The sequence below is a fragment of the Streptomyces sp. NPDC037288 genome (genome assembly GCF_055603265.1).
This window is the reverse complement of record NZ_JBVJVY010000012.1, coordinates 1-114,437: the sequence shown is the minus strand read 5'-3', so window position 1 is coordinate 114,437 and position 114,437 is coordinate 1. Positions and strand designations below refer to the sequence as shown.

Genomic DNA, 114,437 nt, shown 5'->3' with positions numbered 1-114,437 from the left:
GGAAGGCACCGTCCGTCCCGAACAGGGAGGGCACATGGACGGTGAAGCCCGCGTCCCGCACCCAGCGCGCGAGCCGCAGGACGTCGGGACTGATGCCCGGCATCTCGGGCAGCACCACGACCGCGGGCCCGGCCCCGGCCACGTACACCGTCTTCGCCACCCCCTCCACGGCCACACTCCGGCGGGTGAAGTCGGTGATCGGATCGTCGTCGCTCATGGGGCCAGCCTGGTCCCGGGGCCGGCCGCCGGGTGAGGGGCGGCATCGCCAAGGCCAGGGGTAATCTCGCCACCGGCGAGAGAGGCGAACGGTACGCGGTCGCGATCCGGGGCCGGGGCGGGGACACCAGGGGGTACGGGGAGCGATGGCGGAGGCGGCGCGGCAGGCCGAGGACGGCGCGGGTCCGGGCGCCGGACCGGGTGCGCTGCGGGTCGGGGTCCTGGCGTACCCGGACTGCTTCGCGTCCGAAGTGTTCGGCGTCCCCGACCTGCTGACGATGGCCGGGCACGTCGCCGGACCGGACGCGCCCGGCTACCGGGTGTCGGTCGTCTCGCCCCGCCGCCGGGTCACCGCCTCGGGCGGCGCGAGCCTGGACGTGCGTCCCTTGCGCGAGGTCGACGTCCTCGTGGTCCCCGGCTTCGAACTGCGCCCGGACACGGACCTCGACGCGCGGCTCGCCCGGCTCGCCCCCGAGATCGCGGCGATCCGCGCGCAGGCCGCCGCCGGCACCGCCGTCGTCTCCCTCTGCGTCGGCGCGTTCCTGCTCGCCGAGGCGGGGCTCCTCGACCGGCGCCGGGCCACCACCTCCTGGCTGCACGCCGGCGAACTGGCCAGGCGCTGCCCGGACGCCGACGTGCGGCCCGAGCACCTGGTCGTCACCGACACGGGGGTGACGACCACGGCCGCCTTCAGCGCCATGTACGACTTCGCGCTGGACCTGATCCGCCGGCACGACGGCACCCGGGTGGCCCGCACCACCGCACGGTTGGCGCTCGTCGACGACGCGCGGACCTCCCAGACCCCGTACGTCGACCCGCGGCTCCTTCCGCAGCCCGGCCGGGAGTTCTCCCAGCGGATCATGCGGCGGCTCGACCAGAACCTCGCCGAGCGATACGACCTCGCCGCGCTCGCCGACGCCTTCCGGGTCAGCACCCGCACGCTGCTGCGCCGCTTCGCCGAAGAAACCGGACGCAGCCCGCTGGCCCATCTGCAGGCCTCCCGGGTCCGCCGCGCCCGCCACCTTCTGGAGACCACCGACCGCACCGTCGCCGCCGTCGCCGCGGCCGTCGGCTACCAGGACCCCGGCACCTTCGCCGCCCTCTTCGCCCGCCACACCGGCCACCGCCCGAGCGCCTACCGGGCCGCCTTCCGCCGCACGGCCCGGGCGTCCGCCCCGGACGGATCGCCCGCCGGGCCGCCGACGGCACCGTCGACCGCCTCCTGGCCACAGCCCGGACGCGGGCGCGGGTGACTGGCTGATCGCGGTCACCTCCGCGCACGCGCGAAACGTCGGACGGCCGGGAGCGCCGTTGTGCTCCACGACCGTCCGCCGATCCACATGCCCTTCAGCAGGAGACTCAGGAAGCCGGCGGCGGGCCCTCCGGACGGGCGGGGGGCGTGCGATCGCCGGTGACCGTCTGCGGGCCGGGACCTTCCTTGTGCGCGAGGCGGTCCATCGCCTCCCTGGCCTTGCCGGTGCCCGCGTGGATCCTGTCGCTGTACTTGTGCTTGGTCCGCTCGTCCACGACCTTCGCGGCCTTGTCGATGCCGTGCTGGACCTTGTCCCCGTGCTGCCGGGCGAGGTCCGACACCTTGTCCCGGGCCGGGCCGAGCCTGGCCTTCATGTTGTCCATCAGACCCATGGTCCACCTTCCCTCGCGGGCCGTTACCTGCGGGCGCCCTCGCCGGCCTCGTTGTCGGCGGCTTCCTCGGCGGACTGCTGCTTGGGGATGCCGGAGCCGTCGGACGCGTCGTCCGCACCGGCGTCCGACTCGGCCGCCGCGTCCTCGCTCCCGTCCCCGGACGAACCCTTCGCCTCCGCCGATCCGGCCGCCTCCGCCTCCGCCGACTCCGCTTCCGCCACCTCGGCCCCTGCCGACTCCGCGCCTGCCTCCGCCTCGGCGACCGACGCCTCCGGAGTCACCTTCGACCTGCCGAGGAGTCGTGCAAAAACGCCCATATCCACTCCATACGGTACTCGTGCGGGCGAATTCCCGCGTTACCCGGTGCGTACGGTTGCGCCGCCCAGGTCACCGCCTCCGGCGAACCGGAAGGCGGTATCTCGCCACGGGCAACGACCGGCGACCCCACCCGTCACGTAACTCGTTCGAGGCACCGCCTGGAGGTTTGCGAGACTGGTGCGGTGAGCAGTGCACTCCCCAGCCCCCGCGTCATCGCCATCGTCGGACCCACCGCGGCCGGAAAGTCCGATCTGGGCGTCTTCCTGGCACAACAGCTCGGCGGGGAGGTCGTCAACGCCGACTCCATGCAGCTGTACCGAGGGATGGACATCGGCACCGCCAAGCTGACGCCCGAGGAGCGCGGCGGCATCCCGCACCACCTGCTGGACATCTGGGACGTGACGGTCACCGCCTCCGTCGCCGAATACCAGAAGCTGGCCCGCGCCCGGATCGACGCACTGCTCGCCGAGGGCCGCTGGCCGATCCTGGTCGGCGGCTCCGGCCTGTACGTCCGCGGGGCCGTGGACAACCTGGAGTTCCCCGGCACCGACCCCCAGGTCCGCGCCCGCCTGGAGGAGGAGCTGGCCCTGCGCGGCTCGGGCGCTCTGCACGCCCGCCTGGCCGCCGCCGACCCGGAGGCCGCCCGCGCGATCCTGCCGAGCAACGGCCGCCGTATCGTGCGGGCGCTGGAGGTGATCGAGATCACCGGCCGGCCCTTCACCGCGAACCTGCCGGGTCACGACTCCGTCTACGACACCGTCCAGATCGGCGTCGACGTGGCCCGGCCGGAACTGGACGAGCGCATCGCGCACCGCGTCGACCGGATGTGGGAGGCGGGCCTCGTGGACGAGGTGCGCGCACTGGAGGCGCAGGGGCTGCGCGAGGGGCGCACGGCGTCGCGTGCGCTGGGTTACCAGCAGGTGCTCGCGGCGCTCGCCGGGGAGTGCACCGAAGTGGAAGCGCGGGCCGAGACCGTCCGTGCGACCAAGCGCTTCGCGCGCCGCCAGGATTCATGGTTCAGGCGCGATCCGCGGGTGCACTGGTTGAGTGGGGCCGTGGCGGATCGCCGGGAACTTCCGCAGCAGGCCCTGGCGTTGGTCGAACGACCGGTTACAGCCTGATCACGTCATGGCATCGGGATGCGCCGCCGGTCATCGCGGCCTTCGGGGCCGTGCCATCATCGAGCTTCGATCGACCAAGTGGAGCCTAGTTGGGAGGGCGCGTGGCGATGGAGGCCGGCCCTCGCGACACCGCACAAAGTGCCGAGCACGTCACCACCGAGGGTGACGAACCGGACCCGGCCCAGGGCCGTGCGACCGGGGACCGCCCGGGTGGGAACCGACGGGCCGACGGCCGTCCGAACGGAGACCGCCTCGGTGAGGAGCGGCCGGCCGAAGGCCGTCACGCGCAGGGCGGGCCGGCCGAGGAGCGGCTCACCGCGAGCCGGTCGGCCGGAGACCGGCTCACCGACAGCCGACCGGCCGGGGACGCCCTCGCCCTTGCCGATACCCGGCTGACGGACGACGGCCCCGACGAGACGCCGGACGGTGTGACCGACGACGGGCCGGAGCCCGAGGAGATGTACCCGGGCGGTCCGGAGGTCGAGGTCGAGCTGCGCCCGCAGCGCCGGCTGCGCCTCTGGCAGCTCGCCCCCATTGTGGGTCTGTCCGCCGTCGGCTCCCTGATGTTCGCCTTCCCGCTCGCCTTCGACTTCGGCGACAGCGGCGCCGTCATCGCCATGCTCGGCCTGCTGATCTGCTCCTGCGCCGCCGGCTGGGCCATGATGGCCGCCCGCAAGGTGGGCTACACCTGGCCCGGCCTGCCGGCACGGGGCTCGGACCGCCGCCCCGACTGGCGGGTCGTACTCGGGTACGTACTCCTGGTGGCCGTGGTGGTGCTACTCGCCGTCTGGCGAGTAGCACGGTTGCGCTGAACCTCCTTCGGTCAACCCGAGCGGAGTGAACCCGTACGATCGAGGAATGAGCACACGGATCGCCTTCCTCAAGGGGCACGGCACCGAAAACGACTTCGTGATCGTCCCGGACCCGGAGAACGCCCTCGACCTGAGCCCGGCCGCCGTCGCCGCCCTGTGCGACCGCCGGGCCGGAATCGGAGGCGACGGGGTGCTGCATGTGGTGCGCTCGGCCGCGCACCCGGAGGCCGGGTCGATGGCGGCCGAGGCCGAGTGGTTCATGGACTACCGCAACGGCGACGGTTCGGTCGCCGAGATGTGCGGCAACGGAGTCCGTGTGTTCGCGCGCTACCTCCAGCACGCGGGACATGTGGGCGAGGGTGACCTCACGATCGCCACGCGCGCGGGCGTGAAGACCGTCCACCTCGCGAAGGACGGAGACGTCACCGTCGGCATGGGCAGTGCCCGCCTGCCGGAGGGCGACGTCACGGTGAGCGTCGGCGAGCACAGCTGGCCCGCGCGCAACGTGAACATGGGCAACCCGCACGCGGTCGCCTTCGTCGACGACCTCGCGCACGCCGGCGACCTGTACGACCCGCCGCCGTTCAGCCCGGCCGCCGCCTACCCGGACGGGGTCAACGTCGAGTTCGTCGTCGACCGGGGCCCCCGTCACGTCGCCATGCGGGTGCACGAGCGCGGCTCCGGCGAGACCCGCTCGTGCGGCACGGGCGCGTGCGCCGTCGCCGTGGCCGCCGCCCGGCGCGACGGCGCCGACCCGGCCGTCACCGGCACCCCGGCCACGTACACCGTCGACCTGCCCGGCGGTCGCCTGGTCATCACCGAGCGGCCCGACGGCCAGATCGAGATGACCGGACCCGCCGTGATCGTCGCCGAGGGCGAGATCGACGGCGAATGGCTGGAAAACGCGCTTCGCTGACCCGGCGTAAGCACGAGGAAGACGCTCCCCGGCTCCCGGATCAGCGGTTTCCCGTGACCGGCGGTGTTCCCAACAGCGGGCGATCCAAGGGCGGATGGCGCAAACCCTAAACCTCCTTTCCATCGCTCGAATGGGTGATCCGTTTCACGCTCGCCGAGAGGCGGTCGGTCGCACGTGGTGGGCTCGGTAGCATCAAGCACCGGCACGGACGGGGGGACGTCGCCATCCCTGAGCCGCGTACGCCCTGGGGCCCCCGTCCGCCGGTCCACGAGCCGGAGGTGCCCATGAGTGCGGAGGCCACGAACCCTGCGACCCCTGGCCCGGTAACGCCCACAGCATCCGCGGCGGCCACCGCCCCCGCGATGCCCAGGGCGGACCGCAGGAAGTCGCGGCCACGGCTCGATCTGCGAAGGCTGGGCCGGGCCGCGCTGCTCGGCCCCGCCGTCCGCGGCAAGCTGCCCGACGCGATCGGCCACGTCGTGGAGGCGCACCGCGCCCATTACCCCGATGCGGACCTCGACCCGCTGCGCCGCGCCTACGTCCTCGCGGAGTCCTCGCACCGCGGCCAGATGCGCAAGAGCGGTGAACCGTACATCACCCACCCGCTCGCCGTGACCCTGATCCTCGCGGAACTCGGCGCCGAGACCACGACCTTGACGGCCTCCCTGCTCCACGACACCGTCGAGGACACCGACGTGACGCTGGATCAGGTGCGGGAACAGTTCGGCGAGGAGGTTCGTTATCTCGTCGACGGCGTCACGAAACTGGAGAAGGTCGACTACGGAGCCGCCGCCGAGCCGGAGACCTTCCGCAAGATGCTGGTCGCCACCGGCAGCGACGTGCGCGTGATGTCGATCAAACTCGCCGACCGCCTGCACAACATGCGCACCCTCGGCGTGATGCGCCCCGAGAAGCAGGCGCGGATCGCCAAGGTCACCCGCGACGTCCTCATCCCGCTCGCCGAACGCCTCGGCGTGCAGGCCCTGAAGACGGAGATGGAGGACCTGGTCTTCGCCATCCTGCACCCCGAGGAGTACGAGCACACCCGGGAACTGATCGCCGGGAACGCCGCCCGCCCGGACGACCCGCTCGCCGAGGTCGCCGACGAGATGCGCGGGGTGCTGCGCGAGGCCGGCCTCCAGGCCGAAGTCCTCATCCGTCCCCGGCACTTCGTCTCCGTCCATCGCGTGGCCCGCAAACGCGGACGGCTGCGCGGCACCGACTTCGGCCGCCTGCTGGTGCTGGTGGGAGAGGACGCGGACTGCTACGGCGTCCTCGGCGAACTGCACACCTGTATGACGCCGGTCGTCTCGGAGTTCAAGGACTTCATCGCCGTACCGAAGTTCAACCTGTACCAGTCGCTGCACACCGCCGTCGCCCGCCAGGACGGCCAGGTCGTCGAAGTCCTCATCCGCACCCACCAGATGCACAAGGTCGCCGAGGCCGGCGTCGTCGCCCTCGGCAACCCGTACGCCCCCGCCTCCGACGCCCCCGCCTCCGACGCTTCCGCCTCCGACGTCCCCGCCGACGGTGAGCGTGCCGACCCCACCCGCCCCGGCTGGCTCTCCCGCCTCCTCGACTGGCAGCGGGCCGCACCCGATCCCGACACCTTCTGGTCCACGCTGCGCGAGGACCTCGCCCAGGACCGCGAGATCACCGTCTTCCGCCCCGACGGCGGCACGCTCGGCCTGCCCGAGGGCGCCACCTGCGTCGACGCCGCCTACGCCCAGTACGGCGAGGACGCGCACGCCTGCATCGGCGCCCGTGTCAACGGCCGCCTGGCCACCCTCAGCACCGTCCTGCGGGACGGCGACACCGTCCAGCTCCTCATGGGCCAGGACCCGGCCTCCGAGCCCTCCCGTGAATGGCTGGAGCACGCCCACACCCCGGCCGCCCGCATCGCCATCCAGCGCTGGCTGGCCACGCACCCCGGCGGCGGCACCGGGACGGACGAGACGACCGGCGCACGCGCCGAACCCGCCGAGGACACCGCCGCACCTCACCCCACGCATGCCGCCGCTCCCGCCGACGGCACCGCCCCACCTCGCCCTGCCGCCACTCCCGCCGGCGGCACCACCCCGTTCGGCCCGGCCGCTGCCCCCGCCGGGGGAGCTCCGGCGTCCCGACCCCGGCGCGCCGACGTGCTCGCGGACCGGCCCGGGGCCGCCGTGCGGCTCGCCGGGTGCTGTACGCCCGTGCCCCCGGACGAGATCACCGGCTTCGCGGTACGCGGGGGAGTGGTGACCGTGCACCGGGTGGAGTGTGCCGCGGTGGCGCACATGACGAGCCGGGGGCGCACGGAGATCGGCGTGCGCTGGGGGGACACCACCGAGTGCCGGGTCACGCTGGTCGCTGAATCGTTCGGCCGTCCCCATCTGCTCGCCGACCTGACCGAGGCGATCGCTTCGGCGGGCGTCGACATCGTCTCCGCCACCGTCGAACCGCCCAGCCAGCAACGGGTACGGCACACCTACACCCTCCAGCTCCCCGACGCGGCCCACCTGCCGGCCCTGATGCGCGCCATGCGGGACGTCCCCGGCGTCTACGACGTGGCCCGCGCCCAGCACCAGGCCCCGACCCCCTGACCGACGCCGGAGCGTGACGAACGGACGCCAGGCGTGACGGGGGCGCCGGTCCGGCGGTCACGCACCCCGCGGCAGGAGGGCGACACCGGTTGACGCGGCTCCCACCCCGCGATCGGAACGCCGCCGGGCTGTGGACAGAAGGCATTCGGACGGGACCCGTTCGGGTGGGTCGGGCGCGCGTCGCCGTCGCAGCGCCGGAGCGCACTGGTAGCGGTGGTGCATGCCGCTCACCCCACGCTTCAACCGCCGCGCCCGCTCCCAGTCGCGGATTCAGTCCCGTGTCTGCGGGCACCGCAAGGCGGCCCTGCTCGCCTCCGCCGTCTCCGTCTGTCTCCTCGCCGCCGGGACCCCGGCCAAGCCCCTCGGCGTCGGCGACCGGCTCTACCCGTACCTGGGCAATCCCGGCTACGACGTGACGTCGTACGACCTGTCGCTCACCTATCCCGGGACCAACGACAAGCCACTCCAGGCCGTCACCACCATCGACGCCTGGACCACCGCCGACCTGGACCGGATCAACCTCGACTTCGCGCACGGCACCGTGCGGTCCGTCGAGGTCGACGGACGTCCCGCGGGCTTCACCGGCGCGGGCGAGGACCTGGTCGTCACCCCGGACCACCCCCTCTCCGAGGGCAGCTGGACCAGGATCACGGTCAAGCACACCAGCGATCCCGCCGCGACCAAGGACCAGGAGGGCGGCTGGGTGCGCACCTCCGACGGCCTCGCCATGGCCAACCAGGCCGACGCCGCACACCTGGTCTTCCCGTGCAACGACCATCCGTCCGACAAGGCGATGTTCACCTTCCACGTCACCGCCCCGAACGGCTACACCGTCGTCGCCAACGGCCTGCCCGCCGGTGTGCACCGGGCCGGCCGCACCACCACCTGGACCTACCGCACCCGCCATCCCATGGCCACCGAACTCGCCCAGGTGTCCATCGGCCGGTCCACCGTGCTGCACCGCGAGGGACCGCACGGGCTGCCGATCCGTGACGTCGTGCCCAGCGCCGACGCCAAGGCCCTCGAACCGTGGCTCGCCAAGACGCCCGACCAGATCGCCTGGCTCGAGGGCAAGGTCGGCCCGTACCCGTTCGAGACCTATGGCGTGCTCATGGCGCAGGCATCCACCGGCTTCGAACTCGAGACACAGACCCTGTCGCTCTTCGAGAAGAACCTGTTCACCGAGTCCTCCCTGCCCCAGTGGTACAAGGAGTCGATCATGGTGCACGAGTTGTCGCACCAGTGGTTCGGCGACAGTGTCAGCCCCCGCACCTGGTCCGACGTCTGGCTGAACGAGGGGCACGCCACCTGGTACGAGGCGCTGTACGCCGAGGAGACCGCGCACCGGTCACTGGCGAACCGCATGAAGGCCGCGTACGCCGCCTCCGACAGCTGGCGCACGGCCGGCGGCCCGCCCGGCCTGCCCAAGCCGCCCAACCCCGGCCAGAAGATCGGCATTTTCCGGCCCAACATCTACGACGGCGCGGCGCTCGTCCTCTACGCCCTGCGGCAGGAGATCGGCCGGACGGCCTTCGAGCGGCTGGAGCGGGAATGGGCCCGCGCGCACCGGGACTCGACGGCCGCCACCGCCGACTTCCTCCGGCTGGCCTCGACGGTCTCCGGCCGTGACCTGAGCGGCTTCTTCAAGGCCTGGCTGTACGGCGAGAAGACCCCGCCGATGCCCGGCCACCCGGACTGGAAGGCGTCGGACCCCGCCAAGTCGGGCAAGCCGGACCGGAAGGCGTCGGGCCCCGCCAAGACACCGAAGGCGCACGGGAAGGCATCGGGGCAGGCCAAGGCGCCGCAGTCCCGGAACCCGTCGGGGCCGGTCAGGTCGCCGAAGCCGGCCGAGGCGCGGACCGGGCGATAACACGGTGACGAGACGTGCCGCCTCGTGCGACCATCTTCGGGTCGGCGCGAGACGGGACACGGGAATCTCCCGGGGTACTCGCGCGTTGACCCAAGCAGCGGTCCCTCAGGACCGCCGTACCGACGCCGAAACGGCATCCCATCGACGTAAGGATCCAATGACCTCCTCTTCTTCCCCTTCCCAGGACACCAAGCGCCTCGCGCACGCCTATCCCGAGGGCCTTCGGGCCGATGCCCTGATGGAAGAGGACGTCGCCTGGAGCCACGAGATCGACGGCGAGCGGGACGGAGACCAGTTCGACCGCTCGGAGCGCGCGGCCCTGCGCCGCGTGGTGGGCCTGTCCACCGAGCTGGAGGACGTCACCGAGGTCGAGTACCGACAGCTCCGCCTGGAGCGGGTCGTGCTCGTCGGGGTGTGGACCACGGGCACCGCCCAGGACGCCGACAACTCCCTCGCGGAGCTGGCCGCCCTCGCGGAGACCGCCGGCGCGCTGGTCCTCGACGGCCTCATCCAGCGCCGCGACAAGCCCGACGCGGCCACGTACATCGGCTCCGGCAAGGCCCAGGAGCTGCGGGACATCGTTCTCGAAACGGGCGCGGACACGGTCGTCTGCGACGGTGAGCTGAGCCCGGGCCAGCTGATCCAGCTGGAGGACGTCGTCAAGGTCAAGGTCATCGACCGTACGGCCCTGATCCTGGACATCTTTGCCCAGCACGCCAAGTCCCGAGAGGGCAAGGCGCAGGTCGCGCTCGCGCAGATGCAGTACATGCTGCCGCGGCTGCGAGGCTGGGGTCAGTCGCTGTCCCGGCAGATGGGTGGCGGTCGCGGTGGCCTCGCCACGCGTGGCCCCGGTGAGACCAAGATCGAGACGGACCGGCGACGGATCCGCGAGAAGATGGCGAAGATGCGCCGGGAGATCGCGGAGATGAAGACCGGCCGCGAGATCAAGCGCCAGGAGCGCCGGCGCAACAAGGTGCCGTCCGTCGCCATCGCGGGCTACACCAACGCCGGCAAGTCCTCCCTGCTCAACCGCCTCACGGGCGCCGGCGTCCTGGTCGAGAACGCCCTGTTCGCGACCCTGGACCCGACCGTCCGCCGGGCGGAGACCCCGAGCGGGCGGCTGTACACCCTGGCGGACACCGTCGGCTTCGTCCGGCACCTGCCGCACCACCTGGTCGAGGCGTTCCGCTCCACCATGGAGGAGGTCGGCGACTCCGACCTGATCCTGCACGTGGTGGACGGCTCGCACCCGAACCCGGAGGAGCAGCTCGCCGCCGTGCGCGAGGTGATCCGGGACGTCGGCGCCACCGACGTGCCCGAGATCGTCGTGATCAACAAGGCGGACGCTGCCGACCCGCTGGTCCTGCAGCGGCTGCTCAGGGTCGAGAAGCGCTCGATCGCCGTCTCGGCCCGCACCGGCCGGGGCATCGACGAGCTGCTCGCCCTGATCGACAACGATCTGCCGCGCCCGTCGGTCGAGATCGAGGTGCTCGTGCCCTACACGCACGGCAAGCTCGTCGCCCGCGCCCACACCGAGGGCGAGGTGATCTCCGAGGAGCACACCGCGGAGGGCACCCTGCTCAAGGTCCGGGTCCACGAGGAACTGGCGGCGGACCTGGCACCGTACGCACCCGTCTCGTCGGCCTGACCCACGGCTGGACGAAAGGCCCGCTCCCTGTACTCAGGGAGCGGGCCTTTCTGCGCCCGGTCAGGGGCGCGGTCCTTACTGGCCGGCGAACTTCCTGCTCACCGACTCGTACACGCCCTTGGCCACGGACCCGAACCGAGGACCGGCGAGCCAGCCCGAAGTCACCGGACCGATGGACGTGTTGGACACCAGCGCCGGCTTGCCGTCGGAACCGGTCTCCACCCAGCCGCCACCGGAGGATCCCGCGGTCATCGTGCAGCCGATCCGGTACATCGTCGGGTCCGCCTGGGCGAGGGACAGCCGGCCCGGCTTGTCCGTGCACTGGTAGAGCAGCTGACCGTCGAACGGAGCCGCCTCCGGGTAGCCGGACGCGGTGAGGCTCTTCACCTTCGGCACCGCCGGAGCGTTGAAGTTCACCGGCAGCGCTCCCCCGACCGTCTCCTCCAGCGACTTGCCGCCGTTGCCCTGCTCCGGCGTCACATGGATCACGGCGTAGTCGTAGGAGGCACCGTTGCCGCCCGTCTCACCGCCCTGGTCGATCCACTGCTGCGAGGTCTTCGCCGCGTCCGCCCACCAGACGCCGTACGGGGCGATCTCCGACCTGCTGGCGTTCTGCAGCTGGGCGACCGACTTGCCGGAGTTGTTGTACGACGGCACGAAGGCCATGTTGCGGTACCAGCCGCCGTTCTTGCCGGCGTGCACACAGTGACCCGCCGTCCAGACGAGATTCGACTTGCCCGGGTGCGCGGGGTCCGTCACGACCGTTCCCGAGCACACCATGTGCCCCTCGGGGGAGTCGAAGAACACCTTGCCGGAGGTGGCCGCGTTGGTGTGGTAAGGCGGCGCCACCGCCTGGGCCTTCACGGGCTGCGGGGTCGGGTCCGTCACGCCCTGGTCACCGGAGATGTCGTTGTCGTCGACACCCTTGTTGGGGTCGTTGGCGTGGCGCATCCGGTCCGGGTCCCACAGGCCCTTGATGATCGGGTTGATGAAGTCGTTGGCCTCGCGCAGCCAGTCCTGCTTGTTCCAGTTCTTCCAGGCGCCGTTCTTCCACTTGTCGATGTCGATCCCGTGCTCCTTGAGCCTCTTCCTGAGGTCGTCCGGGATCTTGATCTTTCCGTCGCCGATGCCGGCCGCGGTCGCGGAGGCGGTCGGAGTGCCGCCGGCGTTGTCGTCGCCGTTGCAGGCGGTGGCGGTCAGCGCCAGCGCCGAGGCGAGGGCGACCGCCGCCAGCGCGGGGGAGGTGCGGCGGGGACCCCTCCCTCGCCGAACGGTGAACGACGGCCGTATGGATCGCATGCTTGTGACTCCCCCTGTGATGAAGGTATGTGGCGCTTCGGACGTGACATCGGCCGTGAACTCACGGGGAGTTCACGCCGGTCCCACGACCGTCCGGGAACGGCATCACACACTATGCGCTCGCTGTGGGGGAGTTCCGACGGAACGGCAACGGTTCGGCTACAAGCCGTCTGACCTGGCCAATCATCCGGAGATCGACCGATTTGACGTCCACTCACCGCTATCACCCTCCGAACCGGCGACCCCGTCCACCCCGTTCACCCACCGTGCCCGCCCGTTGTGCCGCCCAGACCGCGGCGCACGAAGGTGTGCTGCGCGCCGGCAGACCGCCCTCCCGCGGCGCCGCACGGCACGGGCCACCTCCCCGTCCTGTCAAGGATCTTGAGGGAACCCGTAACCCGTCGAACGGTCAGGGGTTGTAGCGGTGGGGGGCCAGCTGCCTGCACCCGGGCCCCGCGGATCAACACGCCTCTGAACAGCGGGGAGGACAGCGCGCCGTGGCCGTAACCGAGTCGATGGCTGAAGACCTGCACGGGGAAGCGCGTGCTGTGCACGACGGGATCCTCAGACGCCAGTCGGCGCGAGAGTCCTCCGCCCGCACCTACGCCCGGGCCCTGCCCATCGTGCCGGTCCGGGCGCGAGGGCTCACCATCGAGGGTGCCGACGGCCGCCGCTATCTGGACTGCCTCTCCGGCGCCGGCACACTCGCCCTCGGTCACAACCATCCGGTCGTGCTGGAAGCCATCCGCAGGGTCCTCGACTCCGGCGCCCCCCTCTCCGTCCTCGATCTGGCGACCCCCGTCAAGGACGCCTTCATCACCGAGCTGTTCCGCACCCTCCCGCCCGGCCTCGCCGACCGTGCCCGCGTCCAGTTCTGCGGACCGGCCGGTACCGATGCCGTGGAGGCCGCCCTCAAACTGGTCCGGGCGGCGACCGGCCGCACCGGCATCCTCGCCTTCACCGGCGCCTACCACGGCATGACCGCCGGCGCCCTGGCCGCCTCCGGCGGCGCCCATGACATCCAGGTCGCCCGTCTGCCCTATCCGCAGGACTACCGCTGCCCCTTCGGCGTCGGCGGACCGCGCGGCGCCGAACTCGCCGCCCGCTGGACCGAGTCCCTCCTCGACGATCCCAAGTCCGGCGTGCCCCTGCCCGCGGGGATGATCCTCGAACCCGTCCAGGGCGAGGGCGGGATGATTCCCGGGCCGGACGACTGGCTGCGCCGCATGCGGCAGCTCACGGCCGACCGGTCCATCCCGCTGATCGCCGACGAGATCCAGACCGGCGTCGGCAGGACCGGCGCCTTCTGGGCCGTCGAACACAGCGGCATCAGCCCCGACGTCATGGTCCTGTCCAAGGCCATCGGCGGCAGCCTCCCGCTGGCCGTGATCGTCTACCGCGACGATCTGGACGTCTGGCCACCCGGCGCCCACGCGGGAACCTTCCGGGGCAACCAACTCGCCATGGCCGCGGGCACCGCGACCCTCATCCATGTCCGCGAGAACGGCCTCGCCGAACGCGCCGCCGCCCTCGGCTCCCGCATGCTGGACCAACTCGGGCAACTCACCGACACGTTCACGTGCGTGGGGGAGGTGCGGGGGCGCGGGCTGATGATCGGGGTCGAGATGGTCGACCCGGAAGACACCGCAGCCGAGCCCGACGACCACGACCCCATGCCCGCCGGTCCCGAGCCCGCCCGCACTCCGCGTCGGGCCGCGCCCGAACTCGCCGCGGCCGTCCAGCGGGAGTGTCTCCAGCGAGGACTGATCGTCGAACTCGGCGGCCGTCACTCGGCCGTGGTCCGGCTGCTTCCGCCGCTCACGATCAGCGACGAACAGGCGGCAGCCGTACTGGACCGCCTGACCGACGCGGTGGCAGCGGTGGCCCGCACCCACGAGGAACAGGGCCCACACGGCAGCCGACACCACGACTCTGCCCAGCGCGCAGGCTGAGAGCCGCACCGACACCGCCCAGCCGTCGAGGCCGGCACCAGCCTTCGACACCGTAGAGAGGCTCCGTCCGAGAGCGGCCTCCCCTGACACACCCGCAGCCCCTCGTTCACGCCCGCTCCCAGTGCCGGCGCGTTCCTCCCACGCGGCGAACCGTCGATGCCTTCGGGGAGACCGCCGACCACGCGGGACCGACGACCGGGCGACAGCACGAACCACGCACCACCCAGCCAGCCAACGAGGAGCCGTCATGAACGCCACCCCCACTCCCGACGGCAGCTCCGGTGCTCCCGACGAACAGGGGGACTCCGGTGTCCCGGCCTCCCATGTGCCGCTCGCCGAGTCGGTTCCCCAGCAGAAGAGGCGCACCGTGGATCTCACCCGAGTGACCGAGTCCGGCGCCGACCTGCTGGACGACCCCGACCCGCGCATCGCGGCCCGGACCGCCGCCGTGGACAACCTGTTGCGGTGCTGGGTGCGGGAGACCAACCTCGCAGCCCCCCACAGCGGCACGCTCTGCCTTCCGCTTCCGGCCAGCGGCACCTCCCTGCTCGTGCCGGTCCGCTACTGGTCACCGACGGGCTTGCACCGCTTCGGTCCGCCACGCCTGATCAGCGTCCCCGCGTCCGCCCCCGCGGTCGACGCCGTCGCCCTGGCGGCGCTGCTCGCCCGGGAGACGGCCGGTGACACGGGCGGTACCGCTTCCACCCAGGACCCAGGAGCCGCGGACCACTTGGACGACGGCGATCTCGTGGCCAGGGTGGCGGACTCCCAGCGTCGCACCGCGACCTTCGTCCGCGACCGGCGCGAGCACCCCTTTGATGTCCCCGACCTCTTCCTCTCCGCCGAGCAGGCCCTCCTCCTCGGACACCCGCTGCACCCGGCCCCCAAGAGCCGGGAAGGCCTGACCGAGACCGAAACCCGCCTGTACTCACCAGAGCTGCGCGGCTCCTTTCCCCTGCATTGGATGGCTGTCGCCCCCTCCCTTCTCGCCACCGACTCGGCCTGGACCGAGCGAGGCCGTCCCGTCCCGGCCGTTGACCTCATCCGGCGCCTCGCCGAGAGCGACTTCCCGGTGCCCGCGGGCTACGCCTCCCTCCCCCTGCACCCGTGGCAGGCCCGTGAACTGTGCCGCCGTGAACCCGTCGCCGCCCTGCTCGACTCCGGACTCCTGCGTGACCTCGGCCCCCTCGGCACCGGCTGGCATCCCACCTCCTCCGTCCGCACGGTCCACCGATCGGGCGCCCCCGCGATGCTGAAGCTGTCTCTCGGCCTGCGCATCACCAACTCCCGCCGCGAGAACCTGCGCAAGGAACTCCATCGGGGAGTCGAGGTGCACCGGCTGCTGCGCACCGGTCTGTCCCAGCGGTGGCAGGCCGCACACCCGTCCTTCGACATCGTCCGCGACCCGGCCTGGCTCGCCGTCGACGCGCCGGACGGACTTCCCGTACCCGGACTCGACGTGGTGATCAGGCACAACCCGTTCGCCCCGACCGACGACGCCGGCTGCGTCGCCGGACTCCTCTCCCTCCGGCCCGTGCCCGAACCGAACAGCGGCTCCTCGTCCCAGCGGACCACCTGGCCCATGCGCTCCCGACTGGCCCAGCTCGTCGAACAGCTCGCCGCACGCACCGGACGGCCCCTCGCAGCCGTTGCCGCGGAGTGGTTCCTCCGGTACCTGGAACAGGTCGTCCGTCCCGTGCTCTGGCTGGACAGCGAGGCCGGCATCGCCCTCGAGGCCCACCAGCAGAACACCCTGCTCCTGCTCGACGGCGAGGGCTGGCCCGCCGGCGGCCGCTACCGCGACAACCAGGGCTACTACTTCCGCGCGTCCCGGCGCGCCGAGCTGGCTGCCCGGCTGCCCGGTATCGGCGAGCGCAGTGACACCTTCGTCTGCGACGAGGTGACCGACGAACGCTTCGCCTACTACCTCGCCATCAACAACGTGATGGGCCTCATCGGCGCGTTCGGTTCCCAGCGCCTTGCCGACGAGCGGCTCCTCCTCGCGGCCTTCCGCCGTTTCCTCGCCGACGTCGCCGCAGGGCCCACCGCACTGCGCACCTCCCTGCCCCGCCGTCTGCTGGACTCGCCCGTCCTGCGCTGCAAGGCCAACCTGCTGACCCGGCTGCACGGCCTCGACGAACTCGTCGGCCCGGTCGACACCCAGTCCGTCTACGTCACCATCGCCAACCCCCTTCACTCCTGAGCGAACCCCACCTCACCCCCGCACTTCCCGAGGAACATGACCCACCCCGTCTCCTGAGAGGAGCGCACCATGCCTCCCACCGACGCGAACGCCGGCTCCGGCCCCAGCCCCGCCCGGCCGGACGGCCCCGTCCCCCTGGGTACCCCTGACCGCCGGGGCTCCAGCAGCCCACGAGCCGACGGCGCGGTCACCCGGGGCGCCCCCTACACCGGGTTCGCCATCGAGGACGACGACGCGGACTGCGAGGACACGCTGGACCTGCACCTGCCCGCGGACTTCCTCGCTCTCTTCGCCAGAGGGACGGCCTATCTCCTGGACAAACTCCCTACGTGGGGCACAGTGCTCACGCGCGTCGGGTCCTTCCAACTCGTGCCCGTGTGCGTCGACGAAGACCTGCCGCTCATCCACCGCTGGATGAACGACCCCGCCGTCGGGGAGTTCTGGGACCTGGCCGGGCCCCGGACCCGGACGGAGGACCACCTACGCACTCAACTCGACGGCGACGGACGCAGCGTGCCGTGTCTCGGCCTACTGGACGGCACACCGATGAGCTACTGGGAGATCTACCGGGCGGATCTGGATCCCCTGGCCCGCCACTACCCGGCCCGTCCCCATGACACCGGGATCCACGTGCTCGTCGGTGGGGCCGCGGACCGGGGAAGGGGGCTGGGATCCGCCCTCCTTCGAGCCGTAGCCGACCTGATCCTCGACCGGCGCCCCGCCTGCGCACGGGTCGTAGCGGAACCCGAGCTGCACAACGTCCCCTCCCTCGCAGCGTTCCTGAGCGCCGGATTCCGGTTCGCGGACGAGGTCGACCTGCCCGGCAAGCGGGCCGCCCTCATGATCCGGGACCGAGTCCTGCGCGATGTGCTGTAGCGGTCGGTGACGACGCCTTCATCCTCGGTGCACCGCTCGGCCCCTCAGTCACCCAGCCCTCCCGCCCCACCACTCCTCAGGAGCCAGGCCGTGCCCCCGCCCTCCCTGTCCGCCTTGATCGCCCCTTTGTCGGTGCCGGGCCGTAGGCTGGTCGGGCTATGACGAAGCCCTCACTCCCCGAACTCCTGCACGCCGCCGTCACAGCTGTCGGCGGTACGGAGCGCCCCGGCCAGGTGACCATGGCCGAAGCGGTCGCCGAGGCGATCGACGACGGATCCCACCTGCTCGTCCAGGCCGGCACCGGCACCGGCAAGTCGCTCGGCTATCTCGTGCCGGCGCTCGCGCACGGGGAACGGGTGGTCGTCGCCACGGCCACCCTCGCGCTGCAGCGCCAGCTCGTGGAACGCGACCTGCCACGCACGGTCGACGCCCTGCACCCGCTGCTGCGCCGCCGCCCGGAGTTCGCGATGCTCAAGGGCCGGTCGAACTATCTCTGCCTGCACCGTCTGCACGAGGGCATGCCGCAGGACGAGGAGGACGGCCTCTTCGACCAGTTCGAGGCCGCAGCGCCGACCAGCAAGCTGGGCCAGGACCTCCTGCGGCTGCGCGACTGGTCGGACGAGACCGAGACCGGCGACCGCGACGATCTCACTCCGGGCGTGTCGGACCGGGCCTGGGCGCAGGTGTCGGTCTCGTCGCGGGAGTGCCTTGGCGCGTCGAAGTGCGCGTACGGCGCCGAGTGCTTCGCCGAGATGGCCCGCGAGCGTGCGAAGCTCGCCGACGTCGTGGTCACGAACCACGCACTGCTGGCCATCGATGCCATCGAGGGCGCGCCGGTGCTGCCGCAGCACGAGGTGCTGATCGTGGACGAGGCCCACGAACTCGTCTCGAGGGTCACCGGCGTCGCGACCGGCGAGCTCACACCCGGCCAGGTCAACCGCGCGGTGCGCCGAGCCGCCAAGCTCGTCAACGAGAAGGCCGCCGATCAGCTCCAGACCGCCGCCGAGGGCTTCGAGCGGCTGATGGAGCTGGCTCTGCCGGGCCGCCTGGAGGAGATTCCGGAAGACCTCGGCTACGCCCTCATGGCACTGCGGGACGCCGCCCGCACGGTCATCACCGCGCTCGGCTCGACCCGCGACAAGTCGGTGCAGGACGAGGACGCGGTGCGCAAGCAGGCGCTCGCCTCGGTGGAGACGGTCCACGACGTGGCCGAGCGGGTCCTGAACGGCTCGGAGTGGGACGTCGTCTGGTACGAGCGGCACGACCGCTTCGGCGCGTCCCTGCGGATCGCTCCCATGTCGGTCTCGGGCCTGCTCAGAGAGAAGCTCTTCGCCGACCGCGCCGTCGTCCTCACCTCCGCGACCCTCAAGCTGGGCGGCGACTTCAACGGCGTCGGCGCCTCCCTGGGGCTCGGCCCCGAGGGCGTCGAGGGCGAGGACCTGCCGCAGTGGAAGGGCGTCGACGTCGGCTCGCCCTTCGACTACCGCAGGCAGGGCATCCTCTACGTCGCCAAGCATCTCGCACGCCCCGCGCGTGACGGTGAGCGCTCCGACATGCTCGACGAGCTGACCGACCTCATCCAGGCCGCCGGCGGCCGCACCCTCGGGCTCTTCTCGTCCATGCGGGCGGCGCAGCTCGCGGCGGAGGAGCTGCGCTCCCGGATCCCCGAGTTCCCGATCCTGCTCCAGGGTGAGGAGACCCTCGGTGAGCTGATCAAGAACTTCGCGGCCGACCCGAAGACCTGCCTGTTCGGCACGCTGTCCCTGTGGCAGGGAGTGGACGTCCCCGGACCCAGCAGCCAGCTGGTCGTCATGGACAAGATCCCGTTCCCCCGTCCCGACGATCCCCTGATGAGTGCCCGGCAGAAGGCGGTGGAGGAGGCCGGCGGCAACGGCTTCATGGCGGTGGCCGCCACACACGCGGCCCTGCTCATGGCCCAGGGCGCCGGCCGGCTCGTCCGCGCGTCGGGGGACCGGGGCGTGGTCGCCGTACTGGATCAGCGACTGGCCACCGCACGGTACGGCGGCTATCTCAAGGCGTCACTGCCGGACTTCTGGTACACGACGGACCGTAACCAGGTGCGTAAGTCGCTTGCGGCGATCGACGCGGCGGCCAAGGAGACGGAAGCGGAGCGAGCGGGGGCGAAGTGATCGCTGGGGCCTGACCGGCGCCGGTCAGGCCACCCAGCGCTGGAAATGCGCCGAGGGCCACCCCGGCGGCAAAGGCGCTGGGGTGGCCCTGGATGCGGCAGGGCCCCGGAACCGGCGCAGGGGCTCCGGGGCCCGGTCAGGGAGCGAGCAGCCGTGTGGCCCGCCCGCCGCGGGCGTCACACGCGCCGCAGCACCGCGACGACCTTGCCCAGGATGGTCGCGTCGTCGCCCGGGATCGGCTCGTAGGCCGCGTTGTGCGGGAGGAGCCAGACATGGCCGTCCTCGCGCTTGAAGCGCTTGACAGTGGCTTCGCCGTCGAGCATGGCCGCCACGATGTCGCCGTTCTCGGCGACCGGCTGACGGCGCACGGTGACCCAGTCGCCGTCGCAGATCGCGGCTTCGATCATGGAGTCGCCGACGACCTTGAGGACGAACAGTTCACCGTCGCCGACGAGCTGGCGGGGGAGAGGGAAGACGTCCTCGACGGACTCCTCCGCGAGGATGGGGCCACCGGCGGCGATACGGCCGACCAGCGGGACGTAGGACGCGGCGGGCTTGCCGGCGGTGTCCGTGGGCTGCACGGTCACGGCCTGGTCGGAGCCGCGCACCTCGTAAGCGCGCGGGCGGTGCGGGTCGCGGCGCAGGAAGCCCTTGCGCTCCAGGGCCATGAGCTGATGTGCGACCGACGAGGTGCTCGAGAGGCCGACGGCCTGGCCGATCTCCCGCATCGACGGCGGGTACCCGCGCCGCTGGACGGAGTCACGGATGACTTCGATCACGCGACGCTGCCGGTCGGTGAGTCCGGAGCTGTCCGCCCGGATTCCTGGAGGTCGGCCAGGCAGGGAGCGCTTGTGCCCCTCTGGATTCGTGGCTTCGTTCATCACGTGTACCGGCTCGACTCGGCCCTGGGAGCGGTCCTGGGCGGTGATGGTGGCACTGTCTGCGGTGGTGGTCACGTCGGCCCCTCTCGATGGTCTCCCTGCTGCACAACGGTAGATGGTTTCGAAAGGTTGCGCCAAACACACGTTCGAGTGAAAAAGTGCGATTCACCTGACGCGATCGCGTGTCTGGGTGTATTGCTGACGCGCCACCTGGCGGGCAAAGATGCCCATTGTCGTACTCTTCACCGCCGGGGTTGCCGACCTCGTGGGTCGTCACCCCAGTCTGTCATCCGAAACCCGGCCGTCCGGGCTCCGGATCCCTTCTGCGCCGGAGTCCCACGCGTCCTCCGTGCGGCGCCCACGGTATCCCCGTAAACGTCACAGTGATACGGCTCTGCGTCCGCGTGTCCCGGCGGTCACCTGTTGCGCGGACGCCCCCGCGCTCCCCTGGCGACACGCGAGTTCGCCTCGGTGTATGAGCCAATCCCCACATGTAGTGGTTGGATGGCTACGGCAGCCCACAAGTTGTGGTCCCCCGGGTCTGAAGTGGCTCTGCGATCGCCTATGCTTAGGGCTGCTTCGCGGGGCACATGAGGTCCGGTGAGGTTGTTGAGTCTGCTGTGAGGAGGGTTGGAGATCATGCACTGCCCCTTCTGCAGGCACCCCGACAGCCGCGTGGTCGACAGTCGTACGACCGACGACGGGACATCGATCCGCAGACGCCGTCAGTGCCCTGACTGCTCCCGTCGTTTCACGACCGTGGAGACGTGCTCGCTCATGGTGATCAAGCGGTCGGGGGTCACGGAGCCTTTCAGCCGCGCCAAGGTCATCAACGGTGTGCGCAAGGCGTGCCAGGGGCGGCCGGTCACCGAGGACGCACTCGCCCAGCTCGGCCAGCGGGTCGAGGAGGCGCTGCGGGCCACCGGAGGCGCCGAGCTGACCACCCACGACGTGGGGCTGGCCATACTCGGCCCGTTGCAGGAACTCGACCTCGTCGCCTATCTGCGATTCGCCTCCGTCTACCGGGCGTTCGACTCGCTCGAGGACTTCGAGGCCGCCATCGCGGAGCTGAGGGAGGCGACGCGGGGCCCCGTCGCGGACGAGGACGACTCCGGAGCGGGGAGCCAGGAAGACGATCGCGGGCCCGGCGGGACCACTCAGGTCCCCGTGCCCGCCCACGCCGCCGACTGACCGGAGGGACGGAAACCGGGAAGAAGCCCGGGTTCCGGCCGGGAGGCGGCGACCAAAGACCTGTTGCGGGCGGCGGCTGAGGGTGCCCGCAACACAAGACAGAACACCGTGCCACGGGAACAAACGGGGCACTTCAGGGCGTTTTCGCCCGTACAGGGAGGCGGCATGACAGAGACGGCGAGCGGTCCGGCGCGAGGTTCCCGAGCCAAGGGCACCAAGGTCACCAAGGGGCTGCGCATCGAGCGCGTCCACACCACCCCTGGCGTACACCCGTACGACGAGGTGGAGTGGGCGAGCCGTGACGTCGTCATGACCAACTGGCGCGACGGCTCGGTCAACTTCGAGCAGCGTGGCGTCGAGTTCCCCGACTTCTGGTCGGTGAACGCGGTCAACATCGTCACCAGCAAGTACTTCCGCGGTGCCGTCGGCACCCCGCAGCGTGAGACCAGCCTCAAGCAGCTGATCGACCGCATCGTGAAGACGTACCGGAAGGCCGGCGAGGACCACAGGTACTTCTCCTCGCCCGCCGACGCGGAGATCTTCGAGCACGAGCTGGCGTACGCCCTCCTGCACCAGATCTTCAGCTTCAACAGCCCCGTCTGGTTCAACGTGGGCACGTCGCAGCCCCAGCAGGTGTCCGCCTGCTTCATCCTGTCCGTCGACGACTCCATGGAGTCGATCCTCGACTGGTACAAGGAAGAGGGCATGATCTTCAAGGGCGGCTCCGGCGCCGGCCTGAACCTCTCCCGCATCCGCTCCTCCAAGGAGCTGCTGTCCTCCGGCGGCAACGCCTCCGGTCCGGTCTCCTTCATGCGCGGCGCCGACGCCTCCGCCGGCACCATCAAGTCCGGTGGCGCCACCCGCCGCGCCGCCAAGATGGTCGTGCTCGACGTCGACCACCCCGACATCGAGGACTTCATCGAGACCAAGGTCAAGGAAGAGGAGAAGATCCGCGTCCTGCGCGACGCGGGCTTCGACATGGACCTGGGCGGCGACGACATCACCTCCGTCCAGTACCAGAACGCCAACAACTCGGTCCGCGTGAACGACGAGTTCATGAAGGCGGTCGAGGACGGCGGCCAGTTCGGCCTGCGCGCCCGGATGACCGGTGAGGTCATCGAGGAGGTCGACGCCAAGTCCCTCTTCCGCAAGATCGCCGAGGCCGCCTGGGCCTGCGCCGACCCCGGCATCCAGTACGACGACACCATCAACAACTGGCACACCTGCCCCGAGTCCGGCCGGATCACCGCGTCGAACCCGTGCAGCGAGTACATGCACCTGGACAACACGTCCTGCAACCTGGCCTCGCTGAACCTGATGAAGTTCCTGAAGGACGACGGCAAGGGCAACCAGTCCTTCGAGACCGAGCGCTTCCAGAAGGTCGTCGAGCTGGTCATCACCGCGATGGACATCTCGATCTGCTTCGCGGACTTCCCGACCCAGAAGATCGGCGAGAACACGCGCGCCTTCCGCCAGCTCGGTATCGGCTACGCCAACCTCGGCGCCCTGCTGATGGCCACCGGCCACGCCTACGACTCCGACGGCGGCCGCGCCCTGGCCGGTGCCATCACCTCCCTGATGACGGGTACGGCCTACCGCCGCTCCGCCGAGCTGGCCTCGGTCGTCGGCACCTACGACGGTTACGCCCGCAACGCCGACGCCCACAACCGCGTCATGAAGCAGCACGCCGACGCCAACGGCACGGCCGTGCGCATGGACGACCTGGACACCCCGGTGTGGGCCGCCGCGACGGAGGCCTGGCAGGACGTCGTCCGTCTGGGCGAGAAGAACGGTTTCCGTAACTCCCAGGCGTCCGTGCTGGCCCCGACCGGCACCATCGGCCTCGCGATGTCCTGCGACACCACCGGTGTCGAGCCCGACCTCGCGCTGGTGAAGTTCAAGAAGCTGGTCGGCGGCGGCTCGATGCAGATCGTCAACGGCACCGTCCCGCAGGCCCTGCGCCGCCTGGGCTACCAGGAGGAGCAGATCGAGGCGATCGTCGCCCACATCGCCGAGAACGGCAATGTGATCGACGCCCCCGGCCTCAGGCACGAGCACTACGAGGTGTTCGACTGCGCCATGGGCGAGCGCGCCATCTCCCCGATGGGCCACGTCCGCATGATGGCCGCGATCCAGCCGTGGATCTCCGGCGCCATCTCCAAGACGGTCAACATGCCGGAGACGGCTTCCGTCGAGGAGGTCGAGGAGATCTACTTCGAGGCCTGGAAGCTGGGCGTCAAGGCGCTCGCGATCTACCGCGACAACTGCAAGGTCGGCCAGCCGCTCTCCGCGAAGACCAAGGAGAAGGAGAAGGCCGAGGTCACGGAGAAGGCCGAGGCGACCATCCGCGAGACGGTCGAGAAGGTCGTCGAGTACCGCCCGGTCCGCAAGCGCCTCCCCAAGGGCCGTCCGGGGATCACCACGTCCTTCACGGTCGGTGGCGCCGAGGGCTACATGACCGCCAACTCCTACCCGGACGACGGTCTCGGCGAGGTCTTCCTGAAGATGTCCAAGCAGGGCTCGACCCTCGCGGGCATGATGGACGCCTTCTCCATCGCGGTCTCCGTCGGTCTGCAGTACGGCGTGCCGCTGGAGACGTACGTCTCGAAGTTCACCAACATGCGCTTCGAGCCGGCCGGTATGACCGACGACCCGGACGTGCGGATGGCGCAGTCGATCGTCGACTACATCTTCCGCCGCCTGGCGCTGGACTTCCTGCCCTTCGAGACCCGCTCCGCGCTCGGCATCCACTCCGCCGAGGAGCGTCAGCGGCACCTGGAGACCGGTTCCTACGAACCGGCGGACGACGAGGTCGACGTCGAGGGCCTGGCCCAGTCGGCGCCGCGCACCCAGGAGCTGAAGGCGGTCGCCGCGCCGAAGGCCGAGGCCGAGGCGGCCAAGTCCGCCCCGAAGCAGGCCCACACCAGCGCCGAGCTGGTGGAGATGCAGCTGGGCATCCAGGCCGACGCCCCGCTGTGCTTCTCCTGCGGTACGAAGATGCAGCGGGCCGGTTCCTGCTACATCTGCGAGGGCTGCGGCTCGACCAGCGGCTGCAGCTGATGACGCGCGGTTTCTGAAGTGAAGTAAGGGGCGCCGGCAATGGCCGGCGCCCCTTACCGCTAGTGGGCCCTGCCCATGACCCGGGTGAAGGTCGCGGGATCCTCCTCGAAGCCGTGCACGCCCGGACGGAAGGTCCACTCCCCGGAGCCGTCACGGACGAATTCGGCGATCGTGGCCGCCGTCGCCCCGGGGACCGAGCCGAAGTCGTCCTCGGCGAGCACGGTGTAGCGGTCCTCCCGGATGCGCATGGCCGGATTCAGCACGTCGACGAACGTCTTGTGCCCGGACCGCTGTTGGATGACGACACCGACCACCACGCGCGCGTACCGGGCGTCGAGTCGGTCCAGTTCCAGCGTCATGACCTCGTCCCAGCCGAAACCCCTGCCGTCCGTGCTGTCCCGGTTGAGGAAGATCGTGCCGTCCGGTGAGCGGTTGTCGAAGTGCACGAGATAGGCCGGGGCCCCGTACGGGTCGCCCGACAGGAACGGCGCGGCGACGAGGTCGAGATCGGTGGGCGGCCGGCCCGCAGGACTGGGGTCCCACTGGAGCCCGACCTCGACCTTGCTGATTCCCTTGCTGAAGCCGGTCAACAGGCTTCCCCTTCCCCCGGGTGGTGGCCTCAGTCCCCAACTCGTCTGTAGTCAGGGCTTCTTGTTCATCGTGCCACGCGTGCGGGCCACATGCGCGGGTGATCTCCGCCGGAGCGTGACCGACGCCACGCCCGGTGGCCTTACGATGGCGCGGTGCTGGTCAAGTGGATTCGCTGCACCGTGGTGGACCGCCGCGGTTTCGAGCGGGGGCAGCGGAAATGGGCGGGGCTTCTGGGGGAGCCGGGTTTTCGGGGGCAGGGTGGGGGCTGGAGCCGGCAGCGGCCGGGCGTGGCGCACATCTTCGCCTTCTGGGAGAGCCGCGCCTTCTACGACTCCTTCATGGCCCGCTCCCACGACCGTCTGGCGGCTGCCCAGTCCGGCACGTTCAAGGACGCCCAGGCCAAGCTTTTCGAGTACCGCTTCGATGTGAAGACGGGTTTCGAGCCGCGGTTCACCGACACCGACCTGATCCGCGTGGCCCTGTGCCGGGTCCACGAGGAGCGCGTCGAGCACTTCACGCTCATGCAGGAGAAGGTCTGGAACCCCGCGATGGCCGGTTCGCCCGGGATGATCCGCGGGATGTTCGCCGAGGCACCCGAGCAGGAGTTCCTGGTCCTGTCGATGTGGAGGTCTGCGGCCGAGCACGGCAAGTACCGCACCGAGCGCGTGGAGCGCCTCGCGCTGCGCGCTCAGACCGAGGCCGACGTCGCGGCGCTCTCCGGTGACATCGTGGAGATGGAGCCGTCCTGGACGGTCTGAGACCCCGGAGGGGGTGCGTTTGGCGAGGAGGTGCCTTTGGCGACGGAGGTGCGTTTGGCGACGGAGGCGCGTTTGAAGAGCAGACACTCCTCCCTGAAGGTGTGCACACTGTGTCCGGGAGCGGCCCGAGACGCGGGTTTCGTGTGACCTACGCCGTATGGGGCCCGTACGAGTGCTCGACCTCCCCCCGTTCGATCTAGGGTTTTGGCATGGCACGACCACGGCGCATCGTCCTTGTCCGGCACGGCGAGTCAACGGGCAACATCGACGACTCCGTGTACGAGCGCGAACCCGACCACGCTCTCGCGCTGACCGAGCGCGGCTGGCGGCAGGCCGAGGAGACCGGCAAGAAGCTCCGGGAACTCTTCGGCCGGGAACGCGTGAGCGTGTACGTCTCGCCGTACCGCCGGACGCACGACACGCTCCGCGCCTTCCACCTCGCCCCCGACCTCATACGCGTCCGGGAGGAGCCGAGGCTCCGTGAACAGGACTGGGGCAACTGGCAGGACCGCGACGACGTGCGCCTGCAGAAGGCCTACCGCGACGCGTACGGCCACTTCTTCTTCCGGTTCCCGCAGGGCGAGTCCGGCGCCGACGTGTACGACCGGGTCGGCGGCTTCCTGGAGAGCCTGTTCCGCAGCTTCGAGGACCCGGACCATCCGCCGAACGTTCTCCTGGTGACGCACGGGCTCGCGATGCGGCTGTTCTGTATGCGCTGGTTCCACTGGACGGTCGCGGAATTCGAGTCGCTGTCGAACCCCGGGAACGCTGAGATGCGGATGCTCGTCCTCGGAGAGGACGGCAAGTACACACTCGACCGGCCCTTCGACCGCTGGCGGGAGCCGGTGCCGTTCTGGGTGAACGGATAGAGTGGCAGAGCGATGACCGCTGACTCCTCTTCCTCCGTGCGCCTGGAGCGCGCCCTGGCGAGCCTGCGCGGACTGGCCGTGGGGGACGCCCTGGGCTCCCAGTTCTTCGTTCCGGCGCACTACCCCCTGCTGAAGCGACGCGAGCTTCCCCCGGGCCCCTGGCAGTGGACGGACGACACCGAGATGGCCTGCTCCGTGGTCGCCGTACTCGCCGCCCACCAGCGCATCGACCAGGACGCGCTGGCCCGCTCCTTCGCCGGGCACCACGACTTCGACCGGGGCTACGGCCCTGCCGTCAACCGCCTGCTGAGGCTCGTGCGGGAGGGCGGGGACTGGCGTGAGCTGGCCGCCGGCCTGTTCAGCGGACAGGGGTCCTGGGGCAACGGCGCGGCGATGCGGATCGCCCCCCTGGGCGCCTGGTACGCGGACGACCCGGAGCAGGCGACTCACCAGGCGGAGATCTCGGCCTACCCCACCCACCAGCACCGTGAAGCCGTCGTCGGCGCCATGGCCGTGGCCGCCGCGGCGGCACTGGCCGGTTCACCGGACGGCCCGCCCAGCCCCGAGTCACTCCTCGACGGCGTCGTCGCCCTGGTGCCGAAGAGCGCCGTCGGCCAGGGACTGCGGCGTGCCCGGGACATGCTCGACTACGGTGACGCGGGCACCGTCGCTGCCGTGCTGGGATGCGGACGGCGTACGACCGCCCACGACACCGTGCCCTTCGCACTCTGGGCCGCCGCACGGCACCTCGGTGACTACGAGGCGGCCTTCTGGACGACGGCCGGGGTGGGCGGCGACGTGGACACGACCTGCGCGATCGTGGGCGGTGTGCTCGCCTCGGGCAAGGCAGGGGCTCCGCCCGCCGAGTGGGCCGAACGCGCCGAGGCACTGCCGGACTGGGTGCCGACAGGGTCCTGAGAGGCCGGACCACGGGACCGAATCGGCAGAAACTCTTCGTATCCGCCGGGAACTCTCCGTGACCACTGTCCGTTCCTCCCCTGTCTGCCGTACATCGCGGCTTTCGGATGCGAGGGCGGCGGACGCGCGGAAGGGCGCCGGTCGGAGGGAGGCGGGGAGATGGCACGCGCGATGCCTGCTCTGGTGCTGGCTACCGTTCTGGTTCTGGTTCTTGTTCTGGTGCGGGCGCTGGCGGGCGTGGTGCGGTCGGCCGGACCGCCGCGGGGGCTGTCCGTCCCCTGGCGGCAGTCCAGCCGGCCGCGGCCTGGTGCGGCCCGCGGATCAGCCGATGCCCGGACCCGCCACGCCGGCGAGGGAGTCGAGGTCGCTCTTGCGGACCCTGATCACCACCCAGGCGGTGACGAACGCGACACCGGCCATCGCGGCAGCCGGCACGAACGCGGTCGAGATGCCGTGGGCGAGCACGTCATGCCCCCAGGGGGCGGGCAACTGGTGCGTTGTGGCGAAGTGGGCCTGCTGCTCCGGCGAACCGTTGGCGAGGAATTTCGGGAGCTGCTTCTTCGTCTCGTCCTTTGCCGCCGTCCCGAACACGGTGGTCAGGATGGACAGTCCGAGCGAACCACCCACCTGCTGCATGGCGTTGAGGAGCCCGGAGGCCGCACCCGCCTCGTGCGGGGCGACGCCGGACACCGCGGTGACGGTGGCCGTCACGAAGTTCAGTCCCATGCCGAAGCCGAACACCAGCATCGGCCCGAGCACTCCGCCGAGGTAGGAGCTGTCCGGCCGGATGAAGGTCTGCCACACCAGCCCGATCACCACGAGCGCCGAGCCGGCCATCATGAACGGCTTGGGGCCGAGTCTCGGAAGGAAGCGCTGGGACAGGCCCGCGCCGACCGCGATCGCGACCGTCACGGGGAGGAAGGCCAGGCCGGCCTTGATGGCGCTGTAGCCGAGTACGTTCTGCACGAACAGCACGATGTAGAAGAACATGCCGAACATCGCCGCGGCGAGGCTCAGCATGATCACGTACGTGCCCCAGCGGTTGCGGTCCGCGAACATCCTGAGCGGGGTGATCGGTTCCTTCGCCCGCATCTCGGTGAGGACGAAGCCGAGCAACAGCACCACGGCCGCGCCGAACGAGCCGAGGGTGAGGCCGTCCCGCCAGCCGTTCTCCGAGGCACGGATGAACCCGTAGACCAGCAAGGCCATGCCCGCCGTCGAGGTCAGCGCGCCGGTGATGTCGAAGCGGCCCGGATGCCGCTGGGACTCGTTGATGTACAGCGGCGCGAGCGACGCGATCAGCACGCCGATCGGCACGTTCACGAACAGCACCCACCGCCAGTCGAGCCAGTCGGTGAGCATGCCGCCCGCCAGCAGACCGATGGCGCCGCCGCCCGCGGAGACGGAGGCGAACACACCGAAGGCCCGGTTGCGTTCCGGGCCTTCGGGGAAGGTCGTGGTGATCAGGGCCAGCGATGTGGGCGAGGCTATCGCGCCGCCCACGCCCTGCAGGGACCGGGCGGCCAGCAGCTGCCAGGGTTCCTGGGCGAGACCGCCCAGCAGCGAGGCGAAGGTGAACAGCAGGATGCCGGTCATGAACACCCGGCGGCGGCCGAGGATGTCACCGGCTCGCGCACCGAGCAGCAGCAGGCCGCCGAAGGTGAGCGTGTAGGCGCTGACCACCCAAGTGAGGTCCGTGGTGCTGAACTTGAGTGCGTCTTGAATGTGCGGGAGCGCGATGTTCACAATCGTCGCGTCGAGTACCACCATGAGTTGGCAGGCCGCGATGACGGTGAGTGCGATGCCGGGATGCCCCTCCCGGCGGGCCACGCCCGGTTTTGGTTCCTGAAGCAGCTGAGAGGTCGTCACTATGGGTCCCCCATAAAGGCGTTAGTGAACGCTCGCGTTCACTGTCGCGTCCACGGTAGTGAGTCCTCGACAGTGAACGCAAGCGTTCACTTAATCCCGCGCCCCGCCTCGCGTCCCCCTGTTGCTGCAGCGCGGCGCCACCCGCCCCGTAATCCCCGCTTCCCTTGCACGCTGGAGAGACACAGATGGTTACCTCGCGCTGGACGGCCGCTCCCGCCCCGGCGGCCACCCCCCGTCGGCGCGGCGTGGTGCTGGAGCGCGCGATCCTCGACGCCGCACTGGAGCAGCTCGGTGAGGTCGGCTGGAAAGGGCTGACCATGGAGGGCGTCGCGGCCGGCGCCCAGACCGGCAAGGCCGCGGTGTATCGCCGCTGGCCCTCCAAGGAGGACCTCGTCGCGGACGCGCTGGTGGCGGGACTGCCTCGGGTCGAGACCGCCCCGGACCTCGGCAGCGTACGCGAGGACCTCCTCACCCTGTGCCGTCAGGTTCGGCAGATCTTGTACTCGCGCCCTGGTGTGGCGCTGCGCTCGGTGATTCACGAGTGCGATCAAAGCCAGGCGGAGCGTTTCCAGGAGGTGATTGTCGGAGGGGTGGTCGAGCCGACCGTCAAGCTTCTCAGTGAGGTCATCGTCCGCGGAATAAAGCGGGGAGAGGTGCGGTCGGACGCGGCCAACAGCTATGTCTTCGACGTCATCCCGGCCATGATGATGTACCGCTCCAAGATGTGCACTAGCGAATGGAGCGACCAGGATCTCGAAGAGATGATCGACCAGCTGATGCTCCCGCTGCTCCGGCCCTACGGAGGCTGAGCCCGCACGTCGGCGACCTCCACGGCGGTCGGGCGACCGGGGTGTCGGGTGACGATCCCGGCGGCGTACGCTAAGTGCGCCATGCCGTACGAACCACCTACTCACACCGTCGAGCGCTCCCTGCGCGCCACGACCGGAGCCAAGGTCATTGCCGGTGTCGACGAGGTGGGGCGCGGCGCCTGGGCCGGACCTGTCACCGTCTGCGCCGCGATCACCGGGCTCCGCCGTCCGCCGGAGGGGCTGACCGACTCCAAGCTGCTGACGATCAGACGGCGCACGGAACTGGCCGGGATCCTGCAGACGTGGGTGACGGCCTATGCGCTGGGGCATGCTTCCCCCGGGGAGATCGACGACCTGGGGATGACGGCCGCGCTGCGGCTCGCCGCCGTCCGCGCCCTGGACGCCCTGCCGGTATGTCCCGACGCCGTGATCCTCGACGGAAAGCACGACTACCTCGGCGCCCCCTGGAAGGTGCGCACGGTGATCAAGGGCGATCGGTCGTGTGTGGCCGTCGCCGCGGCGTCGGTGATAGCCAAGGTCCAGCGCGACAAAATGATGGCCGAACTGGGTATCGACCATGCAGACTTCGGTTTTGCGGACAACGCCGGGTATCCGTCGCCCGTGCACAAGGCCGCACTGGAGGAGTGGGGGCCCACCCCGCACCACCGCTTGTCGTGGGCGTATCTTGATGCGTTGCCCCAGTGGCGGCATCTCAAGAAGGTCCGCAGCTGGGCGGACGGAAGTGTTCCGGAAATCGAGGGTCAGCTCGGCTTCGACTTCTGACGGTTCCGCTCGCACTGATGTGCCACCCGGTCACCCGCACCGCACCAATGTTTGATAAATATCAGCTCATGCCTCTCATTCCCGAGGAGCCTCAGATTCACGAGAGTGCCCAGGGTCCCCGCGCCACTCCGGCCAGCGGCCGTACCGCGCCGACCCCCCGCCCCGTACCCGGCCCCCGCCCCGCGGCTCCGTCCCGCCCCGGTCGCCCCGGCCCCCCGCGGCCCGCGCCGCCGGTGCAGCGCACGCCGCGTGACGTGGCTCCGGCCAAGCCGGGCCCGTCGGGTCCGACCGCTCCCGCCGCTACGCCGGCCACCCCGCAGATCCAGCTGATCCCGGCCTCGGCCGAGGGTGCGCTCGACGCCGCCGAGGAGGCGGTGGACCTGCTGCTGGAGTCGGGTCGTGCCCCCGGGGACGTACTCGTGCTCACCACCGGGTCCCAGCACCCGTGGGCGGAGCACGAGTTGTCCTTCGGTGAAGCTTCCTACTGGGCGCAGCACGATGCCGGTGACGACGTCTTCTACGCGGACGCCGCCACCGTCTCCCGCGCCGCGTCCCGCCCCGTGGTCGTCGTGGCCGTCAACGGAGGCCCCGCTTCCGCTGCCGCCGCTGCCCTTCCGTTGGCCCACGCCCGGGCCGGCGCCCTGCTGATCGTCTGCGGCGACCCGCAGCAGATCAACTCGGTGCTGGGCACCGGCGTCTGAGCCGCGTCCCGCACCTCGGGGCGGCCCGGGGCGGCGACTAGCCGCTCCGGCGGTAGCCGCACGGCGTGCCCTTCGGCATGTCCGGACGGCCGGCTGCCGTTCCGATCACGGGGCGGCTTCCCGGCGAGACGCCGAAGCGCCGGGTGCGGAGCAGCGGTCGTCAGGCAGAGGGTCGATCTTGGATGACGATCCTGTGCCTGGTGGGACCGGCCTCCGAGAGAGCCGCCCGCACAGTCATGCCGTGGGCACTCGGGGAGCCGGTCTCGCCCCCTCGTGCGATCGCTGGGCGCGGCACGGGTGTCGGCCCGGTGTCGGCAGGAGATTGCGCTTCCCGGCGCGGCACGGGCCTCGTCGCGCGGCCTCCCGGCCATCCGTGCGGCGGGTGGTCGGCTGGCTGTCCGTGCGGCCCTGCCCGGGGCGCGGAAGACGGTCGGGCGGAAGGCCTGACTGCTGCCGCGTCCCTCAGCGGGCCGCCGCGCGGCGCAGGACCTCGGAGACCGGTCCGCCGGTGCGCGGCGCGAGCGGCGGGGCCTCGGACATGGCGAGGGGCTCCGGTGCGGAGTCGGCGTTGGGGCGGCGGCCGCTGCGCCCCTCGCCGAGCACGTGCCAGCCGTCGTGGGTCAGCGTGATGTACGCCCCGCACCGCAGCCCGTGCAGTGTGCAGGCGTCACGCAGGCCCCACATCCAGGCGCCGTCCACCTCCGTCCAACGCGCGTCGCCCTCACGGCAGTAGACGAGTATCGCCGTGCGCACCGGGGTGCGGCGGCGCAGGTCGTGCGGAATGACCCGGCGCAGCTGTGCGAGCAGCGCGTTGCGGAACATCCAGCCGTCGGCCGGGGACGGGCGACGCGTGAACGACGCGCTGGCGCACAGCCGCTCGTCCGGACCGAGCACTGCCACGATCGCCGTGGAAGGCCTCGGTCCATGGCGGGCGTGCAGTCCGCTGACGACCTCACGGGGGTTGCGCAGCAGAGGGATTCCGGCGGCGGCCCATTCGGCCGGCTCGAGCAGGCGACTGGCGGAAGCGGCGGACGCTGACGTCGACAACGAGGCCGCCGAGGACGAGGCGAATCCGAAGGTCACGTTCCTCCCTTCGGCTACGCGCCCATACTGTGGGCGAGGTCGGATTCGGGGGACCGCGCACCGCAGCAGAGCCCAACCTGATCACGCACGAGCCGTGCGGGGAGCGGACCTCAATTCTTCCTGCCGAACTTGGATGCGGCAACGATCAATTGGGGCCACCGGCTGTTATCCGACGGTGCGGGGCTTATATCCCTACCCAAAGGTTGGACCCCCGACGCCTGAGATGCGGCGGCGTGCTCACAGGACCGCCGCAGGCGGGTGCGCGGTCAGCCCTGAACGGCCAGGACCAGCGGCAACACCGCTGGTCAGCCCTGAACGGCCAGGACCAGCGGCAACACCGCCCGCGCGCCGGACCTTCTGAGCAGACGGGCCGCGACCGCCAGCGTCCAGCCCGTCTCCGTGAAGTCGTCGACCAGCAGCACCGGGCCGTCGGCTGAGGCGAGCGCAGAGGCGAGGGCGGGCGGCACCGTCAACGCACCGTCCAGGGCCTTCAGCCGCTGTGCGCTGTTGCTGCGCGGCACCCGCGGCATGTCCTCGGCGTACTCGACGGAGCCGAGCAGAGGCAGCCGGCCGATCTCGGCGATCCGGGAACCCAGGGCATGGATCAGCAGAGGCCGGGTCCGCGAGGCCACGGTGACGACGCCCACCGGCCGGGCCTGGGCGTCGGACGCGCCGGAAGCCCAGCCGCCAGGGCGCTTCGCCCAGTCGGCCAGGACACCCACCACGGCCCGCGCCACGTCGTCCGGCACCGCAGTGTCGGGTGCCTGGGGGCTGAGGAGCGGACGCAGTCGGTTGCCCCAGCCGATGTCCGACAGCCGACCCAGAGCCCGCCCCGGCGAAGCCTGCTCACCGGCTGGAATGCGTCCCTTGAGATCGATGCCGATGGCCGGCAGGCCCGTCGGCCACATACGGCGGGGCTCCACCTCGACGCCGGCACGGCCCAGATCGCTGCGCGCGGCGTCCACTGCCGCCAGGGACGTGTCGGCGGCGAAGCGCGGGCCCGCGCAGTTGTCGCAGCGGCCGCAGGGTTTGGCACCCTCGTCGTCCAGCTGACGCTGCAGGAACTCCATCCGGCACTCGGTGGTGGACGCGTAGGCGCGCATCCCCTCCTGTTCGGCCGCGCGCTGCCGGGCCACCCAGTCGTAGCGCTCGGTGTCGTACGACCAGGGCTGCCCGGTGGCGGTCCAGCCGCCCTTGACCCGGCGGACCGCTCCGTCCACATCAAGGACCTTCAGCATGGTTTCCAGCCGGGAGCGGCGCAGCTCGACCAGGGGTTCCAGCGCGGGCAGAGACAGGGGACCGTCCGCACGGGCGAGGACGTCCAGTGTGCGCCGGACCAGCTCCTCGGAGGGGAAGGCGAGCGACGCGAAGTACTCCCAGATCGCCTCGTCCTCCTTGCCGGGCAGCAGCAGTACCTCGGCGTGATCGACGCCGCGCCCGGCTCGGCCGACCTGCTGGTAGTAGGCGATGGGGGAGGAGGGAGAGCCGAGGTGGATCACGAAACCGAGATCCGGCTTGTCGAAGCCCATGCCCAGTGCTGAGGTGGCGACCAGCGCCTTGACGCGGTTGGCCAGCAGATCGTCCTCGGCCTGCTGGCGCTCGGCGTTCTCCGTCTTGCCCGTGTACGAGGCGACGTTGTGCCCACGCTGCCGCAGGAACGCGGTGACCTCCTCGGCGGCTGCGACGGTGAGCGTGTAGACGATGCCGGAGCCCGGCAGGTCGTCGAGGTGGTCGGCGAGCCAGGCCATCCGGTGCGCGGCATCCGGCAGCCGCAGCACGCCGAGGCTGAGGCTGTCCCGGTCCAGCGGCCCGCGCAGCACCAGGGCGTCCGAGGTGCCGCCGGTACCCAGCTGCTCGGCGACGTCCGCGGTCACACGGGCGTTGGCCGTGGCGGTGGTGGCCAGCACGGGGACACCGGGCGGGAGGTCACCGAGCATGGTGCGCAGCCGCCGGTAGTCGGGGCGGAAGTCGTGACCCCAGTCGGAGATGCAGTGGGCCTCGTCCACGACCAGCAGGCCGGTCGCGGCGGACAGCTTGGGCAGGACCTGGTCGCGGAAGTCCGGGTTGTTCAGGCGCTCCGGGCTCACGAGCAGGACATCGACCTCGCCGGCCGCGATCTCGTCCTGAACCGCGTCCCACTCCTCGGGGTTGGCGGAGTTGATGGTGCGGGCGTGGATGCCGGCCCGAGCCGCGGCCTCCACCTGGTTGCGCATGAGCGCGAGCAGGGGCGAGACGATCACCGTGGGTCCGCTTCCTCTGGCCCGCAGCAGCGAGGTCGCCACGAAATACACCGCGGACTTGCCCCATCCCGTGCGCTGCACGACCAGGGCCCGGCGCCGCTCGGCGACCAGCGCCTCGATCGCCCGCCACTGGTCCTCGCGCAGCCGGGCCGCGCCCGTGGCATCCCCGACGAGCCGGGCGAGGACGGCGTCCGCCTGCGCCCGGAGATCCGCGTTGCTCGTGTGTTCCATGCGTTCCATACAACAGGACGGGACTGACAAGCGGGCGGGCCTCGGGCGTGAGATGTGGACAACCGGACGGCATTGTCGTGTCCCTGACTCGACTTATCCACAGACCGAACCGGAATCTCGAAATCCGCGAGATCGTCGGCGCATGACGAACCACAGCGAAACCACCGGACCGTTCGAAAACAGCGACATCTCGGGACGGGAGCCGTTCACCCACCTCGCGCATGACACGCAGGTCACGCTGCGCACCCCCGCCGAACTGGCCGACGCCCTGCCCTACCTCCTCGGCTACCGCCCGGAGGACAGCATGGTGCTGGTGGCCCTGCACGACCGCGAAGGCCGGGGCAGGTTCGGCGGCCGGGCCCGGCTCGGCATCCCCGCGAACGAGGAGGACTGGGCGGCGGCCGCACGCCAGCTGGCCCAGGGACTGATGACCGGCAGCGAACGACGAGGCGCCCGGCCCGAGCAGATGGTGGCCTACGTCTGCCAGGAACCCGCCCCGGGCGAGTCCGGCCGCGACGTCAAACGACGGCTCGAGCGGCTGGCCCACCTCCTGCGCACCCAGTGCGGGGACCTCGACGTGCCGGTCATCGAGGCACTGTGCATCTCCGACGGCCGTTTCTGGTCCTACTGCTGCCCGAGCGAGGGCTGCTGCCCCGAGGACGGCTCGCCGATGGGCCTGCCCGGTACATCGGTGCTGGCCGCCGCGGCCACCTACGCCGGCATCCAGGTGCGCGGCACTCTCCGGGAGTTGCGCGCCAGGCTGCAGCCCTGGGAGACGACCGCGGCCCTGGAGCAGGAGATCGCCCTCGACGCGGCCGGGATGACCTTGGTGCCCCGCATTCTCGACGAGGTGTCCCGCGCGGAAGTGGCGCAGGAGACCCTGGCCCTCGCCGAGCAGCTCATCCGCCGCTTCGCCGCCGCGGCACCGGTGTCCGGCACGCATCCGGCCGACCTGCGCGACGACGGCCTCCTGGCACACGACGAGGCGGCGACGCTGATCCTCGGACTCCAGGACCGCACGACCCGCGACCGGGCGGCCGTCTGGATGGAGGACGACGAGGCGGCTCCCGCTCTGCGGCTGTGGCGCGCCCTGGCCCGCCGCTGCGTCGGCCCCTACGGCGAGCACGCCGCGGCCCCGCTGACGCTGGCCGGCTGGGTGGCCTGGTCCATGGGTGACGAGCTGGAGGCCCGTGAGGCGCTGGCCATGGCACTGGGCGCGGATCCCGACTATCTGTTCGCCCGGCTGCTTCACCAGGCCTGCAACGACGGCATCGACCCGGAAGCGATCCGCCGCTGCCTGCGCGCGGAGCGCGAGGGACGTGCGTCAGCGGACGGCACCGCACAGCCGCATCCGGAGAGGAAAGCCGCTCGGGCCGCGCTCCCGGCGACCGAAAGCGCGACGCCCGACACGGGTGCCGGTGCGCACGGCGAGGGTTTCGATGAGGTCCGGGGCACGGGCACGCGCCGACGGCGCCGGGTGCGATCCGCCGACGGAAGTGAGGCTCCTCGCGCGGCTCGCCCCACGGGCGGCCGGCGCAGGCCGACCGGCTCCCGTCCGGGCTCCTCGGCAGCCGTGACCGCGCGCCCCGGCAGCCGTGGCCAGGGCGGCACGCGCAAGCGGGCGACGGAACCAGACGGCACCACGACCAGCGCAGCCCCGTCGGGAAGCGACCGCCGCAAGCCCGAGGAGGAAGGGTGAGCGTCGTACGGGGGCGCGCGGGCGGATCCCTGGGTCAGCGGGTCTGCGTGAGGAAGACGCGCAATCCATCAACGGAATCCGCGGGATGCGACGCACGCCCGTGGAGGCCGCCGCGGAACCGCTCTCGTGCGAGCCGGTGCGGCTGCCATGACGGCGGCACGCTTTCGGCCCGCCTGGCAGGCAGAGCCCACCGGGCACGCTCGACCGCTGCGGCCGCATGCGAAGGCCCCTCACGCGTCCGCTGGTGGCAGCGGTTCACCACGGGCCTGAACGGCACCGCGGCCCTCGCAGGCCGCCATGGGTCCGGCTTCCCCGAGGCGAGCCGTGACCCGGACGACTCTCCCTCCGTTCACCTGAGTGGCGGAACGCCCGGACGGGCCCTGCCGCCGTACGACCCTTGTTCTGCGGGGCGTCCCTCCGGTCGCCCAGCACGGCACAGGCGCACCGAGCGCAGAGGAAGCCATCCCATGCACCAGCAGCCGACTGCGCCCTCCACCGCCGACGACGAGCGTCCGTCCTGGGACAGGCACGACTGGTTCCCGCCGGACGGTGCCGCCACGGGACGGCGGACGGTCGGTGCTCTGGCCTCATCAAGGAACCCCGGGCCGAACGCCTCGGCAGGCCATGCAAGGCCGCCGGCCCCGGGCCGCGGCAGCCGGCCCACCGCAGCCCCGCCGGTGCGTACACCGCGGGGCAGCCGCCCGGCGTCCGAGCTGCCGCCGACGCACGCCGCCTTGATCTGTGTCGCCCTGCCGGGCCTTGCCATCTCCGGTGACGGCCAGCTGGCCGGACGGGGACTGGAGGGGTTCTACCGAGGTGGCAGGCGCCTGCTCTCGCGGTGTCAGGTCCGCGTGGCCGGCCGCGAACCGTTGGCCGTACAGGCCAGGATGGCCGGTGCCGACAGTGCCCGATTCGTGGGGACGCTGCGCGCTTCGCCGCCAGCGGGTCCCGATCCGGATGTCGTGGTCGAGCGGACCCGTCGTGCCGACGGAACCGAACGGATCACGCTGCGCAACGCCGCCGCGCGACCGCTGAAGCTGCCCCTCGAGATCGCCCTGGGTACGGACCTCGCCGAACTCGGCTCCATCGCCTCCGGGAGGGCGGGACCCGAACTCCCTGCCACCGTCCGCGACTCGGGCCTGCGCTGGGCCACCGCTGGTGCCGCCGTCTCCGTCACCGCCGACCCGCCGCCCTCCGACGCCCTCGCGTCAGCCGGCCTGCTGCGCTGGGAACTGGAAGTGCCTCCGGGCGGCACGGCGGCAGTGGAGCTCCGGGTGCGGCTCGACGGCACGGGTCCGCTGCGGGCGGCGGGTCACGCCACGACCAGTCCGTTCGCTCCCGCCAGGGCGACAGGAGACGATCACCGAGTGGCTCCGCTGCTGCACGGGGCGGTGGCCGACCTCCAGGGCCTGCTCCTGCGCGACCCCGGCCACCCCGCCGACACCCACCTCGCCGCGGGCGCTCCCTGGCGCTGCGGAATGGCCCCTGCCGAAGCTCTGGCGGCGGCCCGCATGGCACTGCCGCTCGGCACCCGGCTCGCCCGCCGGCACCCTGCGCACCCTGGCCCGCACCCAGCTCCAGGACCGGAGCCCACGGCCCGGCCTGATCCCCGGTCCACGACGCGACGCCGGCCCGTTCCTTCCCCCGGGATGCACGGGCACGGAGGCCACCCTGCTCTTCCCCGTCCTGCTCGCCGAGGCCCGCCGCTGGGGACTGCCCGAGCAGGAGACGAGGGAGCTGCTGCCCGCTGCGGAACGCTGTCTCGCCTGGCTGCGGGCCACCGCCGGCGACGGCCCCTACCTTCACGACCCCCAGCCCGGGGGCCCGGCGCGCTGCGAGACCCAGGCGCACGCGTACCGGGCGGCCCTGCTCGGCGCCGATCTCCTGGACGCGTACGACCGGCCCGGCGCCGTCGAGTTGCGCCAGTGGGCCCAGGCCTTGCAGACGGCCTTCCGGGCCGACTTCTGGATCGCGGACCGCGGCGGCGGACGTCCGGCCGCAGCCCTGGCACCGGACGGCCGCCCCGTGCCGCACCTCGGCTCCACCGCCGTCCACCTCCTCGACACCGGCCTGCTCGGCTCCGGCCGGCTCGCCCCGGGCCTGCTCGACCCCGCCCAGACCGGGCACCTCGCGCGGCTGCTCGGCACCCCCGCCATGGACGCGGGCTGGGGACTGCGCGGTCTCGGCGCCAAGGAGAGGGGACACAACCCGTTCGGCCACCGGACCGGAGCTGTCCGGGTGCCCGACACCGCACTCGCCATCGCCGGACTTGCCACCGCCGGCTACGAGAAGGAGGCCGGCGGCCTGCTGAGAGGACTGCTGGACGCGGCGGAACACTTCGGCCACCGGCTGCCGGAGATGTTCGCCGGTGAGCAGCGCACCGCCGGCAGTGCTCCCCTTCCGCACCCCGCGGCCTGCCGGCCGGCGGCCACCGCGTCAGCCTCCGTGATCATGATGCTCACCTCGCTCGCGGGTATCCGCCCCGACACCCCAGCCCGCACGGTCACCCTGTGCCCCCTGCGGAGCGCGCCACTCGGCGTACTCAGCCTGACCGGGCTGCGGGTCGCCGGTGCGCCGTTCGCCGTGCGGGTCAGCCGGTTGGGGCTCGCCATGGTCGAGGAGGCGGCGGACGGCCTGCAACTGGGAGTGTGACCTCGTATGACGCCGCTGGAACGAAGAACGGGTGCCGGTACCGCCCCGCGTACCGGACCGAAGCGGAACCACCGTCGATGCGCCCGGCGAAGGGAGTGTTTATCGTCAGGAAGACGACTATGATCGCCGCATGCCCTACGACCCGTCAGCCTTTCCGCCCTTCGCCGTCACCGTGGACCTGGTCGTGCTGACCGTGCGCCGCCATGCCCTGTGCGCGCTGGCGATCCGCAGGGGCGAGCCACCGTTCCAAGGGCGCTGGGCGCTGCCCGGAGGTTTCGTACGGGACGACGAGGACCTCACCCAGGCGGCGGCGCGCGAGCTCGCCGAGGAGACCGGGCTGTGCGCACACGACCCCGGGGCTCCGGCCAACGACAACGGGGCCCACCTCGAACAGCTCGCCACCTATGGCGACCCCAAGCGGGACCCCCGCATGCGTGTGGTGAGTGTCGCGCACCTCGCACTCGCGCCCGACCTGCCCGCCCCGCGCGCGGGAGGCGACGCCAGCAACGCGCGCTGGGCACCGGTCGAGGAACTGCTCCAGCAGGGCGGTTACGGCCGTGACGGCGAGCCTGTGGCACCGCTCGCCTTCGATCACGCCCAGATCCTCGCGGACGGGGTGGAGCGGGCCCGATCCAAGATCGAGTACTCGTCGCTGGCCACCGCGTTCTGTCCGAGCGAGTTCACCGTCGGGGAGCTGCGCAGGGTGTACGAGGCGGTGTGGGGGGTGGCGCTCGATCCGCGCAACTTCCATCGCAAGGTCACCGGAACCCCCGGGTTCCTCGTCCCCACCGGAGGCACGACCACGCGCCAGGGTGGCCGGCCGGCACAGCTCTTCCGGGCCGGTGGCGCCACCCTGCTGAATCCGCCGATGCTGCGCCCCGAGGTCTGAGGCGCAGCGGCTGCCGGGCCGGCCGGCGGGCCGAGTGCACATGCCCGGCCGGGCTCCACCGAACGGCGGACACGGACCGGCTCGGCCCACATTGCATGCGACAGAAGATCGGGTTATACCGGGAAAACCGGACATGGCGCGCTATCTTGCTGTAGGTGATCCATGCCTTCGGACTGACCAGTAATCCCCGCAAGGCGCAACCGCCCGCCATCGACGACGTCTCCTTCGAGGCGCGCGCGGGAGATGTCACCGTGCTCCTCGGAGGCGCCGGCGCGGGCAAGACGACGGCGCTCAGACTGATGCTCGAGCTTCAACAGGGGCGCGGCATCACCTACTTCAGAGGGCGGCCCCTGCACCGGATCGCCCATCCGGCACGGGAAGTCGGCGTGCTCCTCGGCGACGTGCCGGGGCATCCGGCCCGCTCGGTCCGTGGCCACCTGCGCATGTTGTGCGCGGCCTCGGGCGTTCCCGCGCGACGGGCCGACGAGGTCCTCGAAGCGGTCGGCCTCGTCAGCCTCCGCGAGGAGCGCCTCGGCACGCTCTCGCGCGGTATGGACCGCAGACTCGGCCTGGCCTGTGCCCTGCTGCCCGACCCGCACACGCTCGTCCTGGACGAACCCACCGACGGACTCTCCGCCCGTGAGGCGCAGTGGGTGCACGACATGCTGCGAGCCCACGCCGGGCAGGGCGGCACCGTGCTCCTCACCTCCGCCGATCCCAAGGAGGCCGCGCGCACGGCCGACCGGGTCGTCACCCTCGACGGCGGCAGACTCGTGGCCGACCAGGACGCGCGGGAGTTCGGCCGTACCCGGCTGCGTCCGCGCGTGGCCGTCCGCAGCCCGCACGCGGCGCGACTCGCGGCCCTGCTCGTCAAAGAGGCCCGCACCGGCCGCCGCTCCGTCGAAGTCGTGCACGAGGGCGGCAACCGCCTCTCGGTGTACGGCTCCACGACCGCCGACATCGGCGAGGCGGCGTTCCGCCACGGCATCCTCATCCACCAACTCGCCGACGAAGTGGGCGACATGGGACCGGGCGCCGGTGCCGGACACGGCGTCCTGGCGTCGGCGGACGCGGGCGCGGCGACACAGGAGTCGGCGGTGGAGCGCGACCAGGCTGCCGTGCCGGGCTCGTCGCTGGCGGAGTCCGAACCATCCGTGCGCGTCCTGCCGACGGGGGAGCCGGCTGCATCGGGTGCCGGTGCGGGACTCGGCGTCGTCGGTGAAGCGGACGCGGAGGCGGCGAAGGATCCGGCGGCGGTGTGGGACCAGGCTGCCGTGCCCGGCTCTTCGCCGGTGGAACCCGAGCCGATCGTGCGTGGCTTGCCGGCGCGGGAGCCCGAGACGGCCGTGTGCGACGTGCCGACGGTGAAGCCGGGTGCTTCAGGTCTGGGCGTATCGGCGTCGGCGTCGAACTCCTCGGCGCCTGGCTTGTCGGCGGCGGAGTCGGGTGTGTCGACGCTCGGCTCGCCCGCGCCGGAGCAGGCCGCTGTGGTGTCCGGCCTCGCGTCAGCAGAGCCGGGCGTCACGGCGCCGGGTGCTTCGGCGAGAGAGCGGGACACCCTGCCGTTCGGGTTCTCGGTGGACAACCGCGAGAACCCCGCAGCGGACACCTCGGCGCTGCGGCGCACTGTGCCCGGCGGCTCCCCCCGCGAGGAACCGCCGGCGGGGGGAGAGCCGCCGTCGGAGCGGGGGGAGCGGGCCCTCGGTGTCGAGGTCGGGTCGCCCGGGCAGGTATCCGACGACAGCTCGGCTCAAGAGCCCTCGGCGGGGGAGACGGCGCTGGCTCTCAGCAGCGAGGCGCCGTCTCTCGGAGAGGCATCCGTTTCCCGGCCGGATACCGAGCGCACAGAGACCACTCGGCCCGTATCGACCGACGGCGCGTCGCCTGCCGACACCGCTGGGAAAACCAGCGGGTCGGCGCCAGGCGGCGCCGAGCCGGACGGCGTGGACGCGCCAGCCGGCGTGGACGGGCCCATCGACAACGCGCCCGACGACGAGAACGCGCCCGACGGCGACGACGGGCCCCTCGGCGAGGACGCGCCCGGCGAAGGCGGAGCCGGAGCTGTTCGGGTCGAGGGGCTCGCGGGAGCCGGCGGCAGCCGGACCGAAGCCGCGACCACGCCGAGCACCCGGCGCGGTGCGATCCCGGCGGCCGAGGAACCGCAGACCGGCGGCACGAACACCCCGGCCCGCGGTCTCACCGCCCTCCGCACCCGCCTCCCCGGCGCCAGGAATCCCAGCAACCGTCAACCGCACTCCGTACCCGCCGCCCGCCCCGACGACGTCGGCGCCCTCGACGCCCTGCCCCCGCTCCCGCCCCCCATCTCCGTCCGTCCCGCCCCCAGCCCCCTCCGCCCCCTGCGCTACGAGATCCGGCGCGCCACCGGCATCGGCGTCGGCTTCCTCACCTGCGGCGCCGTACTGGTGGTGTCCGCGCTCACCGCCGTACTGCTGGCCAGGCTCGGCCACACCCCCCAGGCGCGGCTGTTCGGCGCGTGGCCGCGGGAACTGCCGTTGCCGCCCGCAGCCCTCGCGGCCGGGCTGCTCGGTGCGCTGGCCTTCGGGGACGAGTTCCGCCACCCCGCCCTCGCGGCGGATCGCGGCACCGTGCCCCGCCGGCTGGGGCTGCTCACCGCGAAACTGCTCGTCTCCGGAGCCACCGCGGTGCTGCTGGCCTTCCTCACCGTCGGCTGCGACGCCGAAGCGCTCTACCTCGTCTACGGACGGGAGCTGACGCAAGTTCCCGCCGACTGGCTTTCGTTGAGCGCCAGTTGGTTCGGGCTGGTCCTCGGCTGCGCCTGGGCCGGTGTGCTGGCGGCCGGTGTGTTCCGGTCCACCACGGGTGGCCTGGCGGCCGTACTCGCCGTGCCCGTTGTCGTCGTTCCCCTCGTGCACGAGGTGATGCGGGGGCCGGCCCTGCGCACGGCAGGCGGGTTCCCGGTGCGGATGCGGGAGGTCTACCTGCTGCAGTGGCCCTTCGGAGGCGAGCGCTACCTGCTCGGACTGGCCCGCGTGCTCGCCCAACCCGTGGGCACCGCAATGGCGTTGTCGCTGTCGGCACTGCTGTGCGCGTATGTGTTCACGACACTGCGCACCCGGTTCCGGTGACGAGCATGAGCACACTTCCGATCCCGCCGTGTACACAACTCCCCACGGAAAGCCCATTTCTTTCCGATAAGGCGTCAATTGCGACGGGGTGAGCGATCACCCTTTCGTGTGCTTTTCACCAAAGACCTCAAGGGAGTTGGAGGCGGCGCCGACAAAGGATCCGTGAGTACCCTTGCGCACACCATGATGACCGCCGCCCGCTCCACCGACTCCGGTCTGGCCGGCCCGGGCGATCTCGACCGCTACCCCTACGCAGAGTCCCAGGTGGGTGATCGCGTCGCACCGCCCTCCTGGGAAGGCGCGGACCCGGACCTGGGTCGCGTCGGCCGGCGTGCCGCGGGCAGCCGCGGACGAGGACTGCACGGCCAACTCGTTCAGCAGCTGGGCCAGATGATCGTCTCCGGCGACCTCGGCGCCGACCGCCCGCTGGTGCCCGAGGAGATCGGCCAGCGCTTCGAGGTCTCCCGCACCGTCGTCCGCGAGTCCCTCCGCGTTCTCGAGGCCAAGGGCCTGGTCAGCGCCCGCCCGAACGTCGGCACGCGCGTGCGGCCCGTCAGTGACTGGAACCTGCTCGATCCGGACATCATCGAGTGGCGGGCCTTCGGCCCCCAGCGCGACGACCAGCGGCGCGAGCTGAGCGAGCTGCGCTGGACGATCGAGCCACTCGCCGCCCGGCTCGCCGCTGGGCACGGGCGCGAGGAGGTGCAGCAGCGCCTCTGCGACATGGTCGAGATCATGAGCCACGCCATGGCGCAGGGCGACGCGCTGACGTACTCACGGGCCGACAACGAGTTCCACTCCCTGCTCATCCAGATCGCCGGCAACCGCATGCTGGAGCACCTCTCCGGCATCGTCTCGGCGGCGCTGCAGGTCTCGGGCGGCCCGGTCACATCGTGCGACCGGCCGAACGAGGCGTCCCTCGCCCAGCACGCGCGGATCGTCGACGCGCTCGGCACCGGCGACGGTATGGCGGCCGAGGGGGCCATGCGGCAACTGCTCACGGTCCACCCCGAGGTCGAGCGCGTGGTACCCGCGCCGCGGGAGCACTGACCCCCGCGGCCGAAGCGGTGTGGTCGCCGGTGCGTGGCGTCCTCGAGGTGCTCGTGGCGGCGGCGGACTCGGATGCCGGCCGTCGCCGGACCCTGCCGGACCCTGTGCGGTCCGGCAGGGTCCAGCGGTGTGACGGGTCCCTGAGGTCATGCACGCGACCGGGTATGACGATGAGGCTGAGATGATCTGTCCATATCTGACTGCTTTTGATCGCTTACGGGGTGTGACTCGGGCCACGCAGATTGGGCGTAACACTCCTGGAAACAGCGCGATGACCTAAGAGGTGACAGCCGCGGAGGGAATACGGACGCCATGAGAGGCGCTGTGCATCTTCCCGGCCCCGCCCGCGCCGTCGGCCCATCCCCAGGCCGGTGGTCGGCTCCTGTCCGCAGTGGACGGTGCCGGAAGCCGTTTTCCAACGTTCCGAGAGGTTGTTCGTGTCGGCCAGCACATCCCGTACGCTCCCGCCGGAGATCGCCGAGTCCGTCTCTGTCATGGCGCTCATTGAGCGGGGAAAGGCTGAGGGGCAGATCGCCGGCGACGATGTGCGTCGGGCCTTCGAAGCTGACCAGATTCCGGCCACTCAGTGGAAGAACGTACTGCGCAGCCTCAACCAGATTCTTGAGGAAGAGGGTGTGACGCTGATGGTCAGTGCCGCAGAGCCCAAGCGCACCCGCAAGAGCGTCGCAGCGAAGAGTCCGGCGAAGCGTACCGCCACCAAGACGGTCGCGGCGAAGACGGTGACGACGAGGAAGGCCACCGCCACCACGGCCGACGCCGCGGCGCCCACCGCTCCGATCGCGGCCGATTCCGCCGAGGAAGCCGCACCCGCCAAGAAGGTCGCGGCCAAGAAGGCGACCGCCAAGAAGGCGGTCGCCAAGAAGACCGTCGCGAAGAAGACGGCCGCAAAGAAGACCACGGCCAAGAAGGACGACGCCGAGGTTCTCGAGGACGAGGTTCTCGAGGACACCAAGGTCGCCGACGAGCCCGAGGGCGCCGAGAACGCGGGCTTCGTCCTGTCCGACGAGGACGAGGACGACGCGCCCGCGCAGCAGGTCGCCGCGGCCGGCGCCACCGCCGACCCGGTCAAGGACTACCTGAAGCAGATCGGCAAGGTTCCCCTGCTCAACGCCGAGCAGGAGGTCGAGCTCGCCAAGCGCATCGAGGCGGGTCTGTTCGCCGAGGACAAGCTGGCCAACGCCGACAAGCTGGCGCCGAAGCTGAAGCGCGAGCTGGAGATCATCGCCGAGGACGGCCGCCGCGCCAAGAACCACCTGCTGGAGGCCAACCTCCGCCTGGTGGTCTCCCTGGCCAAGCGCTACACCGGCCGCGGCATGCTCTTCCTGGACCTCATCCAGGAGGGCAACCTCGGTCTGATCCGCGCGGTCGAGAAGTTCGACTACACCAAGGGCTACAAGTTCTCCACGTACGCCACCTGGTGGATCCGTCAGGCCATCACCCGCGCCATGGCCGACCAGGCCCGCACCATCCGTATCCCGGTGCACATGGTCGAGGTCATCAACAAGCTCGCGCGCGTGCAGCGCCAGATGCTCCAGGACCTGGGCCGTGAGCCCACCCCGGAGGAGCTGGCCAAGGAACTCGACATGACCCCGGAGAAGGTCATCGAGGTCCAGAAGTACGGCCGCGAGCCCATCTCGCTGCACACCCCGCTGGGTGAGGACGGCGACAGCGAGTTCGGTGACCTCATCGAGGACTCCGAGGCGGTCGTCCCCGCCGACGCCGTCAGCTTCACGCTCCTGCAGGAGCAGCTGCACTCCGTCCTCGACACCCTGTCCGAGCGCGAGGCCGGCGTCGTCTCCATGCGGTTCGGTCTCACCGACGGTCAGCCGAAGACCCTCGACGAGATCGGCAAGGTGTACGGCGTGACGCGTGAGCGCATCCGCCAGATCGAGTCCAAGACCATGTCGAAGCTGCGCCACCCGTCGCGTTCGCAGGTGCTGCGCGACTACCTCGACTAGGCCGCAGTCGTACGCGAAGGCCCGGCTCCCCTGGGGGGCCGGGCCTTCGGGCTGCGCGCAGCCGTGCCGTGGATCACTCTGGGTGTTCCAGTACCAGCCCAGAGTGAGGAGCCTGCATGCGCCGTTCCGTTGCCCGGTCACTGATCCGGCCGCTTGCCCTGGCGGCCACCATGACCGTGATACCCCTGGTCAACGCGACACCCGTGGCCGCCGACAGCATCGTCGTCGGGGGCTTTTCGATAGACGTCTCCCAGGCCCCGTGGACGGTCGCGCTGTCCAGCCGTGACCGGTTCGGCGGTACGCGGGCAGGCCAGTTCTGCGGCGGCGTGGCGATCGCCCGGACGACGGTGCTCACCGCGGCGCACTGCATGGGCGATGACGTCCTCGGGGCCCCGCCGAACCGCGTGCGTGACCTGAGGATCATCGCGGGCCGCACCGATCTGCTGTCGGACGGGGGCCAGGAGATCGCCGTACGTGACGCCCGGATCAACCCGGGATACGACAGCGAGACCCACGCCGGCGACTTCGCCGTGCTCACCCTCGCCACGGAACTGCCGCAGAGCGCGGTCGTCGCCATGGCGAGTGCGGGTGACCCGGTCTACGCGCCGGGCACCCAGGCCCTGGTCTCCGGATGGGGGGACACCACCGGCGCGGGCGCCTACCCGCACACGCTGCACGCCGCACGCGTGCGGGTGCTGGCCGACGACCTCTGCACCCGCGCCTATCCGGGTGGCCCCGACGGCACCTACCGCGCCGACAGCATGCTGTGTGCCGGAGAACCCGCCGGGGGCCCGGACGCCTGCCAGGGCGACAGCGGCGGCCCGTTGGTGGCCGCGGGGCGGCTGGTCGGTCTCGTGTCCTGGGGGAGCGGCTGCGGCAGGCCGGGCAAACCCGGCGTCTACACGCGCATCTCCGACGTCGCACGAGGCATGGAGGCGGCCTCAGGGAACCAGAAACGGCCCCGCGGGCGCGCCTGAAGCGTTCCCACGGAGCATGAGCGCGGGCGGTCGCTCCTCGCGAGGAGCGACCGCCCGTTCACCGGCCTGTGCCGGGACTGGCTCGTCGTGTGTGCGAGTTTCAGCGCTCTTCCTCGGACGTGATGTTCGGAACGGACGTCAGCCGCTCCGTCTCGTCCTGTATCTCAGCGGCGATCTTCTTGAGTTCCGGCTCGAACTTGCGACCGTGGTGGGCGCAGAAGAGCAGTTCTCCGCCGCTCAGCAGGACGACGCGCAGGTATGCCTGGGCGCCGCAGCGGTCGCAGCGATCGGCGGCCGTCAGCGGGCTCGCGGGGGTCAGAACAGTAGTCACGTCGCCTCTTCTCTAGCTCGACGAGCTGTCGTACCAGGGTCAACATCCAACCAGCCCGAAAACGTTCCCGCTCGTGGCTTTTCCTGGAAAAAATCTTCCGGGGCGGTTGGCTGCTGCCGGTTGGCGGCGAATAGGCCGTAGTGCGTCTCTCGGGTGCTTACGGTTTCGCGCTGTGGTGTGTATCGGTCCTCCCGGCCGGGTTGCCGGTTGTTCATGAGGACGTGCCCGGAGCCTAAATGGTTCATGCCTCCAAGGGAACGTGATGTGTACTTCACTCCATCGAGGGATCGAACGTGCATGCGAGTCTGGACTAGTCTGAGTTCTCGACGAGGGTGGCGTTACACCGGCTCTACCAGGCCTCGGTACCCTCTGAGCGGCGACCGAAGCCGCCCCTTACCCAGTAGGGGGCCCACTGAAATTCAGCGAGGAGCGAACCGCGTGACCGCCGATACGTCCGTGCCGTCCACAGCGCTGCTGGCAGGAGCAGACCGGGACGGTTCCAACTACACCGCGCGGCACCTGCTCGTCCTCGAGGGCCTCGAGGCCGTGCGCAAGCGCCCGGGCATGTACATCGGCTCGACCGACAGCCGCGGTCTGATGCACTGCCTGTGGGAGATCATCGACAACTCCGTGGACGAGGCCCTCGCGGGCGTCTGCGACCGCATCGAGGTGGTCCTGCACGACGACGGCTCGGTGGAGGTGCGCGACAACGGCCGCGGCATCCCCGTGGACGTCGAGCCCAGGACCGGCCTGTCCGGCGTCGAGGTCGTCATGACCAAGCTGCATGCCGGCGGCAAGTTCGGCGGCGGCTCGTACGCCGCCTCCGGCGGTCTGCACGGCGTCGGCGCCTCCGTGGTCAACGCCCTCTCCGCCCGACTCGACGTCGAGGTGGACCGCGGCGGTCACACGCACGCGATCAGTTTCCGGCGCGGCGTGCCGGGCGCCTTCGCGGCCGACGGCGCCGACGCGAAGTTCGAGGCCAAGAGCGGCCTGCGCAAGACGAAGAAGATCCCCAAGACCCGCACCGGCACGCGCGTGCGGTACTGGGCCGACCGGCAGATCTTCCTCAAGGACGCCAAGCTCTCCCTGGAGAACCTGCACCAGCGCGCCCGCCAGACCGCCTTCCTGGTACCGGGCCTGACCATCGTCGTCCGCGACGAGCTGGGCCTCGGCGAGGGCGGCAGCAAGGGCGAGGAGTCCTTCCGCTTCGACGGCGGCATCAGCGAGTTCTGCGAGTACCTGGCGGGCGACAGGCCGGTCTGCGACGTGCTGCGCTTCTCGGGCCAGGGGACCTTCAAGGAGACCGTCCCGGTCCTGGACGCGCACGGCCAGATGACCCCCACCGAGGTCACCCGCGAGCTGGGCGTGGACGTCGCGCTGCGCTGGGGCACGGGCTACGACACCACGGTCCGCTCCTTCGTCAACATCATCGCCACGCCGAAGGGCGGCACCCATGTCGCCGGCTTCGAGCAGGCCCTCACCCAGACGATGAACGACGTGCTGCGGGCCAAGAAGATGCTGCGGGTGGCCGAGGACAACATCGTCAAGGACGACGCCCTGGAGGGCCTCACCGCCGTCGTCACCGTGCGCTTGGCCGAGCCGCAGTTCGAGGGCCAGACCAAGGAGGTCCTCGGCACCTCGGCGGCCCGCCGCATCGTGAACAACGTGGTCACCAAGGAGCTGAAGGCGTTCCTGACCGCCACCAAGCGGGACGCCGCCGCCCAGGCCCGGGTCGTCATGGAGAAGGTGGTGGCCGCCGCTCGTACGCGCGTCGCGGCCCGCCAGCACAAGGACGCCCAGCGGCGCAAGACCGCTCTGGAGTCCTCGTCCCTGCCGGCGAAGCTCGCCGACTGCCGCAGCGACGACGTCGACCGCAGCGAGCTGTTCATCGTCGAGGGCGACTCCGCGCTCGGTACGGCCAAGCTGGCGCGGAACTCCGAGTTCCAGGCCTTGCTGCCGATCCGCGGCAAGATCCTGAACGTGCAGCGGTCATCGGTGACCGACATGCTCAAGAACGCCGAGTGCGGCGCGATCATCCAGGTCATAGGAGCTGGCTCGGGCCGTACCTTCGACATCGACCAGGCCCGCTACGGCAAGATCATCATGATGACCGACGCCGACGTGGACGGCTCCCACATCCGCTGCCTGCTGCTCACGCTGTTCCAGCGCTACATGCGGCCGATGGTCGAGGCCGGCCGGGTCTTCGCCGCGGTGCCGCCGCTGCACCGCATCGAGATCGTCCAGCCGAAGAAGGGCCAGGACAAGTACGTCTACACGTACTCGGACCGCGAGCTGCGCGACAAGCTGATGGAGTTCCAGAGCAAGGGCATCCGGTACAAGGACTCCATCCAGCGCTACAAGGGTCTGGGCGAGATGGACGCCGACCAGCTGGCCGAGACCACGATGGATCCCCGTCACCGGACCCTGCGGCGGATCAACCTTTCCGACCTGGAGGCCGCCGAACAGGTCTTCGACCTGCTGATGGGCAACGACGTGGCACCGCGCAAGGAGTTCATCTCCAGCTCGGCGGCGACACTGGACCGGTCGCGCATCGACGCGTAGCCGCTGCGCTGGGCTTCGGCGACGGGGCTTCGGTCGCCTGGCCTCGGTCGACCGGGTTCGGTCGCCTGGCTTCGGTCGCCTGGGCTTCGGCCGACGGGGGCGCTGTCCATGGGCGGGCTGAAAGGGGCTTGCCCGAGGTGCGTGGCGCGAGCGGAGGCGTCGGGAGCGAGGCCGATGGGGCGTGTGGGCCGGCGGAGGGTGACGGTTGGTCGTTCTTCGCTGGTCGGGTGGTCGCGCTCGGGAGGTTTCCGGTTCCGGCGGGTCGTGGCCGAGGTCTTTTTGGTCGTGCGGCGGCTCAGCCAGTCCGTGTCCACGTCAGCACTCCTGCCACGGTCGGGCGGGCGTCCCCGTCGCCGACGCCGATCGGGCGGCGGCCCGCGTCGTCGCCGCCACCGGCCGGCCGGAGGGCCGCCCTGTCGGCACCGGTTGGCCCGGAAGTCCGCCGACGCCGGTACCGGTTGTCCGGGAGACCCTGCTGTCTGCACCGGTTCGCCGCGAGATCGCGTAAGCGGACCGGCCCGGCCTGGAATCCGCCTCGTCGGCGCCGGTCGGGCGCCAGCCCGTGTCGCTGCCGGTGGGTAGGAAGCCCGTGTCGCTGGGCCGGTGAGTAGGAAGCCGTGTCGTCGGCGCCGGTCGGAGGGGAGACCACGCTGCCGGTGACGGTCTGCCCGGTATCTCTCCATGTCCGACCACCGCCTTCGCCCCGTCCCGCTATCGCCCCTGCCCGGTCTCTACACCCGTGGGTGGAGACCAACCGCTCCAGGTTTCCACCCTTGATCCACCTCGGCGCCGATCTCCCGACCTGCGCTTTTCCGTAGCTTCGTAGGTGTCGGCAGCGTCCGCTCCCGGCACCACCTTCTCGCTCACGGAGGCTCTGATGTCCGGGCTCGTCAACGCGCTGGTGATCGTGGCCGTCGCCGCCATAGTGATCGCGCGACAGTTCCGCGCCCGCGCGATCACCACCGACCGGCGCTGGTGGCTCGTCCCGGTGATCCTCGCCGTCGTGGCGCTGCGCGAGCCAGGCATCCTCGACGCCCACCACCCCGCGCAATCCGCCGTACTCCTCGCGGTGGAGCTGCTCATAGGTGTGGCCACCGGCGCCGGCTGGGCCTGGACGACCCGCGTCTGGACGGCTCCGGACGGCGTCGTGTGGACCAAGAGCACCAAGGCGAGCCTCGCCGCTTGGGGCGTGGGCATCGCCCTGCGGATCGGTCTCGTCGCCCTCGGTCTCGCGCTCGGACTGCACCAGAGCAGCTCCGCCCTGATGCTCACCCTCGGCACCACTCTGCTGGTCCGCGACGGCATCCTGGTGTGGCGGGCGCAGTCCCTCGGCACCGCGGACCGTCCGGCCCCGGCGTACGGTGACGACATGCGGTCGGCCCGGAAGGAGCGCGTGTGACGGAGTACGCCTTGACCCGCTGGCCGTCGCGAGAGGCGCTCGGCCGCGAGGGGACCTCTCGCCCCCGTCGCATGATCGCCTGGGCCGTGAGACTTCTCGTGCTCGCACTGCTGCTGTGGAGCGCCTTCAGCCAGAGGCATGTAGGCGTCTGGAGCGGACTCATGGCAGCGGCGGGAGTCCTCCTTGCCGCTCTCGTCTCCTGGGCCTTCTTCCGGACCACCTACCAGCACCGGCTGGTGCCCTCCCTCGCGCTCATGGGCATCCTCCTGGGGATCGCCGTCGTCGCCGAGGCGACGGGGTTCAGAGCGCCGGCCCTGGTGCTCTGGTGCGGCTGCGGAATCAGCGCCCTGGAGCGACTCCCGCTGGGAGCGGCAGTACCCGTGGCGTCGGTCGCGCTGGCCTCGTACTCCGCGTTCAACAAAGACGTGTGGCTGACCACGGCCGCCACCGTGGCCGGCATGGCCCTCGCCGGATACGTCCTGCGGCTGGACGCGGAGGCCCGCGGCAACGCGCAGCGGCTCCTTGCCCAGGAGCGCGCAGCCCGGGCGGCGGAAGCCGAGTCCGCAGCGCTGGCCGAGCGAGCGCGGATCGCCCGAGAGATCCACGACGTGCTGGCCCACAGTCTGTCGGCGCAGCTGGTGCACCTGGAGGCGGCCCGGCTGCTGATCGAGAACGGCGCGGATCGCGAGCGGATCCTGGAGCGGGTGGTGGCCGCGCGGGGCATGGCTCGCGACGGACTCGCCGAGACCCGGCAGGCCCTGTCCGCGCTGCGGGGCGAACTGACCCCGCTGGAGGACTTCCTGAGCGAACTCGTCAGCGGAGCGGACGGCGCCGAGGTGACCGTGACGGGTGAGCGCAGGCCCCTGTCGGCCGAGGCCTCCCAGGCGGTGCGCAGGGTGGCCCAGGAGGCACTGACCAACGTCCGCAAGCACGCGCACGGCGCCAAGGTGCAGCTGCGGCTCGACTACAGCGAACACGAAGTGACCCTGGCCGTACGGGACTCGGGCGGACGGCCGGGTGAACTGACCGCGGCAGGAGGGGGATACGGTCTGCTGGGCATGCGGGAGCGTGCCGAGCTGCTGGGCGGCTCCCTGGACGCGGGGCCGGGCGAGGAGGGGTTCGTGGTGACGCTGAAGGTGCCTGTATGACGGAGACGGAGGGGGAGAAGAAGCCCGCACGGGTGGTGGTCGCCGATGACCAGACCGTGGTCCGGGAGGGCATCGTGATGCTGCTCGGGCTCCTGCCCGGTGTCGAGGTCGTGGGTGCCGCGGGAGACGGCGAAGAGGCGGTGCGACTGGTGGCGGAACTGGCCCCGGACGTCGTCCTGATGGATCTCAGGATGCCCCGCTGTGACGGTGTGGAAGCCACCCGGCGGATCCGGGCGCAGTACCCCGGGACCCAGGTCGTGGTGCTCACCACGTTCGCGGACGACGAGTCGTTGTTCCCCGCGCTGCGTGCCGGCGCCCGGGGGTATCTGACCAAGGACGCGGACGGTGACGAGATCGTGCGTGCCGTGGAGAGCGTGCTGTCGGGGGACGCGGGTCTGTCGCCGAGCGTCCAACGCCGGTTGCTGGAGCGGCTGTCGCAGCCGGAGCCCAGCCCGCCGGTGACAGCCGATGCGCCGCCCGACGGACTGACCGCGCGGGAGACCGAGGTCCTCCTGCTGATCGCCGAGGGGCTCAGCAACCAGGAGATCGCCCGCAAGCTGCATGTGTCGACCGCGACCGTGAAGACACACATCAACAATCTCTTTGCCAAAACGGGGCTCAAGGACCGGGCGCAGGCGGTGCGTTACGCCTACAGCAAAGGGCTGGTCCGGCCGCCCGCACAGTGAGTCACCTGATGGGGTGAAGAGCCGAGGGAAGAAGAGTCAGGGATCTGCCGGTCTGTCCATCCTTGGGCATGCAGTCAAGCAACGATCGTCCACGGGGAGCCGGGGACGGTCCCGAGAGTTCGGCCGAGAACCGGGAAGACCATGACGTGCCGCCCTCCCGCGACGTGGCGTACGAGGACCCTTGGTACGACGCGCTGGCCTCCGGGTGGGGCGAACCGGACGGCACCGGTGCGCCGGCGCCTGCCGTGCCGCCCGCGCGCGGGGAGCGGAGCGGAACGGCCGTCCGGGCCCGGGACGTGTACGTCGAGGTGCAGCGCAGTGCGGCCTTCCAGGAGGTGCGCGCCAGGTACCGGGGGTTCGTCGTACCGGGAGTCGCCGTGTTCCTCGTCTGGTACGTGAGCTATCTGGTCATCGCCACGGCCGCTCCCGGGCTCATGGCCCGGTCCGTGGCCGGGGCGGTGAACGTGGGCATGCTGGCCGGGCTGGGACAGTTCCTCACCACGTTCCTGCTCACCTGGGCCTACGCCAGGCATGCGCGGCTGCGCCGGGACAGGGCGGCGCTGGAACTGCGCTGGGACACCCAGGAACTGACCCGCGGAGCACGGGGAGGCACCTTGTGACCGGTCACCACCAGACGCTGGCGCTGCTGCTGTTCAGCGGCTTCGTGGCCGTCACCCTCGGGATCACGACGTGGGTGAGCCGTCGCCGGCGCGGGTCGGCGGAGGAGTTCTATGCGGGAGGGCGGTTGTTCTCTCCCATGGAGAATGGTTTTGCCATCGCGGGTGACTACATGTCGGCCGCCTCCTTCCTCGGGGTCACCGGACTGATCGCGCTGTACGGGTACGACGGGATGCTGTACGTCGTGGGCTTTCTCGTGGCCTGGCTGGTCGTGTTGTTCCTGGTGGCCGAACTGGTCCGCAACTGCGGGCGGTTCACGCTGGCCGACGTGGTGGCCGCGCGGATGCGTGAGCGGCCGGTGCGGATCGCGGCGGGAACTTCCTCGGTCACGGTGTCCGTTCTGTATCTGGTGGCCCAGATGGTCGGCGCGGGCAGCCTGGTGGCGCTGCTGCTGGGGCGGACCAGCGGGGCTGCCGGGGCGGGGGCGGTCGTCGGGGTCGGCGCGCTCATGGTGATCTATGTGTCGTTGGGAGGGATGCGGGCCACCACCTGGATCCAGATCGTGAAGGCGGTCCTGCTGCTGAGCGGCACGGTTGCGCTGACCGTCCTGCTCCTGCTGCGCTTCCACGGCGACGTCGACCGCTTGCTGCTCACGGCTGCCGAGCGCAGCGGTCATGGAAGGGCGTTCCTGGCGCCGGGCCTCAAGTACGGCGGCACCTGGACCGCCCGGCTGGACTTCATCAGCCTGGGACTCGCCCTGGTGCTGGGCACGGCCGGGCTGCCGCACATCCTGTCGCGCTTCTACACCGTGCCCACCGCGCGGGCCGCCCGCCGTTCCGCGGTGTGGTCCATCGGGCTGATCGGCGGCTTCTACCTGATGACGATCGTGCTCGGTTTCGGAGCGGCCGCGGTCGTGGGGACGGATGCGGTACGCGGTTCGAACGCGGCAGGGAACACGGCGGTGCCCCTGCTCGCGCTCGAGCTGGGCGGCGGCGCGGGTTCCACTGGCGGAACGGTTCTCTTCGCGGTCGTCGCCGCTGTCGCGTTCGCCACGATCCTCGCCGTGGTCGCCGGCATCACGCTCGCCTCATCGGCCTCGGTGGCGCACGATCTGTACGCGTCGCTGCGGCGGTCGTGCCGCACGGGGCGCAGCGAGGTGGCGGTGGCGCGGGGGGCGGCGGTCGGCATCGGCGTCGTGGCGATCGTGCTCGGTCTGCTGGCCCGTGATCTCAACGTCGCCTTCCTCGTCGGTCTCGCCTTCGCCGTCGCCGCGTCGGCGAACCTCCCGGTATTGTTGTATTCGCTGTTCTGGCGTGGTTTCACCACCCGCGGTGCGGTGTGGGCCGTGTACGGCGGGCTGATCCCGGCGCTGGGACTCGTGCTGCTCTCCCCGGTGGTGTCCGGTAGCCCGGCCTCGCTCTTTCCGGACGTCGACTTCCAGTACTTCCCCTTGCAGAACCCGGGCATCGTCTCCATCCCGCTCGGCTTCCTCGCCGGCTGGCTCGGCACGGTCACCTCGGTCGAGGTCGCGGACGAGGCCAAGTACGCCGAGACGGAGGTACGGTCGCTGACCGGCGCCGGGGCTGCGTAGCGGGGCACGCGGCGCACCCGCGGGCCGGCGGATCGCTAGGGTGCCACCCAGGCGTACCGGTGCTCGGGCCGGCCGGTGTCGCCGTACTTCAGGAAGAGCCGGAGGCGGCCGGCCTGTTCCAGGTGGCGTAGGTAGCGCTGGGCCGTGGAGCGGCTCAGGCCGGTCCTGGCGGCCACTTCGTGGGCCGACAGCGGCTGGTCGGAGCGGTGCAGGACGCCGCAGATCAGATCGGTCGTGGGCTCCGAGTGGCCGCTCGGCAGGCCGGGCGCGGACGGTGCGGGAGCGGTGCGCAGCGCTCCGAAGATCCGGTCGACCTGCTCCTGTCCCGTAAGGCCCCGGCCGCCGACGCGGTCCACCGTGCGACGCAGGGCGGCATAGGAGTCGAGGCGGGCGCGCAGGGCGGCGAAGGTGAAGGGCTTGACCAGGTAGTGCACGGCACCCAGGCGCATCGCATGCTGGACGGTCGTCACATCACTGGCCGCGGTGATCATGATGACATCCGTGCCGTGGCCCTGCTCCCGCATGCGGTGCACCAGGTCGAGGCCGGTCCGGTCCGGCAGATAGTGGTCGAGCAGGACCAGGTCGATGCCGCCGCGTTCGACGGCGGTCAGGGCCTGGGCGGCGCTGTGCGCGCGGGCGGCCACCCGGAATCCGGGAACCTTTCCCACGTACTTGGCGTTTATCTCAGCGACGCGGAAGTCGTCGTCCACGACCAGGACGTCAATCATCAGGCCTCTCCTAAGGCCGGCGAGCGTTAAGCCCGTGTTTCGTGCTCCGCAGTTGTAGCGCGAGCAAAATGAGCACAACAGGTCCTTGCGAGCAAAAGAACGGCTTGTGCTCACAAGACTCCTGCTGTGGCCGGGGCCACACCTACCGTCCCGGGCCATGAGCGCACACACCAGCCCCGCCATCGAGCTGCGGGGCGCGAGCAAGACCTTCAGAACCCCGTCAGGGGGGTTGCACACGGCAGTGCGCGGTCTGGACCTCACTGTCGAACGCGGCGAGTTCGTGGCCGTCGTAGGACCCACCGGCTGCGGCAAGTCCACCACGCTGACCCTGGTCAGCGGCCTGGAGGAGCCCACCGAGGGCGAGGTGCTGGTGGCCGGCGAGCCGGTCGACGGCGTCGGCGACAAGGTCGGCTTCGTCTTCCAGCAGGACGCCACGTTCCCCTGGCGCACGGTCCTGTCCAACGTCATGGCCGGCCCGCGCTTCCGGGGCGTACCGAAGGCCGAGGCCAAGGAGAAGGCCCGGGAGTGGCTGGCCCGCGTGGGACTGGCCGCCTTCGAGGACCGCTACCCGCACCAGCTCTCCGGCGGCCAGCGCAAGCGCGTCGCCCTCGCCGCCACGTTCGTCAACGACCCCGAGATCCTGCTGATGGACGAGCCGTTCTCGGCGCTGGACGTGCAGACCCGGGCACTGATGTCGGACGAGCTGCTGGAGCTGTGGGAGGGCACGGGAGCCTCCGTCGTCTTCGTCACCCATGACCTGGAGGAGTCCATCGCGCTCGCCGACAAGGTCGTCGTGATGACCGCCGGACCCGCGACCGTGAAGCAGGTCTTCGACATCCACCTGCCCCGGCCGCGCAGGGTCGAGGCGGTGCGCCTTCAGCCGCAGTTCATCGAGATCTACCGCGAGATCTGGGAGTCCCTCGGCGAAGAGGTCCGCATCACCCGCGAAAGAGGTGCCGCCCATGTCGCCTGAGGTTCTCAGCACTCCGGTGGCCGACACCGCCAAGGTCCCCGACCGCACGCAGACCCGCGCCCAGGCCGCCCGCCGCCGCAAGGTCCTCGTCACGGCGGCGCGCGTGCTGCTGCTGGTGGCCGTTCTCGGGTTGTGGGAGGGACTGTCCCGGGCCAAGATCATCGACCCGTTCAACTTCTCGATGCCGTCGCAGATCTGGGACCAGATCTACACGTGGGTGATGCACGGAACGGCGCAGGGCTCGCTGGGCGAGCAGATCTGGGCCACGTTGCAGGAAGCGCTGCTCGGCTGGATCATCGGTGTCGTCGCCGGTGTGCTCTTCGGTATCGCTCTGGGGCGGATCGCCTTCCTCGCCGACGTCCTCGGTCCGTACGTCAAGGTGCTCAACTCCATCCCCAGGATCGTGCTGGCCCCGATCTTCCTGATCTGGTTCGGCCTGGGCCCCGCCTCCAAGGTCGCGTCGGCCGTGGTGCTGGTGTTCTTCCCGGTGTTCTTCAACGCCTTCCAGGGCGCCCGCGAAGTCGACCGCAACCTGGTCGCCAACGCCCGGATCCTCGGCGCGAGCAATCGAAGGGTGACGCTTCAGGTGGTCATCCCGTCGGCGACCTCCTGGATCTTCACCAGCCTCCACGTCAGCTTCGGCTTCGCGCTCATCGGCGCCATCGTCGGCGAGTACATCGGCGCCACCAAGGGCATCGGCCTGCTCGTCGCCGCGTCCCAGGGCACCTTCAACGCCGCCGGCGTCTACGCCGCGATGGTCATCCTCGCCGTCGTCGCCCTCGCCGCCGAGGGCCTGCTGACCTTCGCCGAACGCCGCATCTTCCGGTGGAAGCCGGCGCACTCCGGCTGAGCCCGGCCCACCGAGCGCCGCCCCCGAGAACCAACGCTCCACGCCCCCACCTCCCCCGTACCGCCCTCTCACAAGGACGTGAACCGCCATGCGCAAGACCGCCAGATACCTCTCGCTCGCCGCCTGCGGCCTGCTGGCCCTCTCCTCGCTCACCGCCTGCGCCAATGACGCGGCGAGCAGCACTTCGGCCGACGCCGGCAGCAAGGGCGACGGCAAGGGTACGAAGGTCAAGATCATGGTCGGTGGCCTGGACAAGGTCATCTACCTGCCGGCGATGCTGACCCAGCGGCTCGGCTACTTCGACTCCGAGGGCCTCGACGTGGAACTCCTCAGTGAGCCCGCCGGTGTCCAGGCCGAGACAGCGCTCGTCTCCGGCCAGGTCCAGGGCGCCGTCGGCTTCTACGACCACACGCTCGACCTGCAGACGAAGGGCAAGTCGGTGGAGTCCGTCGTGCAGTTCTCGCACGCGCCCGGCGAGGTGGAGGTCGTCTCCGCCAAGCAGGCGAAGGACATCACCTCACCGCAGGACTTCAAGGGCAAGAAGCTCGGTATCACCGGCCTCGGTTCCTCGACCGACTTCCTCACCAAGTACCTGGCGGTCAAGAACGGCCTGAAGGTCAGCGACTTCACCCCGGTCGCCGTCGGAGCGGGCCCGACCTTCATCTCCGCGCTGCAGCAGGGCTCGATCGACGCCGGTATGACGACGGATCCGACCGTCGCCACGATCCTGGACAAGAAGGCCGGGAACGTCCTCCTCGACATGCGCACCCCCGAGGGCTCGCAGAAGGCGCTGGGCGGGCCGTACCCGTCGTCAAGTCTGTACATGCAGACGGACTGGGTGAACGGACACAAGGACACCGTCCAGAAGTTGGTCAACGCGTTCGTCAAGACGCTCAAGTGGATGTCCACCCACAGCGCCGACGAGATCGCCGCGAAGATGCCCGCCGACTACTCCCAGGGCAACAAGGCGCTCTACTCACAGGCCATCAAGAGCACCCTGCCGATGTTCACCGACGACGGCGTGATGCCCCAGAACGGCCCCGAGACCGTTGAGAAGGTCCTCAAGTCGTTCAACCCCAACATCAAGAACGCCAAGGTCGACTTGAGCAAGACCTACACGACCGAGTTCGTCAACGCTGCCAAGTAGCCGTCAAGCAGACGAGTCCGCTCAGCCGCGGGTCGCCCACACGTAACGGTGTTCCGGGCGGCCCGCGTCGCCGTACCTGAGGGTCAGCCGCGCCCGTCCGGTGCGCTCCAGGAGCTTCAGGTACCGCTGGACCGTCTGCCGGCTCACGCCTGTCCGCTCGGCGATCTCCTGGGCGGACAGCGGCCCTTGGGCGTTCAGCAGGGCCCGGCGCACCAGCTCGGCCGTCGTGGGGGAGTGCCCCTTGGGCAGCTCGGGTTCCGACGGCGCGGACAGGGCGCCGAAGATGCGGTCCACCTGGGCCTGTTCGGCCTCTCCGCCGCCGTCCAGGGTGCGCCGCAGCTGCGCGTACGCCTCCAGCTTGGCGCGCAGACCTGCGAAGGCGAACGGCTTCACCAGGTACTGCAGCGCCCCCTGCCGCATCGCGGCCTGGACGGTCGACATGTCCCGCGCCGCCGTCACCATGATCACGTCGGTCTGGTGGCCGCGCCGGCGCATCTCCCGCACGACCGCGAGACCGGTGTCGTCGGGCAGGTAGTGGTCCATGAGGACCAGGTCAAGCCGCGGCAGCGTCTCCACCTGGCGCAGTGCCTCGGCCGCGCTGTGCGCCTCGCCGGCCACGTGGAATCCCGGCATCTTCTCCACGTACGCGGCGTTGACCCGGGCGACGCGGGTGTCGTCGTCCACGACCAGGACCTCGATCATCGCGCCTCCTCCTCGGCGACGGAGACGGCGGCGGACTCGGCGGGCTCGGCGGACTCCTCGCGTACCGCGGGTTGCAGTTCCGGCTCGGGCAGCGCCTCCGGCAGGACCACGGTGAACTCCGCACCGCCGCCGTCCGCCGCGCCCACCGTCGCACTCCCGCCCTGCCGTTCGGCGAGCCGGCGCACCAGCGAGAGCCCGATGCCGCGCTTGCCGTGCGCGGGCGGCCTTTTGGTGGACCAGCCGTCAGTGAAGATCAACTCCCGCTGGTCGGCCGGGATTCCCGGGCCGGTGTCGCGCACCCTGAGCACGACCGTACGGCCCTCGGTGCGCAACTCGACCTCCACGCGCGCGTGCAGTGTGCCGGCGACCGCGTCGAGGGCGTTGTCCACCAGGTTGCCCACCACCGTGACCAGACCCCGCGGATCGATCAGCCGGTCGGGCAGCCGGGTGCGCTCCGACACCCACAGCGCGACACCGCGCTCGGCCGCCACGGTCGCCTTGCCGACCAGCAGCGCGGCCAGCAGGGGATCCTGGATCTTCTCGGTGACCTGCTCGGCGGTGGCCCGGTGGTCCCCGACCACCTCGCCGACGAACTCCATGGCGTCGTCGTACATCTCCAGTTCCAGCAGTCCGAGCAGGGTGTGCATGCGGTTGGCGTGTTCGTGGTCCTGGGCGCGCAGGGCGTCGATGAGCCCGCGCGTCGAGTCCAGTTCGCGCCCCAGCTGCTCCAGTTCGGTGCGGTCGCGCAGGGTGGCCACGGCGCCGCCGTCGTCCGTCGGCATGCGGTTGGCGACCAGGACGCGCTGCCCGCGCACGGTGAGCAGATCCGTGCCGGTCACCCGGCCGGCCAGCACGTCCGTCGTACGGCCCGCGCCGAGCGCCTCGTCGGGGGTCTGCCCGACGGCCTCGTCGCCGATGCCCAGCAGCCGCCGCGCCTCGTCGTTGAACAGCCGGACACGACCGCCGCGGTCGAGGGCGACCACGCCCTCGCGGATGCCGTGCAGCATCGCCTCGCGCTCCGCTAGCAGCGCCGAGATGTCGGAGAAGGCCAGGTCACGGGTCTGCCGCTGGACCCGGCGAGAGATCAGCCAGGCGGCCAGCGCGCCCACCGCGAGCGCCCCGCCGGCGTACGCGAACAGCCCCGGGATCGCACTGATCAGCCGCGCCCGCACACTGTCGTAGGCGATACCGACCGAGACCGCCCCGATGATGCGGTGGTCGGCGTCGTACAGCGGCACCTTGCCGCGTGCGGACCGCCCCAGGGTGCCCTTGTCGATCTCCATGACCTCCTTGCCCTCCAGGGCGTCCTCGGGACTGGTGGAGACCTGGTGGCCGATCTGGGACGGCGTGGGATGCGACCAGCGCAGCCAGTGCCGGTCGAGCACCACGATGTACTCGGCGTGCGTGGCCTTCCGGATCCGCTCGGCCTCCTTCTGCACGGGGCCGTCGCTGGTCGGCGGGGTGCTCAGGACGCCCTCGGCGATCTGCGGGTCCTGGGCCGTGGTCTCGGCGATGGCCAGCGCACGGCGCATCGCCTCCTGGTCCAGCTGCTTGCTCAACGGCGCCAGGAACAGCCCGGTCGCGAGCACCGCCACCCCCGCGGCGATCGCCACCTGCATCAGCAGCACCTGCGAGAACACCCGCCGTGGCAGACCGAGGCGCAGACGGCGTGCGGGGGGAGTGGGGCTCATACCCACGACGGTACGTGGGAAGGCCCGACGCGCCCCAGGAGGTGTGGTGGGGATCTCTTGACCAGTGCTTGGAACTTGACCGGTTCTCCGAAAGGGGCGGGCGCTCAGCTCGCCAGCGCCGTCGGTCTCAGTTCGCGTACATCGACCACGTCCATCCGCGCGGGTGTCCCCAGCACCGCCGCGCCGCAGCTCTCCGGACGGGGCGGCAGCGACGCGCCCTGCGCCACGGTCACCCGCCAGCGCCGGCCGTCGGCGTGTCCGACGGTGACCTCCCAGCGCGGAGCCCGGCCGTCGGTCCGTACGACGCTCAGCACCCCCGCCCGGTACTCGCCCGCGGCCGACCGGACGGCCAGCTCGGCCGCCTGACCGGGCCGTTCCCAGGCCGAGCACCCGCGGCACCCCTCGACCACCACGCGCCCGTCCTGGACGCCGTGCAGCGCCTCCTTGACGGTGTGCGCCTCGGCGCGGCCGTAGGCGTAGCCGTACGGCAGGACGAGCACCGTCGGCGAGAAGCGATGTCCGCCCAGATGGGTGACCTCCCAGACGCCGCGCACTCCCGAGGCGGCCAGTTCGGCGGCCAGGGGGCGGCCCAGAAGGGCGCAGCAGCGGTCGCGCTTGCCGTTGGTGCACACCAGCGCGAGCGGGTCGCCGCGGTGCGGCCGCCCGCCGAGCGCGGTGCCGAAGGAACGGTGGTCACCCGCTCCCAGGGCGGCGAAGTCGAGCCCGAGCAGCCGCTGGGGATCGCGGGCCCTGGCGCTGTGCAGCCACACGCGGCCCGGCACGGTGTGGGCGGCGTACAGCTGCCGGACGGCCGGCCTGCCCGGGTCGGCGTGCCGCCCGGGGCGCCGGATGAGCGCGACGCGTACGCCGGTGCCCTCGGCGGCCGACTCCAGGGCGCGGCCCAGTGCGGGGTCCAGGTGGCTCGAAGTGAGTGCCTTGGCGCCCCACGGGCCGGGCTGTTCCAGCAGCAGCCACGTCGTCGCCGTGGCCGCCGTACCGGAAACGGGCTCGTCGAGGCTCCGGGAGACGGTCGCACACCTACTCACAGAGGTGAGCCTAACCTGACTCTCACCGGGGCGACTTCCGGCCGCGGTTGTGTCCTGGTCCGGGGGGATTGCCCGGAGCGGGGCCGTCGATCCATGGCCTGCTCGGAGCGGGTCTGGCCGGCGCCCTACTCCGGCAGCGGCTGCGGAGGCCGCGGGCCGACGTAACGACCGACGGGGCGCATGCGCAGGGGGCGCTCGCCGTACTCCTCCAGGGCGTGCGCGATCCAGCCCGCCGTCCGCGCGACGGCGAAGATCGTCTCACCGGCCGTCGCGGCCATGCCGCTGGACGCGGTGAACACCGCCAGGGCCAGGTCGACGTTCGCGTGCAGCGGGGTGTGCCGCGCGGTCGTGGCGACGATGTCGCGTGCGGCGAGCAGGGCGGACTCCGCGCGCGGGACCTGCTCCAGGAGCCCGAACAGCACGCGCGCGCGGGGATCCTCGCCGGAGTACAGCCGGTGGCCGAGCCCGGGGACGCGGCGGCCCGCGCGCAGTTCGTCGGCGATCACCGGGACCGCTGTGCCCTGGTCGAGCACGTCGAGCAGCATGCGGTGGGCCATGCCGCTCGCGGCACCGTGCAGCGGGCCCTCCAGGACCCCGAGCCCGGCCGAGACGGCCGCGTAGGCGTGTGCGCGGGCCGAGGCGGCGACCCGGACCGCGAGCGTGGAGGCGGCCAGGTCGTGGTCGGCGAGCAGGGCGAGCGCGGTGTCCAGGACGCGCAGCGACGCCTCGTCGGCGGGGCGGCCGGTCAGCCGGGCCCACAGCCGGTGGGCGAGCGGGCCGTCGTCCTGGTGGGCGTGCCGGGCCGGCGGCAGCGCGGCGACGAGGGTCGGGATGAGGATCCGCGCGGTGTTCAGTACGGCGTCCTCCGACAGGTCGAAGCGCAGCGGGTCCTCGGCCGCCGCGGCGATCGCCGCCACGCGCAGCCGGTCGGTGGGGGAGGCGTGCTCGCTCAGGGCGTTCACCGCGCGGCGGGCCACCTCGACGGTGGGTCCGGGCGCGCAGAAGGCGACGCCCGGGGTCAGCCGGCCCGTCCACAGCCATTCCGCGACCTCCTCGTAGGAGTGACGCAGAGACAGTTCCACGGCGTCCACGCCCCGGAAGAAGTACCGGTCCCGCTCGATCAGCGTGATGCGGGTCCGGACGGAGAGGTCCCCGCCGGAGCCCGGGCTCGCGGCTGCCTCACGCCGGTGGCGCCGGGCGAGGGCCTCGACCTCCTTCGCCTCGAAGGTGCTGGCGCGGCCGCCGGGCTCGCGTCTGCTGCTGAGCAGGCCGCGGCTCACGTACGCGTACACGGTTTCGGGCTTCACGCCGAGCAGTTCGGCGGTCTCCTTGGTGGTCAGCCTCCGCCCGGGACGGCCGGGGGGAGCGGGTTCGGGATCGCGCATGGGGGTCACCGTAGTCGCCTCCGCATACCTTGATCGCTCTATGTTGATTTAATCAATATTGACAAGTGATTAGTCAAGCATGGACAGTCGGATCAAGTCCAGGGAGGAGAACCATGGCCATCAACAGGACCGAAACCCCGCTCATCGACGCACCGCGCGGTCTCGCCGGCGTCGTCGTCACCGAGACCGAGATCGGCGACGTCCGCGGGCGGGAGGGCTTCTACCACTACCGCCAGTACTCGGCCGTCGAACTCGCGCGGACCCGGGGCTTCGAGGACGTCTGGCACCTCCTGGTGCACGGCTCGCTCCCGGACGCGGCGCGCCGCGCCGCCTTCACCGCCGAGACCGCGGCGCTGCGCCGGCTGCCCGAGGAAGTCCGTTCGGCGCTGCCCGCGATCGCCGCGGCCAGCCGTGTCTCCGGTCCGCTGTCCGGACTGCGTACGGCCCTGTCGCTGCTGGGTTCGGCGCGGGCGCTGCGGCCGGTCTACGACATCGACGCGGACCGGCGCCGTGACGACACCGTGGCGGTCTGCGCGGCCGTACCCACGCTGCTCACCGCGCTGTACCGGCTCGGGCAGGGGCTTGACCCGGTCGAGCCGCGCGAGGACCTCCCGTACGCGGCCAACTACCTGTACATGCTGCACGGTGAGGAGCCCGAGCCGCGGCGGGTGCGTGCCGTCGAGCAATACCTGATCTCCACCATTGACCATGGATTCAATGCGTCAACCTTCACCGCCCGCGTCATCGCCTCCACGGGCGCCGACGTGGCCGCGTGCCTGACCGGAGCCGTGGGCGCCCTGTCCGGTCCGCTGCACGGCGGCGCGCCCAGCCGGGCCCTGGACACCCTGGACGCCATCGGCACCCCGGACCGGATCGACCCCTGGATCCGGGAGCGGGTGCTCGCCGGTGACCGGATCATGGGCTTCGGACACGCCGTCTACCGCACGGAGGACCCCCGTTCGCGGATGCTGCGGGAGATCGCCCTCGGATTCGGCGGTGGGCGCGTGGACTTCGCGGTGGAGGTCGAGCGCCGGGTCGAGGCGATCCTCGCTGAGCTGAAGCCCGGCCGCGAACTGCACACCAACGTCGAGTTCTACGCCGGCGTGGTCATGGAACTCTGCGGCCTGCCCCGCGAGATGTTCACCCCCACCTTCGCCGCGGCACGGGTGGTGGGCTGGAGCGCCAACATCCTGGAACAGGCGGCCGACTCGAAGATCATCCGGCCGGTGGCGCGCTATGTGGGGGCCGAGCCGGAGCATGCGGTGCCGGTCGCCGGGTGACGGATACGGCCGGTCGCCGGGTGACGGATACGGCCGGTCACCGGGCCGTGCGCGCGGGTCAGTCCGCCGGCGGGCGGAAGTACTCCGCCGTGGGAACGGCGGGGCCGGCGGCGACGGCTGCCTGGTACGCGTTCTCGGCGAGGAGCAGGAACCGCCGCTCGTGCCTGTCCCCGCTCCTGGCGAAGTACCGGTGCCAGGAGGGCCCGCTGTTGTGCCAGTACGCGCGGCCGATCTCACCGCGGAAGTAGTCCTCGAGGACCGCACGCGCCAGATGGTCGTCCATGAGGCCGAGCTTGTAGTCGGTGCTCCACATGCTGACGATCAGATTGGCGACCAGAAGCTGTTTCCACCTCTCCCGGGTCATGGCCGTGTTGGGCGGCTCCCAGCACACCTGGTACGCGGGGTCACTGAGCGTGAGAAGCACCAGTTCCCGGTGGGCCGAGCGATGGGCCTCCCCGTTCTGTATGCGGGTCTGGCGCGCCTGGTAGGCGAGCGACAGGGCGACGCCGGCGAGTGCCGCGGCGGAGATGAAAACGGACACCGCGCCGTAAGTCTGGCTTACGGCGCTGAGCCGTTCCCAGTCCGTGCCCTTGGGGGCGAGGGAATCCAGGGCGAACGGTGTCGCCAGGATGACGCTGAGCGAGGCGAGAACCACGACGCTCCAGACGGCCCCTCGGTGCGCGAGGCTCCTGCGGTCGTCGGACATGAACTCCCCCTGGTTCACGGCAACTTGTGATCCGCTGGGTCATTCTCGCCGGAGCTCGGGAGTGTCACAACCCGCGCGCGGGGTGTCTCAGCGGTCGGGGATGTCGTCCTTGGCGCGGACGAGCGTCTCCCGGCTGATGACCACGATCCGCTCGTAGTCCGCGCAGGCCGCGTCGGGTGGCAGCTCGGACGTGAGAGCGTCCGTGCGATCGGTCCCGATGACAGCGAAGTTGCCGTCGTTCAGTTCAAAGATGTCCGGGCAGGTCTGCCCGGCGAGACACCCTCGCAGGCGAGGGGAGGCACCGACACGGCGCAAGATCTTCAAGGTGATCCAGGTCCTTGGTCAATCGGTCCACGGTTACGGCCTGTGCGGTCCGGCGGCGCAGGGATGGGGCCGCCGTCGCACAAGGGGAGCACTGCGGGGGACGGGTCCGGCCCCCTGGCAGGCGGGGACAACCTACGTGCTGCGAGCGCGTGCGTGGGGTCCGACGGAGGAATTGGACGAGGGGTCTTCGGCAGGGGCTGCCGGCCGGACTGACGTACGGGACGGTCAGCCGGAGTCATCCACCACCCACCACTCGTCGGTGTCCGTCTCGCCGAGTTCCTCCAGCAACTGGTCGATCACCCGGCCGATCTCCGCCTCCTGCGAGCCCTCGGCCAGGCTCGCGCGGTGACGGCGCGTCGCCTCCCAGTAGGCGCGCACCACCGGGTTGCGGAACAGGGCCCTCATGTGCCCCGCCATTCGGCTCCCGCCAGCACACCGGCCCGGTAGTGGTGCACCGCGTGGCCTCGGACCCGGTCCCCGGTCGCAGGGACGTGAGACGGAAGCAGGGCTGCGGCGGCGCGGCCCCGTGCACCCGGGGCCCTGGTGACGGCGGTCCGCCACTCGGCAATTTTCCGCGTGGGCATGCCAATCCCCGTCCCGGCCGAACCTGGCGTCCAACGCACAGGAGCCTGCGTCCCGGAGCCGCCAAAGGGACGCGAGGTCACTCACCTCGGTGGCTGACCGGCACCTGCCCCACGCGAAGCGCCGGCAACCGTTCCGTGCAGCCGTGTTCCGTCCCGCTCGTATCCTGGACGCCCAGTTCCTGTCCGTCCGTGCGCCGGGGCCGCGAGCCGGTGTGCGCTGGAATGTCAGAGAGGTCACCCGTTGGGGAACAGCAGCGGTCCGCAGATCCCGGTCGTCGTGCTCGCCGGATTCCTGGGCTCCGGGAAGACCACGCTCCTCAACCACCTCCTGCACCGCAGCGGAGGCAGCCGTATCGGAGCGATCGTCAACGACTTCGGAGCCATCGAGATCGACGCGATGGCGGTCGCCGGCGCCCTCGGCGACTCGACCGTCTCGCTCGGCAACGGCTGCCTGTGCTGTGCCGTCGACGCGAGCGAACTCGACCTCTACCTGGACCGGCTCGCCGACCCGGGCACCGGCATCGACGTGATCGTCATCGAGGCCAGCGGGCTCGCCGAACCCCAGGAGCTGGTGCGGATGGTGCTGGCCAGCGAACACCCGAGGGTCGTCTACGGCGGCCTGGTCGAGGTCGTGGACGCCGCCGAGTTCGACGACACCCGGGCCAGGCACCCTGAGATCGACCGGCATCTGGCCCTCGCCGACCTCGTCGTCGTCAACAAGCTCGACCGGGCCGCGGACGGTGAGCGGGTGCTCGGTCTGGTGCGGTCGCTCACGGACCGTGCCGCCGTGGTCCCCGCCACCTACGGCCGAATCGACCCGGAGTTCCTCTTCGACTGCAGGCCGAGCGAGGAGCGGATCGGGCAGCTGTCCTTCGACGACCTGCACGAGCACGCCGAGGGCGCGGGGCACGCCGAGGGCGCCGGACATCTGCACACCGGCTACGACAGCCTGTCCTTCACCTCCGAGGCCCCTCTGGAACCCCGCCGGCTCATGCGGTTCCTGGACAGCCGGCCCGAGGGGCTCTACCGGATCAAGGGATACGTCGACTTCGGCCCGTACGACCCCCTCAACCGGTACGCCGTGCACGCCGTCGGCCGGTTCCTGCGCTTCTACCCCGAGCCGTGGGGCGCTGCCGGCGACCGCGGTACCCAGCTCGTGCTGATCGGCTCCGGCATCGACCCGGAGGCCCTCGGCCAGGAGCTCAAGGGGTGCCGGAACGACGCCCCACACGCCGACGAACACGGCATGTGGGGCGTCCTGCGCTATGTCCAGGGCTCCGAGGAGGAGCCCGACCCGGAGTCGTACGGGGGCTAGAACACCGGTCCCGCGACCACCGACACCGTCTTCGGCAGCGAGGTGCCCGAGCCGTCCCGGCGCGGGTCCAGCTCCGGCAGCTCCGCCGGGGTGCCGGTCTTCTGCGCCGCGCGGGCGGGAGCCGGTCCCGCCCAGGCCAGCGCCAGGCAGTCCTCGCCCTTCAGGAAACGCTGGCAGCGCACGCCGCCCGTGGCCCGGCCCTTGCGCGGGTACTGGTCGAACGGCGTCAGCTTGGCCGTCGTCTGCACCGAGTCGTCCAGGGTGCCGCGCGAACCCGCCACGGTGAAGACCACCGCGTCGGTCGCGGGGTCGACGGCCGTGAAGGAGATCACCTTCGCGCCCTCGGCGAGCTTGACACCCGCCATACCGCCCGCCGGGCGGCCCTGCGGGCGCACGATGGACGCCTGGAAGCGCAGCAGCTGCGCGTCGTCGGTGATGAAGACCAGGTCCTCCTCGCCGGTGCGCAGCTCCACCGCGCCGACGATCCGGTCGCCCTCCTTCAGCGTGATGACCTCCAACTCCTCCTTGTTGGACGGATAGTCGGGCACCACGCGCTTGACGACGCCCTGCTCGGTGCCGAGCGCGAGGCCCGGCGACGACTCGTCCAGCGTGGTCAGGCAGACCACCGTCTCGTCGTCCTCCAGGGACACGAACTCCGCCAGCGGGGCCCCTCCGGACAGGTTCGGGGCCGTCGCCGTCTCCGGAAGCTGGGGCAGGTCGACCACGTTGATCCGCAGCAGGCGGCCCGCCGAGGTCACCGCGCCGATCTCGCCGCGCGCGGTCGCCGGGACCGCCGAGACGATCACGTCGTGCTTGACGCGCCTGGCGCCCGTCTCCTCCTCGAACGGCTCGCCGGTCGACGTACGGGCCAGCAGACCCGTCGAGGACAGCAGCACCCGGCACGGGTCGTCGGCGACCTGCAGCGGCACCGCGGCCACCGCGGCGCCCGCCGACTCCAGCAGGACCGTGCGCCGGTCGGTGCCGAACTTCTTGGCCACGGCGGCCAGTTCGGCCGAGACCAGCTTGCGCAGCTCCGCGTCGGAGTCCAGGATCCGGGTCAGCTCCGCGATCTCCGCGGTCAGCTTGTCCTTCTCCGCCTCCAGCTCGATGCGGTCGTACTTGGTGAGCCGGCGCAGCGGTGTGTCGAGGATGTACTGCGTCTGCACCTCGCTCAGCGAGAAGCGCTCCATCAGGCGCTCCTTGGCCTGCGCGGAGTTGTCGCTGGACCGGATCAGCCGGATGACCTCGTCGATGTCGACCAGCGCGGTCAGCAGGCCCTCGACCAGGTGCAGCCGGTCGCGGCGCTTGCCGCGGCGGAACTCGCTGCGCCGCCGGACCACGTCGAAGCGGTGGTCGAGGTAGACCTCCAGCAGCTCCTTCAGCCCCAGCGTGAGCGGCTGGCCGTCCACCAGGGCGACGTTGTTGATCCCGAAGGACTCCTCCATCGGGGTCAGCTTGTACAGCTGCTCCAGGATCGCCTCCGGCACGAAGCCGTTCTTGATCTCGATGACCAGGCGCAGGCCGTGTTCGCGGTCGGTGAGGTCCTTGACGTCGGCGATGCCCTGGACCTTCTTCGCGTTGACCAGGTCCTTGATCTTCGCGATGACCTTCTCGGGGCCGACGGTGAAGGGCAGTTCGGTGATGACCAGGCCCTTGCGGCGGGCCGTCACCGTCTCCACCGACACCGTGGCACGGATCTTGAAGGTGCCGCGGCCCGTCGCGTACGCGTCCCGGACGCCCTCCAGACCGACGATCCGGCCGCCGGTGGGCAGGTCCGGGCCCGGGACGTGCTTCATCAGCGCGTCCAGGTCCGCGTTCGGATGGCGGATCAGGTGCCGGGCGGCGGCGATCACCTCGCCCAGGTTGTGCGGCGGCATGTTCGTCGCCATGCCCACGGCGATGCCCGAGGAGCCGTTGACCAGCAGGTTCGGGAAGGCGGCGGGCAGCGCCACCGGCTCCCGCTCCTGGCCGTCGTAGTTGGGTGCGAAGTCGACCGTGTCCTCGTCGATCGACTCGGTCATCAGGCTCGTCGCCTCGGCCTGGCGGCACTCGGTGTACCGCATGGCGGCCGGCGGGTCGTCGTTGCCCAGCGAGCCGAAGTTGCCGTGCCCGTCGACGAGCGGCACGCGCATGGAGAAGGGCTGCGCCATGCGCACCAGGGCGTCGTAGATCGACGCGTCGCCGTGCGGGTGCAGCTTGCCCATGACCTCGCCGACGACACGCGCGCACTTCACGTAGCCGCGGTCGGGGCGCAGGCCCATCTCGTTCATCTGGTACACGATCCGGCGGTGCACCGGCTTGAGGCCGTCACGGGCGTCCGGCAGGGCGCGCGAGTAGATGACCGAGTACGCGTACTCGAGGTAGGAGCCACGCATCTCGTCCACGACGTCGATGTCGAGGATCTTCTCCTCGTACGAATCGTCGGGCGGCGGGGTCTTCGTGCTGCGGCGGGCCATCGCTGCCTGGCTCCTTCTGATCTGTTCGTTCGCCTGCGGGGCGCCTCGTGCCGGTGTCGAGAGGGCGATTGTGCCCAATCCTTCGGGCCTCCGCGCGCTCGCCCTCCCGACACCGACGCGCCCCTCCGGCTCGCTCTTGCTGAAGCGTGGGACGGACCTGACGCCGACCATTGTGGACCGAGGCACTGACAGCCCGTGCCACTACCCGGTCCCGGCGGGCTTCCCGGGCCCACGAGCCGGGTCCGGGGCAGGCTACGTGATCCGCTCTGGGCGTACCTCCCGCGGGAACTTCGCCGAGCCCCCGCACGCTGTGCATACAGTGGCAGGAACGGCAGGAAGACCGCGGTTTCCACAACCGCATCCGCTCGCGAAGGGATGTACATGCCCATGGGTCACACGACCACAGCCGAGGCAGGCTCCGGGGGCCTGACAGCGACCGAGCACCGCCTGGCCAACGGTCTGCGCGTGGTGCTTTCCGAGGACCACCTGACCCCGGTGGCGGCGGTCTGCCTCTGGTACGACGTCGGCTCCCGTCACGAAGTCAAGGGACGCACCGGTCTGGCTCACCTTTTCGAGCACCTGATGTTCCAGGGTTCGGCGCAGGTCAACGGCAACGGCCACTTCGAGCTGGTGCAGGGCGCCGGCGGCTCGCTCAACGGCACCACCAGCTTCGAGCGCACCAACTACTTCGAGACCATGCCCGCGCACCAGCTGGAGCTCGCCCTCTGGCTGGAGGCCGACCGCATGGGCTCGCTGCTCGCCGCCCTGGACGACGAGTCCATGGAGAACCAGCGGGACGTCGTCAAGAACGAGCGCCGCCAGCGCTACGACAACGTCCCCTACGGCACCGCCTTCGAGAAGCTGACCGCCCTGTCGTACCCGGAGGGCCACCCCTACCACCACACGCCGATCGGCTCGATGGCGGACCTGGACGCGGCCACCCTGGAGGACGCCCGCCAGTTCTTCCGCACCTACTACGCGCCGAACAACGCGGTGCTCTCCGTGGTCGGCGACATCGACCCCGAGCAGACGCTCGCCTGGATCGAGAAGTACTTCGGTTCGATCACCGCGCACGACGGCAAGCCCGCGCCGCGTGACGGCTCCCTGCCGGAGGTCATCGGCGAGCAGAAGCGCGAGGTCCTCGTCGAGGAGGTCCCGGCGCGCGCCCTGATGGCCGCCTACCGGCTCCCGCACGACGGCACGCGCGCGTGCGACGCGGCCGACCTCGCCCTGACCGTCCTCGGCGGCGGTGAGTCCTCCCGCCTGTACAACCGGCTGGTGCGCCGCGACCGTACGGCCGTCGCGGCCGGCTTCGGCCTGCTGCGCCTGGCCGGCGCGCCCTCGATGGGCTGGCTGGACGTGAAGACCTCCGGTGACGTCGAGGTGCCGGTCATCGAGGCCGCCATCGACGAGGAGCTGGCCCGGTTCGCCGAGGAGGGCCCCACGCCCGAGGAAATGGAGCGCGCCCAGGCCCAGTTGGAGCGCGAGTGGCTGGACCGGCTCGGCACGGTCGCCGGCCGCGCCGACGAACTGTGCCGGTTCGCGGTCCTGTTCGGCGACCCGCAGCTCGCCCTCACCGCCGTCAAGCGTGTCCTGGAGATCACCCCCAAGGAGGTCCAGGAGGTCGCCAAGGCCCGTCTGCGCCCCGACAACCGCGCGGTCCTGGTCTACGAACCGAAGTCGCCGGAGGAGGTCCCGGACGCCGACGTCCCCGAGGACCCGGAGCAGGAAGCGACCGTAGAGGCCGGTAACGAGAACGAGGAGACGGCCAAGTGACCGAGCTCGCCACCATGGACTTCCACCCCCAGCCGCAGCCCGGCGAGGCCCGTCCCTGGGCGTTCCCGGCGCCCGAGCGCACCGCGCTCGACAACGGCCTGACCGTGCTGCGCTGCCACCGCCCCGGTCAGCAGGTCGTCGCCGTCGAGGTGCTGCTCGACGCCCCCCTGGACGCCGAGCCGGCCGGCCTGGACGGCGTTGCCACGATCATGGCGCGGGCCTTCTCCGAGGGCACCGACAAGCACTCCGCCGAGGAGTTCGCCGCCGAGCTGGAGCGCGCGGGCGCCACGCTCAACGCGCACGCCGACCACCCCGGCGTCCGGCTCAGCCTGGAGGTCCCGGCCTCCCGTCTGGCCAAGGGCCTCGGGCTGATCGCCGACGCCCTGCGCGCGCCCGCCTTCGCCGAGAGCGAGGTCGAGCGGCTGGTCCGCAACCGCCTGGACGAGATCCCGCACGAGCTGGCCAACCCCTCCCGCCGGGCCGCCAAGGAACTCTCCAAGGAGCTGTTCCCGGCGACCTCGCGGATGTCGCGTCCCCGCCAGGGCACGGAGGAGACCGTCGAGAAGATCGACGCCACCGCCGTACGCGCCTTCTACGACCGGTACGTTCGCCCCGCCACGGCCACGGCCGTCGTGGTCGGCGACCTCACCGGCACCGATCTGGACGCGCTGCTCGGTGACACCCTGGGCGCCTGGACCGGCACCCCGGGCGAGCCGCGGCCCGTGCCCCCGGTGAGCGCGGACGACACCGGACGCGTGGTCATCGTGGACCGGCCGGGCGCCGTGCAGACGCAGCTGCTCATCGGCCGCGTCGGCCCCGACCGGCACGACCGCGTGTGGCCCGCCCAGGTGCTCGGCACCTACTGCCTCGGCGGCACCCTCACCTCCCGCCTGGACCGCGTCCTGCGCGAGGAGAAGGGCTACACCTACGGTGTGCGCTCCTTCGGGCAGGTCCTCCGGTCCGCGCCGGACGGCACGGGCGCCTCGATGCTCGCCATCAGCGGCTCCGTGGACACCCCCAACACCGGTCCGGCGCTGGAGGACCTGTGGAAGGTGCTGCGCACCCTCGCGGCGGACGGCCTGACCGACGCCGAGCGGGACGTGGCCGTGCAGAACCTCGTCGGGGTGGCGCCGCTGAAGTACGAGACCGCGGCGGCCGTCGCGAGCACGCTGGCAGACCAGGTCGAGCAGCACCTGCCCGACGACTTCCAGGCGACGCTGTATCAGCAGCTGGCCGCGACGGGCACGGTGGAGGCCACCGCGGCGGTCGTGAACGCCTTCCCGGTGGACCGCCTGGTGACCGTCCTCGTCGGTGACGCCGCCGAGATCAAGGCGCCGGTCGAGGCACTCGGCATCGGCGAAGTGACCGTGGTGGCGGCCGAGTAGGTCACCGCGCGGGCGGCCGAGTAGCGGCACACACGCGTGGGGCCCTGACGACCGACGGGTCGTCAGGGCCCCTTGCGTGCTCCGCTCTCCACCTACCAGATGTCCGGATTGGGGCGGAGGTTGCCCGTCTGCCCTGTGGGATGCGCTACAAAAGCCCGGATCCGTTTGAGATGGGAAAGCAGGCTTCCGTAGCGTCGTCCGGGCTGTTCGTCAGGCAGTGCGCCGCACCCGCGGCACCGGACAGCCATCGCCGAGTCCCCGTACGGCGCGAGCCAGGGGAGCCGGGGACCCACCGTCCCTGGGGTGAATCGGGCGCCCGCGCGTGAGCGAGGGGGTCCGTAGGAGACCTTCCTGCTCCGAACCCGTCAGCTAACCCGGTAGGCGAGAGGGAAGGAAAGGACCAGCCACTTCATGGCGTTCATGTGCGCCACCGGGAAGCACCGCAAGCCCGGCCGGGTCAAGCGCACCACCGCTCAGGCGGCCGGCGTCGCGGCCCTCGCCACCACCGGCGTCATCGGCACGGTCGCGGCGCCCGCGGCGTTCGCCGCCGAGAACACCGCCGAGCAGACCGGCCTCACCCCGGTGGTCAGCGTCGGAGACGACATAGCCGAGCAGATCGACGCGCAGGCCGCCGCCCAGCAGCAGGTCGCCGAGCAGAAGGCGGCCGAGGAGGCCGCGGCCAAGAGGGCCAAGGAGGTCCGCGAGGCCAGGGCGCGCGCCGCCCGCGAGGCCGAGCGCAAGCGTCTGAACGCCTTCGTCGCCCCGATCGCCCACTCCTACGTGTCGACGGCCTACAAGGCCAGCAGCTCCCTGTGGTCCTCCGGCTCGCACACCGGCATCGACTTCCACGCGGCCAGCGGCACGCCCGTCCACGCGGTCGGCGCGGGCACCGTCGTCTCCACCGGCTGGGGCGGCGCGTACGGCAACGAGATCGTGATCCGGATGGCCGACGGCATGTACACCCAGTACGGCCATCTGTCGTCGATCGGCGTCACGGTGGGGCAGCGGGTCACGCCGGGCCAGCAGATCGGTCTGTCCGGCGCGACCGGCAACGTCACCGGTCCGCACCTCCACTTCGAGGCCCGCACGACCCCCGACTACGGTTCGGACGTCGACCCCGTCGCCTACCTCCGCCAGCACGGCGTGGACGTCTGACGCCCCTGGCTCTGCCCGCGCAGCCCCGGCCCGCACCGGCCGGGGCTTTCGCTGTTTTCCGGGACGGACGCCGGACCCGCCGACCAAAAAATATCCATGGATTCCGGCCCGCCGTCGGAATTTCCGAGGTATTGGAATAGAGTCACGGAACACGCGTCCATCGTCGACGTTTCACGGGGATTAAGGCGGAGGTCGGTCATGCGTATTCCGGCGCACTCGGTGTGCACGGCGATCCGGGACGACATCGTCGCCGGTGTCCACGAGCGCGGCGCCCGCCTCACCGAGGAAGTCCTGGCCCGCCGCTACGGCGTCTCGCGCGTCCCCGTCCGCGAGGCCCTGCGCACCCTGGAGGCGGAGGGCTTCGTGGTGACCCGCCGGCACGCGGGCGCGTGCGTGGCCGAGCCGACCGAGCAGGAGGCCGCCGACCTGCTGGAGATGCGCATGCTCCTGGAGCCGCTCGGGGCCGCCCGGGCCGCCCAGCGCCGCACGGAGGCCCACCTCAAGGTGCTGCGCGGTCTGGTCAGGCTCGGTCAGGAGCGGGCCAGGAGGGGGCACAGCGACGATCTGCGCTCACTGGGCGGCTGGTTCCACGAGACGCTCGCCCAGGCCTGCGGCAGCCCCTCGCTGACCGCGATGCTCATCCAGCTGCGGCACAAGATCGCCTGGATGTACGCGGTGGAGGCGCCGCCGAGTCCGGTGGAGTCCTGGGTGGAACACGGCGCCATCGTCGACGCGGTGGCGCGCGGCGACGGCGAGCGCGCGCGGGCGGTCACGGCGCTGCACACCGAGCGTGCGACGGCCGCGCACCGGCTGCGTCGCCCCCGGGCCGCCGAGCGTGTGAGGACTTCGCAACACACCGTAAACATGTCGAGTCTTCGGCATTAACACGGAAGCCGTATACAAAGAAGGGGTATTCGGTGGTCCTGGATTTCCGCTGCCCCTATCCCGTGCGCCCTGAATTCAAGGTCCGGAAAAGGCGGAAGCCGCGCCACCCGGAATGGGTGGCGCGGCTTTCTCGCCTTGCTCAGACGGTCTCGGGCAGCTCTTCCAGGCCCTCGGAGACCAGCTTGGCCAGACGGTCCAGGGCGGCGTCCGCGCCCTCGGCGTCGGAGGCGAGGACGATCTCCTCGCCGCCCTGGGCGCCCAGACCCAGAACAGCCAGCATGGAGGCCGCGTTGACGGGGTTGCCGTCAGCCTTGGCGATCGTCACCGGGACGCCTGCGGCCGTGGCGGCTCGGACGAAGATGGAGGCGGGGCGGGCGTGGAGGCCCTCGGCCCAGCCGACGTTGACGCGGCGCTCAGCCATGTGTTGCTGCCCTTCAGTCTTCAGGGTTGTCTAGACCAGTTTCCCATATCGTGAAGCATGCCCGGAGCGGACCTTCGTCCCGCCCCGCGTGTCGTCGGACCGCGGCCTCGGTCCGACTCCTCGTTCTCCACAGACTGCCCCGCGCCGTTGTCGTACGCGAGCCGTACTCTGGGGCCCATGCAGACCTCGGCGGACCGGCAGGACCGGTACCAGTACCCCGCCCACTGGGAGGCGGACGTGGTGCTGCGCGACGGGGGAACCGCGCGCATCCGGCCCATCACCGTTGATGACGCCGACCGCCTGGTCAGCTTCTACGAGCAGGTCTCGGACGAGTCGAAGTACTACCGCTTCTTCGCGCCGTACCCCAGGCTCTCCGCCAAGGACGTCCACCGCTTCACGCACCACGACTTTGTGGACCGGGTGGGACTCGCGGCCACCGTCGGCGGCGAGTTCATCGCCACCGTACGCTATGACCGCATCGGCGCCGACGGCATGCCCGCCTCCGCCCCCGCCGACGAGGCCGAGGTCGCCTTCCTCGTGCAGGACGCACACCAGGGCCGCGGGGTCGCCTCCGCCCTGCTGGAGCACATCGCCGCCGTCGCCCGCGAGCGCGGCATCCGCCGCTTCGCCGCCGAGGTGCTGCCCGCCAACACCAAGATGATCAAGGTGTTCACGGACGCCGGCTACACCCAGAAGCGCAGCTTCGAGGACGGCGTCGTACGCCTGGAGTTCGATCTCGAACCCACCGACCGCTCCCTGGCCGTGCAGCGCGCGCGGGAACAGCGCGCCGAGGCCCGCTCGGTACGGCGGCTGCTCGTGCCCGGCTCGGTCGCGGTCGTCGGCGTCGGCCGCGCCCCCGGCGGAGTCGGCCGCAGCGTCCTCGGCAACATCAGGGACGCCGGCTACGGCGGCCGGCTGCACGCCGTGAACAAGGCCTTCCTGGAGGACCTCGAGGAGGCCGGCGGGGTGCCGGCGCACCGGTCCGTGCGGGACATCGACGGCCCGGTGGACCTCGCCGTCGTCGCCGTACCGGCCGAGCACGTGCCCGCCGTGGTCGCCGAATGCGGAGAACACGGGGTGCAGGGGCTCGTCGTGCTCTCCGCCGGGTACGCCGAGAGCGGGCCCGAGGGGCGCGAGCGGCAGCGGGCACTCGTGCGGCAGGCGCGCGCGTACGGCATGCGGATCATCGGCCCGAACGCGTTCGGGATCATCAACACCGCACCGGACGTCCGGCTGAACGCCTCCCTGGCCCCGGAGATGCCCCGCCCCGGCCGCATCGGCATGTTCGCCCAGTCCGGCGCCATCGGCATCGCCCTGCTGTCCCGGCTGCACCGGCGCGGGGGAGGGGTCACCGGGGTCACGGGCGTGTCCACCTTCGTGTCCGCCGGCAACCGCGCGGACGTCTCCGGCAACGACGTCCTCCAGTACTGGTACGACGACCCCGAGACCGACGTCGCCCTCATGTACCTGGAGTCGATCGGCAACCCCCGCAAGTTCACACGCCTCGCGCGGCGGACGGCGGCGGCGAAGCCGCTGGTCGTGGTGCAGGGGGTCGGTTCCGCGCCGCAGGGGCACGCGGTACGGGCCACCCGGCTGCCGCACGACACCGTCTCCGCGCTGCTGCGGCAGGCCGGGGTGCTCCGGGTCGACACGATCACCGAGCTGGTCGACGCGGGACTGCTGCTCGCGCGGCAACCGCTCCCCGCGGGGCCGAGAGTGGCGATCCTCGGGAACTCCGAGTCGCTGGGAGTGCTGGCCTACGACCGCTGTCTCGCCGAGGGGCTACGGCCGTCGCGTCCGGTGGATCTGACGACGGGGGCGACCGCGGAGGACTTCCATCGGGCGTTGACGCGGGCGCTGGCCGACGACACGTGCGACTCCGTCGTGGTGACGGCGATACCGGCCATCGGGGAAGCGTCGCCGCGGGACGCGGAGTTGGCGGAGGCGCTGCGGTCGGCTGCGGCTGCGGTTCCTGGCAAGCCGGTGCTGGTGGTGCATGTGGAGCTTGGGGGGCTTGCCGAGGCGTTGTCGGCTGCGGCCAGTACGGCACCTCAGGCCGTTGACAGGGCGTCCGGTACTGCAGGCGGTGCCCACCTGTTCCGCCCTGCGGAACAGGTGGGCACCGCGGGGGCGGACGGGCTGCCCAGCGCACCCGCCGCCCCTCCCGAAGGCACGCATCTCATCCCCGCCTACCCCGCCGCCGAGCGTGCCGTGCGAGCCCTCGCCGAGGCCGTCAAGTACGGGCAGTGGCGGCGGGAGGCCGTGGACCCGGGAAAGGTGCCCGAGTACGACGACATCGACGAGAAGGGTGCCGCGCGGCTGATCGGTGAGCTGCTCGCGCGGGGGGAGGGGCTCACGATCTCCGACGCCGAGACCTGCGAGCTGCTCGGGAAGTACGGCATCCCGGTGCGGCGGGCGCTCCCCGCCCCCACGCCCGAGGACGCCGCCGAGGCCGCCCGCACCCTCGGCTACCCGGTGGCGCTCAAGGCCACCGCCCCGCACCTCAGGCACCGTGCCGACCTGGGCGGCGTACGTCTCGACCTCGCGGACGAGGAGCAACTGCGCCGGGCGTACGCCGAGTTGACCGAGCTGTTCGGCAAGCCGGAGGAGCTGCGGCCGGTGGTGCAGGGCATGGCGCCGCGCGGCGTCGACACCGTCGTACGGGCGGTGATCGACCCGGCGGCCGGGGCCGTCCTGTCCTTCGGGCTCGCCGGGGCCGCCTCGCAGCTGCTCGGGGACATGGCGCACCGGCTCGTCCCGGTCACCGACCGGGAGGCGACCTCGCTGGTGCGCTCGATCCGTACGGCGCCGCTGCTGTTCGGCTGGCGCGGCTCCACGCCCGTCGACACCCCGGCGCTGGAGGAGCTGCTGCTGCGGGTGTCCCGGCTGGTCGACGATCACCCGGAGGTGGTCGCCGTCACCCTGGAACCGGTCGTCGTCGCCCCGCACGGCGTCAGCGCCCTCGGCGCCACGGTGCGGCTCGCACCCCCGCCCGCCCGCGACGACCTCGGCCCCCGCACGATGCCCGCCTACTGAGCACACGATGCCCGCCTACTGAGCAGGGGAGGGGGGAACACATGGAGATCGCCGGCCGGCGGCTGCCCGAGGGCAGCCGGTGGGACTGGGAGGTGCTCGGCTGGGACGCCGGGCGGCTGCGGCTGGCCGCCGGGTACGACCTCACGTACCACCACGGCCTGGAGGCCGACTTCGTCGCCCCCGCCTGGGTCTCCTGCCCGCTCGCCTTCCAGGACCCCGTCTTCCGGGCGCCCACGGCCCAGGAGACCGCTTGCCTGGCGCGGACCCTGGGCGAGACACCGCAGCTCGTCGTCGCCTCCGAGGCGGACGCCGGCGGCCCGGAACCGGTCTCCTGCCTGGTCGCCGCCGAGCGGCTGGACATCCGCCCCGGACTCGTCCCGAGGCCGACACGCGCGCGTGCGCGGGCCTCCACGGGTCTGCGCGACTGGCCCGGACCCCCCTTGCCCACGGATTAGGATGGACGCCATGGCCAAGACCAGTACGACGACCCAGGGGCTGCGCGCGGCGATCGAGCGCAGCGGCTACTACCCGGCCCTCGTGGCCGATGCGGTGGAGGCCGCTGTGGGCGGCGAGCCCGTCCGGTCGTACCTGGTCCACCAGGAGACGACGTTCGACCAGAACGAGGTCCGCCGGCATGTCACGGTGCTGGTCCTCACCGGCAACCGCTTCATCGTCAGCCACACCGACGAGCAGGCCGCCGACAGCACCTCCCCGACGCCGTACGCCACCACCTCCACCGAGTCCGTGAAGCTCGGCCGGATCTCCTCGGTCGTGGTCAGCCGCGTGGTCGCGAACCCGGAGCAGTACGCGCCGGGCACGCTGCCCCGGGAGGTCGTGCTGACCATCGGCTGGGGCGCGGTCAGCCGTATCGACCTGGAGCCGGCCGCCTGCGGCGACCCGAACTGCGACGCCGACCACGGCTACACGGGCAGCTCCACGGCGGACGACCTCAGCCTGCGCGTCAGCGAGGCCGGGGACGGCCCGGAGACGGTGCGCCAGGCGCTCGCCTTCGCCCAGGCCATCTCGGAGGCGACCGCGGACATCACCCGCTGATGTCCCAGCTCTCCGCCTGGGACCACCCGGAACCCCTCGCCCTGGACACCGCGCCGCTGCCCGAGTACGGCACCGGCTCCCTCGCCGATCTGCTGCCCACCCTGGCCGCCGGAATGGGCGTCCCCGGCATGACCGCGACGATCCCGGAACTGACCGGAGCCGACCGCGTCTGCGTCTTCCTGATCGACGGGCTCGGCTGGGAGCAGCTGCTGGCCCACCGGGACGAGGCGCCCTTCCTGACCTCACTGCTCGGCACCTCGCGGGGAGGCACCGGCCGCCCGCTCACCGCCGGCTACCCGGCGACCACCGCGGTCTCCCTCGCCTCCGTCGGCACGGGCCTGCCGCCCGGTGCCCACGGCCTGCCCGGCTACACGGTCCGCAACCCGGCCACCGGTGAGCTGATGAACCAGCTCCGCTGGCAGCCGTACACCGATCCGCGCGCCTGGCAGCCGTACCCCACCGTCTTCCAGCTGGCCGAGCAAGCCGGGGTGCACGCCGCGCAGGTGACCTCGCCCGCCTTCGAGCACACCCCGCTCACCAGGATCGCGCTCAGCGGCGGCGGCTTCCACGGCCGGCTGAGCGGCGAGGAACGCATGGACCTCGCGGCCCGGCAACTGGCCGCAGGGGACCGCTCGCTGGTCTACACGTACTACTCCGAGCTGGACGGCGCGGGACACCGCTACGGGGTCGCCTCCGACACCTGGCGCGGCCAGCTGATGTACGTCGACCGGCTCGCCCAGCGCCTCGCCGAGCAGCTGCCGCCGCACAGCGCGCTCTACGTCACCGCCGACCACGGCATGGTCGACATTCCGTTCGACGACGAGCACCGCCTCGACTTCGACACGGACTGGGAGCTGCGCGCCGGGGTCGCCCTGCTGGGCGGCGAGGGCCGGGCGCGGCACGTGTACGCGGTGCCGGGCGCCGAGAACGACGTACTGACCGTCTGGCGCGAGGTGCTCGGCGAGCAGTTCTGGGTGGCCTCGCGGGACGAGGCGATCGCGGCGGGCTGGTTCGGGCCGCACATCGACGAGCGGGTGTACCCACGGCTCGGGGACGTGGTGGCGGCCGCGCACGACGACGTCCTGATCATCGCGTCCGAGCGGGAGCCGAAGGAGTCGGCGCTGGTCGGCAACCACGGTTCGATGACGCCCGCCGAGCAGCTGGTCCCGCTGCTCGAAGTACGCTCCTGACGCTTCCCCTGTGACTACTCGTGTGACCACTCGCCGAAAGGTGCTCAACTCCTCATGCCCGAGCTGGTGTTCTTCTCCGGAACGATGGACTGCGGGAAGTCGACGCTGGCTCTGCAGATCGAGCACAACCGCTCCGCGCGTGGCCTCGTCGGCATGATCTTCACCCGGGACGACCGCGCGGGCGCGGGCAAGCTGTCCTCGCGGCTCGGCCTGGTCACCGACGCGGTGGAGGTCGCCGACGACCAGGACCTGTACGCCTCTCTCGTGGAACACCTCTCGCAGGGCCGCCGGGCCGACTACGTGATCGCGGACGAGGCGCAGTTCCTCGCGCCCGAGCAGATCGACCAGCTCGCGCGCGTGGTGGACGATCTCGGCCTGGACGTGTACGCCTTCGGTATCACCACCGACTTCCGCTCCAAGCTCTTCCCCGGCTCGCAGCGGCTGGTGGAGCTGGCCGACCGCATCGAGGTGCTCCAGGTGGAGGCGCTGTGCTGGTGCGGCGCCCGCGCCACGCACAACGCCCGCACGATAGACGGGGAGATGGTCGTGGAAGGCGCCCAGGTGGTCGTCGGCGACGTCAACCAGGCGGCGGGCGAGATGGGCTACGAGGTGCTGTGCCGCCGTCACCACCGCCGCCGGATGACCGCCGCGACGGCCCGCGCGGTGGCCCTCTCCCCGGACGTCCTCCCCGTCTCCCCGTCCTGACCCCTCCCGACCACCCCGAGCCCCGCCAGGCCCGTACCGGCGCGTGATGCGCCCGGCCGGCCTGGCGCGTCCCGAGAGCCCGGCCCGGTTCGTCTCCGGCACGTCCTGAGCCTGTCTGGAGCCCGCTCAGGCATGTTCCTAGGCGGTCCGGCGCTCTCCCTCCCCCGCCTCCGCCTGCCCCCGCCTCCGCCCGCCCCGGGCTGTGCCCCCTGGGCGGGCCGAAGCCGGCTGCGGTTGCGTGGTGGGCGGGTCGCTCCCCGAGTTCCCGGCTGGTTCTCGGCCGCCCTCGAACCCGGGACCCCCATCGCGGCGGAGCCGCATGCCGGTGCGGCCCCGCGCCACGGGGCTGCGGTGCCGTCGGTCCGGGGGCGCCGTCGTTTCCCTCAGTGCGGGTTCTGGACCACCGAGAACTCCGCGCCCTCCGGGTCCGCCACCGTAGCCACCCGGCCGTGCGGGCTGTCGTGCGACGGCCGGACGACCCGGCCGCCCAGGTCCGCGACCTGACGCGTCGTCGCGTCCGTGTCGGCGACCTCGAAGTACGTCTGCCAGTGGGGTCCGCGATCGCGGGGCAGGGCGTGGCCCACGCCGTGCAGTCCGGCCACCGGGCGGCCGGCGAGGTGGAGGGTCACGTAGTCGAAGTCGGCGGACACCACCGGCACCTGCTCGTACCCGAACACGGTCGCGTAGAACTTGGCGACGCTCTCGGTCTCGAAGGTCACCAGCTCGTTCCACGCGGGCGTCCCGGGCACACCGGTGATCGCGGTGCCGAGATACGCGGAGCCCTGCCAGATGCCGAACACCGCCCCGGAGGGGTCCGCGGCGATGGCCATCCGCCCGGCCTCGGCCGCGTCCAGCGGTCCGACCGCCACCGTGCCGCCGCACTCCCGTACCGTGTCGGCCGTGTGGTCCACGTCGTCCGAGGCGAGGTACGGCGTCCAGGCGATCGGCAGCCGGCGGTCCGGGGGCAGCTGGCCCATGCCCGCCACCTCCTGCCCGTCCAGCAGCGCCCGCACATACGGGCCGAGCTGCTGCGGGCCCGGCCGGAACTCCCAGCCGAACAGCTCACGGTAGAACTCCTCGGTGGCGGCCAGCCCGTGCGCCATCAGGCTCACCCAGCAGGGCGTGCCGGGCGCGCGCCGCGCGTGCGGACCGGCCGGCTCCCGTGCCTCGGTCATCGATCACTCTCTCCCCGGCCCCTCGCGGTGGCCGTGTCGCTTCCGCTCCCCGGAAGGGGTGTCCACGCCGGCGGCGGGTAACGCCCGTGCCGGTGCCCGCATCCTCCACGGCGCCGCGTGCGATACCGCGCAGCCGCCCGGCGATACCTCCGGGAGGATGCCCGATCTATCGCCTTTCGCCGCTTCCTGACGATGGCCGGCGGGTGTCCGTCGGCTGTACAGCCCGTGCCCGATCCCGTACGCCTGGTGATCGAGCGTGTCCGGCCGAGCAGAGTAGCCGGACCTGGACGCCGCGGCCACCCCTGGCGTATGGATGGACGCCATGACAGCCATCATCACCGCATCCGATCTCGCACACGAACTGGCCGGGGACCGCCCGCCGCTGCTGCTGGACGTGCGCTGGCAGCTGAGCCTGGCCAAGGCGGCGGGCGCGCCGGCCTTCGACGGGCGGGCCGAGTACGCGGCCGGTCACCTCCCCGGCGCGGTCTTCGTCGACCTGGACCGCGAACTGGCCGGAGTGCCCGGGAAACACGGCAGGCATCCGCTGCCGGACCTCGCGGCGTTCGGTGCCGCGATGCGCCGTGCGGGCGTGTCGGCCACCCGCCCCGTCGTCGTGTACGACGGCGGGCAGGGGTGGGCGGCGGCGCGCGCCTGGTGGTTGCTGCGCTGGACGGGTCACCCGGACGTGCGGGTCCTCGACGGTGGTTTGGCGGCCTGGGACGGCGAACTGTCCACACGGGTGCCGGAGGTGACCGAGGGCGACTTCCGGCCGGAGCCGGCCGCCACGGGGCTGCTGGACGCGGACGGGGCCGCGGCCCTGGCCCGTGCGGGCGTGCTGGTGGACGCGCGCGCGGGGGAGCGGTACCGCGGGGAGGTGGAGCCGGTCGACCGGGTCGGCGGGCACATCCCGGGCGCGGTGTCGGCGCCCACGACGGAGAACGTGGGCCCCGACGGCCGGTTCCTGCCCGCGGCGGAGCTGCGGGACCGCTTCAAGGCGCTCGGCGTCTCCGCGGACACCGAGGTGGGTGTGTACTGCGGTTCGGGCGTCTCCGGTGCCCACGAGGTCCTCGCCCTCGCCGTGGCCGGTATTCCGGCGGCCCTGTACGTCGGTTCGTGGTCGGAGTGGTCCTCCGACCCGTCCCGGCCGGTGGCCGTGGGGGCGGATCCGCAGTAGCGGCAGCCGGAAAGGCGGGGGCACGCACGCGTGCCCCCGCCTTTCCCTTACGGCCTGCTTACTCCTGCTTCTTGCGCCGCGTGCCGAACACGATCTCGTCCCAGCTCGGGACGGCGGCACGGCGGCCGGGGCGGACGCCGTCGGCCTCGGCCTGCCGGTCGGTCGCGCCGATGAGCCGGTCGCGGTGGCTGCCGACGGAGCGGGGCATGAGGACGTCCGCGTAGGCCGAGCCGGCCGAGGCGGCGGGAGCCGGCGGTTCCTCGGCGGCCGGTTCGCCGGCCGGTTCCTCCGGCGTCTCCGCCGGGCGCTCGGGAACCACCAGGTCGCCCCGGAAGCTCGGCACGGCCTCCAGCAGGCTGGTCAGCGAGTCGCGTTCGCCCGTGCTGTCCTCGGTGGGCTCGGACGGCTGCGCGGGCAGGCTGGGCCGCTCCCGGTCGCTCCGGTCGAGCGCGCGGTCCATCGAACGCTCGCGCGGCAGCCGGGCGATGCGCGGGACGAACGGGAAGCTCGGCTCGGGCACGGCGAGGTCCTCGGACTCGCCGATGAGCGAGCGCGCCTCGTCGTCCACGGCCTGGACGAGCCGCCGGGGCGGGTCGTACGTCCAGCTCGCCGAGTGCGGTTCGCCCGCGACCCGGTAGACGAGCAGCACTTCCCAGGTGCCGTCGTCGCGGCGCCAGGAGTCCCACTGCACGGTGTCCTTCTCGGCGCCGCGCAGCAGCAGTCGCTCCTGCACGGCCTCGCCGAGCAGCGGGCCGGAGTTCTCGCCGGGACGGCGGACCGGGGTCTTGCGGGCGCGCTCGGCCATGAAGGCGCGCTCGGCCAGCACCGGGCCCTCGAACCGCCGTACCCGGTCGACGGGGATGCCGGCGAGCTGGGCGACCTCTTCCGCGGTGGCCCCGGCGCGTATACGCGCCTGGATGTCACGCGGGCGCAGATGGCTCTCGACCTCGATCTCGATCTGACCGAGACGGGGCCGGTCGCCGCGCACGGCGGCGCGGAGCCGTTCGTCGATCGGAAGCGTGTACTCCGTAGAGTCGGCAGCCTTGAGCACCAGCCGTGTGCCGTCATTCGAGACGGCCACGACACGCAGTTCGGGCATGGGGACCTCCCGGGTGGTGCCTGCCGACGTCACGTGCGTCGCTGCTTCCGCTAGTCGAGTGTGGCCTGCCCGGGTGCAGCCTGCCACAACCTTGCCGAGTTGCCCGGCGTGTCGGGCACGGACCCTGGATCGCCGTTATGGCACGGTTACCTGTTCGCAACGCTAAGTGACCAAGTCTGTCACCCTGTGCAACTAGCCCCCCATCCCGGCGGTCCTGCAAGGCCGCGGACACCCTGGTGGGAGACCGGACCCAGGGCTCGCAACAGTACTCCATTTGGACCATGTGCGTGGATGGGCGCGCCGCCCAACTTCTGGCAAGGCTTGCGACTTGGCGCCTGGCAACCGGTTTTGCCGATCATGAACGTGGCGAACTTCACGTAATCAGCAGAAACGGAACTATTGGTTTCGCGGGTGAAGGGCCGTGTCTACGACCCCAGAACCCTCCGCAAGTAGTCGTTCTGGAACAGCCGTTCCGGGTCGAGGCGGTCCCTCAGCGCAGTGAACTCCGCGAAGCGCGGGTAGACGCGCGCGAAGTACTCGGCGTCCCGCGTGTGCACTTTGCCCCAGTGCGGCCGGCCCTCGTGCGCGGTGAGGATCCGCTCGGCGGCGGTGAAGTAGGCCCGGTACGGCGTGCCCCGGAACATGTGGACGGCGACATAGGCGCTGTCCCGGCCGGACGCGGTGGACAGGGTGATGTCGTCGGCCGGTGCGGTGCGCACCTCCACGGGGAAGCTGACGCGCAGGCCCGAGCGGTCGACCATGGTCCGCAGCTCGCGCAGCGTCTCCGCCAGGGCCGCGCGCGGGACGGCGTACTCCATCTCCACGAAGCGCACCCGGCGCGGCGAGGTGAAGACCTTGTAGGGAATGTCCGTGTACGTCCGCGCGGACAGGGCCTTGCTGGAGATCCGGGCGATGGCCGGGACGGTCGCGGGGGCGGCGCGGCCGACCCACTGGGCCACCTGGAAGACGCCGTTGGAGAGGAACTCGTCCTCGAACCAGCCGGCCAGCTGCCCCACGGGCTGCTCGGGGCCGGCGCTGCGGTTGTTCCGCTTGGTGTTGGTGTTGCCGGTGTGCGGGAACCAGTAGAACTCGAAGTGCTCGTTCTCGGCCCACAGCTGATCGAACTCGGCGAGAACCCGCTCGAACGGCATCGGCTCCTCGCGCGCGGTGAGCAGGAACAGCGGCTCCACGGCGAAGGTGATCGCGGTGACGATGCCGAGGGCGCCGAGGCCTATGCGGGCGGCGGCGAAGACCTCGGGGTTCTGCTTCTCGGAACAGGTGAGCACCGAGCCGTCGGCCGTGACGAGTTCGAGGCCCTTGATCTGGGCGGAGACGGAGCCGGACTCGCGGCCGGTGCCGTGCGTGCCGGTGCTGGTGGCCCCGGAGACGGTCTGCTCCATGATGTCGCCCATGTTGGTCAGCGACAGGCCCTCGCGCGCCAGTGCCGCGTTGAGTCTCCTGAGCGGGGTGCCGGCCTCCACCGTGACCGTCATGGACGAGCGGTCAACGGCGCGTATCCCGGTCAGCAGGTGAGGGCGGACCAACACACCGTCGGTGGCCGCGATCGACGTGAAGGAGTGGCCGGTTCCGACCGCCTTCACCTTCAGGCCGTCCTCGGCCGCCCGGCGCACCGCCGCGGCCAGCTCGTCCACCGACGCCGGCGCGACCTGCCGGGCGGGCCGGGCCGAGACGTTCCCGCCCCAGTTACGCCAGGTGCCGTTCTTCCCGCTCGCTGTGCTGCTCAACGGTGCCTCCCCGACCCGCGGCCGGCCTGCGCAGCCGGCGGTACCCCAGGAAACCGACCGCGACCGCGACGGCCCCGGACACGGCCGGGACCCCGTACCCGGCCCGTGCCCCGGCGGTGTCGATCACCCAGCCGGCCGCGGAGGAGCCGAGCGCGACACCGACGGCGAGGCCGGTGCTCACCCAGGTCATGCCCTCGGTGAGCTGTGCGCGAGGTACGTGCTCTTCTATGAGGGACATCGTCGTGATCATCGTCGGTGCGATGGACAGCCCCGCAACGAACAGCGCCACGGCCAGAAGCGGCAGGTTTCCGACCAGTAGGAGGGGGATCATACTCACGGCCATCGCCGCCACGCCCAGGAGCCAGCGACGTTCCGGCGCCCCGGTGAACCGCAGCAGCCCGAAGACCACGCCGGCCGCACAGGAACCGGCCGCGTACAGCGCGAGGACCACGCTCGCGGCGCCCTTGTGGCCGCGCTCGTCGGCGAAGGCGACGGTGACCACGTCCACCGACCCGAAGATCGCGCCGGTCGCCATGAAGGTCGCCACCAGCACCTGGAGCCCGGCCGAGCGCAGGGCCGTGACACCGTCGTGCTTCTCGCGCGGGTGAGGCTCCGGCTCGGTGGCGCGCTGGGCGGTGAGCCAGAAGACGCCGGCGGCCAGGAAGCAGGCGGCGAGCAGCGGCCCGGCCTCCGGGAACCAGGCGGTGGACAGCCCGATGGAGATGATCGGGCCGAAGACGAAGCAGACGTCGTCGACGACCGACTCGAACGAGTAGGCGGTGTGCAGCTTCGGCGTGCCCCGGTACAGCGCCGCCCAGCGGGACCGGATCATCGCGCCCAGGCTCGGCACCGAGCCGATCCCGGTCGCGCACACGAACAGCACCCAGTCCGGCCACCGCAGGTGCGCGGCGAGCAGCAGTCCGGCCGCCGCCGAGAGGGCCACCAGGGTGGCCGGGCGCAGCACCCGGCGCTGCCCGTGCTGGTCGACCAGCCGGGAGATCTGCGGGCCGATCGCCGCGGCGGACAGCGCCATGGTGGCCGACAGCGCGCCCGCGAGTCCGTACCGCCCGGTCAGCTGGGAGACCATCGTGACCACACCGATGCCCATCATCGACAGCGGCATCCGGCCGAGGAGTCCCGCGGCGGAGAAGGCCCTGGTGCCGGGCTCGGCGAACAGGGCTCTGTAGGGGCTGGGCACGTGGTCTCCGAAGCGGCTCGGCAAGGCGCGAATGCGGCCGGTACAGGCTACGAGTTAGGGGACCCTAATTGCACCTCGTTTCCCTCGGGGAAAAACCGGCATAAACCGACTGGAACCCGACTCGTCACCCCACTGTTGCCCGGCTGTCAGTACCGGGTGGCAGGATCGAGACATGCCAGACGCGCTCGATGCCACCCCGTACGACGCCCTGCTCCTGCTCTCCTTCGGCGGCCCCGAAGGCCCGGACGACGTGGTCCCGTTCCTGGAGAACGTCACGCGCGGGCGCGGCATCCCGAAGGAACGCCTGAAGGAAGTCGGGCAGCACTACTTCCTGTTCGGCGGGGTCAGCCCCATCAACGACCAGAACCGCGCCCTGCTGGACGCCCTGCGCAAGGACTTCGCCGAGCACGGCCTGGACCTGCCGGTCTACTGGGGCAACCGCAACTGGGCGCCGTATCTCACGGACACCCTGCGCGAGATGGCCGCCGACGGCCGCCGCCGCATCCTGGTCCTGGCCACCAGCGCCTACGCCTCCTACTCGGGCTGCCGCCAGTACCGCGAGAACCTCGCCGACGCACTGGCCACGCTGGAGGCCGAGGGTCGTCAGCTGCCGAGGATCGACAAGCTGCGGCACTACTTCAACCACCCCGGCTTCGTCGAGCCCATGGTCGACGGCGTGCTGCGCTCCCTCGCCGACCTCCCCGAGGACGCCCGCGCGGGCGCCCACATCGCCTTCACCACGCACTCCATCCCGACCGCCGCCGCCGACACCTCCGGGCCCGTCGAGGCCCACGGTGAGGGCGGCGCGTACGTCGAGCAGCACCTGGACGTGGCCCAGCTGATCGCCGACGCCGTCCGCGAGCGCACGGGCGTGGACCACCCCTGGCGGCTGGTCTACCAGTCCCGGTCCGGCGCCCCGCACATCCCGTGGCTGGAGCCGGACATCTGCGACCACCTGGAGGAGCGGCACGCTGCGGGTGTCCCGGCCGTCGTCATGGCGCCCATCGGCTTCGTCTCCGACCACATGGAGGTCCTCTACGACCTCGACACCGAGGCCAGGGCCAAGGCCGAGGAGCTGGGTCTCGAGGTGCGCCGCTCGGCCACCGTGGGCGCCGACCCCAGGTTCGCCGCCGCCGTCCGCGAACTGATCACCGAGCGCGCCGCCGTCGAGCGTGGCCGGCAGGTCACGCCCTGCGCCCTGGGGGCCCTCGGCGCGAGCCACGACATCTGCCCGGTCGGCTGCTGCCCGTCCCGTACGCCCCGTCCGGCCGCCGCCGGTGCCGACAGCCCCTACGCGTGAGGAGCCCCGTGACCGACGCCCTGCACCGGGAACTGCTGGAGCTGGCCCGGGAGGCCGCCCGCCGGGCCGGAGAGCTCCTGCGGGACGGCCGCCCGGCCGACCTCGCCGTGGCGAAGACCAAGTCCAGCCCGATCGACGTCGTCACCGAGATGGACATCGCCGCGGAGAAGCTGATCACCGATCTGATCTCCGGCCGGCGGCCCGACGACGGCTTCCTCGGGGAGGAGGGTGCCTCCGCCCCGGGCACCAGCGGCATCCGCTGGGTGATCGACCCCCTCGACGGGACGGTGAACTACCTGTACGGGCTGCCGACCTGGGCGGTGTCCATCGCGGCCGAGCAGGACGGCGAGACGGTCGCCGGGGTCGTCGCGGCCCCGATGCGCGGCGAGACGTACCACGCCGTGCGCGGCGGCGGTGCGTGGGCCACCGGCGCGTGGGAGGGCGAGCAGGCGCTCGCGTGCCGTCCCGCACCCCCGCTGGAGCAGGCGCTGGTCTCCACCGGCTTCAACTACGTCACCGAGGTACGCGCGCATCAGGCCGAGGTCGCCGGACGGCTCGTCCCGCTGCTGCGGGACATCCGGCGCAGCGGCTCGGCGGCGGTCGACCTGTGCGATGTGGCCTGCGGCCGGCTTGACGGGTACTACGAGCGGGGGCTCAACGCGTGGGACTTCGCGGCGGGTGACCTGATCGCCCGGGAGGCGGGGGCGCTGGTCGGTGGGCGGCCAGGGGAGCGTCCGTCACGGGACCTGACCGTTGCCGGGTCGCCGGGGGTGTTCGAGCCGTTGCAGGGGCTGCTGGAGGAGTTCGGCGCGTGGCATGACTGAGTCCGGGGGTGCGCCGGGTTCGGCACCTCCCCCACGGCCTTGAGGGCGTGGGGGACCCCGGCACCGCCGTCCCGGCCGAGCGCCGCGGCGGGAGAAGGGAGCCCGGCGGACGCAAAGGGACCCCGGCGCTGGATTCACCGGGGTCCCTTCTTGCGCTTTCGGGCCGATCAGACGCGTGACGCGCCGACCTCCACACCGTGTTCGGCGGCGAGGCGTCGCAGGTCGTCGAGCTCTGCCTGCTCCACTTCGACGAGGAAGTCGTCACCCTCGTCACGAGCCCGCGACAGGTCGGACTCGGTCGCCCTTATGCGCTGCAGAAGTCCTGCGGTGAAAGCGTCCATGCTGCGCCCCCTCGTCCTGGGTCGTGGGTCGGTGGCACGGGGGTGTGCCTGTTGGGAAAAGGACGATCACGTCTCTCGCAGGTGCCCAGCGCTGCCCTGCCGGGCGGCGACGGTGCCGGACACCCGCGCCCACTCTGCGGAAGCGGATCGCGAAGTACCGCATGGTGCTGCGGCACATGCAGAGCGTGATCGCGGGGTGTAAAGCCGTCCTCCCCCTGCTCCCCTGCCCGGAAACCTCAACCGGAGGAGAAAATCTCGTATTCCCGCCCCGGCCCCGGTCTGTGCGGTCCGCAACCCGCCTTACAGCCGACTTACGGCCGAAAAGGGCAGGATGGAGGTCACACCCCACGAAGACCCCTGCCCGCACGCGCCCACGGCGCACTCCGCGGGCGGACAGAGGAAGGACTTTCGACGTGCGCGTACTCGTCGTCGAGGACGAGCAGCTGCTCGCCGATGCGGTGGCCACCGGACTGCGCCGGGAGGCCATGGCCGTCGACGTCGTGTACGACGGTGCGGCCGCCCTGGAGCGCATCGGCGTCAACGACTACGACGTGGTCGTCCTCGACCGCGACCTCCCGCTCGTGCACGGCGACGACGTCTGCCGCAAGATCGTGGAGCTGGGCATGCCCACGCGCGTGCTCATGCTCACCGCCTCCGGCGACGTCAGCGACCGGGTCGAGGGCCTGGAGATCGGCGCCGACGACTATCTGCCCAAGCCGTTCGCGTTCAGTGAGCTGATCGCGCGCGTGCGCGCCCTCGGCCGCCGTACGAGCGTGCCCCTGCCGCCGGTCCTGGAGCGCGCCGGCATCAAGCTCGACCCCAACCGTCGCGAGGTCTTCCGCGAGGGCAAGGAGATCCAGCTCGCGCCCAAGGAGTTCGCGGTGCTCGAGGTGCTCATGCGCAGCGAGGGCGCGGTCGTCTCGGCCGAGCAGCTGCTGGAGAAGGCCTGGGACGAGAACACCGACCCGTTCACCAACGTCGTGCGCGTGACCGTGATGACCCTGCGCCGCAAGCTGGGCGAGCCGCCGGTGATCGTCACCGTCCCCGGCTCCGGCTACCGGATCTGATCCGCCATGGCCGCCACCCCCGCGCCGCCCCAGGCCCCACCGAAGCCCACCTGGGACCCCAGGAGACCACAGCCCCCCTTCCCGTGGCTGCGCCCGACCATCCGGATACGGCTCACGCTGCTGTACGGCGGCATGTTCCTGATCGCCGGCATCCTGCTGCTGTCGATCATCTATCTGCTGGCCGCGCAGGCGATCAGCACCGGCAACCAGCCCCTGTTCAAGATCGTCAGCGGTTCGCAGATCCGGGTCTCCAGCGACAACTGCCCCGCGATCACCGCGATCAATTCCAGCCCGCTGCCGCTGTCCGACTTCAACGACGCGATCGCCCACTGCGTGGACCAGCAGCGCCAGACGGCCCTGGACGACCTGCTCAGCCGCTCGCTGCTGGCCCTCCTCGGCCTCGCCGTGATCGCGTTCGCGTTCGGTTACGCGATGGCCGGCCGCGTGCTGTCCCCGCTCGGCCGGATCACCCGCACCGCCCGCCAGGTGGCCGGATCCGACCTGTCCCGCCGGATCGAGCTGGACGGCCCGGACGACGAGCTGAAGGAGCTGGCGGACACCTTCGACGACATGCTGGAGCGGCTGCAACGGGCCTTCACCGCCCAGCAGCGCTTCGTCGGCAACGCCTCGCACGAGCTGCGCACCCCGCTCGCGATCAACAGAACGCTGCTCGAGGTCCATCTGTCGGACCCGAACGCCCCGGTGGAGCTGCAGCAGCTCGGCAAGACGCTGCTGGCGACCAACGAGCGCAGCGAACAGCTGGTCGAGGGTCTGCTGCTGCTCGCCCGCAGCGACAACCAGATCGTCGAGCGGAAGCCCGTCGACCTGGCCGAGGTCGCCACCCAGGCCATCGACCAGGTGCACGGCGAGGCCGACGCCAAGGGTGTGAAGATCCGCGGTGAGCGCAAGCCCGCCGTGGTGCAGGGCAACGGCGTGCTGCTGGAGCGGATCGCGCTGAACCTGGTGCAGAACGCCGTGCGGTACAACGTGACCGAGGACGCTTGGGTCGAGGTGAACACCGAGGTCCAGCACGGACAGGCGGTGCTGACCGTCACGAACACCGGACCGGTGGTGCCGGCCTATGAGATCGACAACCTCTTCGAGCCCTTCAGGCGGCTCCGCACGGAGCGCACGGGCAGCGACAAGGGCGTCGGCCTCGGCCTGTCCATCGTCCGGTCGGTGGCGCGGGCGCACGGCGGCCACATCGTGGCGGAGCCCCGCGAGGGCGGCGGTCTGGTGATGAGAGTCACCCTGCCGTTGTGATCCGCAACCGACACACGCGGAGGATGTTCGCTTTGCGCGGAATTTTCAGGACGTCGGGCGGGGTTCACATTGTGCGATCAATCACATGGGTGGATTTCCAGCCATGTACGTTCCGTGATCATGACAGATGACGGAAAGCCGGGAAAGTCCTGGTTTTCAGGGCTCTTGATCACGGGAAGTACACGGTGAGGCGCCTTTGAGGTGCGGCATTCGAACCGTGTACGGTCCTCACCGCCATCCAAGCCGATCACTCTTGAGGGGTCGGGTCGGGTGTCGATTGAGTAACAGACCTTGATGTGAGGCAAAATCTCCGCCTCAGGTCGGGCACAAGTCCGGCCTCTCACGCGTTACGTGCGCTGGAGACACCGCAGACACCCAGAGGGGGAGAGCGATATGGCAACCGATTACGACACTCCACGCAAGACCGACGACGACGTCGACTCGGACAGCCTTGAAGAGCTGAAGGCCCGGCGGAATGACAAGTCCACCTCGTCGGTGGACGTCGACGAGTTCGAGGCCGCCGAAGGCCTCGAACTGCCCGGCGCCGACCTCTCGAACGAGGAGCTGGCCGTCCGTGTGCTGCCGAAGCAGCAGGACGAATTCACCTGCATGAGCTGCTTCCTGGTGCATCACCGCAGCCAGCTGGCCCGTGAGAAGAACGGCCAGCCGATCTGCCGCGACTGCGACTGAGGTCGGGTCGGCCGTGACCGGCTCGACCCCTCCGCGGAAGCGCCGCTTCTCCCCCGGGAAAGCGGACGAAGGGCCGTCCGACGGCCCGCACGGCGCGCGTGACGACGAGCGGGGCTCACCTGGAGCGGTGGCCCCGCTCGAACCGGCGACCGACCGGGCAGACCACCCGGCGCCGGTGTGGCAGCCCGCGCCCGTCGCCAGGCGACGGGCTGCGGTGATGCGCGACAAAGCCCGGGAGATGGCCTGGGAAGGGGTCCGTAGAGGCGGCAGCCGCGCTCGCGCGGGCCTGGCGCACCTCGCGGACCGCATCATCGAGATCGCCCCGCGTATCCCCGTACGCGACCTCGCGACCCTGTGCCGGCAGTTCCCGGACCTGGGGCCCGAAGAACTCGCCGACAAACTCGTGGCGGGCGCGGCGGCCGGCACCTCGACGATCGGGGCCGGGATCGGAGCGGCTGCGATGCTGCCGGTGCCGCCGGCCATGCCGGCCGAACTGGCCGCGGAGATCACCGGGGTCGCCGCGATCGAGCTGAAGCTCATCGCCGAACTGCACGAGGTCTACGGGGTACGGCCGCCCGGGAACCTCAAGGCCCGCAGTACCGCGTATCTGTCCTCCTGGTCGGAGGAGCGCGGGATCGACGTCATGAAGCCGTCGACGTACGACACGGCCCTCGGCGGGCGCATGAAGCGCGAACTGCGCCAGCAGATCATGAAGCGGATGGTCCGTGACCTGCCCAACCTCATGCCGTTCATGGTGGGCGCCGCGGTCGGGGCGGTCCTGAACCGCAGGGACACCAGAAGGCTCGCCACCCGCATCCGGGCCGACCTGCGCAGGATCCAGGTCCCGTGGGAGGAACTGCCGGAGCTTCCCCCGCTGGAGAAGCCGGCGGAGCCGCTGAACCTGCGCGATCTCCCCGAAGAGATCTAGGCGTCGGCCGGCCGCGCCGCCTCGATCGCCGCCGCCAGCCGCTCCGGCTCCCGCGTCGACAGGTACAGGTACGGCGTCGGGTCCTCCGGGTCCGTGACCTCCACGCGCAGGGCCGTCGGGATGTAGGCGCGCAGCAGCAGGAAGGCGCGTGTGTCGGCCTTGTACGTCCGCCAGGCGCGGGCCTCCTCCGCGTCCAGCACCTGAGACTCGCCCAGCGCCGACACCGGGATCTTCGCCTCGCCCGCGATCAGCGAGTCACCCACCACACGGATGCGGGGGGAGCCGTACGCACTGGCCACCACCGCCGTGGCCGCCGTACCGCCGACCAGGCCGCCGAGCAGCGGCAGGGTGCCGAACGGGAGCAGGATCAAGGCGAACGAGACACCCACGAGAAAGCTGATCAGCCACCACGAGCGGGGGGCGGTGAGGCGTTCTTCGTAGGGGGTGGCGGAGAGCTGCATGGAGCCAAGCTTGGCACGGGATCGGCGGACCTCCGGAGTCGGGGCGGCCCGCGCGAAGCGCTGTCGGGCAGGGCGGTGGGGGGTGATGGGCGGGCGGGTAAGGTCTGCGGCTGTGAGTGGTAGTTCCGCAAGCCTTCAGCCCCCCGCCGACGCGGTGAAACCGGTACGGCACCCCGACGCGCCCGCGCCCGGGGAACTCCTCGGTGCCCACTACGAACACTGTTTCGGGTGCGGCCCCGGGCAGCCGCACGGCCTGCACCTGGAGGCCCGCGCCGGCGACGGTGTCTCGCTGACCGCCGAGTTCACCGTCCAGCCCGCCCACCAGGGCGCCCCGGGCCTCGCCCACGGCGGAGTGCTGGCCGCGGCCCTGGACGAGACCCTCGGCTCGCTGAACTGGCTGCTGCGGACCATCGCCGTCACCGGCCGGCTGGAGACCGACTTCGCACGGCCGGTCCCGGTGGGCACCACGCTGTACCTGGAGGCCGAGGTCACCGCCGTCGCCGGACGGAAGATCTACTCCACCGCCACCGGACGCATCGGCGGCCCCGACGGGCCCGTCGCCGTCCGCGCCGACGCCCTCTTCATCGAGGTCAAGGTCGACCACTTCATCGACCACGGCCGTGAGGAGGAGATCCAGGCCGCCATGAGCGATCCCGACCAGGTCCGGCGCGCCCGCGCCTTCGAGGTGAACCCGTGAGCCGCGATCCCCTGAACGTGCTGCTGCGGCGCATCGATCCGGACGTACCGCTTCCGGCTTACGAGCACCCGGGCGACGCCGGTGCCGATCTGCGCACCACCGAGCCGTGCGAGCTGGGGCCGGGGGAGCGGGCCGTGCTGCCCACGGGGGTGTCGATCGCCCTGCCCGACGGGTACGCGGCCTTCGTGCATGCGCGCTCCGGCCTCGCCGCCCGCTGCGGTGTCGCCCTCGTGAATGCCCCGGGGACGGTTGATGCCGGGTACCGTGGGGAGATCAAGGTGATCGTGGTGAATCTCGATCCGCGCGAGAGCGTGCGGTTCGAGCGCTTCGACCGGATTGCCCAACTGGTCGTCCAGCAGGTCGAGAGGGTCCGCTTCCAGGAGGTCGCGGATCTTCCCGACTCGGCGCGGGCCGAAGGGGGCTTCGGGTCCACCGGTGGCCATGCCGCGGTGGGCGACGAGAGCGGCGCAAGCGGTCAGGCCGCCGTGAGCGGCCTGACGGGTGGGAATCGATACGCTTCGGTCGTATCCGACCGGGAAGGACAGTGACGTGTTCGGACGTCGCAACAAGAAGGGTGCCGCCGAGGACGCGGCCGGCGAGGCCGAGCAGGTCGTCGACAACGTCGACACCGAGGCGGACGAGGAAGCAGGTGCAGAGCGCGAGCGCGTCCGGCTGGAGCCTGGGCCGCGGCCCGACGGGCCGTGGGACAGCGACGAGGTGCGCGACCCGGGTGAGGGCCGCGTGGATCTCGGAGGGCTGTTCATCCCGGGCGTGGACGGCATGGAGCTGCGGGTCGAGGTAGCCGGTGACGCGATCGTCGCCGCGACCGTCGTGCTGCGCGACAGCGCCATCCAGCTCCAGGCCTTCGCCGCGCCCAAGCGCGAGGGCATCTGGGGTGAGGTCCGCGAGGAGATCGCGGGCGGCATCACCCAGCAGGGTGGCATCGTCGACGAGGTCGAGGGTCCGCTGGGGTGGGAGCTGCGGGCGCAGGTGCCGGTGCAGCTGCCGGACGGCACGGGTGGTTTCCAGGTCGTGCGGTTCGTCGGCGTGGACGGTCCGCGGTGGTTCCTGCGCGGTGTGATCTCCGGGCAGGGCGCGGTGCAGCCGCAGGCCGCGGGGCTGCTGGAGCAGATCTTCCGGGACACCGTCGTGGTGCGCGGTGAGGGGCCGATGGCACCTCGCGACCCGATCGTCCTGAAGCTGCCCAACGACGCGCAGATGGTCCCCGAGGGGGTGCAGCAGGAGGAGGGTTCGCGCTTCTCCGGCGGCATGGGCCAGCTCCAGCGGGGACCGGAGATCACGGAAGTCCGCTAGGCGCTCCGCTGGGTTCAGCAGGGGTGTACGGGCCGTGCCTTCAGGGTGCGGCCCGCCTTTTTGCTGCGTGGCGCCGGGGGAGTCCTCTGTCGCCGGGTGCCGGTCCGTTGTGGTTGCTCGCGCGGTTCCCCGCGCCCCTTGCGGGGCGCCGTACCGGCGCCCGGTCCACAGGGGAGGCGGTATGGGCGGTCAGGTGGCCATCGACACCATGATGCGGGTCGAGGACGTGCACAAGGCGTACGGGCGCACGGCCGCGGCCTGCTGCTGCCCCTCGTCGGGCTGGCCGGGCACGTGGCCCAGCGGCCCGGCGAGCTGTCCGGCGGTCAGCAGCAGCGGGTCGCCATCGCCCGTGCCCTCGCCAACCGTCCGGCCCTGCTCGTCGCCGACGAACCGACCGGCCGGCTCGGCGCGGAGACCGGGCACGCCGTCATGGAACCGCTGCGGGCCGTCGTCCGCGGTGAGCAGACCACGGCGCTGGTCGCCACCCACGACGCGACCCTGCCGGACCTGGTCGAACGGGTGCTGGAACTGCGCGACGGCGAGATCGTCGAGCACGGAACCGCCGTGGGCGGGGTGGTCATCAGGGTTGCGTCAAAGTTGCCCCCTGCCCACCCCCCTGTCCCGTTTGCCGTGATTGTTGGCCGTAAGGTCGACGCTGCGTAGGCAGCAGTCACCGGAAGACAATGGAGCCATGGCACGCGGCAAGCTTCGGATCTACCTCGGCGCGGCACCGGGTGTGGGCAAGACCTACGCCATGCTCTCCGAGGCGCATCGCCGCGTGGAGCGGGGCACCGACTGTGTCGTGGCCTTCGTCGAGCACCACGCCCGGCCGCGCACCGAGGTGATGCTGCACGGCCTGGAACAGGTGCCGCGCAGACAGCTGGAGTACCGGGACACCGCCTTCGGCGAGATGGACGTCGACGCCGTGCTGCACCGGGCGCCCGGCGTCGCCCTGGTCGACGAACTCGCCCACACCAACGTCCCCGGCTCCCGCAACGCCAAGCGCTGGCAGGACGTGGAGGAGCTGCTCGCCGCCGGCATCGACGTCGTCTCCACCGTCAACATCCAGCACCTGGAGTCACTCGGCGACGTCGTGGAGTCGATCACCGGGGTGCGGCAGCGCGAGACCGTCCCGGACGAGGTCGTACGACGCGCCGACCAGATCGAGCTGGTCGACATGTCCCCGCAGGCCCTGCGCCGCCGCATGGCCCACGGCAACATCTACCAGCCCGACAAGGTCGACGCGGCCCTGTCCAACTACTTCCGCCCCGGCAACCTCACCGCCCTGCGCGAGCTGGCACTGCTGTGGGTGGCCGACCGGGTCGACGAGTACCTGAACGAGTACCGCAGCGAACACCGGGTCTCCAGGATCTGGGGTTCGCGCGAGCGGATCCTGGTCGGGCTGACCGGCGGCCCCGAGGGGCGCACCCTGATCCGCCGGGCCGCGCGGCTCGCCGAGAAGGGCGCCGGCGGTGAGGTGCTCGCCGTCTACATAGCGCGCAGCGACGGTCTGACCGCGGCCTCCCCGAAGGAGCTGGCCGTCCAGCGCACCCTCGTGGAGGATCTGGGCGGCACCTTCCACCACGTCGTCGGTGACGACATACCGGCCGCCCTGCTGGCCTTCGCGCGCGGTGTCAACGCCACCCAGATCGTGCTGGGCTCCTCGCGCCGCAAGGTCTGGCAGTACGTCTTCGGGCCCGGCGTCGGCGCCACGGTCGCCCGGGACTCCGGCCCCGACCTCGACGTCCACATCGTCACGCACGAGGAGGTCGCCAAGGGCCGCGGACTGCCCGTGGCCCGGGGCGCACGGCTCGGGCGGGCCCGGATCATCTGGGGCTGGGCGGTGGGTCTGGGGGGCCCAGCGGTCCTCGCGGTGCTGCTGAACACGATCGAGCTCGGCCTCGCCAACGACATGCTGCTCTTCCTCGCCGTCACCGTCGCGGCGGCCCTGCTCGGCGGCCTGCTGCCCGCGCTGGCCTCGGCGGCCTTCGGCTCGCTGCTGCTGAACTACTTCTACACGCCGCCGCTGCACCGGCTGACCATCGCCGATCCCAAGAACATCGTCGCCATCGCGATCTTCTTCGGCGTCGGCATGTCGGTCGCCTCGGTGGTGGACCTCGCGGCCCGGCGCACCCACCAGGCCGCCCGGCTGCGCGCCGAGTCGGAGATCCTCTCCTTCCTCGCCGGGAACGTGCTGCGCGGCGAGACCAGCCTGGAGGAGCTGCTGGAGCGGGTCCGGGAGACCTTCGCGATGGAGTCGGCCGCGCTGCTGGAACGGGCGAGCGACGTCGAGCCGTGGACCTGTGCCGGGCGGGCCGGATTCGGGCGGTCGCTGGAGCGGCCCGAGGACGCCGACGTCGACATGCCCGTCGGCGACCACATGGCGCTCGCGCTCACCGGCCGGGTGCTGCCCGCCGAGGACCGGCGGGTGCTCGCCGCGTTCGCCGCGCAGGCCGCCGTCGTCCTGGACCGCCGGCGGCTGCAGGAGGAGGCCGACCGGGCCCGCACCCTCGCCGAGGGCAACCGCATCCGCACCGCCCTGCTGGCCGCCGTCAGCCACGACCTGCGCACGCCCCTGGCCGGCATCAAGGCGGCGGTGACGAGTCTGCGCTCCGACGACGTGGCCTGGTCCGAGGAGGACCAGGCGGAGCTGCTGCAGGGCATCGAGGAGGGTGCCGACCGGCTCGACCACCTCGTCGGCAACCTCCTCGACATGTCCCGCCTGCAGACCGGTACGGTCACCCCGCTGATCCGCGAGATCGACGTGGACGAAGTGGTCCCGATGGCCCTGGGCGGCGTACCCGAGGACAGCGTCGAGCTGGACGTGCCCGAGACCCTGCCGATGGTCGAGGTCGACCCCGGGCTGCTGGAGCGGTCCGTGGCCAACCTGGTCGAGAACGCCGTCAAGTACAGCCCGCGCGGGCGGCCCGTGCTGGTCTCCGCGAGCGCCATGGCCGACCGGGTGGAGGTGCGGGTGGTGGACCGCGGGCCGGGCGTGCCGGACGAGGCCAAGGACCGTATCTTCGAGCCCTTCCAGCGGTACGGCGACGCCCCGCGGGGCGCCGGGGTCGGGCTCGGTCTCGCGGTCGCCCGGGGCTTCGCGGAGGCCATGGGCGGCACCCTCGACGCCGAGGACACACCGGGCGGGGGGCTCACCATGGTCCTGACCCTGCGGGCCGCGGGACCGGGCCCGGAGCCCCCGGAGGCGGGCGTCGACCTCGCAGAAACCCCCACGGGGGAGGACCTCGCAAAACCAGAAAGGCAGACCCTATGACGACCCGGGTGCTCGTGGTCGACGACGAGCCGCAGATCGTGCGCGCCCTCGTGATCAACCTCAAGGCGCGCAAGTACGAGGTGGACGCGGCCCCCGACGGCCGTTCGGCCCTCGAACTCGCCGCCTCCCGGCACCCCGACGCGGTCGTGCTCGACCTGGGTCTGCCCGACATGGACGGCGTTGAGGTGATCAAGGGCCTGCGCGGCTGGACCCGCGTGCCCATCCTGGTTTTGTCCGCCCGGCACTCCTCCGACGAGAAGGTCGAGGCGTTGGACGCGGGCGCCGACGACTACGTCACCAAGCCCTTCGGCATGGACGAACTGCTGGCCAGGCTGCGGGCCGCCGTACGCCGGGCCGAACCGGTCGGGCCCGGCGAGGACGACCTGACGACCGTCGAGACCGAGGGCTTCACCGTCGACCTGGCCGCCAAGAAGGTCAACCGCGCCGGCAAGGACGTCCGGCTCACCCCGACCGAGTGGCACCTGCTGGAGGTGCTGGTCCGCAACACCGGGCGCCTGGTCGGCCAGAAGCAGTTGCTGCAGGAGGTGTGGGGGCCGTCGTACGGGACCGAGACCAACTACCTGCGCGTGTACATGGCCCAGCTGCGCAGGAAGCTGGAGACGGACCCGTCGCACCCCGAGCACTTCATCACCGAGCCCGGCATGGGGTACCGCTTCGAGAAATAAGCTGCGCTACGGTGCCGTCGGTGGGCCCCGGTACGCTTCAGGTATGAGTGCTGTTCCTCGTTCCGAAAAGCCGGCCGGCCGGTTCCGGCGCATGCTCGACCGGCTCTCCTCCTCGCAGGAGGACCTGGAGTCAGAGGAGCTGCGGGAAGATGCCGAGACCGCGGGCTGCACCAAGATCGGTGACTGCCACGACCGGCAGATCGTCACCGTAACTGGTACCTTGCGCACGGTCACCTTGCGACCGCGCGCCGGGGTCCCGGCCCTGGAGGCCGAGCTGTTCGACGGCTCCGCCGCGCTGGACGTGGTGTGGCTCGGCAGGCGTTCCATCGTGGGCATAGAACCGGGGCGCAAGCTGATCGCATCGGGCCGGATCTCGATGAGCCGGGGCCGCCGGGTGCTCTTCAACCCGAAGTACGAACTGCGACCCCTCGGACGGGAGTAGCCGGTGACGTCCCTCGACAAGCCGACCGAAAGCACCGACCAGAATCCCCCCGACGAGCCCGGCGACGCCCGCGCGGTGACCGAGGCCGCGTTGTTCGAGGCGTTCGGCGGTGTCCGCGGCATGGTCGAGACGGTCGTGCCGGGCCTGCTCTTCGTCGCGGTCTTCACGGTCAACAAGGACCTGCATGTGTCGGCGATCGCGGCGCTGGTCGTCTCCCTGGTCCTGGTCGTGATCCGGCTCGTGATGAAGGACACCGTCAAGCACGCCTTCAGCGGTGTGTTCGGCGTGGTGTTCGGCGTGGTCTTCGCGATGTTCACCGGCAACGCCAAGGACTTCTACCTGCCCGGCATGCTCTACACGCTGGGCCTGGCGCTGGCGTACATCGTCACGACCCTCGCCGGGGTGCCCCTGATCGGCCTCATCCTCGGCCCGGTCTTCAAGGAGAACCTCTCCTGGCGCACCCGCAACCCCGGCCGCAAGAAGGCCTACGCGAAGGCCAGCTGGGCCTGGGGCCTGATCCTGCTCGCCAAGTGCGCGATCCTCTTCCCGCTCTACTGGTGGTCCGACACCGCCAGGCTCGGCTGGGTCCTGGTCGCCCTGAAGATCCCGCCGTTCCTGCTGGCGGTCTGGCTGACCTGGGTCTTCCTCGCGAAGGCGCCGGCCCCCATCGACGTGTTCGCGGAGATGGAGGCGGAGGAGAAGGCCGAGGAGGAACGCAGGGCCGCGCTGGCCGCCGAGGGCGGCGAACCCTCGGGCGGGCGGCACCGCCGGGAGGCGTAGCCGGCCGTCGTACGACGAGAAGGGCGCCCTTGCTGCCAAGGGCGCCCTTCCTCGTGTCGGCTCGGTCAGGCCTCGCCCCGCCGCACCGACAACAGCTCCTCCAACTGCTCCTCCCGGGCCTGGGCGGCCACGAACAGCAGCTCGTCGCCCGGTTCCAGGGAGTCCTCCTTGGACGGGGTCAGCACGCGGGTACCGCGGATGATCGTGACCAGGGAGGTGTCCTCGGGCCACTCGACGTCCCCGACCTGGGTACCGGCCAGGGCCGACTCCTCGGGCAGGGTCAGCTCGACGAGGTTGGCGTCACCGTGGCTGAAGCGGAGCAGACGGACCAGGTCGCCGACCGAGACCGCCTCCTCGACCAGGGCGGACATCAGACGCGGGGTGGAGACGGCCACGTCCACGCCCCAGGCCTCGTTGAACAGCCACTCGTTCTTCGGGTTGTTGACGCGGGCGACGACGCGCGGGACGCCGTACTCCGTCTTGGCGAGCAGCGAGACGACCAGGTTGACCTTGTCGTCGCCGGTCGCGGCGATGACGACGTTGCAGCGCTGCAGCGCCGCCTCGTCCAGGGACGTGATCTCGCAGGCGTCGGCCAGCAGCCACTCCGCCTGGGGCACCCGTTCCACCGAGATGGCGGTCGGGGCCTTGTCGATGAGCAGGACCTCGTGGCCGTTTTCCAGCAGCTCGCCCGCGATCGAGCGGCCGACTGCGCCGGCTCCGGCAATGGCGACCCTCATCAGTGACCGCCCTCCTCTTCCGGGCCCTGGGCGAACGCCGCCTCGACCTTCTCGGTTTCGTCCGTCCGCATCATCACGTGCACGAGGTCGCCCTCCTGCAGCACCGTCTGCGAGGTCGGCAGGATCGCCTCGCCCAGCCGGGTCAGGAACGCCACCCGGACGCCCGTCTCCTCCTGCAGCTTGCTGATCTTGTGACCGACCCACTTCGCGGAGGCGTGCACCTCGGCGAGCTGGACGCCGCCGGTGGGGTCCCGCCACAGCGGCTCGGCGCCCGAGGGCAGCAGGCGGCGCAGCATCTGGTCGGCGGTCCAGCGGACCGTGGCCACGGTCGGGATGCCCAGGCGCTGGTAGACCTCGGCACGGCGCGGGTCGTAGATGCGCGCGGCCACGTTCTCCACGCCGAACATCTCGCGGGCCACGCGCGCGGAGATGATGTTGGAGTTGTCACCGCTGGAGACGGCGGCGAAGGCGCCGGCCTCTTCGATGCCCGCCTCGCGCAGGGTGTCCTGGTCGTAGCCGACGCCGGTGACCCGGCGGCCCCCGAATCCCGGTCCCAGCCGGCGGAAGGCGGTGGGGTCCTGGTCGATCACGGCGACCGTGTGCCCCTGTTGCTCCAGGGTCTGGGCAAGAGTGGAACCCACCCTTCCGCAGCCCATGATGACGATGTGCACGACCGTCCTTCCGGTGTCCAAAAGTTACTGCTCAGCATCAGGGTCTCAGACCGACGCCCAAAGCTACACACGGGCGCCGGAGGGTGGGCACCCCCGTGCGCCGGTTCCCCTCGATCACGGTCTGCGGTCAGGCGTCAGCGGAGTCAGCGGTCCGCGTCCCCCCGATCACCGGGGGCGGGCGCCGGCGAGTGATGCTGCGCACGCTGCACAGGGTCAGGATTCCGAGGCCGAGAAGGGCGAGAGTCGCCCCGATCAGCTCCGCGGTGGCGGGCATGGAACCTCCGAGGTGCGATGACAGGCGGGGTCTGCCATCTAGGCACGGGGAGCGCGCGGACGACGGAATCCGCAGTTCAGTGCGCCTCTGATTTCACTCGTGAGGCAGAACACGGGCACCGGGTGGGCGGCTGCCTGTTCGAAGGCCTACCATCCTCTGTCGTGTCCAAACTGACCGACGTGCCCAAACGGATCCTGATCGGGCGCGCACTGCGCAGTGACCGGCTGGGCGAAACGCTCCTGCCGAAGCGCATCGCACTCCCCGTCTTCGCCTCCGACCCGCTGTCCTCTGTCGCCTACGCGCCGGGGGAGGTCCTGCTGGTCCTGTCCATCGCGGGCGTGTCGGCGTACCACTTCAGCCCCTGGATCGCCGTCGCGGTCGTCGTGCTGATGTTCACGGTCGTCGCCTCCTACCGGCAGAACGTCCACGCCTACCCGAGCGGCGGCGGCGACTACGAGGTCGCCACCACCAACCTGGGCCCCAAGGCGGGCCTGACCGTGGCCAGCGCCCTGCTCGTGGACTACGTCCTGACCGTCGCCGTCTCCATCGCCTCCGGCATCGAGAACCTCGGCTCGGCGATCCCCTTCGTGGTCGAGCACAAGGTGCTGTGCGCGGTCGCCGTGATCCTCCTGCTGACGCTGATGAACCTGCGCGGCGTGAAGGAGTCCGGCAAGCTCTTCGCGATCCCGACGTACGTGTTCGTCGGCGGCGTCTTCATCATGATCGCGTGGGGGGCCGTCCGCGGCCTGCTCCTCGGCGACACCATGCACGCACCCACCGCCGACTACCACATCAGGGCCGAACACCAGGGTCTCGCGGGCTTCGCGCTCGTCTTCCTGCTGCTGCGCGCCTTCTCCTCCGGCTGTGCCGCGCTCACCGGTGTGGAGGCGATCTCCAACGGCGTCCCGGCCTTCCGCAAGCCCAAGTCGAAGAACGCGGCGACCACGCTGGCGCTGATGGGCGGGCTCGCCGTCACCATGTTCTGCGGCATCATCGCCCTCGCCATGTCGACCAAGGTCCGCATGGCCGAGAACCCGGCCACCGACCTGCTCCACAACGGCCACCCGCTCGGCTCCGGCTATGTCCAGAACCCGGTGATCTCCCAGGTCGCCGAGGCGGTCTTCGGCAAGGGCAGCTTCCTGTTCGTCGTCCTCGCGGCGGCCACGGCCCTCGTGCTGTTCCTCGCCGCGAACACCGCGTACAACGGCTTCCCGCTGCTCGGCTCGATCCTCGCCCAGGACCGCTACCTCCCGCGCCAGCTGCACACCCGCGGCGACCGCCTCGCCTTCTCCAACGGCATCGTGCTGCTCGCGGGAGCGGCGACCCTGCTGGTGGTCATCTACGGCGCCGACTCCACGCGCCTGATCCAGCTGTACATCGTCGGCGTGTTCGTGTCCTTCACGCTCAGCCAGACCGGCATGGTCAGGCACTGGAACCGCCACCTGGCGGTCGAGCAGGACCAGGCCAAGCGCCGCCACATGATCCGCTCCCGCGCGATCAACGCGTTCGGCGCCTTCTTCACCGGCCTGGTGCTGGTCGTCGTCCTCGTCACGAAGTTCACGCACGGCGCCTGGGTCGCCCTGCTCGGCATGTGCATCTTCTACGCGACGATGACCGCGATCCGTAAGCACTACGACGGTGTCGCCGAGGAACTCACGGCACCCGAGGAGCCGGACGACGACCTGATCCGCCCGTCCCGCGTGCACTCGGTCGTCCTGATCTCCAAGATCCACCGCCCCACCCTGCGTGCCCTGGCCTACGCCAAGCTGATGCGCTCGGACACCCTGGAGGCGCTGACGGTCAACGTCGACCCGGCCGAGACCAAGGCGCTGCGCGAGGAGTGGGAGCGGCGCGGCATCGACGTACCGCTGAAGGTCCTGGACTCGCCGTACCGCGAGGTCACCCGGCCGGTCATCGAGTACGTCAAGGGCCTGCGCAAGGAGTCCCCGCGCGACGCGGTCTCCGTGATCATTCCCGAGTACGTGGTCGGCCACTGGTACGAGCACCTGCTGCACAACCAGAGCGCCCTGCGCCTGAAGGGCCGCCTGCTCTTCACGCCCGGCGTGATGGTCACCTCCGTGCCCTATCAGCTGGCGTCCTCCGAGGCGGCCAAGATGCGGGCCCGCAAGCGGCAGGAGTGGAGCGCCCCGGGTGCCGTACGACGGGGTCCGGCGGCGGAGCGGCCCAAGGAGCCGTCGGCGGCCAAGGAGTGAGCTCGGAGGGCTGATCCCGGGGGACCCCGGGATAGCCCGGGTTCCGGCCCGTGGTGAGCGGCCGGACGACAGCCACGTAAACTGGTGGGCTGTTGTCCGGCCGTTTCCCGTTCCCGATCTGGAGTCACCCCGCCATGCAGGCAGAACCGAAGAAGTCGCTGGCCGGGGAGGAGTACGAGGTCGAGATCGGCCCCGTCGCCCACGGCGGCCACTGCATCGCCCGTACCGCCGAGGGGCAGGTGCTGTTCGTCCGGCACGCGCTGCCCGGCGAGCGAGTGGTGGCGAGGGTGACCGAGGGCGAGGAGGGAGCCCGCTTCCTCCGCGCGGACGCGGTGGAGATCCTGGAGGCCTCCAAGGACCGCATCGAGGCGCCCTGCCCCTTCGCCGGCCCCGGCCGCTGCGGTGGCTGCGACTGGCAGCACGCCAAGCCCGGCGCCCAGCGCCGCCTCAAGGGCGAGGTGATCGCCGAACAGCTCAAGCGGCTCGCCGGCCTCACGCCCGAGGAGGTCGGCTGGGACGGCACGGTGATGCCGGCCGAGGGCGACAAGCTGCCCGCCGGCCAGGTCCCGCAGTGGCGTACGCGGGTCCAGTACGCCGTCGACGCCGAGGGCCACGCGGGCCTGCGCCGCCACCGCTCGCACGAGATCGAGCGCATCGACCACTGCATGATCGCGGCGGAGGGCGTCAGCGAGCTGGGCATCGAACGGCGGGACTGGACCGGCATGGAGTCGGTCGAGGCGATCGCGGCGACGGGCTCGCAGGACCGCCAGGTGATCCTGACCCCGCGCCCGGGCGGCCGGCTGCCCCTGGTCGAACTGGACAAGCCGGTGTCGGTCCTGCGGGTCGACGAGAAGTCCGGAGGAGTCCACCGCGTTCACGGCCGCCCCTTCGTCCGCGAACGTGCGGACGGCCGTACTCACCGCGTCGCGAGTGGCGGCTTCTGGCAGGTCCACCCCAAGGCGGCCGACACCCTCGTGACGGCGGTGATGCAGGGACTGCTGCCCCGCAAGGGTGAGACGGCGCTCGACCTCTACTGCGGGGTGGGGCTGTTCGCGGGGGCGTTGGCCGACCGGCTCGGCGAGAAGGGCGCGGTCCTCGGCATCGAGTCCGGCAAGCGGGCGGTGGAGGACGCGCGGCACAACCTCGCCGACTTCCCGCGGGTCCGCATCGAACAGGGCAAGGTCGAGTCGGTCCTGCCGCGCACCGGCATCACCGAGGTCGACCTGATCGTCCTGGACCCGCCCCGCGCCGGCGCCGGCCGCAAGACGGTCGCCCACCTCGCCTCCCTGGGCGCCCGCCGCATCGCCTACGTCGCCTGCGATCCCGCCGCGCTGGCCCGCGACCTGGCGTACTTCCGCGAGGGCGGTTACCGGGTGCGGACGCTCCGGGCGTTCGACCTGTTTCCGATGACGTCGCACGTGGAGTGCGTGGCGATTTTGGAGCCTGCTACAAAGGGGTTCTGACCTGCTGTTTCGCTGATTTCCCAGGATCCGGGCCGGTCGCGCGACGTGTTTCGGTGGGCGCATGACGTGGAGCAGGTCGCGTGCCGGACGTACGCCCCTGACCTGCGGCTTCGTTCAGTGACGGGGAAGGTGGGCGCGTGGTGCTCCCGGTCTTCGCAGGGTCCACGCCAGGCAGTTCTGACGCTCATGTGACGCTCGCTCTGATGGTGTGTCAGGGTGTGAATGAGCGGGTGGACTGTGCGGTTCGTGCGTCGCGTCGGGCGGCGACCGGACCAGGGCCGGCCACAGCAGCACTCCGGCGATGATCGACGCGGCTCCGGCAAGGAACACGGTTCCGGGCGCTCAGCTCCGCTTGGGGCGCTGTGCCGCGACAGCCACGAAAGCGGTAGCGAGCATCCCGCCAGGCCGCGATCACCTTCTGCGTCGTGAGGCGGAGCTGCCGATGCCCAGAGCGTCGCTCAGCGGTACATCCAGCAGGGCGTTCCCGGGAGGCGGCCGGGGGATGACGGGGTGCGGATGCGTCGGGGCGGTCTGTCGTACCGCCGCCCAGGTGGTGCCGAGTGTGGGGGCCGGCTGGTGTCCATCGTGTCCTGCAACCGGGAGAGGAGGAGGTCTTCCTCGTCCCTGATGTCCTGCCGTATCAGCGCGAAGGCCCGCTGCACCCTTTCCTCCGCCCGGGATCGCTGGCAGGAAGGCGCTCGATGTCCCCGACGAGATCGTTGAGCTGATGTACTTCCTCGACCCGGGCCGTCAGTTCCTCGCCGTCCGGGACTGAGGCTCGTACGGCGAGCCACAGCACCGTCTCCGCGAAGGCATGGCTGAAGACCAGCTGCACCACCTGCTTCAGGACGCGTTCCCGTTGGTGAAGGTCGTCGAGGGTCAGGTACTGATCCATCAGCCGGTCCATTTCCTCGTGCTACGGCGTTGCCGCACCAGGACGCTGCCCGCACCATTCCTTTGGGGCGCAGCCCTTACGCTGGGCGCGCCCCCAATGCTCCCCGAAACGTTGCGCTCCGGCTGGGTCAAAATCTGTGCCCGCGAGCCGAGATTTCAACGGAACAGGCAGGCAGATTCTCTACCGCATTAAGTCGAGTGGGATTCTTCACCGTACACAGGCCGCTGCGGCGTGCTACTGTCGATCTCAGTTGCAGTTGTGGTTCCCAAAACTTCAAGTGCCCTCCGGGCGGCGCCTGTGCCACTGGAAGCACTTTTGTGATCCGGTCTTTTTCCCGGCGGGGTGATCATCGCGGCGACACGGGGTCCGTGCAGTGCGGATCCCGATGCACTGCCCCAAAGGAGAAATGACATGGCTGCTGGTACTGTGAAGTGGTTCAACGCGGAAAAGGGCTTCGGCTTCATCGAGCAGGACGGTGGCGGCGCTGATGTGTTCGCCCACTACTCGAACATTGCCGCCCAGGGCTTCCGCGAGCTGCTGGAGGGTCAGAAGGTGACCTTCGACATCGCGCAGGGCCAGAAGGGCCCGACGGCCGAGAACATCGTTCTCGCCTGACGCTGACTGTCGCGTACTTGTAGCTGGGGCCCGCGTCCTTCGGGGCGCGGGCCCCAGCTACTCGCATTTTCCCGCAGTGGTTTCGCCTGCGGACGACAACCAGGAAACCCGTAGGCTCACCGCATACGGAGCATCCTCCGGGGTGCGCGCATCCCTTCACGGCGGACGCCCGGACATTGCGTCCGCTTCGCGCCACTCATTCCAGCTCCTCCTGTGCCGCACGGATTTTTCGTCGGTCAGATTCGCTTTCGCATTCCACCGGTCCATTCTTGCAATTCTCTGTGCTGCTGATCACTGCGGGAATTCCTTGATATGTGCCGCATCGAGGAAGGTTCCGCATGAACCGCACACGCACGAACGACCGCTTCGCCCGCACCCGTAACGGCAGCGCCGACTCCGGAAGGGGTGGCAGCCGATTCGGTTCGTCGGCCAGGAGCCGCTCCGGCGGGCCGAGCCGTTCCGGTGGTTACGGCCGCAGGCCCGCCGCGGTCCAGGGGGAGTTCGCGCTGCCCAGGACGATCACTCCCGCGCTTCCCGCCGCAGAGGGCTTCGCCGATCTCGACATGCCCGGGGCGCTGCTGGGCGCGCTCAGCGCGCAAGGCGTGACCGTACCCTTCCCGATCCAGGCCGCGACCCTGCCGAATTCTCTCGCCGGCCGGGACGTACTGGGCCGTGGCCGCACCGGCTCCGGCAAGACCCTCGCTTTCGGGCTGGCGCTGCTGGCCCGCACGGCCGGGCGGCGCGCCGAGGCCAGGCAGCCGCTGGGGCTGATCCTCGTCCCCACGCGCGAGCTGGCGCAGCAGGTCACCGACGCGCTCGCCCCGTACGCCCGCTCCGTGAAGCTGCGGCTGGCCACGGTGGTGGGCGGGATGTCGATCGGCAGGCAGGCGAGCGCGCTGCGCGGTGGCGCCGAGGTCGTCGTCGCCACACCGGGACGCCTCAAAGACCTCATCGACCGTGGCGACTGCCGACTGAACCAGGTTTCCATCACCGTCCTCGACGAGGCCGATCAGATGGCCGACATGGGCTTCATGCCGCAGGTAACCGCCCTCCTCGACCAGGTCCGCCCCGAGGGCCAGCGCATGCTGTTCTCCGCCACTCTCGACCGCAACGTCGACCTGCTCGTGCGCCGCTACCTGACCGACCCCGTCGTGCACTCCGTCGACCCCTCGGCCGGCGCGGTCACGACGATGGAGCACCACGTGCTCCACGTCCACGGCGCCGACAAGCACACCGCGACCACCGAGATCGCCGCACGCGACGGCCGCGTGATCATGTTCCTCGACACCAAGCACGCCGTCGACGGTCTCACCGAGCACCTCCTGAACAGCGGAGTACGGGCCGCCGCCCTGCACGGCGGGAAGTCGCAGCCGCAGCGCACCCGCACGCTGGCACAGTTCAAGACCGGACACGTCAACGTACTGGTGGCGACCAATGTCGCGGCGCGCGGCATCCACGTCGACAACCTCGACCTCGTCGTCAACGTCGACCCGCCGACCGACCACAAGGACTACCTCCACCGTGGCGGCCGTACCGCCCGCGCAGGAGAGTCCGGCAGTGTCGTCACCCTGGTCACCCCCAACCAGCGCCGCGGCATGACGCGCCTCATGGCAGCGGCCGGCATCGTCCCGCAGACCACCCAGGTCCGCGTCGGCGAAGAGGCCCTGTACCGCATCACCGGCGCCCAGACTCCCTCCGGCATCCCGGTCGTCATCACCGCACCGGTGGTCGAACGCTCCAAGAAGCGCGGCGCCACCTCACGCGGCCGACGCCGCCCCGTCTCGGCGGCCCGCCGCGCGCCCGTACGGCAGTCCACCGCCGGTGCGGCGGCATAGAACCTTCGTGTCAGGAAGCCCGCCCGACTCCGCAGGAGGCACCCTTTGACGCTGGACCAGACGCAGTTCCGCCAGGCGAGCGCCCACCCCGCGCACGGCACGGAGGCCGACACCATGGACGCGGCCGGACCGCAGGTCTGGGAGGACATGACCGTGGAGGTGGCACTGTCCGTGATGGCCGCCGCCCGTACAGGTCATCTGGTCGTCTGCGACGAGGACGGTCTGTGCACCCGCCTGGTCACCCGGGCCCGGCTCACGGCCGTTCGTGACGGTTCCGGATACACGGACCGCATCCGCCTGCGTGACGTCGCCGACGTCATCGGGCCCTGCGCCTCACCACTGACCACGAGGGCCGAAGCCGAACGTGCGATGCACTGCCACCGGCTCGGGGCCCCGCCCGTGGTCGACGAACACGGCAACGCTCTGGGCGTCCTCGCCCTCTCCCGCTGAACCGCCCTCACCCCACCCGGCCCCGTCTTCTCGTCTCCCTGGAGGCATCATGCGCTGTGTCATCGCCCGCTTCCCGTTCGACCTGACCAAGAGCGGCGTGGTGGAATCGATGAAGGGCGTCACACCCGAGCCGGTCACCGGTGAGTTCGTCATCATCGGACGACGCCACTACCCCGCCAAGCAGGTCGGCCAGGTCATCACCCGCCAGGACCGCCGCGATTTCAGCACCGGTGAAGTCCTCAGGGCCATGACCCAACTCGGCTTCACCTGCCGCACCCGCCCTACCGCCGCATCTGCGCCCATGGCCGGCCCGTACGAGCCGGCGTCCGCAACGCTCGGCGCTCCCGCTGTCCGCCTCACGTACGGACAGGTGTGAGCCGAACCGAGAAGTGAGGCCCGACCGGCGTGCCGGTCGGGCCTCACTGTGTGCCGTCCCGGTGGGTCAGTGGTCGGAGTAGCTGAAGTCGCCCACGGTCCAGGCACTGACGTCCTCGATCGCAACGCGGTACATCCCGCCTGTCTCCGGGATCCCAACCGTACCCTGCAGGATCCGGGCGACGTGGAAATGCAGATGCGTGGGCGGCCCGTCCTTCTTGGCGGGGGTGTCGAAGACGGCGGAGAATTCGCCCAGGTCGGCGGAGTCCGTCAGCACCTCAGACACCCTCTGCCTCCACATGGCTTCTGGAGCCAGCCGACCGGTGATGACAGCACCATCGGTGATCACGGTCAGGGACATCTGATTGCTCTGCCCGGACTCCACAAGGGCGGCTATCGCAACGAGCAGCTCGTCAGGCTTCGACATGGGATCGGATTCTATGCACCGGCCCGCCCGGGCGGCCTGGACGTCGGCGCAACCGGGCGAGACGGGCGCATACGGCTCCCCTGGCGCCGCAATACAGGTCAGGGGGTGCGCATGTGCGGCGGCTGCGGGCCAGGGGCGTGCCTCGAGGCATTGGTCGGCTGCCGTTCGGCTGCCGCACGTCTTCGATGAACGCTTGGGCGGTATCGCGTGCGTCGGCAACGGCCGCGTGGAACGGGGCAGCTGTGGCGTTGACGGACATCGTGTTCATCAGGGTCACCCTCGTCTGGGGATCGTTCATGCCCGGCCCTTGCCCACCCGATGCCCCGCCCGCCAACTCACCGGAGCCACCGTGCTCGCCGGAGGGGGCAGAGAATCGCGGTCGACGCGCCGCGCCGGTCGGCGGCGCCACGGGAAGCTCCGCGGGCGGCTCTGGGTCTCATCCGTGCGTCGGACCTGCACTACGCGCGGGGGCCCAGCATTCGCAGATCGGCTCAGCGGGAGACCTCACTGTCGAGCCGCAGCAATTCGAAGCCAGGTTGTTGTACGACGGCGACGGGACTGACGACCGGACCGGGTGGCCTGAAGTGACGAGAGGTCGCCGTGAGCAGGACTGCAGTTGACGCGGTTGCAGTACCAGCAGTAGGCAGTCCCTGTTTGCAAGTGATTGGTTCCGAGGGAAGAACGCAGGAGTCGAGCACCATCAGGATCGCCCGGGCGGAAGACGCGGGCCCGGGTACCGCAGGACATCGATAGGTAGGTGGTCTCCGGTCACGCATCCGCGATCCCCGCACCCCCGCCGGAGTATCAGGCGGCTGGGCGGAAACAGAAGGCCGGCGCAGCACTAACTTGATCTTTAACGTCCGGCGTCGAATGGTGTGTCGAACTTGATCACCTGGTCCGGTAACCGCCGTACATGGAAGCGGCCTTCGGCTGAACATGTGCTCCGACC

At 71.2% G+C, this 114,437-nt stretch carries 95 protein-coding genes, 2 pseudogenes and 1 riboswitch (1 of these 98 running past the window's edge); of the genes and pseudogenes, 67 read left to right on the top strand and 30 right to left on the bottom strand.

All coding sequences use genetic code 11. From position 1 onward, the window contains the following. Positions 1–217, bottom strand: partial view of a dienelactone hydrolase family protein gene (locus tag ACZ7GZ_RS16870; RefSeq protein WP_471024773.1) — the 5' end (the start) only. It extends 614 nt beyond the left edge of the window; 217 of the gene's 831 nt are visible here — the first part of the coding sequence; its start codon is at positions 215–217; the stop codon falls past the left edge of the window. A 145-nt stretch (positions 218–362) separates the two neighbouring features. Between ACZ7GZ_RS16870 and ACZ7GZ_RS16865 the strand changes: the two genes are divergently transcribed. Continuing rightward, positions 363–1,469: a GlxA family transcriptional regulator gene (locus ACZ7GZ_RS16865; RefSeq protein ID WP_471024772.1), complete on the top strand. Its 1,107-nt coding sequence runs from the start codon at positions 363–365 to the stop codon at positions 1,467–1,469. A gap of 106 nt (positions 1,470–1,575) precedes the next feature. Here ACZ7GZ_RS16865 and ACZ7GZ_RS16860 read toward each other — a convergent pair whose 3' ends face one another. Further along, the gene (locus tag ACZ7GZ_RS16860; RefSeq protein ID WP_471024770.1) at positions 1,576–1,860 is read right to left on the bottom strand and encodes an antitoxin; all 285 of its coding nucleotides are present in this window, start codon (positions 1,858–1,860) and stop codon (positions 1,576–1,578) included. A gap of 23 nt (positions 1,861–1,883) precedes the next feature. Further along, positions 1,884–2,177 (bottom strand): hypothetical protein, encoded by a 294-nt coding sequence (locus ACZ7GZ_RS16855; RefSeq protein ID WP_471024768.1) that lies wholly within the window; start codon positions 2,175–2,177, stop codon positions 1,884–1,886. A 183-nt stretch (positions 2,178–2,360) separates the two neighbouring features. Here ACZ7GZ_RS16855 and miaA point away from each other — a divergent pair, with 183 nt between their 5' ends. The 6 genes from miaA to hflX all read left to right on the top strand — a co-directional run bounded on the left by miaA (position 2,361) and on the right by hflX (position 11,130). Then, the gene (miaA, locus tag ACZ7GZ_RS16850) at positions 2,361–3,299 is read left to right on the top strand and encodes a tRNA (adenosine(37)-N6)-dimethylallyltransferase MiaA (protein ID WP_471024766.1); all 939 of its coding nucleotides are present in this window, start codon (positions 2,361–2,363) and stop codon (positions 3,297–3,299) included. A 107-nt stretch (positions 3,300–3,406) separates the two neighbouring features. Continuing rightward, entirely contained in the window at positions 3,407–4,111 is a 705-nt protein-coding gene (locus ACZ7GZ_RS16845) for a hypothetical protein (protein WP_471024878.1), read from the top strand. Between the two features lie 46 nt (positions 4,112–4,157). Continuing rightward, a complete protein-coding gene (gene dapF / locus ACZ7GZ_RS16840; RefSeq protein ID WP_471024764.1) occupies positions 4,158–5,027 on the top strand; it encodes a diaminopimelate epimerase in 870 nt (289 codons plus the stop codon). Positions 5,028–5,311: 284 nt separating this feature from the next. Continuing rightward, on the top strand, positions 5,312–7,612 hold the full coding sequence (locus tag ACZ7GZ_RS16835; protein WP_471024763.1) for a RelA/SpoT family protein: 2,301 nt from the start codon (positions 5,312–5,314) through the stop codon (positions 7,610–7,612). A 220-nt stretch (positions 7,613–7,832) separates the two neighbouring features. Further along, positions 7,833–9,482 (top strand): M1 family metallopeptidase, encoded by a 1,650-nt coding sequence (locus ACZ7GZ_RS16830; RefSeq protein ID WP_471024761.1) that lies wholly within the window; start codon positions 7,833–7,835, stop codon positions 9,480–9,482. Positions 9,483–9,639: 157 nt separating this feature from the next. After that, entirely contained in the window at positions 9,640–11,130 is a 1,491-nt protein-coding gene (gene hflX / locus ACZ7GZ_RS16825) for a GTPase HflX (RefSeq protein ID WP_471024759.1), read from the top strand. A 75-nt stretch (positions 11,131–11,205) separates the two neighbouring features. Here hflX and ACZ7GZ_RS16820 read toward each other — a convergent pair whose 3' ends face one another. Next, positions 11,206–12,429 carry a trypsin-like serine peptidase gene (locus ACZ7GZ_RS16820; protein WP_471024758.1) on the bottom strand — a complete coding sequence of 408 codons (1,224 nt, stop codon included), beginning with the start codon at positions 12,427–12,429 and terminating at the stop codon, positions 11,206–11,208. A gap of 515 nt (positions 12,430–12,944) precedes the next feature. Between ACZ7GZ_RS16820 and ACZ7GZ_RS16815 the strand changes: the two genes are divergently transcribed. The 4 genes from ACZ7GZ_RS16815 to ACZ7GZ_RS16800 all read left to right on the top strand — a co-directional run bounded on the left by ACZ7GZ_RS16815 (position 12,945) and on the right by ACZ7GZ_RS16800 (position 19,610). Beyond that, the gene (locus ACZ7GZ_RS16815; protein WP_471024876.1) at positions 12,945–14,381 is read left to right on the top strand and encodes a diaminobutyrate--2-oxoglutarate transaminase family protein; all 1,437 of its coding nucleotides are present in this window, start codon (positions 12,945–12,947) and stop codon (positions 14,379–14,381) included. Positions 14,382–14,628: 247 nt separating this feature from the next. Then, positions 14,629–16,584 (top strand): IucA/IucC family protein, encoded by a 1,956-nt coding sequence (locus tag ACZ7GZ_RS16810; RefSeq protein ID WP_471024756.1) that lies wholly within the window; start codon positions 14,629–14,631, stop codon positions 16,582–16,584. 69 nt (positions 16,585–16,653) lie between these two features. Beyond that, a complete protein-coding gene (locus ACZ7GZ_RS16805) occupies positions 16,654–17,460 on the top strand; it encodes a GNAT family N-acetyltransferase (protein WP_471024754.1) in 807 nt (268 codons plus the stop codon). Positions 17,461–17,618: 158 nt separating this feature from the next. Further along, positions 17,619–19,610 (top strand): ATP-dependent DNA helicase, encoded by a 1,992-nt coding sequence (locus tag ACZ7GZ_RS16800; RefSeq protein ID WP_471024753.1) that lies wholly within the window; start codon positions 17,619–17,621, stop codon positions 19,608–19,610. A gap of 176 nt (positions 19,611–19,786) precedes the next feature. Here ACZ7GZ_RS16800 and lexA read toward each other — a convergent pair whose 3' ends face one another. Beyond that, the gene (gene lexA, locus ACZ7GZ_RS16795; RefSeq protein ID WP_055710152.1) at positions 19,787–20,566 is read right to left on the bottom strand and encodes a transcriptional repressor LexA; all 780 of its coding nucleotides are present in this window, start codon (positions 20,564–20,566) and stop codon (positions 19,787–19,789) included. A gap of 564 nt (positions 20,567–21,130) precedes the next feature. Here lexA and nrdR point away from each other — a divergent pair. Then, positions 21,131–21,682, top strand: coding sequence for a transcriptional regulator NrdR (gene nrdR / locus ACZ7GZ_RS16790; RefSeq protein WP_471024751.1), 552 nt, complete (start codon positions 21,131–21,133; stop codon positions 21,680–21,682). 165 nt (positions 21,683–21,847) lie between these two features. Further along, the gene (locus ACZ7GZ_RS16785) at positions 21,848–24,742 is read left to right on the top strand and encodes a vitamin B12-dependent ribonucleotide reductase (protein ID WP_471024749.1); all 2,895 of its coding nucleotides are present in this window, start codon (positions 21,848–21,850) and stop codon (positions 24,740–24,742) included. Positions 24,743–24,801: 59 nt separating this feature from the next. Here ACZ7GZ_RS16785 and ACZ7GZ_RS16780 read toward each other — a convergent pair whose 3' ends face one another. Continuing rightward, entirely contained in the window at positions 24,802–25,332 is a 531-nt protein-coding gene (locus tag ACZ7GZ_RS16780) for a TerD family protein (RefSeq protein WP_471024748.1), read from the bottom strand. Positions 25,333–25,485: 153 nt separating this feature from the next. On the opposite strand from ACZ7GZ_RS16780, the gene ACZ7GZ_RS16775 reads away from it, so the two are divergent. From ACZ7GZ_RS16775 to ACZ7GZ_RS16765, 3 genes are all read left to right on the top strand, one after another. Then, positions 25,486–26,091, top strand: coding sequence for a YdbC family protein (locus ACZ7GZ_RS16775; RefSeq protein ID WP_471024747.1), 606 nt, complete (start codon positions 25,486–25,488; stop codon positions 26,089–26,091). A 209-nt stretch (positions 26,092–26,300) separates the two neighbouring features. Next, positions 26,301–26,960, top strand: coding sequence for a histidine phosphatase family protein (locus tag ACZ7GZ_RS16770; protein ID WP_471024745.1), 660 nt, complete (start codon positions 26,301–26,303; stop codon positions 26,958–26,960). A 12-nt stretch (positions 26,961–26,972) separates the two neighbouring features. After that, the gene (locus tag ACZ7GZ_RS16765; protein ID WP_471024743.1) at positions 26,973–27,878 is read left to right on the top strand and encodes an ADP-ribosylglycohydrolase family protein; all 906 of its coding nucleotides are present in this window, start codon (positions 26,973–26,975) and stop codon (positions 27,876–27,878) included. Positions 27,879–28,199: 321 nt separating this feature from the next. Here the strand turns inward: ACZ7GZ_RS16765 and ACZ7GZ_RS16760 are convergent, their stop codons facing one another. After that, positions 28,200–29,747, bottom strand: coding sequence for an MFS transporter (locus ACZ7GZ_RS16760; RefSeq protein WP_471024741.1), 1,548 nt, complete (start codon positions 29,745–29,747; stop codon positions 28,200–28,202). A gap of 185 nt (positions 29,748–29,932) precedes the next feature. Between ACZ7GZ_RS16760 and ACZ7GZ_RS16755 the strand changes: the two genes are divergently transcribed. From ACZ7GZ_RS16755 to ACZ7GZ_RS16745, 3 genes are all read left to right on the top strand, one after another. Then, on the top strand, positions 29,933–30,556 hold the full coding sequence (locus tag ACZ7GZ_RS16755) for a TetR/AcrR family transcriptional regulator (RefSeq protein ID WP_471024739.1): 624 nt from the start codon (positions 29,933–29,935) through the stop codon (positions 30,554–30,556). An 81-nt stretch (positions 30,557–30,637) separates the two neighbouring features. Then, the gene (locus tag ACZ7GZ_RS16750) at positions 30,638–31,339 is read left to right on the top strand and encodes a ribonuclease HII (RefSeq protein WP_471024738.1); all 702 of its coding nucleotides are present in this window, start codon (positions 30,638–30,640) and stop codon (positions 31,337–31,339) included. A gap of 68 nt (positions 31,340–31,407) precedes the next feature. After that, a complete protein-coding gene (locus tag ACZ7GZ_RS16745; protein WP_471024737.1) occupies positions 31,408–32,040 on the top strand; it encodes a hypothetical protein in 633 nt (210 codons plus the stop codon). 462 nt (positions 32,041–32,502) lie between these two features. On the opposite strand, the gene ACZ7GZ_RS16740 is transcribed toward ACZ7GZ_RS16745, so the two are convergent. Both ACZ7GZ_RS16740 and ACZ7GZ_RS16735 read right to left on the bottom strand, forming a co-directional pair. Beyond that, positions 32,503–33,123 carry a hypothetical protein gene (locus ACZ7GZ_RS16740; protein ID WP_471024735.1) on the bottom strand — a complete coding sequence of 207 codons (621 nt, stop codon included), beginning with the start codon at positions 33,121–33,123 and terminating at the stop codon, positions 32,503–32,505. Positions 33,124–33,428: 305 nt separating this feature from the next. Next, positions 33,429–35,594, bottom strand: a complete 2,166-nt coding sequence (locus tag ACZ7GZ_RS16735; protein ID WP_471024734.1) for a RecQ family ATP-dependent DNA helicase — start codon at positions 35,592–35,594, stop codon at positions 33,429–33,431. A gap of 142 nt (positions 35,595–35,736) precedes the next feature. On the opposite strand from ACZ7GZ_RS16735, the gene ACZ7GZ_RS16730 reads away from it, so the two are divergent. From ACZ7GZ_RS16730 to ACZ7GZ_RS16700, 7 genes and pseudogenes are all read left to right on the top strand, one after another. After that, entirely contained in the window at positions 35,737–37,293 is a 1,557-nt protein-coding gene (locus tag ACZ7GZ_RS16730; protein ID WP_471024733.1) for a DUF4192 domain-containing protein, read from the top strand. A 782-nt stretch (positions 37,294–38,075) separates the two neighbouring features. Further along, a pseudogene (locus ACZ7GZ_RS16725) lies at positions 38,076–39,945 on the top strand (glycogen debranching N-terminal domain-containing protein). 130 nt (positions 39,946–40,075) lie between these two features. Then, positions 40,076–40,834, top strand: a complete 759-nt coding sequence (locus tag ACZ7GZ_RS16720; RefSeq protein WP_471024732.1) for an NUDIX hydrolase — start codon at positions 40,076–40,078, stop codon at positions 40,832–40,834. 155 nt (positions 40,835–40,989) lie between these two features. Further along, positions 40,990–43,941, top strand: a complete 2,952-nt coding sequence (locus ACZ7GZ_RS16715; protein WP_471024731.1) for an ATP-binding cassette domain-containing protein — start codon at positions 40,990–40,992, stop codon at positions 43,939–43,941. Between the two features lie 162 nt (positions 43,942–44,103). Next, on the top strand, positions 44,104–44,991 hold the full coding sequence (locus ACZ7GZ_RS16710; RefSeq protein ID WP_471024729.1) for a FadR/GntR family transcriptional regulator: 888 nt from the start codon (positions 44,104–44,106) through the stop codon (positions 44,989–44,991). Positions 44,992–45,428: 437 nt separating this feature from the next. Continuing rightward, on the top strand, positions 45,429–46,970 hold the full coding sequence (locus ACZ7GZ_RS16705) for an RNA polymerase sigma factor (protein ID WP_471024728.1): 1,542 nt from the start codon (positions 45,429–45,431) through the stop codon (positions 46,968–46,970). A gap of 116 nt (positions 46,971–47,086) precedes the next feature. Next, entirely contained in the window at positions 47,087–47,947 is an 861-nt protein-coding gene (locus ACZ7GZ_RS16700; RefSeq protein ID WP_471024727.1) for a serine protease, read from the top strand. A gap of 100 nt (positions 47,948–48,047) precedes the next feature. Here ACZ7GZ_RS16700 and ACZ7GZ_RS16695 read toward each other — a convergent pair whose 3' ends face one another. Next, positions 48,048–48,278: a DUF7455 domain-containing protein gene (locus tag ACZ7GZ_RS16695; RefSeq protein ID WP_471024726.1), complete on the bottom strand. Its 231-nt coding sequence runs from the start codon at positions 48,276–48,278 to the stop codon at positions 48,048–48,050. 438 nt (positions 48,279–48,716) lie between these two features. On the opposite strand from ACZ7GZ_RS16695, the gene ACZ7GZ_RS16690 reads away from it, so the two are divergent. From ACZ7GZ_RS16690 to ACZ7GZ_RS16665, 6 genes are all read left to right on the top strand, one after another. After that, positions 48,717–50,840 (top strand): DNA gyrase/topoisomerase IV subunit B, encoded by a 2,124-nt coding sequence (locus tag ACZ7GZ_RS16690; RefSeq protein ID WP_471024725.1) that lies wholly within the window; start codon positions 48,717–48,719, stop codon positions 50,838–50,840. Between the two features lie 877 nt (positions 50,841–51,717). Then, positions 51,718–52,239, top strand: a complete 522-nt coding sequence (locus ACZ7GZ_RS16685; protein WP_471024723.1) for a DUF1453 domain-containing protein — start codon at positions 51,718–51,720, stop codon at positions 52,237–52,239. Further along, positions 52,236–53,387: a sensor histidine kinase gene (locus ACZ7GZ_RS16680; RefSeq protein ID WP_471024722.1), complete on the top strand. Its 1,152-nt coding sequence runs from the start codon at positions 52,236–52,238 to the stop codon at positions 53,385–53,387. Before ACZ7GZ_RS16685 ends, ACZ7GZ_RS16680 begins: the two co-directional genes overlap by 4 nt. Further along, positions 53,384–54,073 (top strand): response regulator transcription factor, encoded by a 690-nt coding sequence (locus ACZ7GZ_RS16675; RefSeq protein WP_471024720.1) that lies wholly within the window; start codon positions 53,384–53,386, stop codon positions 54,071–54,073. The genes ACZ7GZ_RS16680 and ACZ7GZ_RS16675 overlap by 4 nt, the downstream gene beginning before the upstream one ends. A gap of 68 nt (positions 54,074–54,141) precedes the next feature. After that, positions 54,142–54,693, top strand: coding sequence for a DUF485 domain-containing protein (locus tag ACZ7GZ_RS16670; RefSeq protein ID WP_471024719.1), 552 nt, complete (start codon positions 54,142–54,144; stop codon positions 54,691–54,693). Next, positions 54,690–56,282, top strand: a complete 1,593-nt coding sequence (locus tag ACZ7GZ_RS16665; protein WP_471024718.1) for a solute symporter family protein — start codon at positions 54,690–54,692, stop codon at positions 56,280–56,282. The genes ACZ7GZ_RS16670 and ACZ7GZ_RS16665 overlap by 4 nt, the downstream gene beginning before the upstream one ends. Before the next feature lie 35 nt (positions 56,283–56,317). On the opposite strand, the gene ACZ7GZ_RS16660 is transcribed toward ACZ7GZ_RS16665, so the two are convergent. Next, positions 56,318–57,010: a response regulator gene (locus ACZ7GZ_RS16660; RefSeq protein WP_471024717.1), complete on the bottom strand. Its 693-nt coding sequence runs from the start codon at positions 57,008–57,010 to the stop codon at positions 56,318–56,320. 157 nt (positions 57,011–57,167) lie between these two features. On the opposite strand from ACZ7GZ_RS16660, the gene ACZ7GZ_RS16655 reads away from it, so the two are divergent. The 3 genes from ACZ7GZ_RS16655 to ACZ7GZ_RS16645 all read left to right on the top strand — a co-directional run bounded on the left by ACZ7GZ_RS16655 (position 57,168) and on the right by ACZ7GZ_RS16645 (position 59,980). Next, positions 57,168–57,983, top strand: a complete 816-nt coding sequence (locus tag ACZ7GZ_RS16655) for an ABC transporter ATP-binding protein (protein ID WP_471024715.1) — start codon at positions 57,168–57,170, stop codon at positions 57,981–57,983. After that, complete coding sequence (locus ACZ7GZ_RS16650) at positions 57,973–58,833, top strand: ABC transporter permease (RefSeq protein ID WP_471024714.1); 861 nt, start codon at positions 57,973–57,975, stop codon at positions 58,831–58,833. Before ACZ7GZ_RS16655 ends, ACZ7GZ_RS16650 begins: the two co-directional genes overlap by 11 nt. Positions 58,834–58,921: 88 nt before the next feature. Then, positions 58,922–59,980 (top strand): ABC transporter substrate-binding protein, encoded by a 1,059-nt coding sequence (locus ACZ7GZ_RS16645; RefSeq protein ID WP_471024712.1) that lies wholly within the window; start codon positions 58,922–58,924, stop codon positions 59,978–59,980. Positions 59,981–60,001: 21 nt separating this feature from the next. Here ACZ7GZ_RS16645 and ACZ7GZ_RS16640 read toward each other — a convergent pair whose 3' ends face one another. From ACZ7GZ_RS16640 to ACZ7GZ_RS16625, 4 genes are all read right to left on the bottom strand, one after another. Then, the gene (locus ACZ7GZ_RS16640; protein ID WP_471024711.1) at positions 60,002–60,682 is read right to left on the bottom strand and encodes a response regulator; all 681 of its coding nucleotides are present in this window, start codon (positions 60,680–60,682) and stop codon (positions 60,002–60,004) included. Further along, positions 60,679–62,373, bottom strand: coding sequence for an ATP-binding protein (locus tag ACZ7GZ_RS16635; protein WP_471024710.1), 1,695 nt, complete (start codon positions 62,371–62,373; stop codon positions 60,679–60,681). Before ACZ7GZ_RS16635 ends, ACZ7GZ_RS16640 begins: the two co-directional genes overlap by 4 nt. Positions 62,374–62,477: 104 nt before the next feature. Further along, entirely contained in the window at positions 62,478–63,419 is a 942-nt protein-coding gene (locus tag ACZ7GZ_RS16630) for a sucrase ferredoxin (RefSeq protein WP_471024708.1), read from the bottom strand. A 125-nt stretch (positions 63,420–63,544) separates the two neighbouring features. Then, positions 63,545–64,804 carry a citrate/2-methylcitrate synthase gene (locus ACZ7GZ_RS16625; RefSeq protein WP_471024707.1) on the bottom strand — a complete coding sequence of 420 codons (1,260 nt, stop codon included), beginning with the start codon at positions 64,802–64,804 and terminating at the stop codon, positions 63,545–63,547. A gap of 113 nt (positions 64,805–64,917) precedes the next feature. Here ACZ7GZ_RS16625 and ACZ7GZ_RS16620 point away from each other — a divergent pair, with 113 nt between their 5' ends. Then, entirely contained in the window at positions 64,918–66,084 is a 1,167-nt protein-coding gene (locus ACZ7GZ_RS16620) for a citrate synthase/methylcitrate synthase (RefSeq protein WP_471024705.1), read from the top strand. Positions 66,085–66,142: 58 nt separating this feature from the next. Here the strand turns inward: ACZ7GZ_RS16620 and ACZ7GZ_RS16615 are convergent, their stop codons facing one another. The 3 genes from ACZ7GZ_RS16615 to ACZ7GZ_RS16605 all read right to left on the bottom strand — a co-directional run bounded on the left by ACZ7GZ_RS16615 (position 66,143) and on the right by ACZ7GZ_RS16605 (position 67,531). Then, positions 66,143–66,790 carry a DUF6082 family protein gene (locus ACZ7GZ_RS16615; RefSeq protein WP_471024704.1) on the bottom strand — a complete coding sequence of 216 codons (648 nt, stop codon included), beginning with the start codon at positions 66,788–66,790 and terminating at the stop codon, positions 66,143–66,145. 87 nt (positions 66,791–66,877) lie between these two features. After that, complete coding sequence (locus ACZ7GZ_RS16610) at positions 66,878–67,114, bottom strand: hypothetical protein (RefSeq protein WP_471024702.1); 237 nt, start codon at positions 67,112–67,114, stop codon at positions 66,878–66,880. Positions 67,115–67,339: 225 nt separating this feature from the next. Continuing rightward, complete coding sequence (locus ACZ7GZ_RS16605; protein ID WP_471024701.1) at positions 67,340–67,531, bottom strand: DUF6082 family protein; 192 nt, start codon at positions 67,529–67,531, stop codon at positions 67,340–67,342. Positions 67,532–67,939: 408 nt separating this feature from the next. On the opposite strand from ACZ7GZ_RS16605, the gene ACZ7GZ_RS16600 reads away from it, so the two are divergent. After that, positions 67,940–69,013, top strand: coding sequence for a CobW family GTP-binding protein (locus tag ACZ7GZ_RS16600; protein ID WP_471024699.1), 1,074 nt, complete (start codon positions 67,940–67,942; stop codon positions 69,011–69,013). Here ACZ7GZ_RS16600 and ACZ7GZ_RS16595 read toward each other — a convergent pair. Further along, positions 69,010–71,469: a DNA gyrase/topoisomerase IV subunit A gene (locus ACZ7GZ_RS16595; protein WP_471024698.1), complete on the bottom strand. Its 2,460-nt coding sequence runs from the start codon at positions 71,467–71,469 to the stop codon at positions 69,010–69,012. The two genes, ACZ7GZ_RS16600 and ACZ7GZ_RS16595, sit on opposite strands and share 4 nt — an antisense overlap. Before the next feature lie 381 nt (positions 71,470–71,850). Here ACZ7GZ_RS16595 and ACZ7GZ_RS16590 point away from each other — a divergent pair, with 381 nt between their 5' ends. The 4 genes from ACZ7GZ_RS16590 to ACZ7GZ_RS16575 all read left to right on the top strand — a co-directional run bounded on the left by ACZ7GZ_RS16590 (position 71,851) and on the right by ACZ7GZ_RS16575 (position 76,670). Then, the gene (locus tag ACZ7GZ_RS16590) at positions 71,851–73,245 is read left to right on the top strand and encodes a M16 family metallopeptidase (protein WP_471024697.1); all 1,395 of its coding nucleotides are present in this window, start codon (positions 71,851–71,853) and stop codon (positions 73,243–73,245) included. Next, on the top strand, positions 73,242–74,630 hold the full coding sequence (locus ACZ7GZ_RS16585; RefSeq protein WP_471024695.1) for a M16 family metallopeptidase: 1,389 nt from the start codon (positions 73,242–73,244) through the stop codon (positions 74,628–74,630). Before ACZ7GZ_RS16590 ends, ACZ7GZ_RS16585 begins: the two co-directional genes overlap by 4 nt. 238 nt (positions 74,631–74,868) lie before the next feature. Continuing rightward, positions 74,869–75,029, top strand: a riboswitch (cyclic di-AMP (ydaO/yuaA leader). Between the two features lie 12 nt (positions 75,030–75,041). Beyond that, on the top strand, positions 75,042–75,785 hold the full coding sequence (locus ACZ7GZ_RS16580) for a M23 family metallopeptidase (RefSeq protein WP_471024693.1): 744 nt from the start codon (positions 75,042–75,044) through the stop codon (positions 75,783–75,785). A 198-nt stretch (positions 75,786–75,983) separates the two neighbouring features. Then, positions 75,984–76,670, top strand: a complete 687-nt coding sequence (locus tag ACZ7GZ_RS16575) for a GntR family transcriptional regulator (RefSeq protein WP_471024692.1) — start codon at positions 75,984–75,986, stop codon at positions 76,668–76,670. Between the two features lie 139 nt (positions 76,671–76,809). Here the strand turns inward: ACZ7GZ_RS16575 and ACZ7GZ_RS16570 are convergent, their stop codons facing one another. Beyond that, on the bottom strand, positions 76,810–77,091 hold the full coding sequence (locus ACZ7GZ_RS16570) for an HPr family phosphocarrier protein (protein WP_003993478.1): 282 nt from the start codon (positions 77,089–77,091) through the stop codon (positions 76,810–76,812). Between the two features lie 177 nt (positions 77,092–77,268). Between ACZ7GZ_RS16570 and ACZ7GZ_RS16565 the strand changes: the two genes are divergently transcribed. Genes ACZ7GZ_RS16565 through ACZ7GZ_RS16545 form a run of 5 tightly spaced genes read left to right on the top strand, consistent with a single transcriptional unit; the run spans position 77,269 to position 83,075 of the window. After that, the gene (locus ACZ7GZ_RS16565) at positions 77,269–80,127 is read left to right on the top strand and encodes a bifunctional acetate--CoA ligase family protein/GNAT family N-acetyltransferase (RefSeq protein ID WP_471024691.1); all 2,859 of its coding nucleotides are present in this window, start codon (positions 77,269–77,271) and stop codon (positions 80,125–80,127) included. 41 nt (positions 80,128–80,168) lie between these two features. Further along, positions 80,169–80,582: a hypothetical protein gene (locus ACZ7GZ_RS16560; protein ID WP_471024689.1), complete on the top strand. Its 414-nt coding sequence runs from the start codon at positions 80,169–80,171 to the stop codon at positions 80,580–80,582. A gap of 10 nt (positions 80,583–80,592) precedes the next feature. After that, positions 80,593–81,180, top strand: coding sequence for a DUF5998 family protein (locus ACZ7GZ_RS16555; protein ID WP_471024687.1), 588 nt, complete (start codon positions 80,593–80,595; stop codon positions 81,178–81,180). Beyond that, positions 81,180–82,370 (top strand): alkaline phosphatase family protein, encoded by a 1,191-nt coding sequence (locus ACZ7GZ_RS16550; protein ID WP_471024685.1) that lies wholly within the window; start codon positions 81,180–81,182, stop codon positions 82,368–82,370. Before ACZ7GZ_RS16555 ends, ACZ7GZ_RS16550 begins: the two co-directional genes overlap by 1 nt. A 54-nt stretch (positions 82,371–82,424) precedes the next feature. Then, on the top strand, positions 82,425–83,075 hold the full coding sequence (locus ACZ7GZ_RS16545; RefSeq protein WP_471024684.1) for a thymidine kinase: 651 nt from the start codon (positions 82,425–82,427) through the stop codon (positions 83,073–83,075). Positions 83,076–83,458: 383 nt separating this feature from the next. On the opposite strand, the gene ACZ7GZ_RS16540 is transcribed toward ACZ7GZ_RS16545, so the two are convergent. Beyond that, the gene (locus tag ACZ7GZ_RS16540) at positions 83,459–84,250 is read right to left on the bottom strand and encodes a VOC family protein (protein WP_471024683.1); all 792 of its coding nucleotides are present in this window, start codon (positions 84,248–84,250) and stop codon (positions 83,459–83,461) included. Between the two features lie 322 nt (positions 84,251–84,572). Between ACZ7GZ_RS16540 and ACZ7GZ_RS16535 the strand changes: the two genes are divergently transcribed. After that, positions 84,573–85,424, top strand: a complete 852-nt coding sequence (locus tag ACZ7GZ_RS16535; protein WP_471024682.1) for a sulfurtransferase — start codon at positions 84,573–84,575, stop codon at positions 85,422–85,424. Between the two features lie 58 nt (positions 85,425–85,482). Here the strand turns inward: ACZ7GZ_RS16535 and sepH are convergent, their stop codons facing one another. The 3 genes from sepH to ACZ7GZ_RS16520 all read right to left on the bottom strand — a co-directional run bounded on the left by sepH (position 85,483) and on the right by ACZ7GZ_RS16520 (position 89,466). Continuing rightward, positions 85,483–86,523, bottom strand: a complete 1,041-nt coding sequence (gene sepH / locus ACZ7GZ_RS16530; RefSeq protein WP_471024680.1) for a septation protein SepH — start codon at positions 86,521–86,523, stop codon at positions 85,483–85,485. A gap of 425 nt (positions 86,524–86,948) precedes the next feature. Then, positions 86,949–88,268, bottom strand: coding sequence for a D-arabinono-1,4-lactone oxidase (locus tag ACZ7GZ_RS16525; RefSeq protein WP_471024678.1), 1,320 nt, complete (start codon positions 88,266–88,268; stop codon positions 86,949–86,951). Next, positions 88,228–89,466, bottom strand: a complete 1,239-nt coding sequence (locus ACZ7GZ_RS16520; RefSeq protein WP_471024676.1) for an MFS transporter — start codon at positions 89,464–89,466, stop codon at positions 88,228–88,230. The genes ACZ7GZ_RS16525 and ACZ7GZ_RS16520 overlap by 41 nt, the downstream gene beginning before the upstream one ends. A gap of 172 nt (positions 89,467–89,638) precedes the next feature. Between ACZ7GZ_RS16520 and ACZ7GZ_RS16515 the strand changes: the two genes are divergently transcribed. Both ACZ7GZ_RS16515 and ACZ7GZ_RS16510 read left to right on the top strand, forming a co-directional pair. After that, positions 89,639–90,766 carry a ferrochelatase gene (locus tag ACZ7GZ_RS16515; RefSeq protein ID WP_471024675.1) on the top strand — a complete coding sequence of 376 codons (1,128 nt, stop codon included), beginning with the start codon at positions 89,639–89,641 and terminating at the stop codon, positions 90,764–90,766. Between the two features lie 8 nt (positions 90,767–90,774). Further along, a complete protein-coding gene (locus tag ACZ7GZ_RS16510; protein ID WP_471024674.1) occupies positions 90,775–91,590 on the top strand; it encodes an inositol monophosphatase family protein in 816 nt (271 codons plus the stop codon). A gap of 167 nt (positions 91,591–91,757) precedes the next feature. Here the strand turns inward: ACZ7GZ_RS16510 and ACZ7GZ_RS16505 are convergent, their stop codons facing one another. After that, positions 91,758–91,931, bottom strand: coding sequence for a hypothetical protein (locus ACZ7GZ_RS16505; RefSeq protein ID WP_023546087.1), 174 nt, complete (start codon positions 91,929–91,931; stop codon positions 91,758–91,760). A gap of 413 nt (positions 91,932–92,344) precedes the next feature. Here ACZ7GZ_RS16505 and ACZ7GZ_RS16500 point away from each other — a divergent pair, with 413 nt between their 5' ends. The 4 genes from ACZ7GZ_RS16500 to ACZ7GZ_RS16485 all read left to right on the top strand — a co-directional run bounded on the left by ACZ7GZ_RS16500 (position 92,345) and on the right by ACZ7GZ_RS16485 (position 95,879). Then, complete coding sequence (locus tag ACZ7GZ_RS16500) at positions 92,345–92,998, top strand: response regulator transcription factor (protein WP_023546086.1); 654 nt, start codon at positions 92,345–92,347, stop codon at positions 92,996–92,998. A gap of 6 nt (positions 92,999–93,004) precedes the next feature. Continuing rightward, a complete protein-coding gene (locus tag ACZ7GZ_RS16495; protein ID WP_471024673.1) occupies positions 93,005–94,261 on the top strand; it encodes a sensor histidine kinase in 1,257 nt (418 codons plus the stop codon). Positions 94,262–94,654: 393 nt separating this feature from the next. Further along, positions 94,655–94,951: a DUF4193 domain-containing protein gene (locus ACZ7GZ_RS16490; protein ID WP_003997302.1), complete on the top strand. Its 297-nt coding sequence runs from the start codon at positions 94,655–94,657 to the stop codon at positions 94,949–94,951. 13 nt (positions 94,952–94,964) lie between these two features. After that, positions 94,965–95,879 carry a hypothetical protein gene (locus ACZ7GZ_RS16485; protein ID WP_471024672.1) on the top strand — a complete coding sequence of 305 codons (915 nt, stop codon included), beginning with the start codon at positions 94,965–94,967 and terminating at the stop codon, positions 95,877–95,879. On the opposite strand, the gene ACZ7GZ_RS16480 is transcribed toward ACZ7GZ_RS16485, so the two are convergent. Then, on the bottom strand, positions 95,876–96,340 hold the full coding sequence (locus ACZ7GZ_RS16480; protein ID WP_471024671.1) for a DUF3093 domain-containing protein: 465 nt from the start codon (positions 96,338–96,340) through the stop codon (positions 95,876–95,878). The genes ACZ7GZ_RS16485 and ACZ7GZ_RS16480 overlap by 4 nt on opposite strands. 112 nt (positions 96,341–96,452) lie before the next feature. On the opposite strand from ACZ7GZ_RS16480, the gene ACZ7GZ_RS16475 reads away from it, so the two are divergent. From ACZ7GZ_RS16475 to ACZ7GZ_RS16440, 8 genes and pseudogenes are all read left to right on the top strand, one after another. Next, complete coding sequence (locus tag ACZ7GZ_RS16475) at positions 96,453–97,037, top strand: PaaI family thioesterase (protein WP_471024670.1); 585 nt, start codon at positions 96,453–96,455, stop codon at positions 97,035–97,037. Then, positions 97,034–97,585, top strand: a complete 552-nt coding sequence (dut, locus tag ACZ7GZ_RS16470; protein ID WP_471024669.1) for a dUTP diphosphatase — start codon at positions 97,034–97,036, stop codon at positions 97,583–97,585. The genes ACZ7GZ_RS16475 and dut overlap by 4 nt, the downstream gene beginning before the upstream one ends. Before the next feature lies 1 nt (position 97,586). After that, entirely contained in the window at positions 97,587–98,351 is a 765-nt protein-coding gene (locus tag ACZ7GZ_RS16465) for a DUF3710 domain-containing protein (RefSeq protein WP_471024668.1), read from the top strand. Between the two features lie 258 nt (positions 98,352–98,609). Further along, positions 98,610–99,014, top strand: a pseudogene (locus tag ACZ7GZ_RS16460) (ATP-binding cassette domain-containing protein); the annotation flags it as partial. 28 nt (positions 99,015–99,042) lie between these two features. Next, positions 99,043–101,625 (top strand): ATP-binding protein, encoded by a 2,583-nt coding sequence (locus tag ACZ7GZ_RS16455; protein ID WP_471024667.1) that lies wholly within the window; start codon positions 99,043–99,045, stop codon positions 101,623–101,625. Further along, the gene (locus ACZ7GZ_RS16450) at positions 101,622–102,311 is read left to right on the top strand and encodes a response regulator (protein ID WP_471024666.1); all 690 of its coding nucleotides are present in this window, start codon (positions 101,622–101,624) and stop codon (positions 102,309–102,311) included. Before ACZ7GZ_RS16455 ends, ACZ7GZ_RS16450 begins: the two co-directional genes overlap by 4 nt. 43 nt (positions 102,312–102,354) lie before the next feature. Further along, positions 102,355–102,753, top strand: a complete 399-nt coding sequence (locus tag ACZ7GZ_RS16445) for an OB-fold nucleic acid binding domain-containing protein (protein ID WP_076095565.1) — start codon at positions 102,355–102,357, stop codon at positions 102,751–102,753. A 3-nt stretch (positions 102,754–102,756) separates the two neighbouring features. Continuing rightward, the gene (locus ACZ7GZ_RS16440) at positions 102,757–103,533 is read left to right on the top strand and encodes a DUF3159 domain-containing protein (protein ID WP_471024665.1); all 777 of its coding nucleotides are present in this window, start codon (positions 102,757–102,759) and stop codon (positions 103,531–103,533) included. Between the two features lie 65 nt (positions 103,534–103,598). On the opposite strand, the gene ACZ7GZ_RS16435 is transcribed toward ACZ7GZ_RS16440, so the two are convergent. Both ACZ7GZ_RS16435 and ACZ7GZ_RS16430 read right to left on the bottom strand, forming a co-directional pair. Beyond that, complete coding sequence (locus ACZ7GZ_RS16435) at positions 103,599–104,270, bottom strand: potassium channel family protein (RefSeq protein ID WP_471024663.1); 672 nt, start codon at positions 104,268–104,270, stop codon at positions 103,599–103,601. Beyond that, positions 104,270–104,941 (bottom strand): potassium channel family protein, encoded by a 672-nt coding sequence (locus tag ACZ7GZ_RS16430; protein ID WP_471024662.1) that lies wholly within the window; start codon positions 104,939–104,941, stop codon positions 104,270–104,272. The genes ACZ7GZ_RS16435 and ACZ7GZ_RS16430 overlap by 1 nt, the downstream gene beginning before the upstream one ends. 435 nt (positions 104,942–105,376) lie before the next feature. On the opposite strand from ACZ7GZ_RS16430, the gene ACZ7GZ_RS16425 reads away from it, so the two are divergent. Continuing rightward, on the top strand, positions 105,377–107,428 hold the full coding sequence (locus ACZ7GZ_RS16425; RefSeq protein ID WP_471024660.1) for an APC family permease: 2,052 nt from the start codon (positions 105,377–105,379) through the stop codon (positions 107,426–107,428). Between the two features lie 134 nt (positions 107,429–107,562). Continuing rightward, on the top strand, positions 107,563–108,891 hold the full coding sequence (locus ACZ7GZ_RS16420; RefSeq protein WP_471024659.1) for a class I SAM-dependent RNA methyltransferase: 1,329 nt from the start codon (positions 107,563–107,565) through the stop codon (positions 108,889–108,891). 640 nt (positions 108,892–109,531) lie between these two features. Here ACZ7GZ_RS16420 and ACZ7GZ_RS16415 read toward each other — a convergent pair. Further along, positions 109,532–109,786 carry a hypothetical protein gene (locus ACZ7GZ_RS16415; protein WP_471024657.1) on the bottom strand — a complete coding sequence of 85 codons (255 nt, stop codon included), beginning with the start codon at positions 109,784–109,786 and terminating at the stop codon, positions 109,532–109,534. A gap of 411 nt (positions 109,787–110,197) precedes the next feature. Between ACZ7GZ_RS16415 and ACZ7GZ_RS16410 the strand changes: the two genes are divergently transcribed. The 4 genes from ACZ7GZ_RS16410 to ACZ7GZ_RS16395 all read left to right on the top strand — a co-directional run bounded on the left by ACZ7GZ_RS16410 (position 110,198) and on the right by ACZ7GZ_RS16395 (position 113,062). After that, entirely contained in the window at positions 110,198–110,401 is a 204-nt protein-coding gene (locus tag ACZ7GZ_RS16410; RefSeq protein WP_014145516.1) for a cold-shock protein, read from the top strand. Between the two features lie 338 nt (positions 110,402–110,739). Beyond that, on the top strand, positions 110,740–112,236 hold the full coding sequence (locus tag ACZ7GZ_RS16405) for a DEAD/DEAH box helicase (protein WP_471024656.1): 1,497 nt from the start codon (positions 110,740–110,742) through the stop codon (positions 112,234–112,236). Positions 112,237–112,281: 45 nt separating this feature from the next. After that, a complete protein-coding gene (locus ACZ7GZ_RS16400; RefSeq protein ID WP_471024654.1) occupies positions 112,282–112,686 on the top strand; it encodes a CBS domain-containing protein in 405 nt (134 codons plus the stop codon). Between the two features lie 49 nt (positions 112,687–112,735). After that, positions 112,736–113,062 (top strand): SCO5918 family protein, encoded by a 327-nt coding sequence (locus ACZ7GZ_RS16395; protein ID WP_471024652.1) that lies wholly within the window; start codon positions 112,736–112,738, stop codon positions 113,060–113,062. A 66-nt stretch (positions 113,063–113,128) separates the two neighbouring features. Here ACZ7GZ_RS16395 and ACZ7GZ_RS16390 read toward each other — a convergent pair whose 3' ends face one another. Next, complete coding sequence (locus ACZ7GZ_RS16390) at positions 113,129–113,488, bottom strand: hypothetical protein (protein WP_471024651.1); 360 nt, start codon at positions 113,486–113,488, stop codon at positions 113,129–113,131. Positions 113,489–114,437: the final 949 nt, after the last annotated feature.

What these genes read in the sequence shown, in the direction of transcription:
- ACZ7GZ_RS16745 (WP_471024737.1), top strand. Translation starts at nt 31,408, where the DNA reads ATGCCTCTCATTCCCGAGGAGCCTCAGATTCACGAGAGTGCCCAGGGT.
- ACZ7GZ_RS16615 (WP_471024704.1), bottom strand. Translation starts at nt 66,790, where the DNA reads ATGTCCGACGACCGCAGGAGCCTCGCGCACCGAGGGGCCGTCTGGAGC.
- ACZ7GZ_RS16845 (WP_471024878.1), top strand. Translation starts at nt 3,407, where the DNA reads ATGGAGGCCGGCCCTCGCGACACCGCACAAAGTGCCGAGCACGTCACC.
- ACZ7GZ_RS16605 (WP_471024701.1), bottom strand. Translation starts at nt 67,531, where the DNA reads ATGGCGGGGCACATGAGGGCCCTGTTCCGCAACCCGGTGGTGCGCGCC.
- ACZ7GZ_RS16635 (WP_471024710.1), bottom strand. Translation starts at nt 62,373, where the DNA reads ATGAGCCCCACTCCCCCCGCACGCCGTCTGCGCCTCGGTCTGCCACGG.
- ACZ7GZ_RS16545 (WP_471024684.1), top strand. Translation starts at nt 82,425, where the DNA reads ATGCCCGAGCTGGTGTTCTTCTCCGGAACGATGGACTGCGGGAAGTCG.
- ACZ7GZ_RS16575 (WP_471024692.1), top strand. Translation starts at nt 75,984, where the DNA reads ATGCGTATTCCGGCGCACTCGGTGTGCACGGCGATCCGGGACGACATC.
- ACZ7GZ_RS16860 (WP_471024770.1), bottom strand. Translation starts at nt 1,860, where the DNA reads ATGGGTCTGATGGACAACATGAAGGCCAGGCTCGGCCCGGCCCGGGAC.
- ACZ7GZ_RS16450 (WP_471024666.1), top strand. Translation starts at nt 101,622, where the DNA reads ATGACGACCCGGGTGCTCGTGGTCGACGACGAGCCGCAGATCGTGCGC.
- ACZ7GZ_RS16730 (WP_471024733.1), top strand. Translation starts at nt 35,737, where the DNA reads ATGACGAACCACAGCGAAACCACCGGACCGTTCGAAAACAGCGACATC.
- ACZ7GZ_RS16445 (WP_076095565.1), top strand. Translation starts at nt 102,355, where the DNA reads ATGAGTGCTGTTCCTCGTTCCGAAAAGCCGGCCGGCCGGTTCCGGCGC.
- ACZ7GZ_RS16640 (WP_471024711.1), bottom strand. Translation starts at nt 60,682, where the DNA reads ATGATCGAGGTCCTGGTCGTGGACGACGACACCCGCGTCGCCCGGGTC.
- ACZ7GZ_RS16815 (WP_471024876.1), top strand. Translation starts at nt 12,945, where the DNA reads ATGGCTGAAGACCTGCACGGGGAAGCGCGTGCTGTGCACGACGGGATC.
- ACZ7GZ_RS16620 (WP_471024705.1), top strand. Translation starts at nt 64,918, where the DNA reads ATGGCCATCAACAGGACCGAAACCCCGCTCATCGACGCACCGCGCGGT.
- nrdR (WP_471024751.1), top strand. Translation starts at nt 21,131, where the DNA reads ATGCACTGCCCCTTCTGCAGGCACCCCGACAGCCGCGTGGTCGACAGT.
- ACZ7GZ_RS16785 (WP_471024749.1), top strand. Translation starts at nt 21,848, where the DNA reads ATGACAGAGACGGCGAGCGGTCCGGCGCGAGGTTCCCGAGCCAAGGGC.
- ACZ7GZ_RS16490 (WP_003997302.1), top strand. Translation starts at nt 94,655, where the DNA reads ATGGCAACCGATTACGACACTCCACGCAAGACCGACGACGACGTCGAC.
- ACZ7GZ_RS16560 (WP_471024689.1), top strand. Translation starts at nt 80,169, where the DNA reads ATGGAGATCGCCGGCCGGCGGCTGCCCGAGGGCAGCCGGTGGGACTGG.
- ACZ7GZ_RS16505 (WP_023546087.1), bottom strand. Translation starts at nt 91,931, where the DNA reads ATGGACGCTTTCACCGCAGGACTTCTGCAGCGCATAAGGGCGACCGAG.
- ACZ7GZ_RS16735 (WP_471024734.1), bottom strand. Translation starts at nt 35,594, where the DNA reads ATGGAACACACGAGCAACGCGGATCTCCGGGCGCAGGCGGACGCCGTC.
- ACZ7GZ_RS16535 (WP_471024682.1), top strand. Translation starts at nt 84,573, where the DNA reads ATGACAGCCATCATCACCGCATCCGATCTCGCACACGAACTGGCCGGG.
- sepH (WP_471024680.1), bottom strand. Translation starts at nt 86,523, where the DNA reads ATGCCCGAACTGCGTGTCGTGGCCGTCTCGAATGACGGCACACGGCTG.
- ACZ7GZ_RS16515 (WP_471024675.1), top strand. Translation starts at nt 89,639, where the DNA reads ATGCCAGACGCGCTCGATGCCACCCCGTACGACGCCCTGCTCCTGCTC.
- ACZ7GZ_RS16765 (WP_471024743.1), top strand. Translation starts at nt 26,973, where the DNA reads ATGACCGCTGACTCCTCTTCCTCCGTGCGCCTGGAGCGCGCCCTGGCG.
- ACZ7GZ_RS16800 (WP_471024753.1), top strand. Translation starts at nt 17,619, where the DNA reads ATGACGAAGCCCTCACTCCCCGAACTCCTGCACGCCGCCGTCACAGCT.
- ACZ7GZ_RS16590 (WP_471024697.1), top strand. Translation starts at nt 71,851, where the DNA reads ATGCCCATGGGTCACACGACCACAGCCGAGGCAGGCTCCGGGGGCCTG.
- ACZ7GZ_RS16395 (WP_471024652.1), top strand. Translation starts at nt 112,736, where the DNA reads ATGCGCTGTGTCATCGCCCGCTTCCCGTTCGACCTGACCAAGAGCGGC.
- ACZ7GZ_RS16565 (WP_471024691.1), top strand. Translation starts at nt 77,269, where the DNA reads ATGCAGACCTCGGCGGACCGGCAGGACCGGTACCAGTACCCCGCCCAC.
- ACZ7GZ_RS16835 (WP_471024763.1), top strand. Translation starts at nt 5,312, where the DNA reads ATGAGTGCGGAGGCCACGAACCCTGCGACCCCTGGCCCGGTAACGCCC.
- ACZ7GZ_RS16675 (WP_471024720.1), top strand. Translation starts at nt 53,384, where the DNA reads ATGACGGAGACGGAGGGGGAGAAGAAGCCCGCACGGGTGGTGGTCGCC.
- ACZ7GZ_RS16685 (WP_471024723.1), top strand. Translation starts at nt 51,718, where the DNA reads ATGTCCGGGCTCGTCAACGCGCTGGTGATCGTGGCCGTCGCCGCCATA.
- ACZ7GZ_RS16435 (WP_471024663.1), bottom strand. Translation starts at nt 104,270, where the DNA reads ATGAGGGTCGCCATTGCCGGAGCCGGCGCAGTCGGCCGCTCGATCGCG.
- ACZ7GZ_RS16820 (WP_471024758.1), bottom strand. Translation starts at nt 12,429, where the DNA reads ATGCGATCCATACGGCCGTCGTTCACCGTTCGGCGAGGGAGGGGTCCC.
- ACZ7GZ_RS16410 (WP_014145516.1), top strand. Translation starts at nt 110,198, where the DNA reads ATGGCTGCTGGTACTGTGAAGTGGTTCAACGCGGAAAAGGGCTTCGGC.
- ACZ7GZ_RS16865 (WP_471024772.1), top strand. Translation starts at nt 363, where the DNA reads ATGGCGGAGGCGGCGCGGCAGGCCGAGGACGGCGCGGGTCCGGGCGCC.
- ACZ7GZ_RS16550 (WP_471024685.1), top strand. Translation starts at nt 81,180, where the DNA reads ATGTCCCAGCTCTCCGCCTGGGACCACCCGGAACCCCTCGCCCTGGAC.
- ACZ7GZ_RS16810 (WP_471024756.1), top strand. Translation starts at nt 14,629, where the DNA reads ATGAACGCCACCCCCACTCCCGACGGCAGCTCCGGTGCTCCCGACGAA.
- ACZ7GZ_RS16670 (WP_471024719.1), top strand. Translation starts at nt 54,142, where the DNA reads ATGCAGTCAAGCAACGATCGTCCACGGGGAGCCGGGGACGGTCCCGAG.
- ACZ7GZ_RS16390 (WP_471024651.1), bottom strand. Translation starts at nt 113,488, where the DNA reads ATGTCGAAGCCTGACGAGCTGCTCGTTGCGATAGCCGCCCTTGTGGAG.
- ACZ7GZ_RS16655 (WP_471024715.1), top strand. Translation starts at nt 57,168, where the DNA reads ATGAGCGCACACACCAGCCCCGCCATCGAGCTGCGGGGCGCGAGCAAG.
- ACZ7GZ_RS16540 (WP_471024683.1), bottom strand. Translation starts at nt 84,250, where the DNA reads ATGACCGAGGCACGGGAGCCGGCCGGTCCGCACGCGCGGCGCGCGCCC.
- ACZ7GZ_RS16830 (WP_471024761.1), top strand. Translation starts at nt 7,833, where the DNA reads ATGCCGCTCACCCCACGCTTCAACCGCCGCGCCCGCTCCCAGTCGCGG.
- ACZ7GZ_RS16580 (WP_471024693.1), top strand. Translation starts at nt 75,042, where the DNA reads ATGGCGTTCATGTGCGCCACCGGGAAGCACCGCAAGCCCGGCCGGGTC.
- ACZ7GZ_RS16720 (WP_471024732.1), top strand. Translation starts at nt 40,076, where the DNA reads ATGCCCTACGACCCGTCAGCCTTTCCGCCCTTCGCCGTCACCGTGGAC.
- ACZ7GZ_RS16650 (WP_471024714.1), top strand. Translation starts at nt 57,973, where the DNA reads ATGTCGCCTGAGGTTCTCAGCACTCCGGTGGCCGACACCGCCAAGGTC.
- ACZ7GZ_RS16415 (WP_471024657.1), bottom strand. Translation starts at nt 109,786, where the DNA reads ATGGATCAGTACCTGACCCTCGACGACCTTCACCAACGGGAACGCGTC.
- ACZ7GZ_RS16570 (WP_003993478.1), bottom strand. Translation starts at nt 77,091, where the DNA reads ATGGCTGAGCGCCGCGTCAACGTCGGCTGGGCCGAGGGCCTCCACGCC.
- ACZ7GZ_RS16755 (WP_471024739.1), top strand. Translation starts at nt 29,933, where the DNA reads ATGGTTACCTCGCGCTGGACGGCCGCTCCCGCCCCGGCGGCCACCCCC.
- ACZ7GZ_RS16770 (WP_471024745.1), top strand. Translation starts at nt 26,301, where the DNA reads ATGGCACGACCACGGCGCATCGTCCTTGTCCGGCACGGCGAGTCAACG.
- ACZ7GZ_RS16420 (WP_471024659.1), top strand. Translation starts at nt 107,563, where the DNA reads ATGCAGGCAGAACCGAAGAAGTCGCTGGCCGGGGAGGAGTACGAGGTC.
- dapF (WP_471024764.1), top strand. Translation starts at nt 4,158, where the DNA reads ATGAGCACACGGATCGCCTTCCTCAAGGGGCACGGCACCGAAAACGAC.
- ACZ7GZ_RS16495 (WP_471024673.1), top strand. Translation starts at nt 93,005, where the DNA reads ATGGCCGCCACCCCCGCGCCGCCCCAGGCCCCACCGAAGCCCACCTGG.
- ACZ7GZ_RS16855 (WP_471024768.1), bottom strand. Translation starts at nt 2,177, where the DNA reads ATGGGCGTTTTTGCACGACTCCTCGGCAGGTCGAAGGTGACTCCGGAG.
- ACZ7GZ_RS16595 (WP_471024698.1), bottom strand. Translation starts at nt 71,469, where the DNA reads ATGGCCCGCCGCAGCACGAAGACCCCGCCGCCCGACGATTCGTACGAG.
- ACZ7GZ_RS16805 (WP_471024754.1), top strand. Translation starts at nt 16,654, where the DNA reads ATGCCTCCCACCGACGCGAACGCCGGCTCCGGCCCCAGCCCCGCCCGG.
- ACZ7GZ_RS16555 (WP_471024687.1), top strand. Translation starts at nt 80,593, where the DNA reads ATGGCCAAGACCAGTACGACGACCCAGGGGCTGCGCGCGGCGATCGAG.
- ACZ7GZ_RS16455 (WP_471024667.1), top strand. Translation starts at nt 99,043, where the DNA reads ATGGCACGCGGCAAGCTTCGGATCTACCTCGGCGCGGCACCGGGTGTG.
- ACZ7GZ_RS16700 (WP_471024727.1), top strand. Translation starts at nt 47,087, where the DNA reads ATGCGCCGTTCCGTTGCCCGGTCACTGATCCGGCCGCTTGCCCTGGCG.
- ACZ7GZ_RS16645 (WP_471024712.1), top strand. Translation starts at nt 58,922, where the DNA reads ATGCGCAAGACCGCCAGATACCTCTCGCTCGCCGCCTGCGGCCTGCTG.
- ACZ7GZ_RS16625 (WP_471024707.1), bottom strand. Translation starts at nt 64,804, where the DNA reads ATGCGCGATCCCGAACCCGCTCCCCCCGGCCGTCCCGGGCGGAGGCTG.
- ACZ7GZ_RS16660 (WP_471024717.1), bottom strand. Translation starts at nt 57,010, where the DNA reads ATGATTGACGTCCTGGTCGTGGACGACGACTTCCGCGTCGCTGAGATA.
- ACZ7GZ_RS16405 (WP_471024656.1), top strand. Translation starts at nt 110,740, where the DNA reads ATGAACCGCACACGCACGAACGACCGCTTCGCCCGCACCCGTAACGGC.
- ACZ7GZ_RS16480 (WP_471024671.1), bottom strand. Translation starts at nt 96,340, where the DNA reads ATGCAGCTCTCCGCCACCCCCTACGAAGAACGCCTCACCGCCCCCCGC.
- hflX (WP_471024759.1), top strand. Translation starts at nt 9,640, where the DNA reads ATGACCTCCTCTTCTTCCCCTTCCCAGGACACCAAGCGCCTCGCGCAC.
- ACZ7GZ_RS16750 (WP_471024738.1), top strand. Translation starts at nt 30,638, where the DNA reads ATGCCGTACGAACCACCTACTCACACCGTCGAGCGCTCCCTGCGCGCC.